At 68.3% G+C, this 88663-nt stretch carries 95 protein-coding genes; 49 read left to right on the forward strand and 46 right to left on the reverse strand.

The features are described from left to right. From tolB to VGC56_RS01175, 5 genes are all read right to left on the reverse strand, one after another. A partial coding sequence (gene tolB, locus VGC56_RS01155) for a Tol-Pal system beta propeller repeat protein TolB (RefSeq protein ID WP_464122714.1) occupies positions 1–1166 on the reverse strand: 1166 nt, incomplete at its 3' end. Beyond that, complete coding sequence (locus VGC56_RS01160) at positions 1163–2008, reverse strand: cell envelope biogenesis protein TolA (protein ID WP_464122715.1); 846 nt, start codon at positions 2006–2008, stop codon at positions 1163–1165. The genes VGC56_RS01160 and tolB, both read right to left, overlap by 4 nt. Next, on the reverse strand, positions 2008–2451 hold the full coding sequence (gene tolR / locus VGC56_RS01165; protein ID WP_464122716.1) for a protein TolR: 444 nt from the start codon (positions 2449–2451) through the stop codon (positions 2008–2010). The genes VGC56_RS01160 and tolR overlap by 1 nt, the downstream gene beginning before the upstream one ends. A 149-nt stretch (positions 2452–2600) precedes the next feature. Further along, a complete protein-coding gene (gene tolQ / locus VGC56_RS01170; RefSeq protein WP_464122717.1) occupies positions 2601–3287 on the reverse strand; it encodes a protein TolQ in 687 nt (228 codons plus the stop codon). Further along, complete coding sequence (locus tag VGC56_RS01175; RefSeq protein ID WP_464122718.1) at positions 3284–3742, reverse strand: YbgC/FadM family acyl-CoA thioesterase; 459 nt, start codon at positions 3740–3742, stop codon at positions 3284–3286. The genes tolQ and VGC56_RS01175 overlap by 4 nt, the downstream gene beginning before the upstream one ends. A 137-nt stretch (positions 3743–3879) precedes the next feature. Here VGC56_RS01175 and VGC56_RS01180 point away from each other — a divergent pair, with 137 nt between their 5' ends. Genes VGC56_RS01180 through VGC56_RS01190 form a run of 3 tightly spaced genes read left to right on the forward strand, consistent with a single transcriptional unit; the run spans position 3880 to position 4958 of the window. Beyond that, positions 3880–4329 (forward strand): hypothetical protein, encoded by a 450-nt coding sequence (locus VGC56_RS01180; protein WP_464122719.1) that lies wholly within the window; start codon positions 3880–3882, stop codon positions 4327–4329. Continuing rightward, the gene (locus VGC56_RS01185; RefSeq protein WP_464122720.1) at positions 4322–4531 is read left to right on the forward strand and encodes a helix-turn-helix transcriptional regulator; all 210 of its coding nucleotides are present in this window, start codon (positions 4322–4324) and stop codon (positions 4529–4531) included. Before VGC56_RS01180 ends, VGC56_RS01185 begins: the two co-directional genes overlap by 8 nt. A 4-nt stretch (positions 4532–4535) precedes the next feature. Next, on the forward strand, positions 4536–4958 hold the full coding sequence (locus VGC56_RS01190) for a hypothetical protein (protein ID WP_464122721.1): 423 nt from the start codon (positions 4536–4538) through the stop codon (positions 4956–4958). On the opposite strand, the gene VGC56_RS01195 is transcribed toward VGC56_RS01190, so the two are convergent. From VGC56_RS01195 to VGC56_RS01220, 6 genes are all read right to left on the reverse strand, one after another. Beyond that, positions 4894–6144, reverse strand: a complete 1251-nt coding sequence (locus VGC56_RS01195; protein WP_464122722.1) for a DUF3089 domain-containing protein — start codon at positions 6142–6144, stop codon at positions 4894–4896. The genes VGC56_RS01190 and VGC56_RS01195 overlap by 65 nt on opposite strands. Before the next feature lie 10 nt (positions 6145–6154). Beyond that, complete coding sequence (gene ruvB, locus VGC56_RS01200; RefSeq protein ID WP_464122723.1) at positions 6155–7174, reverse strand: Holliday junction branch migration DNA helicase RuvB; 1020 nt, start codon at positions 7172–7174, stop codon at positions 6155–6157. Positions 7175–7176: 2 nt separating this feature from the next. Beyond that, complete coding sequence (gene ruvA, locus VGC56_RS01205; protein ID WP_464122807.1) at positions 7177–7776, reverse strand: Holliday junction branch migration protein RuvA; 600 nt, start codon at positions 7774–7776, stop codon at positions 7177–7179. Positions 7777–7862: 86 nt separating this feature from the next. Beyond that, positions 7863–8360 (reverse strand): crossover junction endodeoxyribonuclease RuvC, encoded by a 498-nt coding sequence (gene ruvC / locus VGC56_RS01210; RefSeq protein WP_464122724.1) that lies wholly within the window; start codon positions 8358–8360, stop codon positions 7863–7865. A gap of 144 nt (positions 8361–8504) precedes the next feature. Then, positions 8505–9248: a YebC/PmpR family DNA-binding transcriptional regulator gene (locus VGC56_RS01215; protein ID WP_464122725.1), complete on the reverse strand. Its 744-nt coding sequence runs from the start codon at positions 9246–9248 to the stop codon at positions 8505–8507. 219 nt (positions 9249–9467) lie between these two features. Next, entirely contained in the window at positions 9468–9713 is a 246-nt protein-coding gene (locus VGC56_RS01220) for a DUF2312 domain-containing protein (RefSeq protein WP_464122808.1), read from the reverse strand. A 229-nt stretch (positions 9714–9942) separates the two neighbouring features. Here VGC56_RS01220 and pyk point away from each other — a divergent pair, with 229 nt between their 5' ends. Then, a complete protein-coding gene (gene pyk / locus VGC56_RS01225) occupies positions 9943–11433 on the forward strand; it encodes a pyruvate kinase (RefSeq protein ID WP_464122726.1) in 1491 nt (496 codons plus the stop codon). Between the two features lie 34 nt (positions 11434–11467). On the opposite strand, the gene VGC56_RS01230 is transcribed toward pyk, so the two are convergent. The 6 genes from VGC56_RS01230 to galE form a co-directional block, all read right to left on the reverse strand. After that, a complete protein-coding gene (locus VGC56_RS01230; RefSeq protein ID WP_464122727.1) occupies positions 11468–12346 on the reverse strand; it encodes an NAD(P)H-hydrate dehydratase in 879 nt (292 codons plus the stop codon). Further along, positions 12343–13107 carry a histidine phosphatase family protein gene (locus VGC56_RS01235; protein ID WP_464122728.1) on the reverse strand — a complete coding sequence of 255 codons (765 nt, stop codon included), beginning with the start codon at positions 13105–13107 and terminating at the stop codon, positions 12343–12345. Before VGC56_RS01235 ends, VGC56_RS01230 begins: the two co-directional genes overlap by 4 nt. A gap of 60 nt (positions 13108–13167) precedes the next feature. Beyond that, positions 13168–13785, reverse strand: coding sequence for an HAD family hydrolase (locus VGC56_RS01240; RefSeq protein WP_464122729.1), 618 nt, complete (start codon positions 13783–13785; stop codon positions 13168–13170). Between the two features lie 81 nt (positions 13786–13866). Continuing rightward, a complete protein-coding gene (ykgO, locus tag VGC56_RS01245; protein ID WP_006833921.1) occupies positions 13867–13992 on the reverse strand; it encodes a type B 50S ribosomal protein L36 in 126 nt (41 codons plus the stop codon). A 111-nt stretch (positions 13993–14103) separates the two neighbouring features. Next, complete coding sequence (locus VGC56_RS01250; protein WP_464122730.1) at positions 14104–15267, reverse strand: aspartyl/asparaginyl beta-hydroxylase domain-containing protein; 1164 nt, start codon at positions 15265–15267, stop codon at positions 14104–14106. A gap of 11 nt (positions 15268–15278) precedes the next feature. Next, on the reverse strand, positions 15279–16292 hold the full coding sequence (galE, locus tag VGC56_RS01255; RefSeq protein WP_464122731.1) for a UDP-glucose 4-epimerase GalE: 1014 nt from the start codon (positions 16290–16292) through the stop codon (positions 15279–15281). A gap of 95 nt (positions 16293–16387) precedes the next feature. Between galE and VGC56_RS01260 the strand changes: the two genes are divergently transcribed. The 3 genes from VGC56_RS01260 to gpmA are packed head-to-tail and all read left to right on the forward strand — an operon-like array spanning position 16388 to position 18838. After that, a complete protein-coding gene (locus VGC56_RS01260; RefSeq protein WP_464122732.1) occupies positions 16388–17023 on the forward strand; it encodes a DUF4136 domain-containing protein in 636 nt (211 codons plus the stop codon). Further along, positions 17020–18150, forward strand: a complete 1131-nt coding sequence (locus VGC56_RS01265; protein WP_464122733.1) for a M14 family metallopeptidase — start codon at positions 17020–17022, stop codon at positions 18148–18150. Before VGC56_RS01260 ends, VGC56_RS01265 begins: the two co-directional genes overlap by 4 nt. A 1-nt stretch (position 18151) precedes the next feature. Further along, positions 18152–18838, forward strand: coding sequence for a 2,3-diphosphoglycerate-dependent phosphoglycerate mutase (gene gpmA / locus VGC56_RS01270; RefSeq protein ID WP_464122734.1), 687 nt, complete (start codon positions 18152–18154; stop codon positions 18836–18838). 4 nt (positions 18839–18842) lie between these two features. On the opposite strand, the gene VGC56_RS01275 is transcribed toward gpmA, so the two are convergent. Further along, the gene (locus VGC56_RS01275; RefSeq protein ID WP_464122735.1) at positions 18843–19418 is read right to left on the reverse strand and encodes a GGDEF domain-containing protein; all 576 of its coding nucleotides are present in this window, start codon (positions 19416–19418) and stop codon (positions 18843–18845) included. A 93-nt stretch (positions 19419–19511) separates the two neighbouring features. Here VGC56_RS01275 and purE point away from each other — a divergent pair, with 93 nt between their 5' ends. Together purE and VGC56_RS01285 are read left to right on the forward strand one after the other, a co-directional pair. Next, positions 19512–19988, forward strand: coding sequence for a 5-(carboxyamino)imidazole ribonucleotide mutase (gene purE / locus VGC56_RS01280; RefSeq protein ID WP_464122736.1), 477 nt, complete (start codon positions 19512–19514; stop codon positions 19986–19988). Then, positions 19985–21052 carry a 5-(carboxyamino)imidazole ribonucleotide synthase gene (locus VGC56_RS01285; RefSeq protein WP_464122737.1) on the forward strand — a complete coding sequence of 356 codons (1068 nt, stop codon included), beginning with the start codon at positions 19985–19987 and terminating at the stop codon, positions 21050–21052. Before purE ends, VGC56_RS01285 begins: the two co-directional genes overlap by 4 nt. A 127-nt stretch (positions 21053–21179) precedes the next feature. Here the strand turns inward: VGC56_RS01285 and VGC56_RS01290 are convergent, their stop codons facing one another. After that, positions 21180–24041 (reverse strand): M16 family metallopeptidase, encoded by a 2862-nt coding sequence (locus tag VGC56_RS01290; RefSeq protein WP_464122809.1) that lies wholly within the window; start codon positions 24039–24041, stop codon positions 21180–21182. 207 nt (positions 24042–24248) lie between these two features. Here VGC56_RS01290 and VGC56_RS01295 point away from each other — a divergent pair, with 207 nt between their 5' ends. From VGC56_RS01295 to VGC56_RS01310, 4 genes are all read left to right on the forward strand, one after another. After that, a complete protein-coding gene (locus VGC56_RS01295; protein ID WP_464122738.1) occupies positions 24249–24458 on the forward strand; it encodes a hypothetical protein in 210 nt (69 codons plus the stop codon). A gap of 117 nt (positions 24459–24575) precedes the next feature. Then, complete coding sequence (locus VGC56_RS01300) at positions 24576–25832, forward strand: eCIS core domain-containing protein (RefSeq protein WP_464122739.1); 1257 nt, start codon at positions 24576–24578, stop codon at positions 25830–25832. Between the two features lie 123 nt (positions 25833–25955). Continuing rightward, positions 25956–28556 carry an ATP-dependent chaperone ClpB gene (gene clpB / locus VGC56_RS01305; protein ID WP_464122740.1) on the forward strand — a complete coding sequence of 867 codons (2601 nt, stop codon included), beginning with the start codon at positions 25956–25958 and terminating at the stop codon, positions 28554–28556. Positions 28557–28787: 231 nt separating this feature from the next. Next, entirely contained in the window at positions 28788–29552 is a 765-nt protein-coding gene (locus VGC56_RS01310) for an SDR family oxidoreductase (protein WP_464122741.1), read from the forward strand. A gap of 140 nt (positions 29553–29692) precedes the next feature. On the opposite strand, the gene VGC56_RS01315 is transcribed toward VGC56_RS01310, so the two are convergent. From VGC56_RS01315 to VGC56_RS01340, 6 genes are all read right to left on the reverse strand, one after another. Continuing rightward, entirely contained in the window at positions 29693–30094 is a 402-nt protein-coding gene (locus tag VGC56_RS01315) for a DoxX family protein (RefSeq protein WP_464122743.1), read from the reverse strand. Between the two features lie 67 nt (positions 30095–30161). After that, positions 30162–30641 carry an SRPBCC family protein gene (locus VGC56_RS01320; protein ID WP_464122744.1) on the reverse strand — a complete coding sequence of 160 codons (480 nt, stop codon included), beginning with the start codon at positions 30639–30641 and terminating at the stop codon, positions 30162–30164. A 1-nt stretch (position 30642) separates the two neighbouring features. Beyond that, entirely contained in the window at positions 30643–30957 is a 315-nt protein-coding gene (locus VGC56_RS01325; RefSeq protein WP_464122745.1) for an ArsR/SmtB family transcription factor, read from the reverse strand. A gap of 263 nt (positions 30958–31220) precedes the next feature. After that, positions 31221–33578, reverse strand: coding sequence for a UDP-galactopyranose mutase (gene glf, locus VGC56_RS01330; protein WP_464122746.1), 2358 nt, complete (start codon positions 33576–33578; stop codon positions 31221–31223). Positions 33579–33729: 151 nt separating this feature from the next. Beyond that, positions 33730–35787: an NAD(+) synthase gene (locus VGC56_RS01335; protein WP_464122748.1), complete on the reverse strand. Its 2058-nt coding sequence runs from the start codon at positions 35785–35787 to the stop codon at positions 33730–33732. Beyond that, entirely contained in the window at positions 35784–36284 is a 501-nt protein-coding gene (locus tag VGC56_RS01340) for a CinA family protein (protein ID WP_464122749.1), read from the reverse strand. Before VGC56_RS01340 ends, VGC56_RS01335 begins: the two co-directional genes overlap by 4 nt. A gap of 65 nt (positions 36285–36349) precedes the next feature. On the opposite strand from VGC56_RS01340, the gene VGC56_RS01345 reads away from it, so the two are divergent. The 3 genes from VGC56_RS01345 (at position 36350) to VGC56_RS01355 (ending at position 38119) form a co-directional block, all read left to right on the forward strand. Continuing rightward, entirely contained in the window at positions 36350–36862 is a 513-nt protein-coding gene (locus VGC56_RS01345) for a hemerythrin domain-containing protein (protein ID WP_464122750.1), read from the forward strand. Position 36863: 1 nt separating this feature from the next. Continuing rightward, positions 36864–37154 carry a hypothetical protein gene (locus VGC56_RS01350; RefSeq protein ID WP_464122751.1) on the forward strand — a complete coding sequence of 97 codons (291 nt, stop codon included), beginning with the start codon at positions 36864–36866 and terminating at the stop codon, positions 37152–37154. Between the two features lie 776 nt (positions 37155–37930). Then, the gene (locus VGC56_RS01355) at positions 37931–38119 is read left to right on the forward strand and encodes a hypothetical protein (protein WP_464122752.1); all 189 of its coding nucleotides are present in this window, start codon (positions 37931–37933) and stop codon (positions 38117–38119) included. Here VGC56_RS01355 and VGC56_RS01360 read toward each other — a convergent pair. Beyond that, a complete protein-coding gene (locus tag VGC56_RS01360; RefSeq protein WP_464122753.1) occupies positions 38116–38460 on the reverse strand; it encodes a hypothetical protein in 345 nt (114 codons plus the stop codon). The genes VGC56_RS01355 and VGC56_RS01360 overlap by 4 nt on opposite strands. Positions 38461–38706: 246 nt before the next feature. Between VGC56_RS01360 and VGC56_RS01365 the strand changes: the two genes are divergently transcribed. Next, complete coding sequence (locus VGC56_RS01365; RefSeq protein WP_464122810.1) at positions 38707–38910, forward strand: helix-turn-helix domain-containing protein; 204 nt, start codon at positions 38707–38709, stop codon at positions 38908–38910. Positions 38911–39072: 162 nt separating this feature from the next. Here VGC56_RS01365 and VGC56_RS01370 read toward each other — a convergent pair whose 3' ends face one another. Then, positions 39073–41547, reverse strand: coding sequence for an NACHT domain-containing protein (locus tag VGC56_RS01370; protein ID WP_464122754.1), 2475 nt, complete (start codon positions 41545–41547; stop codon positions 39073–39075). A gap of 381 nt (positions 41548–41928) precedes the next feature. On the opposite strand from VGC56_RS01370, the gene acnA reads away from it, so the two are divergent. From acnA to VGC56_RS01385, 3 genes are all read left to right on the forward strand, one after another. Further along, positions 41929–44649, forward strand: a complete 2721-nt coding sequence (gene acnA / locus VGC56_RS01375; protein WP_464122755.1) for an aconitate hydratase AcnA — start codon at positions 41929–41931, stop codon at positions 44647–44649. A 77-nt stretch (positions 44650–44726) separates the two neighbouring features. Beyond that, a complete protein-coding gene (locus VGC56_RS01380) occupies positions 44727–44915 on the forward strand; it encodes a CBU_0592 family membrane protein (protein WP_464122756.1) in 189 nt (62 codons plus the stop codon). Next, positions 44873–45535, forward strand: a complete 663-nt coding sequence (locus tag VGC56_RS01385; protein ID WP_464122757.1) for a cyclase family protein — start codon at positions 44873–44875, stop codon at positions 45533–45535. Before VGC56_RS01380 ends, VGC56_RS01385 begins: the two co-directional genes overlap by 43 nt. Here VGC56_RS01385 and ygfZ read toward each other — a convergent pair. Next, a complete protein-coding gene (gene ygfZ / locus VGC56_RS01390; protein ID WP_464122758.1) occupies positions 45528–46241 on the reverse strand; it encodes a CAF17-like 4Fe-4S cluster assembly/insertion protein YgfZ in 714 nt (237 codons plus the stop codon). The genes VGC56_RS01385 and ygfZ overlap by 8 nt on opposite strands. A 72-nt stretch (positions 46242–46313) precedes the next feature. On the opposite strand from ygfZ, the gene pyrC reads away from it, so the two are divergent. Next, positions 46314–47354, forward strand: coding sequence for a dihydroorotase (gene pyrC / locus VGC56_RS01395; protein ID WP_464122759.1), 1041 nt, complete (start codon positions 46314–46316; stop codon positions 47352–47354). 1774 nt (positions 47355–49128) lie between these two features. Here pyrC and VGC56_RS01400 read toward each other — a convergent pair. Then, positions 49129–50007 (reverse strand): cold-shock protein, encoded by an 879-nt coding sequence (locus VGC56_RS01400; RefSeq protein ID WP_464122760.1) that lies wholly within the window; start codon positions 50005–50007, stop codon positions 49129–49131. Between the two features lie 229 nt (positions 50008–50236). On the opposite strand from VGC56_RS01400, the gene VGC56_RS01405 reads away from it, so the two are divergent. The 6 genes from VGC56_RS01405 to rpoN all read left to right on the forward strand — a co-directional run bounded on the left by VGC56_RS01405 (position 50237) and on the right by rpoN (position 55299). Continuing rightward, the gene (locus VGC56_RS01405; RefSeq protein WP_464122761.1) at positions 50237–51007 is read left to right on the forward strand and encodes a TerC family protein; all 771 of its coding nucleotides are present in this window, start codon (positions 50237–50239) and stop codon (positions 51005–51007) included. 44 nt (positions 51008–51051) lie between these two features. Beyond that, positions 51052–51669 (forward strand): ribonuclease D, encoded by a 618-nt coding sequence (locus VGC56_RS01410; protein WP_464122762.1) that lies wholly within the window; start codon positions 51052–51054, stop codon positions 51667–51669. 11 nt (positions 51670–51680) lie between these two features. Further along, positions 51681–52364 carry an LPS export ABC transporter periplasmic protein LptC gene (lptC, locus tag VGC56_RS01415; RefSeq protein WP_464122763.1) on the forward strand — a complete coding sequence of 228 codons (684 nt, stop codon included), beginning with the start codon at positions 51681–51683 and terminating at the stop codon, positions 52362–52364. Next, on the forward strand, positions 52361–52933 hold the full coding sequence (locus tag VGC56_RS01420) for an LptA/OstA family protein (RefSeq protein ID WP_464122764.1): 573 nt from the start codon (positions 52361–52363) through the stop codon (positions 52931–52933). The genes lptC and VGC56_RS01420 overlap by 4 nt, the downstream gene beginning before the upstream one ends. A gap of 97 nt (positions 52934–53030) precedes the next feature. Continuing rightward, the gene (gene lptB / locus VGC56_RS01425; protein WP_464122765.1) at positions 53031–53810 is read left to right on the forward strand and encodes an LPS export ABC transporter ATP-binding protein; all 780 of its coding nucleotides are present in this window, start codon (positions 53031–53033) and stop codon (positions 53808–53810) included. Between the two features lie 4 nt (positions 53811–53814). After that, complete coding sequence (rpoN, locus tag VGC56_RS01430) at positions 53815–55299, forward strand: RNA polymerase factor sigma-54 (RefSeq protein ID WP_464122766.1); 1485 nt, start codon at positions 53815–53817, stop codon at positions 55297–55299. 90 nt (positions 55300–55389) lie between these two features. On the opposite strand, the gene VGC56_RS01435 is transcribed toward rpoN, so the two are convergent. Continuing rightward, positions 55390–55668: a hypothetical protein gene (locus VGC56_RS01435; protein WP_464122767.1), complete on the reverse strand. Its 279-nt coding sequence runs from the start codon at positions 55666–55668 to the stop codon at positions 55390–55392. Between VGC56_RS01435 and VGC56_RS01440 the strand changes: the two genes are divergently transcribed. From VGC56_RS01440 to VGC56_RS01475, 8 genes are all read left to right on the forward strand, one after another. Beyond that, positions 55667–56119: a VWA domain-containing protein gene (locus tag VGC56_RS01440; RefSeq protein ID WP_464122768.1), complete on the forward strand. Its 453-nt coding sequence runs from the start codon at positions 55667–55669 to the stop codon at positions 56117–56119. The two genes, VGC56_RS01435 and VGC56_RS01440, sit on opposite strands and share 2 nt — an antisense overlap. After that, positions 56119–56634 carry a vWA domain-containing protein gene (locus VGC56_RS01445; protein WP_464122811.1) on the forward strand — a complete coding sequence of 172 codons (516 nt, stop codon included), beginning with the start codon at positions 56119–56121 and terminating at the stop codon, positions 56632–56634. The genes VGC56_RS01440 and VGC56_RS01445 overlap by 1 nt, the downstream gene beginning before the upstream one ends. After that, positions 56631–57152 carry a YfbK domain-containing protein gene (locus VGC56_RS01450; protein WP_464122769.1) on the forward strand — a complete coding sequence of 174 codons (522 nt, stop codon included), beginning with the start codon at positions 56631–56633 and terminating at the stop codon, positions 57150–57152. Before VGC56_RS01445 ends, VGC56_RS01450 begins: the two co-directional genes overlap by 4 nt. Before the next feature lie 58 nt (positions 57153–57210). Next, positions 57211–57993: a spore coat biosynthesis protein F gene (locus tag VGC56_RS01455; RefSeq protein WP_464122770.1), complete on the forward strand. Its 783-nt coding sequence runs from the start codon at positions 57211–57213 to the stop codon at positions 57991–57993. Positions 57994–58082: 89 nt separating this feature from the next. After that, complete coding sequence (locus VGC56_RS01460) at positions 58083–58220, forward strand: hypothetical protein (RefSeq protein ID WP_464122772.1); 138 nt, start codon at positions 58083–58085, stop codon at positions 58218–58220. Positions 58221–58376: 156 nt separating this feature from the next. Continuing rightward, positions 58377–58934: a hypothetical protein gene (locus VGC56_RS01465; protein ID WP_464122773.1), complete on the forward strand. Its 558-nt coding sequence runs from the start codon at positions 58377–58379 to the stop codon at positions 58932–58934. 121 nt (positions 58935–59055) lie between these two features. Further along, the gene (locus tag VGC56_RS01470; protein WP_464122774.1) at positions 59056–59202 is read left to right on the forward strand and encodes a hypothetical protein; all 147 of its coding nucleotides are present in this window, start codon (positions 59056–59058) and stop codon (positions 59200–59202) included. A 227-nt stretch (positions 59203–59429) separates the two neighbouring features. Beyond that, positions 59430–59693: a hypothetical protein gene (locus tag VGC56_RS01475; RefSeq protein WP_464122775.1), complete on the forward strand. Its 264-nt coding sequence runs from the start codon at positions 59430–59432 to the stop codon at positions 59691–59693. A gap of 70 nt (positions 59694–59763) precedes the next feature. Here the strand turns inward: VGC56_RS01475 and VGC56_RS01480 are convergent, their stop codons facing one another. The 5 genes from VGC56_RS01480 to VGC56_RS01500 all read right to left on the reverse strand — a co-directional run bounded on the left by VGC56_RS01480 (position 59764) and on the right by VGC56_RS01500 (position 63106). Further along, the gene (locus VGC56_RS01480) at positions 59764–60741 is read right to left on the reverse strand and encodes a peptidylprolyl isomerase (RefSeq protein ID WP_464122776.1); all 978 of its coding nucleotides are present in this window, start codon (positions 60739–60741) and stop codon (positions 59764–59766) included. Positions 60742–60872: 131 nt separating this feature from the next. Continuing rightward, positions 60873–61067 carry a hypothetical protein gene (locus tag VGC56_RS01485; protein ID WP_464122777.1) on the reverse strand — a complete coding sequence of 65 codons (195 nt, stop codon included), beginning with the start codon at positions 61065–61067 and terminating at the stop codon, positions 60873–60875. Between the two features lie 48 nt (positions 61068–61115). After that, the gene (locus VGC56_RS01490; protein ID WP_464122778.1) at positions 61116–61298 is read right to left on the reverse strand and encodes a hypothetical protein; all 183 of its coding nucleotides are present in this window, start codon (positions 61296–61298) and stop codon (positions 61116–61118) included. Between the two features lie 124 nt (positions 61299–61422). Beyond that, entirely contained in the window at positions 61423–62169 is a 747-nt protein-coding gene (locus VGC56_RS01495; protein ID WP_464122779.1) for a Crp/Fnr family transcriptional regulator, read from the reverse strand. Between the two features lie 133 nt (positions 62170–62302). Further along, positions 62303–63106, reverse strand: coding sequence for a Crp/Fnr family transcriptional regulator (locus VGC56_RS01500; protein ID WP_464122780.1), 804 nt, complete (start codon positions 63104–63106; stop codon positions 62303–62305). 205 nt (positions 63107–63311) lie between these two features. On the opposite strand from VGC56_RS01500, the gene VGC56_RS01505 reads away from it, so the two are divergent. After that, complete coding sequence (locus VGC56_RS01505) at positions 63312–64073, forward strand: Crp/Fnr family transcriptional regulator (protein WP_464122781.1); 762 nt, start codon at positions 63312–63314, stop codon at positions 64071–64073. A 351-nt stretch (positions 64074–64424) separates the two neighbouring features. Beyond that, the gene (locus VGC56_RS01510; RefSeq protein ID WP_464122783.1) at positions 64425–65525 is read left to right on the forward strand and encodes a sensor histidine kinase; all 1101 of its coding nucleotides are present in this window, start codon (positions 64425–64427) and stop codon (positions 65523–65525) included. A gap of 251 nt (positions 65526–65776) precedes the next feature. On the opposite strand, the gene VGC56_RS01515 is transcribed toward VGC56_RS01510, so the two are convergent. The 3 genes from VGC56_RS01515 to VGC56_RS01525 all read right to left on the reverse strand — a co-directional run bounded on the left by VGC56_RS01515 (position 65777) and on the right by VGC56_RS01525 (position 66709). Then, the gene (locus VGC56_RS01515; protein ID WP_464122784.1) at positions 65777–65947 is read right to left on the reverse strand and encodes a hypothetical protein; all 171 of its coding nucleotides are present in this window, start codon (positions 65945–65947) and stop codon (positions 65777–65779) included. A 147-nt stretch (positions 65948–66094) separates the two neighbouring features. Next, a complete protein-coding gene (locus VGC56_RS01520; protein WP_464122785.1) occupies positions 66095–66340 on the reverse strand; it encodes a DUF6894 family protein in 246 nt (81 codons plus the stop codon). A 207-nt stretch (positions 66341–66547) separates the two neighbouring features. Then, entirely contained in the window at positions 66548–66709 is a 162-nt protein-coding gene (locus tag VGC56_RS01525) for a hypothetical protein (protein ID WP_464122786.1), read from the reverse strand. Between the two features lie 169 nt (positions 66710–66878). On the opposite strand from VGC56_RS01525, the gene VGC56_RS01530 reads away from it, so the two are divergent. Next, entirely contained in the window at positions 66879–67076 is a 198-nt protein-coding gene (locus VGC56_RS01530) for a hypothetical protein (protein ID WP_464122787.1), read from the forward strand. Positions 67077–67085: 9 nt separating this feature from the next. Here the strand turns inward: VGC56_RS01530 and VGC56_RS01535 are convergent, their stop codons facing one another. Further along, positions 67086–67277: a DUF3606 domain-containing protein gene (locus VGC56_RS01535; protein WP_464122788.1), complete on the reverse strand. Its 192-nt coding sequence runs from the start codon at positions 67275–67277 to the stop codon at positions 67086–67088. A gap of 107 nt (positions 67278–67384) precedes the next feature. On the opposite strand from VGC56_RS01535, the gene VGC56_RS01540 reads away from it, so the two are divergent. Beyond that, the gene (locus tag VGC56_RS01540) at positions 67385–67654 is read left to right on the forward strand and encodes a hypothetical protein (RefSeq protein ID WP_464122789.1); all 270 of its coding nucleotides are present in this window, start codon (positions 67385–67387) and stop codon (positions 67652–67654) included. Positions 67655–67786: 132 nt separating this feature from the next. Next, positions 67787–68380: an arylesterase gene (locus tag VGC56_RS01545; protein WP_464122790.1), complete on the forward strand. Its 594-nt coding sequence runs from the start codon at positions 67787–67789 to the stop codon at positions 68378–68380. A 23-nt stretch (positions 68381–68403) separates the two neighbouring features. Here VGC56_RS01545 and VGC56_RS01550 read toward each other — a convergent pair whose 3' ends face one another. Then, positions 68404–68712: a hypothetical protein gene (locus VGC56_RS01550; RefSeq protein WP_464122791.1), complete on the reverse strand. Its 309-nt coding sequence runs from the start codon at positions 68710–68712 to the stop codon at positions 68404–68406. A 182-nt stretch (positions 68713–68894) separates the two neighbouring features. On the opposite strand from VGC56_RS01550, the gene VGC56_RS01555 reads away from it, so the two are divergent. Further along, positions 68895–71063: a family 1 glycosylhydrolase gene (locus VGC56_RS01555; protein WP_464122792.1), complete on the forward strand. Its 2169-nt coding sequence runs from the start codon at positions 68895–68897 to the stop codon at positions 71061–71063. Here the strand turns inward: VGC56_RS01555 and VGC56_RS01560 are convergent, their stop codons facing one another. Beyond that, positions 71064–72599, reverse strand: coding sequence for a 2OG-Fe(II) oxygenase family protein (locus VGC56_RS01560; RefSeq protein ID WP_464122793.1), 1536 nt, complete (start codon positions 72597–72599; stop codon positions 71064–71066). Positions 72600–72609: 10 nt separating this feature from the next. Next, the gene (locus VGC56_RS01565; protein ID WP_464122794.1) at positions 72610–73773 is read right to left on the reverse strand and encodes an aspartyl/asparaginyl beta-hydroxylase domain-containing protein; all 1164 of its coding nucleotides are present in this window, start codon (positions 73771–73773) and stop codon (positions 72610–72612) included. A gap of 85 nt (positions 73774–73858) precedes the next feature. Between VGC56_RS01565 and VGC56_RS01570 the strand changes: the two genes are divergently transcribed. Further along, complete coding sequence (locus VGC56_RS01570) at positions 73859–75301, forward strand: tetratricopeptide repeat-containing sulfotransferase family protein (protein WP_464122795.1); 1443 nt, start codon at positions 73859–73861, stop codon at positions 75299–75301. A gap of 100 nt (positions 75302–75401) precedes the next feature. On the opposite strand, the gene VGC56_RS01575 is transcribed toward VGC56_RS01570, so the two are convergent. Next, entirely contained in the window at positions 75402–78506 is a 3105-nt protein-coding gene (locus VGC56_RS01575; protein ID WP_464122796.1) for a TonB-dependent receptor plug domain-containing protein, read from the reverse strand. 255 nt (positions 78507–78761) lie between these two features. Here VGC56_RS01575 and VGC56_RS01580 point away from each other — a divergent pair, with 255 nt between their 5' ends. From VGC56_RS01580 to VGC56_RS01595, 4 genes are all read left to right on the forward strand, one after another. After that, positions 78762–79808, forward strand: a complete 1047-nt coding sequence (locus VGC56_RS01580) for a hypothetical protein (protein ID WP_464122797.1) — start codon at positions 78762–78764, stop codon at positions 79806–79808. Next, positions 79808–80470: a Fe2+-dependent dioxygenase gene (locus VGC56_RS01585; RefSeq protein WP_464122798.1), complete on the forward strand. Its 663-nt coding sequence runs from the start codon at positions 79808–79810 to the stop codon at positions 80468–80470. The genes VGC56_RS01580 and VGC56_RS01585 overlap by 1 nt, the downstream gene beginning before the upstream one ends. Beyond that, positions 80467–82461 carry a tetratricopeptide repeat-containing sulfotransferase family protein gene (locus VGC56_RS01590; protein ID WP_464122799.1) on the forward strand — a complete coding sequence of 665 codons (1995 nt, stop codon included), beginning with the start codon at positions 80467–80469 and terminating at the stop codon, positions 82459–82461. Before VGC56_RS01585 ends, VGC56_RS01590 begins: the two co-directional genes overlap by 4 nt. Before the next feature lie 71 nt (positions 82462–82532). Continuing rightward, positions 82533–83069, forward strand: a complete 537-nt coding sequence (locus VGC56_RS01595) for a hypothetical protein (protein WP_464122800.1) — start codon at positions 82533–82535, stop codon at positions 83067–83069. Between the two features lie 10 nt (positions 83070–83079). On the opposite strand, the gene VGC56_RS01600 is transcribed toward VGC56_RS01595, so the two are convergent. Both VGC56_RS01600 and xseA read right to left on the reverse strand, forming a co-directional pair. After that, positions 83080–83283: a DUF2093 domain-containing protein gene (locus VGC56_RS01600; protein WP_464122812.1), complete on the reverse strand. Its 204-nt coding sequence runs from the start codon at positions 83281–83283 to the stop codon at positions 83080–83082. 16 nt (positions 83284–83299) lie between these two features. Continuing rightward, positions 83300–84688, reverse strand: a complete 1389-nt coding sequence (gene xseA / locus VGC56_RS01605) for an exodeoxyribonuclease VII large subunit (RefSeq protein ID WP_464122801.1) — start codon at positions 84686–84688, stop codon at positions 83300–83302. Between xseA and purD the strand changes: the two genes are divergently transcribed. The 3 genes from purD to VGC56_RS01620 are packed head-to-tail and all read left to right on the forward strand — an operon-like array spanning position 84687 to position 86966. After that, entirely contained in the window at positions 84687–85985 is a 1299-nt protein-coding gene (purD, locus tag VGC56_RS01610) for a phosphoribosylamine--glycine ligase (protein WP_464122802.1), read from the forward strand. The two genes, xseA and purD, sit on opposite strands and share 2 nt — an antisense overlap. Before the next feature lie 12 nt (positions 85986–85997). Further along, positions 85998–86435: a hypothetical protein gene (locus tag VGC56_RS01615; protein WP_464122803.1), complete on the forward strand. Its 438-nt coding sequence runs from the start codon at positions 85998–86000 to the stop codon at positions 86433–86435. Positions 86436–86450: 15 nt separating this feature from the next. Continuing rightward, positions 86451–86966, forward strand: coding sequence for a hypothetical protein (locus VGC56_RS01620; RefSeq protein WP_464122805.1), 516 nt, complete (start codon positions 86451–86453; stop codon positions 86964–86966). Between the two features lie 174 nt (positions 86967–87140). Here the strand turns inward: VGC56_RS01620 and VGC56_RS01625 are convergent, their stop codons facing one another. Next, complete coding sequence (locus tag VGC56_RS01625) at positions 87141–88469, reverse strand: hemolysin family protein (RefSeq protein ID WP_464122806.1); 1329 nt, start codon at positions 88467–88469, stop codon at positions 87141–87143. Positions 88470–88663: the final 194 nt, after the last annotated feature.

The raw sequence follows: 88663 nt of genomic DNA on the forward strand, positions 1-88663 counted from the left end.
CAGCTCGGTGCTTCGTCCTGCCAACTGTTGGTCAGCAGCCGCTCGCCGCCGCCATCCGGAGTCATCACACCGACCCGAAAGTTACCGGCGATCTTGGTGTAGGCGATCAAGTCTCCGCGCGGGCTCCATTCGGGAGTCGCATAGCGCCCGCCGCCGAAGCTGATCCGGTGCGGGTTGGAGCCGTCGGCGTTCATCACGTAAATCTGCTGCGAGCCCGAGCGGTCGCTTTCGAAGACGATGCGGCCGCCGTCCGGCGAGAAGCTGCCGCCGACGTCGATGCCCGGCGCGTTGGTCAGCCGCTGCGGCGCGCCGCCCGCCGCCGCCACCTTATAGACGTCGGTATTGCCGTTCACCGCCATCGAATAGAGGATCCACCGCCCGTCGGGTGAGAAGCGCGGCGCGAAGGTCTGGTTGGCGCTCTCCGTCACCACCCGCTGGCGGCCGGTGCCGATGTCGTAGATATAGATGCGCGGCCGGTTCTCGACATAGCTCACATAGACGATCTGCTTGTAGTCCGGCGAGAAGCGCGGGCCGAGCACGACCGACTGGCCGTTGGTGAGGAAGCGGTGGTTGGCGCCGTCCGAATCCATGATCGCCAGCCGCTTGACGCGCCGGTCCTTGGGCCCGCTCTCGGCGATGTAGGCGATGCGGCTGTCGAAGAACGGGCTCTCCCCCGTCAGCCGCGAATAGATGGTGTCGGCGCATTTGTGCGCGGCGCGCCGCCAGTCGCGCGGGGCGACGACGAAGCCCTGGCGGGCGAGCTCGCTCTTCAGCGCGACGTCGTAGACGTAGCAGCCGACGGTGATCCGCCCGTCCGCCTCGGCGCGCACGAAGCCCTCCACCAGCGCCTGCGCGTTGGCGCCGCTCCAGGCGGCGAAGTCGGGCGCGGCGACCTCGGGGAAGGGAATTTCGCGGATCCCGCCGGGACCCACCGGGTGGAACAGGCCGCTGTTGCGAAGATCCCCCGCAACGACGTCCGCCACCTGCCGCCCGAGCGCCGCCGTCCCGCCCGCGGGCGTCTCGGCGGCCTGCGGGGTGGGCATGACGGGAATGGCGATGGTCATCTTGTCGGTCCCCTCGGCCGACACGTCAACGTGGAGCTGGGCGGCGGCGGGCGCTGCCCACAGGGCGAGAGCGGCAAGAGCGGGGACTAAGCGGTACATCATTGGGTGAGCCTCTTGTCGACCGTAACGGTCATTTGCTTCCACGCGTCGTAAAATTCGGCGGGCAGCCGGAAGGGCGAGGCGAGCATCACCGCCTTCTTCGCCCGCTCCTGGTGGAGCGCGAGCTGCGGCCGGTTGCTGGCGTTGACCCCGGTGGTGCCGACCAGCTCGACATGGGTGACGCTGCCGTCGCGCCCGAGCGACACTCTGAGCTCGGTGCGCAGCAGCTCGATGTCCGCTCCGCTAGGCACCACCTGCTGCCATTTCGGCTTGAGCTGCCGCCGCACCTCGGCGGCGATCGAGGATTGCACGGCCGGGCTCGCTACCGCCGCGGGCGCCGCTGCCGAGCGGCTCTTCGACGCTTCGCTGGAGAGACCGGCGAGGAGGCCGGAGAGCCGCCCCGTGGGCCGCGACTGGGGCTTTGCGGGCGCTGGTTTGGATGGGGCAGGTTTCGCCGGTGCAGGCTTGGCCGCGGCGGGCGCGGGGGCCGGCTTCGGCGGCGCAGGACGATGCGCGACCGGCACGGGAGCCGGGGCGGCGTGGACCGGCTGCGGCCGGGGCGGCGGCGGGAGCGGCTGGGCCTGCGGCGGCGCCGGCACCGGCGGGGCAGGCGCGGCGCTCGGTTCCGGAGGACCCTCGAGCGGCGCAAGCTTCGCCGCCGGCGGCGTCGGAGAGATTTGGGGCGCACTGCTCACCGGCGCGGCCTCCTCCACGAACGAGACTTCGATCGGCTGCTGGGCCGGCGGCTTGATGCGGGTGGCGGCAAAGGCGAGCGACAGCGCCGCCAGCAAGGCGAGATGGCCCAAGGCGGCAAGGCCGAACCCGGTCGCCTCCGCCCGGTCCATCAGCGCGGGCCCTCGCCCTGGGTGCTGACCAACGCCACCTTCCTCAGGCCGGCGGCATTGATCTCGCCCATCACCGCCATCACCCGCCCGTAATCGAGCCGGTGGTCGGCGCGCAGGAAGATGCGGGGCCCACCGGGCTCCTTCGTACTCGCGGCGAGCGCGGCCAGGCGGGCGGAGAGGCCGGCGGCGGTGACCGGCTGGTCGTCGAGGTGGATCGCGCCCGACGCGTCGAGCGAGATCTGGACCGGCTTCTGCTCCTGGTCGAGCGCCTTGGCCTTGCTCTCGGGCAGGTCGACCGGGACGCCGGCGACCAGCAGCGGCGCCGTCACCATGAAGATGATCAGCAGCACCAGCATCACGTCGACCATCGGCGTGACGTTGATCTCCGCCATCGGCGCGCGGCGGGAACGGCGGTTCGGCCCGAGGATGGGGGAAAGGGCCATGCTCTATGCCTCCCCGCGCGAAGCGGGGGGAGGGGGACCACCGTAGGTGGTGGAGGGGTCTTTGGCAGACGCGGCGGGGGTGAATACCCCTCCACCACCTACGGTGGTCCCCCTCCCCATCTGCGATGGGGAGGCATAAAGAATCCCCCTCATTCCCGCTCCAATTCCCGGCTCAACGTGCCGTGGAAGGCGTCGGCGAAGCGCTGGAGGCCCGCTTCCATGCGGTTGATGCCGAAGCTCATGCGGTTGTAGGCGATGACCGCCGGGATCGCGGCGAACAGGCCGAGCGCCGTCGCGAACAGCGCCTCGGCAATGCCCGGCGCCACCACGGCGAGGCTGGTATTGTTGGCGCCGGCAATGTCGCCGAAGCTGCGCATGATCCCCCAGACGGTGCCGAACAGGCCGACGAACGGCGCCACCGATCCGATCGTGGCGAGAATGTTGAGCCGGGCGGCGATGTCGTCGACCGCCTCGCTCAGCGCCGAGTGCATCACCATGGCGAGACGGGTGCGGGCGCCGTCGCGGTCGATCTTGTCGCCGGCGGTCGAGCGCCGCCATTCGGCGATGCCGGCGCCGACCACCTTGGCGCTCGGCAGCGCGTCCTTGCCGCGCTTCTCGACGAAGCCGTCGATATCGTCCGCCTTCCAGAAGTCGCGCTCGAAGGCGGCGTTGCCTTTGCGGATGCGGCCGATCCTCAATGCATGTGCGACGATGATCGCCCAGGTCCAGACGCTGGCGAGGATGAGACCGGCCATCACCGCTTTGACGACGATGTCGGCCCGCAGGAACAAGGCGATCGGGGAGAGGCTGCCGCCCGCCAGCTCGGGTAAACTCACTGCGCTTTGTCCTCCATCAGCCTCTCGAAACGCTCCAGCCAGTCGCGCGGCTGGCGCTGCGGCCGCCCCTCCAGTGTGATGAAGGCGGCGGTCACCCGCGCGTCCGCCAGCACTTCATCGCCGCGCATGACCCGCTGCTGAATAAGTACCGACGCCGCCCGCACCGCCTCGATCCGCGTCGCGACAATGAGGTCGTCGCCGAGCTTGCCCGGGGCCTTGTAACGGATCGACACTTCGGCGACCGCATAGACGCCGGCGCCGCCCTCCAGCGCCGCGCGCTGGTCGATACCCGCGAGGCGGAGCATGTCGGACCGCGCGCGCTCCATGAACCGCAGGTAATTGGCGTAATAGACGATGCCGGCGACGTCGGTATCCTCGAAATAGACGCGCAGCGGGAAGAGGTGCGTCCCGCCCCGCATCACCCCGTCCGCCGGTCTCACCGCATCCTCGGCCATGCCCCGGCTCTAGGGTGCGGCGATTCCGGCCCGCAAGCACAAAGCGCGAGAGGGTCGGCGGGCCGCGCCGATTCTGCGTTGACAGCTGTGTAACGCAAAGGTTACATGTCACCTCAAGGTTACCAGGGGGATGAGCGATGACCACTACCGACTACGAAACCGCCGAGCGCCTCGGCCGCAAGCGGGCGCGCCTCCTGCCCGTGTTCGCGATCTTCTTCCTGACGCAGCAGGCGAGCTATTTCAGTGGGCCGAACGTCGATTCCGGCCGCCCGGTGGACCACATCCGCATCGCCGCCTGGCTGGTCATGTCGATCGTCCTGCTCCTCGTGCTCGCCACCGGCGGCTCCTGGTTCCGCTCGCGCGAGGTGCGCGCGCTGATGAACGACGAGGTGACGCAGGCGCATCGCACCGACGCCTTCCGCTTCGCCTTCTTTGCCGCGATGATCGCCTGCATCGGCCTCTATGTCCTCGGCCTGTTCGAGCCGCTCGGGGGGCGCGACGTGATCCATCTGGTGATGAGCTGCGGCATCGGCGCGGCGCTCGTCCGCTTCGGGATGCTGGAGCGGCGGGCGTACCGCGATGCCTGAAGGCCTTGCCAATCGCCTGCGCGAGCACCGCGCCGAAAACGACCTCACGCAGGCGGCGCTGGCCGAGATGGTCGGCGTCAGCCGGAAGACGATCAACACGGTGGAGAACGGCGTGTTCGTGCCCTCGACGACGCTCGCCCTCAAGCTGGCGCGTGCGCTCGGCTGCTCCGTCGAAGCCCTCTTTTCCCTCGAACAGGACTGATCTGATGACCGACATCGAAAAGGCCGAACGTTTGGGCCGCGCCCGCGCCCTCATCATGGCGCTCGCCGCCACCGTTTTGATCTTCAACGTGTGGCTGCAATATGGCGATGCACAATATGCCAGCGCCGGCGGGCGCGGCGGCAGCTGGCTGGTGGTGATCGGCCTGTGGACCTTCATCCTGTGGAACGGCGGCGGCCTCCGGCCGGGCGGACGCGTCCGCGCCCTCCTCAACGACGAATTGTCGCTGCAGAATCGCAGCCGCGCCCTCGCGCTCGGCTTCTACGCGGCAATCCTGCTCGCCCTTGCCTGCTATGTCGGCGAGTGGCTCACGCCGATCGCCGCGGGTGACGCGCTCAAGATCGTCAGCGCGGGCGCGATTTCGGCGGCGCTGCTGCGCTATGCCTGGCTGGAGTGGCGCCTCCACTGACCGTCGCTGCTACCTGCGCGGCGAGCACCCGGACGAGATCGCCCTGCGCGATGTTCATGTCCGCAAGGTGCATGCCCCAGCCCTTGTTGATCTGGCCGAGCATGTAGACGTCGCCCGGAATCGCATTCGTCCACTTCGCGCCGGGAACGGTGTTGACGCTCACGGCCAGATAGCCGGCGGTGCCGCTGTGGGTGCAGCGCCCCGTCACCAGCCCCTCGGTGCGGACGAACAGGGTCGGCGGCGGCCCCTCGCTCGACCAGGCGATCGCCGGCGCGTTCGGCCGGGGCAGTGTGAACCAGTTGGACTCCAGCTTCGCCGGCGCATCGCTGCCGAGCGCGGCGGGGTTGGTGCAGCCGGCGGTCATCCCCGCCCCCTTGGCGCGCCCGAGGAAGGAGGGATCGGGCGGCGGCGCCTCGGCGCGGAAGGTCATCCAGGTGAGCACGCAGCCGGTCTCGCCGCCCCTGGTGCAGAGCGGGACATGCTTGAACGTGCCGCCGACCGTCTTCCCCGTCGGCACCTCGACGGGCCAGCCCAGAAGCACCGCGGACACCATCTTCCCGGCGATCGCCTTGCCGTCGATCTCGTCCTGGATGAGGCGCTGGAGGTGGATTGAGCCCTGGCTGTGGCCGACGAGGATGAACGGTCGTCCCTGGTTGCGATGGGCGAGGAACTCGCGCCAGGCGGCCAGGACGTCGTTATAGGCGATGACGAAGTTGGCGCTGGGATCGACGCCGCCGCCCATCACCCTGCCGAGCGCCGTTGCGGTGAGCTGGCGGTAGACTGGGGCGAACGGCCGGCAGACGCTCGCCAGCTTGCCCATCTGCACCCAGGCCGCGCCCTGCTCCTCGGGCCCGGCGGCGAGGTCGCTGTTCATGCCCGGATCGCGCGAGACGGTGGGGTAGACGTAGAAGCAATCGACCTTGGCCTGCGCGTTCGGCACCGCCTGCCCGGTCGCGCCGTAGCCGTTGGGGCCGAGCGCCGTCGTCGGCAGCGGCCGCGAGCAGCTGTCGACCCGGCCCGGCAGGCACAGCCAGGGCGCGTCCTCCTTATAGTCCGGCGCTTCGGCGAGCCGCGGCGTGAGGCCCTCCACGGCGCGGGCCGGCGCGGGCGGCGGCGCGGCCGGAGCCGGGGCCGGGGCCGGGGCGGGCTGGGCGGCGAGGAGCGCGGCGGCGATGGTGGTGAGCATGTATCCCCCTTCAGTCGAACAGGCCGTCCTGCGCCGTCTTCGGAGGCGTCAGGCCGAGATGGGTCCAGGCGCGGCCGTTAAGGCAGCGGCCGCGGGCGGTGCGGGCGACGAGCCCTAATTGGATGAGATAGGGCTCGATCACTTCCTCGATCGTGTCGCGCGGTTCCGAGAGGCCGGCGGCGAGCGTCTCCACGCCGACCGGGCCGCCGCGATAGATGTCGGCGATCATGTTCAGGTAACGGCGGTCCATCGCGTCGAGGCCAAGGGAATCGACCTCCAACCGGTTGAGCGCGGCGTCGGCATCGGCGGCGTCGACCCGCTCATGACCGGCGGCGTGGGCGAAGTCGCGGACCCGGCGCAGCAGGCGGCCGGCGATGCGGGGGGTGCCGCGCGAGCGGCGGGCGATCTCGCCGGCGCCGGCTTCGGTGAGGTCGAGGCCGAGCAGCCCCGCGGCCCGCCGCACCACCTGCTCGAGCTCGTCCACCGTGTAGAAATTGAGCCGCACCGGTATGCCGAACCGGTCCCTCAAGGGCGTCGTGATCAGCCCCTGCCGCGTCGTAGCGCCGACGAGCGTGAACTTCGGCAGGTCGATCCGGACCGACCGGGCCGAAGGGCCCTCGCCGATGACGAGGTCGAGCGCCCGATCCTCCATCGCGGGGTAGAGGATCTCCTCCACCGCCGGCGCCAGGCGGTGGATCTCGTCGATGAACAGGACGTCGCCGTCCTCCAAATTTGTGAGCAGCGCCGCAAGGTCGCCCGACTTGGCGATGACGGGCCCGGACGTCGCCCGAAACCCAACGCCAAGTTCGCGCGCGATAATCTGCGCCAGCGTCGTCTTGCCCAGCCCCGGCGGCCCGAAGAACAGCACATGGTCCAGCGCATCCCCCCGCGCCTTCGCAGCCGCGATGAAAACCCGAAGATTCTCCCGCGCCGCCTTCTGCCCGACAAACTCGTCGAGCGTCTTCGGCCGAAGCGCCGCGTCGATATCCTCGGGGCGGCGGCTCGGGGTGGTGAGGCGGTCGTCGGTCACAATTAACGCGCGGCCTTCTTAAGAGCGGTGCGCACCAGCGCGTCCAGCGTGGCGCTGGGGCCCAGCTCCGCCTCCGCCTTCGCCACCGCCGCAGCGGCATCCGCGGGGCGGAAGCCGAGGTTGGCGAGCGCGGAGGCGGCGTCGGCGCCGAGGCTGCCGGGGGCGGGCGGGGCGCCGGCCGCGCCGGTGCCGAGGGCGACGGCGCCGGCTCTGTCCTTCAGCTCATGGGCGATGCGCTGGGCGAGCTTCGGACCGACGCCGTTGGCGCGGGCGATCATCGCGCTGTCGCCGGACGCGACGGCGCGGTGGAGCTCGTCCAGCGACAGCGCCGAGAGAATGGCAAGCGCTACCTTGGCACCGACGCCCTGGACCGAGCGGAGCAGGGTGAACCAGTCGCGCTCCTCGCCGCTGGCGAAACCGATCAGGCGAATGTCGTCGTCGCTGACCTGCATCACAGTATGCAGCACCACCTCGCCGCCGTTGGCGCCGAGGCTGGAGAGCGTGCGCGTCGAGGCGAAGACGAGGTAGCCGACGCCGTTCACGTCGATCACCGCATGATCGGCGGTGGCGCCGTCGAGCAGGCCGCGCAGCTTGGCGATCATCGGGTGAGGGAGGTCTTCGGCTTCATGGCTCAAGCACTAACCGTTCGGGCTGAGCTTGTCGAAGCCCTCCCTTCCTCGTGCGCCGCTCAGGCCGCGGTCCGCCCCAACGCGCGGGCGCTGGCGAGGTGGTGGGCGTGGGTGATGGCGACGGCGAGGGCGTCCGCCGCGTCGGCGCCGGCGATCTTCACGCCCGGAAGGAGGCGGGAAACCATGGCGTGGACCTGCGCCTTGTCCGCGCCGCCGGTGCCGACGACCGCCTTCTTGACCAGCCGCGGGGCATATTCGCCGACCGCGATGCCGAGGCCCGCTGCAGCGAGCAGCACCACGCCGCGCGCCTGGCCGAGCTTCAGCGTCGATTGCGGGTTGTCGTTGACGAACACCTCCTCGACCGCCGCCGCATCCGGCCGATGCGCCGCCAGCATGTCGCCGAGCGCCGCATGCAGCGCCAGCAGCCGCGCCGGCAGCGCCGCCTTCGGATCGGTGCGGATCTGCCCGTTGGCGATGTGGCTCAGCCGATTTCCCTCGGCGGCGATCACCCCCCAGCCGGTGCAGCCAAGCCCCGGATCGAGGCCGAGGATGATCATGTGAGGTTCGCGCAGAGACGCAGAGACGCAGAGAGTCCGGTGCGGTCAGGCGCGTCAGCGCCTTTTCCATTCGGTTCCCGTAAGATGACGCCTCGCGTCGGCAGGGATGCGGCCACTCTGCGTCTCTGCGTCTCTGCGCGCATCCTAGCCCAGCTTCTCCATCACTTCGTCGGAGACTTCGTAATTGCCCCAGACGGTCTGGACGTCGTCGTCCTCCTCCAGCGAATCGATGAGCTTGAGGAGCTGGCCGGCGGCGTCGCCGTCGACGTCGACCGGGGTTGCGGGACGCCAGGCGAGCTTGACGCTCTCCGCCTCGCCGAGTGCGGCCTCGAGGGCGCGGGCGACGGGGTGGAGATTGTCGATCGAGGTCCAGATCTCATGGCCCTCCTCGTCCGATTCGACGTCGTCGGCGCCGGCGTCGATGGCGGCTTCGAGGATCTGGTCGGGGGTGCCGGCGGAGGCCGGGTAGGCGATGAGGCCGACGCGGCCGAAACCGTGGCTGACCGAACCCGATGCGCCGAGATTGCCGCCATTCTTCGCGAACGCGGTGCGGACGTTGGTGGCGGTGCGGTTGCGGTTGTCGGTCAGCGCCTCGACGATCAGCGACACGCCGCCGGGGCCGAAGCCTTCGTAGCGCACCTCTTCGTAATTATCGCCTTCGCCCACCGCCGATTTGTCGATCGCGCGCTGGATATTGTCCTTGGGCATCGACTGCGCCTTGGCGGCGAGGACCGCGGCCCTGAGGCGCGGGTTCATGTCCGGATCGGGCGTGCCCATCTTCGCCGCGACGGTGATTTCGCGGCTCAATTTGGAGAACATCGCCGAGCGCTTTTTGTCCTGCGCGCCCTTGCGGTGCATGATGTTCTTGAATTTGGAATGGCCGGCCATGTCCGCGGCTTCGTCCTTCTTGCTGTCGGGATCGCGACCTCGTTAGCCGAGAGGCACGGCGGTTCGCAACGGGAGGCTGGCAGAGGCTCGGCAAGCCTCCCCTCCCGTTTTCCCGGAGGGGCGGGGGGCGGGTCCTTTCCGGCGCACGCGCAGGCCGCCGCCTCAGAAAGAGCCCACCCCTCGATCCCCTCCCGGAAAATCCGGTAGGGGAGGTTGGCTTCAGATCATCCCCAAAGCGGCCATGTAGGTTTCCAGGATGGCTTCCTCTTCCTGGAACTCCTCCTTCTTCTTCTTGCGGATGCGCATGATGGTGCGGATCGCCTTGGTGTCGTAGCCGCGCGCCTTGGCCTCGGCCATGACGTCCTTGATGTCGTCGGCGATGGCTTTCTTCTCTTCCTCGAGCCGCTCGGCGCGCTCGATGAGCAGGCGCAATTCGTCCGCCGCCACGGTGCCCTTACCGCCCATCGACGTGCTGCCGCCGGCTGAAATCCCGTCCACCGAAGTCCCCGCGTCCGCCATGTTCTCAATGTCCTTTCAAGCCGAGCCCCCGCGGCGGCGGGCCTTGCAGCCCGCGTCCACCCCGGCTCTTTTGCGAATCCGTGAAGGCCCAGCCGTAGAAGCCCGCGCGGCCTTCCTCAAGCGCCTCGCGAAAGCGAAGGTTGAACTGCCGGCGAGAGTGGCTATTCCGCCACCCATGGCCACCAGCGAGACCGTCCCCAGCCGCTTCGTCCCCCGCACCCGCAAGGTCCGGATCCTCGCCACCCTGGGCCCGGCGAGCAACTCGCCCGAGATGATCCGGCGGCTGGTCGAAGCGGGCGCCGACGCCTTCCGCGTCAACATGAGCCACGGCACCCATGCCGACCATGCCAAGGTGATCGAGATCATCCGCGGCCTGGAGAAGGATCTTGACCGGCCGATGACGATCCTCGCCGATTTGCAGGGGCCGAAGCTCCGCGTCGGCAAGTTCGAGGGCGGCGGCGCGGACTTGAAGAACGGCCAGCACTTCGCCTTCGACCGTAGCGACGCCCTGGGCGACGCGACCCGCGCCGAGCTTCCCCACAAGGAGATTTTCGGCGGCGTCGTGCCCGGCACGCGGCTCCTCGTCGACGACGGCAAGATCGTCCAGCGGGTGCTGTCGGCGACGCCGGATCGGATCGAGACCGTGGTGGAAGTCGGCGGACGCATTTCGAACAACAAGGGCGTCAACGTCCCCGACGTGGTGCTGCCGCTCGCCGCCCTGACCGACAAGGACCGCGCCGACCTCCATTTCGCGCTCGACCACCATGTCGACTGGATCGCGCTCTCCTTCGTCCAGCGGCCCGAGGACGTGGCCGAGGCGCGGCGGCTGATCGCCGGGCGAGCCGCCCTCCTCGCCAAGATCGAGAAGCCGGCGGCGATCGAGCGGCTGGACGCCATCCTCGAGCTGGCCGACGCGGTGATGGTCGCGCGCGGAGACCTGGGCGTCGAGATGCCGCCGCAGGACGTGCCGCCCTTGCAGAAGATGATCGTCGAGAGCGCCCGCCGCTTCGGCCGCCCGGTCGTGGTGGCGACGCAGATGCTCGAATCGATGATCACCGCGCCGACCCCGACCCGCGCCGAAGTCTCGGACGTCGCGACGGCGGTCTATGACGGCGCCGACGCGGTGATGCTGTCAGCGGAAAGCGCCTCGGGACAGTTCCCCTGCGAGGCGGTGACGATGATGAACTCGATCGCCACCTCGGTCGAATCGGACCCCGGCTATGCGGCGCGCGTCCACTTCACCCAGACCGCGCCCGACGCCACCACCGCCGACGCGATCGCCCAGGCCGCGCACGCGATGGTCGACACGGTCGGCGCCAAGGCGATCGTCTGCTTCACCTCCTCGGGCTCGACCGCGCGGCGCATCTCGCGGGAACGCCCCTCGGTGCCGCTCCTCGTCCTCACCCCCAAACTCGCCACCGCGCGGCGTACCGGCCTGCTGTGGGGCGCGCATGCGGTCCGCACCCGGGACGTCGAGAGTTTTGAAGAGATGGTCGCCAAGGCCAAGCGCATGGCGCTGCGCCACGACGTCGCCCGCGGCGGCGACCGCATCGCCATCATCGCCGGCGTGCCGTTCGGGACACCGGGCTCGACGAACGTCATCCACATCGTCCGCCTGATCGGCGACGAACTGGAGCGACACAGGAAGGCCGAAGCGGCACGGTGATCTTCTGCCTCCCCATCTGGAAGATGGGGAGGCATTACTCCGGCAACAATCCCGGGATTTCGTCGAGCAGCTCCCGGGCCAGGAAACCGATTCGCCCCACCCTCGCCGACACCCGCCGCCCCGCTTCGCCGTGGAGGTAGATGCCCCACAGCACCGCAGTGAGCGGGTCGGCGCCGCGGGCGCAGAGGCCGGCGACGATGCCCGCGAGCGTGTCCCCGGAGCCCGAGGTGGCGAGGCCGACGCCACCGCCTTCGAAGCGGAAGGCGCGGCCGTCCGGGTGGACGATGTGGCTGTACTGGCCCTTGACCATCGCCACCGCGCCGAACGTCCCGGCGGCGCGGCGGACGGCGGCGAGCGGGTCCGCCTCCACCTCTTCGGCCTCGCAATCGAGCAGCCGCGCCATCTCGCGCGAATGGGGGAGGAGCGCGACGCCGCCCTTCCAGGCCTTCAGCGTCTCCGCACGCGGCGCCAGCGAGCCGAGCACGGCGGCGTCGAGGACGAGCGGCCGGTCGAGGCTGGCGGCGAGCAGGCCGTCTAGCATCGCGTCGAGCGGCGGCCCGTGCTGGAGGCCGGGGCCGAGCAGGATCGCCTGCGCCCCCTCGCACCAGCCGATCATCCTTTCCACCGCATCGGCGGCGAGGCAGCCCTCCTCCGTCTCCTCGACCCCGATCACCCGCGCTTCCGGGACGGCGATGGCGAGCGGCACGGCAATGCTCGCGGCGGTGGCGATCTGGAGCTTGCCGGCGCCGGCCCGGAGCGCGCCGATGCCGGCGAGCAAGGCGGCGCCGGCCAGTTCGCGGCTTCCCGCCACAACCAGCAGTCTCCCGCGCCCTTCCTTGTCGCTGTCGTCCGGATGGTAAGGGAGCGGGAAGTCGCGGAGCCGCTCGCGGTTGAGCTCAAGAACCTCGCTCACCGGGCCCCCGCGATCGTCTCGGGCTCTGCGGTGACCGGCGCGTCCTCCTGGGTGAGCGGCGCGGCGTGGTTGTAGCGGACCAGGGTCGGCACGCACATCGCCGCGTCGTCGGGCTCGAAATCATATTCGCAGACCCCGCAATTGACGACGCTGCTGGTGCGGTCGATCGCCAGCACCTCGGCCTCGTCCATCCCTTCCAAAATGTAGCGCATGCACATCACCACCACCTGGTGGCAGACGATGAGCACGCGGCGGTCTGCATAATGAAGGCTGATCGTGTCGAGCGCGCTGCGGAGGCGCAGGATGACGTCGGCCCAGCTCTCGCCGCCGGGCGGGCGGTGGTAGAATTTGCCCATCAAGGTGCGCTGCTCGGCCAGCTCGGGATATTTCTCGCGGATGCCGACGGTGGTGAGGCGATCGAAGATGCCGAACTCGCGCTCGCGCAGCCGCTCGTCGACGATGACCTTGGCGAAATCTCCCGCGGTGCCGCCCGCCCGGACGATGGCGTCGGCGGTCTCGCGGGCGCGGACGTAGGGCGAGGCCATCACCACCTCGGGCCGCTCGTCTTCCGGGAGCTTGGCGAACCACTGGCCGAGCGCATCGGCCTGGCGCCGGCCGAGCGGGCTCAGCGGCACGTCGACGTCGCGCACGGCGAGGTCGATCATGCCGACGCCGGCGCGATCGGCCGCGTCGCGCGCGACGTTGCCGGCGCTCTCGCCGTGCCGGACGAGCCACATGCGGGCGGGCCAACGCTGTCTCATGAAGTCGTTACGCGCGAGGTACGGCGAGGGTTGCACCGATCCTCCCGGAACGGGGACGAGCTACAATAGCCCCTCCGCCTCCAGCTGCTTGCGCAAGCCCTCGGCATCCGTGAACAGATGCGCGTGCATCCCCACGGCCTCGGCGCCCTCCACGTTGATCTGGCGGTCGTCGACGAACAGCGCCTCGTGGGGCTGGAGGCCGAAGCGGTCGAGGGCGCGGAAGTAGATCGCCGGGTCCGGCTTCAGCAATTTCTCCTCACCGGAGACGACGATGTCGCGGAAAACGCGGAAGAAGGCGTCCTCGCGCGCCCGGAACGGCGTCCAGAAATCGGCCGAGAAATTGGTGATCGCGAAGAGCGGCACGCCCCGCGCGTCGAGCTCTGCGACGAGCGCATGGACGCCGGGGACGGGATCGGTGATCGTCTCGCCGAAGCGCGCGCCCCAGGCGGCGATATAGGCGGCGTAATCGGGGAATTTCTCGCTGAGCTCCGCCGCCGCCTCGTCATAGGCGCGGCCGCCGTCAAGACTGTCGTGCCAGTCCCACAGCCCGGTCTCCTCGATAAAGGCGAGGCGGCGCGCATCTTCCGGGATCTGGCGGGCGAGGAAGGCTTCCGGGTCCCACCCGTAGAGCACGTTGCCGACATCGAACACGACGGCATTGGGGCGCTCAGCGCTCATGCGGGACGCCCCTCAACTTCGCCCGGGAGGAAGGAAACCTGCACTTCAAACCCGATCAAAGTACCACTTTGATCGGAATCCTCAGCCCTGGCGCGCCTTGAAGCGGCGGTTGGTCTTGTTGATCACGTAGGTGCGGCCCCGGCGGCGGATCACGCGGCAGTCGCGGTGGCGCGACTTGAGGGACTTCAGGGAATTGCGGATCTTCATGGCTCGAAAACGCCTGCCTGTTCGTGTCGAATTGTCTGCTGGAAAAGCGAGGCGCTCACCTAGTCGGCAGGGGGCGTGAAGTCAAGCCGCGGCCTTGGGCGGCGGGCGGGCTCAGCCGCCATAGGAATCGACGGACTCGAACATCGCCGCCACCGCGGCGCGCTCGCCGTCGCTGAGCTCGGGCCGCCAGATGTCGAAGATCAGGATGACCCGGTCCTCGCGGCTGTCGTTCCAGGCTTCGTGCTCGATCGTATCGTCGAAGATGAGGAGCTTGCCCTCCTCCCATTCGCGGACCTCGTTGCCGACGCGGAAGCCGCAGCCGGGCGGGACGATCAGCGGCAAATGGCAGATGAGGCGGGCGTTGAGCATGCCGGTATGCGCCGGGATGCGGGCGCCGGGCGCGAGGCGGGAGAACATGACGACCGGCGCACGGGTGCTGATGTGCGGCATCGGCGCCTGCAGCAGCGCTTCATAGGCCTTGGGGCAGCGCGCGACATTCTCCGCGACCGGCGCGCCATTCTCCCAAAGGTAGAGGCTGCTCCATTCGGGATTGTCGGCGAGGCCGTGGAAGTCGGTGCGCGGCCGGTTCGGCGCCGCGACGAGATAGGGCTGGAAGGCGCCCTTATCGTCCATCAGCGCGATGATCTCGGCGCGGATGTCTGCCGTCGCCGCCTCGACGGCCGCGGCCCACGGGAAGGCGGCGCGGTCGAAGAACTGGATGTGGGGCAGCTCGGGGAAGAAATAATTGGTCGGCTGCTGGTAATAGATCGGCTTCTCGCCGGCGAGGATGGCGAGCGACTGCTGGAAGCGCGGGCTGCGCGCGCCGGGGCCGAAGCCACGGGCGGCGAGCGCCTCCTCGAGATGCGCCTTGTAATGCGCCTCCGCCTCGCCGATCGCCCGCTCCACCCGCTCCATCTCGCGCGCGTAGTCGGGCGGCAGTTCGCCGACCCCCGCCGCCACCTGCCGCGCCTTCTTGTAGAAAGCGGTGGCGGCGCGGCCGTCGCCGGCGGCGGCGCGGGCATCGCCTTTCTGGATGAGGCCCCAGAGGTTCTGCGGCTCCCCGGCGAGCAGCCGGTCGAGCGCGGCTTCCGCCGCCGCCGTGTCGCCGCCCTCGCGGCAGGCATGGGCGAGGAGCAGCCACACCTGCGCGGAGGCGCGGCCGCTCGCCGCCACCTTCTCGAATTCAGCGCGCGCGGCGTCGGGGCGGCCCTGCTGCAAGGCGGCGGCGCCGGCGCGGACGATCCGTTCGGCCTCCTGGTTCGAAAGCGGCTGCATCGGCGGAGGTCTTACCGGCCGGCAGCGCGCTCCGCCAGCACCCGCTCCCAGGCGAGGGCGTGGGCGACGATGGTGTCGAGGTCGTCGAGCTGCGGGCGCCACGGCAGGGTGGCGAGGATCTTGCCGTTGTCGGCGACGAGGGCGTCGGGATCTCCCGCGCGGCGCGCCTCCAGCTTGCGCTCGATCTTCATGTTGGTGACCCGGTCCACGGCGTCGAGCACCTCCAGCACCGAGAAGCCGCGGCCGTAGCCGCAGTTCATCACGTAGCTTTCCTCAGGCTTGTCGATCAGCTTGCCGAGCGCATCGACATGGGCGCGGGCGAGGTCGCTGACGTGGATGTAATCGCGCACGCCGGTGCCGTCCGGCGTGTCGTAATCCGTGCCGTAGACGGAGACGTGGCTCCTCTTCCCCACCGCCGCCTCCACCGCGACCTTGATGAGGTGGGTCGCGCCCGCGGTCGACTGGCCCGAGCGGCCCTGAGGGTCGGCGCCGGCGACGTTGAAATAGCGCAATGCGCAATAATTGAGCGGGTGGGCGAAGGCGGTGTCGGCGAGCATCCGCTCGGTCATCAGCTTCGACCAGCCATAGGGATTGATCGGCTGGGTGCGGATCGTCTCGGTGATCGGCACCTGCTCGGGAATGCCGTAGGTCGCCGCCGTCGAGGAGAAGATGAAGTGGCGCACCCCGCCCTTCACCGCGCTCTCGATCAGCGAGCGGCTCTTCACGGTGTTGTTCTCATAATATTTGAGCGGGTTCTCGACCGATTCGGGAACGACGATCGACCCGGCGAAGTGGATGATCGCGCCGATCCCGTGCTCGGCGATCAGCCGGGCGACCAGCGCCTGGTCGGCGATGTCCCCCTCGGCAAACGTCGCCGCCTCCGGCACCGCCCAGCGGAAGCCGGTGGTGAGGTTGTCGATCACTACCACGCGCCAGCCGGCGTCGAGAAGCGCGAGGACGGCGTGGCTGCCGATATAGCCGGCGCCGCCGGTGACGAGGATTGCTGGCTTTCGAGAATCGTTCATGAAAGGCACGGCTCCGAAACGAGGATGCAGCGAAATCGGGTGCCGGATCGTTCCAGCCCGTATATGAAGCGCCGGCTAGACGATGAGGTGACGGAATGAAATCGGCTTTCTCGCGCAACGTCATCCTCCTCGCCGCGTTCGGCGCGGCGGCCTGTTCGACCGAGACGGGCGGCGGGCCCGGCCCGCGCGGCCCCGGCGAACCGGGCTTTGCGGAAGTCACCCGCTTCCACCTCGGCCAGCCGATCGCCCGCTCGACCATCGCGGTCGAGGCGGCCAATCCGGCGCTGACCAACAGCCCCGAATACCGCACCTATGAAGACATCGTCGCGCGCCAGCTGACCCGGCTCGGCTGGACCGTGGTCGGCACAGTGGGCGCCTCCGAGCAGGTGGCGGTCGTCAATGTCGAGCAGGGCACCCATGAAGGTCCGCGGCGGCGGCCGCCCGTCACCATCGGCGTCGGTGGCGGCACCGGCGGCTGGCGCGGCGGCGTCGGCGGCGGGGCGAGCTTCGGCATCGGCGGCGGCGGCGGGCCTCGCGCGGTGACCGGCACCAGCCTCGAAGTCCGCCTGAAGCGCCGCTCGGACGGCAGCGTCATTTGGGAAGGCCGCGGCCGCAGCGAAGTCTCGGCGCGCAGCCCGCTCGCCCAGCCGGCGGCGGCGGTCGAGCGGCTGGCAGCGGCGATGTTTGGGGACTTCCCCGGGGAATCGGGCCGCACTATCACGCCGCGATGACCCTCAGCATCACGAGCGCCTTTGACGGCGGCAACATTCGTCTGGTCGCCGCCCAAGGCGACTGCATCGACGTGGAAATCCAGAAGGACCACCAGTCCGATTTCTACCAATGGTTCTATTTCCGGGTGACCGGCGCCAAGGGCCGGCCGCTTCAGCTGCGCATCGTCAATTGCGCCGGCTCCGCCTACCCGCACGGCTGGGACGGATACCGCGCCTGCCTGTCCTACGATCGCGACACCTGGGAGCGGGCCGACACCGCCTATGCCGGGGGATTCCTCACCATCTCGGTGACCCCGGAGACGGACAGCCTCTGGGTCGCCTATTTCGCGCCCTACACGATGGAGATGCACCACGATCTCGTCGCCGAGGTCGCCGCCGCGCCGGGCGTCGCATACCGCTCGCTCGGCAAGACGCTCGACGGCCAGGACATGGACTATCTGCGCATCGGCGAGGGGCCGCTGCAGGTCTGGCTCTACGCCCGCCAGCATCCCGGCGAGACGATGGCCGAATGGTGGATGGAAGGCGCGCTCGGCCGGCTGATGGACGAGAGCGACCCCGTCACCCGAATCCTCCGTCGCCGCTGCACCTTCCACATCGTACCGAACATGAATCCGGACGGCTCGCGCCGCGGCCACCTTCGGACCAACGCCGTCGGCACCAACTTGAACCGCGAATGGCACGAGCCCTCCGCCGAGCGCAGCCCCGAAGTGCTGTGCGTCCGCAACGCAATGGACGAAACGGGTGTCGACTTCGCGATGGACGTCCATGGCGACGAGGCGATCGCCGCCAATTTCCTCGCCGGCTTCGAGGGCATCCCGAGCTGGACGGAACGCCAGCAGCAGGCCTTCGACCGCTTTGCCGCCGAGCTCGTTCGCGTCACCCCCGATTTCCAGACCTCCAAGGGCTATGAGATCGCCAAGCCCGGCCAGGCCAACATGTCGATGTCGACCGCGCAGCTCGCCGAGCGGTTCGGCGCCGTGTCGATGACGCTCGAAATGCCGTTCAAGGACAATGAGGACCTGCCCGACGAGGTCTACGGATGGTCGCCCGACCGCTGCCGCCTCCTCGCCCGCGCCTGCCTCGACGCGCTCCACATTATTCTCGACGATCTGCCGGCGAGGCGCTGACATGCCGCGGCTGGTGCTGATCCGCCACGGCCAGTCGGCGTGGAATCTGGAGAACCGCTTCACCGGCTGGTGGGACGTCGACCTGACCGACAAGGGCATCGAGGAAGCGCGGCAGGCCGGCGCGCTGATGGCCGCCAAGGGGCTCGATTTCGACCTCTGCTTCACCAGCGTCCAGACCCGCGCCATCAAGACGCTGAACCTGGCTCTGGAAGCGATGGGCCGGCTGTGGCTGCCGGTCGAGAAGGACTGGCATCTGAACGAGCGCCATTATGGCGGCCTCACCGGCCTCGACAAGGCGGAAACGGCGGCGAAGCATGGCGACGCCCAGGTCCACATCTGGCGCCGCTCGTTCGACGTCCCGCCGCCGCCGATGGAGGCTGGGAGCCCCTACGACCTCTCCCACGACCGCCGCTATGCCGGCATCGACGTGCCCAGGACCGAGAGCCTCAAGGATACGATCGCCCGCGTCCTGCCTTATTGGGAAAGCCGCATCGCCCCCGCCCTCCACGCCGGCCAGCGGGTGGTGATCTCCGCCCACGGCAATTCGCTCAGGGCGCTGGTCAAGCACCTGTCGCACATCCCCGACGACGAGATTACCGGCCTAGAAATCCCGACCGGCCAGCCGATCGTCTACGAGCTGGACGACAGCCTCAACGCCCTCGATCGTTACTATCTGAGCGAGCGCTAGGCTCTCACCCCGCCGCCCGCGCTAGGCTCCTGCGGCAGCGTTCCAGCACGTCCTCCGCCTTGTCGCCGGCAAGGATGCCGGTGGTCACCACAGCGGCGTGGAGCGGCAGCTGGATGTGGCCAAGATCGAGGGGACTGGCCTCGATGCAGCGGCCGAGCCGTTCGCCGGCGTCGATGGCGCTGTCGAGGTCGAGATGGTCGAGGATCAGGCCGAATTCGGCCGGCCCGGTGCGAGCGAGGACGTCGGTGGTGCGGATGAGGCCGCACAGCAATCGGGCGACATGGACGAGCGCGGCGTCGGCGGCGAAATGGCCGTGATCCTCGCCCATCGCGTCGAGGCCCTTCAAAGCAATGCCGACCACCGCCGCCGGCGTTCCATGCCGCTCGGAGAGGCCGACGACCCGCTCCAGCTCGGTACGGAAGCGCCCCGCGCCCGGCAGCGGCGTGACGCCGTCGACTTCGGCCTGGGCCTCGAGGGTGGCGATGCGCTGCTGCGCCTCGGCGAGGGCGGCGCGCAGCAGCGCGTTCTCGTCCTCGGTCTCGACCGGCGTGCCGGCGAATTCGGAGCTGTGCCTGGACATGCCCTCACCTCTAGCCCGCCTCGGTTAACGAAGGCCTAGCCTCACGGCAGACGGCCCGTTAGACGAGCCGCTCCGCCGGGAAGGGACGCTGCGATGGCGAAGGTCGGGATCATCATGGGCAGCCGCTCCGATTGGGAGACGATGCGCCATTCGGCCGGGACGCTCGACGCGCTCGGCATCGCCCACGAGGCGAAGGTGGTGTCCGCCCACCGCACGCCGCAGCGGCTCTACGATTATGCGACGGGCGCCGCGGCGCGCCGCCTCCAGGTGATCATCGCCGGCGCGGGCGGCGCGGCCCACCTCCCGGGCATGGCGGCGTCGATGACGGCGCTGCCGGTGCTCGGCGTGCCGGTCGAGAGCAAGGCGCTGTCGGGCTTGGACAGCCTCCTCTCGATCGTCCAGATGCCGGGCGGCGTCCCGGTCGGAACCCTCGCCATCGGCAAGGCCGGCGCGATCAACGCCGCCCTCCTCGCCGCCGCCATCCTCGCCTTGAACGACGAGGCGCTTGCGGCGCGGCTCGCAGAGTGGCGGCAGCGCCAGACCGACGGCGTCGCCGAAACCCCCGAATGAAGACGATCCCGCCGGGCTCCACGATCGGCATCGTCGGCGGCGGGCAGCTCGGCCGGATGCTGGGCATGGCCGCCGCCCAGCTCGGCTACCGCATCCACGTCTTCGCCCCGGCCAGCGGCCCGGCCAACGACGTCGCCTCCGCCTTCACCGAAGCCTCGTACCACCAGTCCCACCGGCTCGCCGCTTTTGCCGAGGCCTGCGACGTCGTCACCTACGAGTTCGAGAACGTGCCCGTCGGCGCGCTCGCCCTGATCGCCGACAAGGTGCCGGTGCTGCCGGGGCTCAACGCGCTGGAAATCGCCCAGGTGCGTTATGCCGAGAAGGCGTTCGTCCAGGATCTCGGCGGCCGCACCGCGCCCTTCGGCGTGGCCAACGATTTCGAGGAGCTGATCCCGGTGCTGGAGAGGATCGGCGTGCCGGCGATCATCAAGACGATCCGCATGGGCTATGACGGCAAGGGGCAGGCGAGGATCGACGCGCCCGGCGATGCGCGCCAGGCCTGGCACGCGGTCAAACGCCAGCCTTCGATCGTCGAAGGCTTCGTCGATTTCAGCCACGAATTCTCGATCCTGATCGCCCGCGGCCATGACGGCGCCAGCGTCACCTACAAGCCGACCTGGAACGTGCATCGCGGCGGCATCCTGCATCGGGCGGTGGTCCCCGCGCCGGCCGCCATCGCCGGCCAGGCGGCCGAAGCGGCGGCGCTTGCGGAGCGGGTCGCCGACGCGCTCGATTATGTCGGCGTGCTGGCGCTCGAATTCTTCGCGACGGCGGAGGGGCCGGTGTTCAACGAGATGGCGCCGCGCGTCCACAATAGCGGCCACTGGACGATCGAGGGCGCCCAGACTTCGCAGTTCGAGAACCATATCCGCGCCATCTGCGGGCTGCCCCTGGGCTCGAGCGCCCTCACCGCAGCCGGCGTGGAGATGGAGAATCTGATTGGGGACGAGGTGGAGCGCTGGCCCGAGATCCTCGCCGAGCGCGGCGCCCATCTCCACCTCTACGGCAAGGACGAGGCCCGCCCGGGCCGCAAGATGGGGCACGTGACGAGACTCATCGGCTGACCGGGGACAGCGGCTGGCCCGGGACAGTCACTTTCCCGCACGGCCGTGATCGAAACGGCGACGCCGCGGGTGAAAGTGACTGTCCCCTCTTCCGCGCTCCGGTAGGGGCAGTCCCGTCCCCTACGTCTTACCGCGCCGTCATCACCTCCACCGGCATGTGGAGGGCATCGAGCTGGGGACGCACCTTGGCGGCGTCGCCGACGACCACCCAGACCAGCCGCTTCGGATCCACCGCCTTGCGCGCCGCCGCGTCGAGATCGGCGGCGGTCATCGCGCGGTAACGGGCCGGCAGGCGGACGTAATAATCGTCCGGCCGGTGGAGCGAGGCGTTGCGCATGATCCCGCCGAGCACCGCGCCGCTGGTCTCGAATTCCCCGGCGAGGCTCAGCACCTGGTTGTTGATGGTCTGGCCGAGCTCGGTCCCGGTCACGCCCTTAGTGCCGAGGAAGCCCTCGATGTCCGCCACCGCCGCGGCGATCGATTCGCCGGTCTTGTCGGTCTGCACCGGCGCGAAGATCAGGAGCGGCATCTGCTCGCGCACCAGCTGCACCTGCGAGCCGGCATAATAAGCCCAGCCCTTGGCCTCGCGGAGGTCCATGATCAGGCGCGAGGTGGCGCTGCCGCCCAGCACTTCGTTGGCGACCGTCAGCGTCAGCGGATCGTCGATGCCGCGCGCGGCGAGCGGCTCGCCGGCGAGGATCATCGATTGCGGGCTCTGCGGCTTGTCGATGAGGATGATCCGCGGCCCGGCGGCCGGCGCCGCGGCGAGCGGCGGGAAGCGCTTCACGCCCTTCGCCACCGCCGGCGCGCGCCAGCTGCCGAAGCGCGCTTCCAGCAGCGGCACCAGCTCGCCGAGCGTGGTGTCGCCGACGACGAAGATCGCCGCATTGTCGGGCCGCAGCCAGCGCTGATGGAAGGCGACGAGGTCGGCGCGGGTCGCCGCCTGCACCCCCTTCTCGTCGCCCGAGCCGGTGAACGGCACACCGTAGGGATGGGCGGTGCCGTAGAGGAGCGGCGGCAGGACGCGGAGCGCCAGGCCCTGCGGCTGCGTCTTCTCCTCGGCGATCTGGGCGAGCTGCGCCGCCCGCTTGCGCTCGACGTCGTCGGGGCGGAAGGCCGGGTTGCGCACCACGTCGGCGAGGAGGTCGAGCGAGGGGGCGAGGTTGGCCTTCAGCGCCGAGAGCGAGACGGTCGTCCGGTCCATCGAGGCGTTGGCGCCGATGCCGGCCCCGAGCCGCTCCTGCTCCTCGGCGATGGCGGTCGAATCGCGGGTTGCCGTGCCTTCCTTGAGCAAGGACAGGAGCAAGGCCTCGGTGCCGAGCTTGGCGCGATCGTCGGCGGCGTTGCCCGCGTCGAACGTCACCGCCACCTCGACCAAAGGCACCGCGGTGCGCCGTGCGAACACCAGTTCGATGCCGTTCGACAGCCGGGCCCGCTCGACGGCCGGAAAGGCGAGCGCCTTCACCGGCTGCACCGGCGGCTCGACGATCTTGGGCGCGGGCGGAGCCGCCGCCGCGGGCGAGGGCGTCGCCGGGGCCGGCGCGCCGCCCTCGGCGGGGCTGCGGAAATAGGCGGGGTGGCGCACCACGCTGCCCGCGGTGGCGATGTCCTCGGCGCTGCGCTCGCCGGGCGAGACGGTGAGCCGGTAGGCGGGTCGCCCCATCCACTTGCGCGCCGCCGCGGCGACGCTCGCCGGGGTGGCGCGGGCCAGTTCGTCGAGATCGCTTTTGTATTTGGCGGGATCGTTCGAATAGACCGCGCCCTCGGCGAGCGTCACCGCCTTGCCGCCGAAGCCGCCGACCTGCTCCAGGCCCTTGATCGTTCCAGCGACGCTCGAGGTCGCCGCGCGCTGCACCTCGTCGGCGGTGGGGCCGTTCCGCAGGAAATCGGCGACGATCTCGTCGAGCCGCCGCGCCACCAGAGCCGGGTCTGCGCCCGGCCGCACCCGCGCCGTGACGTTGAGCAGCGAGATCTTCTCGAACTGCTGGACGCCGGCCGAGACGCCGACGGCGATCTTTTCCTTGCGCACCAGCGCGTTGTCGAGCCGCGAGCTGCCAAGGCCGCCGAGGATCGAGGCGGCGAGATCGAGCTGATTGGTGTCGGGGTCGTTGACGCCCGGCACCACCCATTCGCGCGAGATCGTGACCGTGGCGACGCGGTCGTGCATCACCTTGTCGACCGGCGCGGCGAGGCTCGGCACCGGCACGTCGGTCCGCGGCGTCTCCGGCCCACGGGGAATCCCGCCGAACCAGCGCTCCGCCTTGGCCCGCGCGGTGGCGAGGTCGATGTCGCCGGCCAGCACCAGCACCGCGTTGTTCGGCCCGTAATGGGCGCGGAACCAGCCCTTCACGTCCTCGAGCTTGGCGCCGTTCAGGTCCGTCATCGAGCCGATCGTCGGGTGGCGATACGGATGCCCTTCCGGGAAGAGCGCGGCGAGCTCGGCATATTCTTTGAGGCCGCCGGGCTCGTTGTCGCCCATCCGCTTCTCGTTCTGGACGACGCCGCGCTGGAGATCGAGCGTCTGCTGCGTCACCGCCCCGAGCAGATGCCCCATCCGGTCGGATTCGAGGAACAATGCCCGGTCGAGCGCCCCGGTCGGCACCGTCTCGAAATAATTGGTACGGTCGAACCAGGTCGTGCCGTTCCAGTCGGTCGCGCCGATATCCTCCAGCCGGCTGAAGAAATTGCCCGGCGCATTCTCCGAGCCGTAGAACATCAAATGCTCGAAGAGGTGCGCAAAGCCGGTCTTGCCGCGGGGCTCGTCCTTCGAGCCGATATGATACCAGACCGAAACCGCGACCACCGGTGCCTTGTGGTCCTCGTGCACGATGACGCGCAGCCCGTTGGGCAGCGTGAACTGCTGGTACGGAATGTTCACCTGGGCGACGAGCGCCGAGAGCGGCGCGGCGGGCGCGGGACGGGGTGCCGGCTGCGCTCCTGCAGCGGAGAGGGGGAGCGGCGCGACGCCGAGCGTGAGGGCAAGCAACATCCGGCGCATTGGCACGTCTCCGAGTCTCATGTCGCGCGCACCATAGCGGCGGCCCCACCCGCTGCAACGGCGGGATGGCATTGCGGCGCGGGCGGGTCGGCCGGCGCGCTGGGAAGAGGCGGGCCTCAGGATTGTGGTACAACTGCTCCGCATCCGTTACGGTCGGCCCGTGCAGGAGGCGAGAAGGCGGCCGAACCGGAACCGCCGATGAGGCAGCAACTCCTCGACGCCCGCGCAACCATCGTCGCGCAGCTCGACGCGATGGACTTCAGGACCGTCGCGACCTCCGCGCAGGGCGGACCGCCGGACTATCGCGGCCTCACAGCCCAGCTTCAGGAGGAGCTGCGCGAGATCGACGCCCTCCTCGGCGAGGACGCGCCCGCCGCGCCGTACATCCCCTGGGGCGGCCGCCGCTGAGGCAATGCCGCCGGAAGTGGTTCAAATAACGCTCGCCAGCCGCCGAGCTGAGGCGCAGTGTCACGCCGCGCCCGTCGGCGCAGCGTGCCCGAGTCCGTCACGAACCGGAGAACGCCCTTGGCCGAGCATGCCGCAGCCGAACGCAAGATCGCGGCCCCAGCCGGGGCGCGGGAGGTTGACGCCGCACGCGGCGCCGGTCCCCGTGCCGAACTGCTGAACCGCCACACCGAGGCGCGTGTCGCCGAACCGACGCGTCTCCTCGACCGTCGCGCCGAAACCCGCGCCGCCGCCGCACCCGCGCCGACGCAGCCCAGCCCACCGGAACCGGCCCCGCGCCGCAACCTCACCGGGCTGCCGGATCGGCTGAAGGCGGGGGTGGAGGCGCTGTCGGGCCTGTCGATGGACGACGTGCGGGTGCACCGGAATTCGGCCCAGCCGGCGAAGCTGGGCGCCCTCGCATATGCGAGGGGCAGCGACATCCACTTGGGCCCGGGGCAGGAGCGGCATCTACCCCACGAGGCATGGCATCTGGTCCAGCAAAAACAGGGGCGCGTGCGGGCGACCGGGGCCTTGCGAACCGGCGTCGCCGTCAACGACGATCGCCGCCTCGAACACGAAGCCGACCTGATGGCGGATCGCATCAAGCTTGGTGGCGCTCCGCTGCAGGCCCTGCGGCCCGCTGGCGCATCCGCCTTGGTGGCACAATGCTATTGGCTGCGGATGGACGGCGAGGTGATGTGGGCCGACAACGAACCCGGCGACGGCATGATGCAAACGAACGACCGGCATGAGGAGGCGGACGGACACGCGGCGGGGCCGATCTATGTCATTGCGGAGGCGGCGGAACATGATGCCGGCGAGGACGGTGGCGATGATGCGGATCAGGCGCCGGCGGAGCTCGATGGGGAGGCCGGGTGGGACTATGACGGGACGTTGATCGGCGTGAAGGATGCCGCCGAAGATATGCCGCCGACCCTTGAAGGGCCGAGAAGGGCTTGGTCCGTGGACGATTTCTTCGGCCTCGGCCTGGAAGATGAGGTGACCGACGCTCTCCTCGAGCGGCCCGTCCACCCGGCGACGCACTTCTCCTTCTGGTGCAAAGTCGGCGCTATCGACGTCAAGATCCATCTCACCGCAGCGCGCTATACCGTCATCTACAATGCCGCGGGCCGGCCTGACCAGCAGGCGGCGGAGGCGACCAAGGATGGGCTGACGGGGAGGCATTTGTACCAGGCGTTCCTGGACATCGCAAACGCCGCCGGCGACTATGAGCCGATGCGCAACAGCTGCGAGACCTTTGCTCAAAATATGTACGATTCCTTCACCGTTGCGGCAGCCGATGCCGCTCAGGCGCCAGCCGAGGACTTCATGTAGGCTCGAGCGCGCCTGCGGATCGACCGCTGAAGTGGCGTTCATCCGAATCGCCCGGTGACGGCGTATGCGGCTTGTGTTGCTGAAGCGCCACACTACATCCCTTCCAGCCATTGAGGGGTAGAGATGAACCTAGAAAAATTCACCGACCGCGCACGCGGATTCCTGCAGTCCGCGCAGACCGTGGCGCTGCGGATGGACCATCAGCGGATCACGCCGACGCATATCCTCAAGGCTTTGCTCGAGGACGAGCAGGGGATGGCGGCGGGGCTGATCGCCAAGGCCGGCGGCTCGCCCGAGGCGGCGCGGCGGGAGGTGGATGAGGCGCTGGCGAAGGTGCCGGCCGTGACCGGCGGCGGGGCGAACCAGACGCCGGGGCTCGACGCTGAGGCATTGCGCGTCCTCGATAGCGCCGAGCAGGTCGCGCAGAAGGCGGGCGACAGCTACGTCACCGTCGAGCGGATGCTGCTCGCGCTGGTGCTCGCGAAGAATACCGAGGCGGGCAAGGCGCTTGCCGATGCGGGGCTGAGGGCCGAGGCGCTCAACGCCGCGATCAACCAGCTGCGCGGCGGGCGCAGCGCCGACACCCAGTCCTCAGAGGACCGCTATGATGCGCTGAAGAAATTCGCCCGCGATCTCACCGAGGCGGCGCGCGAGGGCAAGCTCGACCCGGTCATCGGCCGCGACGAGGAGATCCGCCGTACCGTCCAGATCCTCGCCCGACGGACCAAGAACAATCCGGTGCTGATCGGCGACCCCGGGGTCGGCAAGACCGCCATCGCCGAGGGGCTGGCGCTGCGCATCGCCAACGGAGACGTGCCCGACAGCCTCAAGGACCGCCGCCTGATGGCGCTCGACATGGGCTCGCTCATCGCCGGCGCGAAATATCGGGGAGAGTTCGAGGAGCGGCTGAAGGGCGTGCTCGACGAGGTCAAGCAGGCCGCGGGCGACATCATTCTGTTCATCGACGAGATGCACACCCTGATCGGCGCCGGCAAATCCGAGGGCGCGATGGACGCGTCGAACCTCCTGAAGCCGGCGCTGGCGCGGGGCGAGCTGCACTGCATCGGCGCCACCACGCTCGACGAGTATCGCAAGCACGTGGAGAAGGACCCCGCCCTCCAGCGCCGCTTCCAGCCGGTGTTCATCGGCGAGCCGACGGTCGAGGACACGATCTCGATCCTCAGGGGTCTCAAGGAGAAATACGAGCTGCACCACGGCGTGCGGATCACCGACGGCGCCCTGGTCTCGGCGGCGACGCTCAGCAACCGCTACATCACCGACCGCTTCCTCCCCGACAAGGCGATCGACCTGATGGACGAGGCCGCCTCGCGCCTACGCATGGAGGTGGAGTCGAAGCCCGAGGAGATCGAGACGCTCGACCGGCGCATCATTCAGCTGAAAATCGAGCGCGAGGCGCTGAGGAAGGAGACCGACCGCGCATCCAAGGAGCGGCTCGGCACCCTCGAGACCGAGCTCGCCAATCTCGAGCAGCAATCGGCCGAGCTCACCCAGCGCTGGCAGTCCGAGAAGGAGAAGATCCAGGCCGAGGGTAAGCTCAAGGAGCAACTCGACGCCGCCCGGCTCGAGCTCGAGCAGGCGCAGCGGGCCGGCGATTTGGCCAAGGCCGGCGAGATCCAGTACGGCCGCATCCCCGGCCTCGAGCGCCAGGTCGCCGAGGCGCAGGCGGTGAGCCAGTCGGCGATGCTGCGCGAGGAGGTGACCAGCGAGGACATTGCCGGGATCGTCTCGCGCTGGACCGGCATCCCCGTCGACCGCATGCTCGAGGGCGAGCGCGAAAAGCTCCTCCAGATGGAGGCGCAGATCGGCAAGCGCGTCATCGGCCAGCAGGCGGCGGTCGAGGCCGTCTCCCGCGCCATCCGCCGCGCCCGCGCGGGCCTCCAGGACCCGAACCGGCCGATGGGCTCGTTCCTGTTCCTCGGCCCCACCGGCGTCGGCAAGACCGAGCTCACCAAGGCGCTCGCCGAATTCCTGTTCGACGATTCCGCCGCGATGGTCCGCATCGACATGTCGGAGTTCATGGAGAAGCACAGCGTCGCCCGGCTGATCGGCGCGCCCCCCGGCTATGTCGGCTATGAGGAAGGCGGCGTGCTGACGGAAGCGGTGCGGCGCCGGCCCTACCAGGTCATCCTCTTCGACGAGGTCGAAAAGGCGCATGGCGACGTCTTCAACGTCCTCCTCCAGGTCCTGGACGACGGCCGCCTGACCGACGGCCAGGGCCGCACGGTCGACTTCACCAACACGATCATCATCCTCACCTCGAACCTCGGCAGCCAATATCTCTCAAGCCTCACCGACGACGAGGATGTCGGGAAGGTCGAGCCGCAGGTGATGGAAATGGTGCGCGGCCATTTCCGGCCCGAATTCCTCAATCGGCTGGACGAGATCATCCTCTTCCACCGTCTCGGCGCCGACCATATGGGCCCGATTGTCGACATCCAGATCACCCGGCTCGGCAAGCTGCTCGCCGACCGCAAGATCCGGCTCGACCTGACCGATGCGGCGCGCGCCTGGCTCGGCCGGGTCGGCTACGACCCGGTCTACGGCGCCCGGCCCTTGAAACGGGCGGTCCAGAAATACCTCCAGGACCCGCTCGCCGACGCCATCCTGCGCGGCACGATCCGCGACGGCCAGACGGTGCGGGTGGAGGAAGGCGATGGCGCCCTGGTGCTGACGCCCGAAGGGGAGGAACGCGCGGCCGCTTAGGTGCCTCCCCATGTGCGCAGCGCATGGGGAGGGGGACCAGCGTAGCTGGTGGAGGGGTAGCTTGCCGCGGAGTCAGCGGATCTCGGGCGAATCGCTGAATCCTCGACCTGTCACCCCTCCACCACCTTCGGTGGTCCCCCTCCCCATCGTTCCGATGGGGAGGCAGGCGATACGCATCCTCTCAGTGCTTAGCCCGTTGACCGGCCGATCCGACCACCCAGGAGCAACACGATGAAGCCCAGCGGCAACACCATCCTCATCACCGGCGGCGGCTCCGGCATCGGCGCCGCGCTCGCCCACCGCCTGCACGATGCGGGCAATACGATCATCGTCTCCGGCCGCCGCCGGCAGGCGCTCGAGGAGGCGATCGCCGGCCGCCACAACATGCACGCTGTCCCCCTCGACGTGGAGCAGCCCGGCGCGATCGCGGACTTCGCGCGGCGGGTCGTCGCCGAGCATCCGGCGCTGAACGTGCTCGTCAACAATGCCGGCATCATGCGCTTCGAGGCGCTCGACACGGCGCGCGATCTAACGGACGCTGAGGAGACGGTAGCGACCAACCTGCTCGGCCCGATCCGCATGATCGACGCGCTGGTCGACCACCTCGCCGCCCAGCCCGACGCGGCGATCGTCAACGTCACGTCCGGCCTCGCCTTCGTGCCGCTCGTCGACACGCCGACCTATTGCGCGACCAAGGCGGCGATCCATTCCTACACCGTGTCGCTGCGCGAGGCGCTGAAGGGGCGCATCGAGGTGATCGAGCTGGCGCCGCCGGCGGTGCAGACCAACCTCACGCCCGGCCAGGCCACCCGCCCCGGCTATCAGCCGCTCGACGAATTCGCCGACGAGGTCATGGCCCTGCTGAGCCAGCAGCCGACCCCGCCCGAAATCCTCGTCGAGCGCGTCCGCTTCCTCCGCTTCGCCGAAGCCGAGCAGCGCTTCGAGCCCACCCTCGCCCAACTCAACGAAATGGCCCGCCGCGCACGGGGGGCGTGACTCCAATCCTCCCTGTCGGCGCAGCCGATGGGGAGGGGGGCCGCGTGAAACGCGGTGGAGGGGCCTTACGGAGTCCGAGGTGGCCCCTCCACCACCCCTCGGGTGGTCCCCCTCCCCATGCGCTTCGCGCACAGGGAGGACTAGATCGTCCGCCGCCCCCGCAGCATCGCGTCCACGCTCCATGGCCCCGGACCCGCTGCCGCGATGTAGAGGAAGGTGAAGCAAAACAGGATCGCGGCGTCGCCGCCGTTGATCCCCGGCCAGAAGCTCTTCGAGGCGTGCGCCATGAAATAGCCCACCGCCATCTCGCCCGAGAGCAGAAAGGCAACGGGCCGGGTACCGAGGCCGATCGCCAGCAGAGCGCCGCCGACCACCTCCAGCCATGCCGCCACGAGGAGCATCGTCGGAAGCGGGTCGGGGGCGCCGGCCTGCGGAGCCGGGAAGTGGAACAGCTTCATCAGCCCATGCTCCATGAACAGCAGGGCCGCCACGATGCGCAGGATGCTGAGGAGAATGGGGCTCCAGCGTGCGAGGCGGTCCATGCGTTGCTCTTCCCGTCTGTCCGGTGCCGACGCTAGGCCGCGGCGGTGCCAAGCGCAACGCGGCCGCTTATTCCGCCCCCTCCGCGCGCGCGCCGACGTGGACGACGAGATTGTCCATCGTCCGGCTCGTCCCCGCGGCGACGCCCATGGCGACGAACTGCTGGAGGTGCGCGTCGCTGGCGCAGGCGATCTCGACGGTCATCGCGGTGCCGCCGCCGGCCGGCTCCAGCATCACCCGCCCTTCCGCCCCCATCGCGTCGAACACCAGCCGCGAAGGCGGCACGATCTCGCGATAGACGCCCGCGAAAGCCATGTCCGGATGACTGCGGCTGACGAAGGTAAAGCCGCCGCCGACGCGCAGGTCGATCTCGCAGCGCAGCAGCCGCTCGCCCGCCGCGTCCCACCAGCAGGCGACCTGCTCGGGGTCCGTCCAGGCGGCGAACACAAGCTCCGGCGGCGCGGCGAGGCGGCGGGTGAAGCGCAGCGTGTGGGTCGCCTCGTCCAGCTCGAAGCCGGCGGAGGCGAAGGGGGCGTGAGCAGGGGGCATGTCAGTCTTCCTTGTTGGCGACGTGGCGGTCGAGATTGTCGAGGCGGCTTTCCCACTGCTCGCGGAATGGCTCCAGCCAATCGGCAACCGCCTTCATCCCCGCCGGCTTGAGCCGGCGCGGCCGCCGCTGCGCGTCCTGTCCGCATTCGATCAGCCCCGCCTTCTCCAGCACCTTCAGATGCTTCGAGACGGCCGGCTGGCTGAGCGCAAACGGCCGCGCCAACTCGGTCACCGTCGCCTCGCCCAGCGCGAGCCGGGCGAGGATGGCGCGGCGGGTGGGATCGCCGAGGGCGGAGAAGGCGGTGTCGAGTTGCATTACTAGTAGGTTATATAGCCGAGAAGAAATAGATGCAAGCACCTGCTTGCCTCCCCATCGCCAGATGGGGAGGGGGACCACCGTAGGTGGTGGAGGGGTATTTCGCAGAGCAGCAGCAGGCGTCGGACAGGCACCCCCTGCGCCCTTCACTTACCCCTCCACCAGCTTCGCTGGTCCCCCTCCCCATCCTCCGGATGGGGAGGGCACAAGAAAAAGGGGCGACCCCGGAGAGCCGCCCCTGAGAGTGAAGGGAAGGGAGAGGCCTACTCCGCCGCCTCGGTCCAGACGTCGCGCTTCGCCTGGGCGACGCTCTTGCGCCGCGCGTCGAGCTTGCGGAAGGCGCTCAATGCCTGTCCGACCACCTGGTCCATATTGTAATAGCGGTAGGTGGCCAGTCGCCCGACGAAGGTGACGTTGCGGGTCGCGTCGGCGAGCGCCTCATACTTCTTGAACAAAGCCTGGTTCTCCGGCCGCGGGATCGGATAATAAGGATCGCCCTCCGCCGACGGATATTCGTAGGTGAGGCTGGTCCGCGGGCTCTCCTGGCCGGTGAGGTGCTTATACTCGGTGATCCGGGTGTAGGGCACCTGCGGGTCCGGATAGTTCACCACCGCGACGGGCTGGAAATTCTCCGTCTCCAGCATCTTATGCTCGAACCGCAGGCTGCGGTAGGGCAGCTTGCCGTAGCGGAAGCCGAAATACTCGTCGATCGGCCCGGTGAAGACGATGTGGCCGGCGTCGATCTCGTCGATCACGTCCTTAAAATCGGTCGAGAGCAGCACATCGATGTTCGGATGGTCGAGCATCCGGTTGAACATCGCGGTGTAGCCGTCCTTCGGCATCGCCTGGTGCTTGTCGCCGAAATAGCGATCGTCGGTGTTGGTCCGCGTCGGGATGCGCGCGGTCACCGCCTTGTCGAGCTCCGACGGATCGATGCCCCACTGCTTGCGGGTATAGCCCTGGAAGAACAGCTCGTAGAGCTCGCGCCCGACCGCGTTGATGACGACGTCCTCGGACGTCTTGATCTCCTCGACCGGCTCGGCGCGCGAGGCGAGATAGGCCGCGGCCTCCTCGTCGGTCTTGAGGTCGAGCCCGAACAGTTCGTTCAAGGTCGTGCGGTTGATCGGGATCGGCACGAGCTTGTCCCGGACGTCAGCGAGCACCTTGTGCTCGTAGGGACGCCACGCGGTGAAGCGGGAGAGATAGTCGAAAATCTCGTCCGAATTGGTGTGGAAGATGTGCGGGCCATATTGGTGGATCAGGATCCCGGCCTCGTCCAAATGGTCGTAGGCGTTGCCGGCGACGTGCGGCCGCCGGTCGATGACCAGGACATGCGCGTCATGCTCGCTGGCCAGCCGCTCGGCGATGACCGAGCCGGCGAAGCCCGCGCCGACGACGAGATAATCGTATTTCTTGCGTGCCGCCGCCTTGACGATGTTGGGGCCGGCATTCGGCACCGTCATTGCTTCGCGCACCAGCCCCGCCATGCGGGCATAGGTGATATCCCAGCTGAGGTTCGCGAGCTTCAGGTCGACGTCCTTCAGCCATTCGTCGCCCGACTGGACGAGCGCCAGCGCCTGCTCGCACGCCGTGACGAACGCGTCGGAGCCGTCGGCAATGAACACCGCTTCGAGATCCGAGTAATGGCGGATGACGTCGGTGATCGGCGTCGACACGACCGGGCGGCCGCCCGCCAAATATTCCGGCGTCTTGGTCGGCGAGATGAACTTCGTCGAATCGTTGATCGCAAACGGCATCAACGCGACGTCCCAGCCGCCCAGATAGAGCGGCAGCTCGTCATAGGTCTTGCCGCCGGCATAATGGATGTTGGCGCGGACGGGCAGGTCGGCCGGATCGATCTTCACCACCGGCCCGACCATGACGATCGACCATTCGGGGTGCGCATCCGCCACCGCCGCGATCATCTCCAGATCGATCCGCTCGTCGATGACGCCGTAGAAGCCCAGGCGCGGCTTGCCGATCGGCCCCTGGTCATCGGGCGAGGCATCGACGCCGCGCGCCTGCGCGAAATGGGCGCGGTCGACGCTGGAGGGGAAGGGGTGGATGTTCGGATGGCGGTCCTTCTTCGCCTCGTAAAGCGAATAGCCGCCGGTGAAGACGACGTCCGCGCTGTCGAGCAGTTCCTGCTCCAGCGCCAGCAGCTGGGGCGGCGCGAAGCGGAAGTTGGCAAGCTCGTCCATGCAGTCGTAGACGATCGCCGCCGATGGCAGGTCGCGCGAGAAAGGCAGCATCATCGGCGTGTAATACCAGCGGATGAAGGGCCCCTTCTCCTCGGCGGCGAAGTCGGTCAGCAGCCGCTTCAGCACGGTCTCGCGCTCGGCTTCGGACAGGGTGTCGGGGATGGACGGGGTCACGACGACCACGCCGGTCTCGGCGCAGGTGCGCACGCCAAGGGCGGGCTCGCACTCGGGAAGCGCCGCTTCCGGCTCCTCCCAGAAGATAACGCGCCGGTCCTGCGCGAAGCGGCTCATCAGATGCTGGGGCCGCTGGAAAACGAAGTTCCACCGCAGGTGGGAGAAGCAGATGAGGGTGTGCCCGTCGGTCTGGTGCGAGGCAAAGCGGCTCTGCCCCATATCGGAGGCGGTGGAGAGTTTGATCAACGCGGGTATCCCGTTAATGGAGAATGCAGGAATAACGTACCCGCACGCGCTTCGGTTCCGCGCTGCAACATGGAATAAAGTTAATGCAGATAAGGACTAAGCTGGGTTGTTGCGCAGCCGGACCGTTCCGCGCGCGGCCTGAATTATACGATTAATCGAAGGCCGCCTTCAGCTCGTCGAGCCAGGGGCCCGCCGTCCCGTCCGCAGGTGCGCGCCAGTCGCCCCGCGGGCTCAGCGATCCGCCGGCCGAAACCTTGGGCGAATTGGGGATGGCGGTGCGCTTGAACTGGCTGATCTGGAAGAAGCGATAGAGGAAGACCTCCAGCCACTTGCGGATGGTGGGAAGGTCGTATTCCCGCTTCAGCGCGTCGGGATAGCCGGCCGGCCACGCCCCCGCCGCCGCATCGTGCCACGCCTGCCGCGCCATGAACGCGACCTTGGACGGCTTCTGGCCCGAGCGCAGGATGTGGAACAGGAAGAAATCGTGCAGCGCGTACGGGCCGATCTTGTCCTCGGTCGACTGCATCTCGCCCTGCGCGTCCGCCGGGACCAGCTCAGGGGAGATTTTCGTCTCCAATATGGCGTCCAATACGCGGTTCGTCTCGGCGTCGAGCTGCCCCGTCTTCACCACCCAGCGTATGAGATACTGGATCAGCGTCTTGGGCACGCCGGCATTGACGCCGTAATGGCTCATCTGGTCGCCGACGCCGTACGTCGACCAGCCGAGCGCCACTTCGGAAAGATCGCCCGTTCCGACGACGAAGCCGCGCCGTTGGTTGGCGAGACGGAACAGATAGTCTGTGCGGAGCCCCGCCTGCACGTTCTCGAAGGTGACGTCGTACACGTCCGCCCCCCGCTCGCCCTTGGCATAGGGGTGGCCCATGTCCGTCAGCATCTGCTGCGCGGCCGGGCGGATATCGATCTCCTCGCCGACAATGCCGAGCGCCTTCATCAGCGCCCAGGCGTTCGATTTGGTCGTGTCGCCGGTCGCGAAGCCCGGCATCGTGAAGCCGAGGATGGTGGAGCGGGGCAGCTTCAGGAAATCGCACATCTTGGCGCAGACCAGCAGCGCATGCGTGGAATCCAGCCCACCCGAGACGCCGATCACCAGCTTGTCGCCGCTGGTCGTCTGGAAGCGTTTGGCGAGCCCCTGCACCTGAATGTTGAACGCCTCGTAGCAGTCGGAATCGAGCTGCTCGATGCGGTTCGGCACGTAGGGGAAGCGGCGCAGATTCCGGTGGAAGCCGATGTCGCCCATGTCCGGCCTGTGCTCGAAATGCACCCGCCGCGCGCTCTTCTCGGGATGGCCCGCGGCGACCGCATTGTCGTTGAAGGTCGGCATCCGCATCCGCTCGAGCCGCAGCCGCTGCGCATCGACGTCGGCGATGCACAGCTCCGGCTCGAGGTCGAAGCGGCCGGATTCGCAGAGCAGTTCGCCGAATTCGTAGATCGAGCCCTGGCCGTCCCAGGCGAGGTCGGTGGTGCTCTCCCCCGGTCCCGAGGCGGAGAACACATAGGCCGCGCAGCAGCGGCTCGCCTGCGAGGCGCAGAGCATCTTCCTCTCGTCCGCCTTGCCGATGGTGATGTTGGACGCCGAGAGGTTGCACAGGATCAGCGCCCCGGCGAGCGCGCCCCAGGTCGAGGGCGGCTGCGGCGCCCAATAATCTTCGCAAATCTCGACGAAGAAGGTGAAGTCGGCGAGGTCTTCGGCAGCGAAGACGAGGTCGGTGCCGAACGGCACCTGTTCGCCCGACACGGCGATCTCGATGCCGGAGAGCCCGACGCCGGAGACGAACCAGCGTTTCTCATAATATTCGCGATAATTGGGGAGGAAGCTCTTCGGCACCACGCCGAGGATGCGCCCGCGGCTCACCACCACCCCTGTATTGTACAGCCGCCCGTTGCGCCTCAACGGGGCGCCGATCACGCAGACCGGCGCGAGCTTCGCCGTCGCGTTGCGGAAGCGGGCGATGCCGTCCTCCACCGCGTCGAGGAACGCCTCCTGCAGGAACAGATCGTCGACCGCGTAGGAGGAGATGTTGAGCTCTGGAAAGACGACGAGGTCGACGCCCTTAGCATCCGCCTCCCGCGCCAGCGCGACCGCCTGCTCGACGTTGAAGCGGACATCCCCCGACGACGCCGTCGGGCTCGCCGCCGCGCACCGTACGTAGCCGTGGCGGTGGATTCCTTCAAAGGGCCCTTTACTCACAGCATCTCCGTCATCATCTCGACCGCGACCGTCATGCACGCGATGCGTGTAGCACCGCGGCCGCCCGGGCCGAAATGCTCCTCGCGGTGCATCGTCTTGCGCCCCGCCCGGGCGCAGCCGAAATGGACCAGCCCCGGCTCCCGCCCTGCGTCGGCGAAGCCGGTCACGGCAAGCGCGATGTTCGCCCGGCTGTGCGCAAGCGCCCCTTCCGCCATCGCCACCGCGACCTCCCTGGAGACCGCGTCGTGCGTGTCGATCACCTCCATCGGAATGCCGAGCATCTCGTTCTTCGCCTCGTTCGTATAGGTGACGAAGCCGCGGTCGAAGACGTGCGACACGCCCTGCACGTCGGTCAGCAGCGAGGCGAGCATGCCGCCGGTGCAGCTCTCTGCCGTCGCCAGCATCAGCCCCCTTTCATGCGCCTTTTGGAGGAGCCGGCGGGCGGCCTCCTCGGTCTCGTTGGGGAGCAGGGGCGACAGGGTCTCGGCGTCATTCATGACGCCAAGGAACCGGCCCCCCGCGCCGATGGTTCCTCAACCAAACCCGCAAAGGAACATAGATCATGGTGGCCGACAAGAAACAGGACGCGATCCAGCTGCTCACCCAGGACCACCGCGAGGTCGAGGCCCTTTTCGAGAAGTTCGAGAAAGCGAGCCGCGACGGCACCAAGGAGAAAATTGCCCGCCAGATCTGCACCGAACTCAAGATCCACACCATGATCGAGGAGGAGATCTTCTACCCGGCGCTCCGCGGCAAGATCGACGACGCCGATCTCGACGAAGCCACGGTCGAGCATGACGGCGCCAAGGTGCTGATCAACGACATCGAGGCCGGCGAGCCCTCCGACGATTTCTACGACGCCAAGGTGAAGGTGCTGCAGGAGGAGATCGAGCACCACGTCAAGGAGGAGGAGAAGCAGCGGGACAGCATGTTCCACCAGGCCCGCAAGACCGACGTCGACCTCGATGCCCTCGGCGAACAGATGGCCGCCCGCAAGGCCGAGCTGCAGCGGATCGCCGAGACCGAAGGCCTGCCCAAGGCGACCACCGCGACCCTGACCGAAGACGCGGCCTGACATGGCCGGCAAAGGCCGCATCGCGCTCTTGACCGGCCTCGGCGCCGCCTGCGCCGCCGCGCTCGGCTACGCGGCAACCCGCCTCTGGCGCCGCCCCGACGGCAGCCAGGGGCGCAGCGCGGCGCTGAAGGGCACCGGCGCCGACGGCGCGGTGGGCCACACCAGCGCCGCCCGCTCCGCCGGCCCCGACGCCATGCGCGACCCGCCCAAGGAGTGGAGCCAGGTCGACCAGGCCAGCGACGAAAGCTTTCCGGCGAGCGACCCCCCGGCCATTAATCCTCATGTGGACTGAGGCCAGCGCCGCCCGGTGAGCAGCGACGCCGGCGCCTAGCGCCGCCGGAGCAGCGAACGGAGTCGGCGCCCGCCCGGCCGGCGGGGCGGCGACCCTCGGGCCGCCGAACCCGTCCGACGCGGCGAGGCCGCCCTCGCCGCCCCCTTGGCGCGCATCCTCGGGCGCCCGTCCGCCCTGAACCGAAGCCGCGGAAGTTTCGAACTTTCCTGATATAAAAAAACTTCCCTCCCGCCGTCGGGCGCCCCGTGCGCCCCTTTTTGCGATCCAGCTGCCGTTTGCCCGACCCGCGCCAGTGCGATTCGCACCCGCAGGCCAGATACCGCACAGCTCTCTTGTCGCCTCGAACATAGCATGAACCCGCCTGAGAAGCAACCGGCCGACTGCTGGTGGAAGGGCGGTGCAGGCGGAGCCCTCACCTGCCGCGCGAACGAGGCAAAAGGTGCACGCGCTGCCGGGCGACTGCCGTGTCGCAACCGTGTGCTTGCCGGGCGCGTGCCGGGTCCTAACGGGGCGCGTGCCGGGTCGCAACCGTGCGGGTGCCGTGTCGCTGCCGGGTCCTTGCCGTGCGGGAACCGTGGTGGCTCCCGCGGCCGCGGCGAGCGTGCGGTCCCGCCGGCCGAGGGTGGACAGGATCTGCGCGACGACCAGCCGCAAGGCTTACTGGGACGGCCCCGGCTTCTCGTCCTCCCCATGCGGCGTCGCGCCACAGGGAGGAGCGGGGTCGGAGCCTGCCACCACCTACCCGATACCTGCTGAACGCGTTATCCTGCGGCCCGATGCACAAAGCCCTCTTCGCCCTCGCCGCCCTCGCCGCCACCGCTTTGGTGGTCGCCCTCGCCTGGGGCGTCTTCGTGCTGATGAGCGGCGCCCACGCCTTGCCGAGATGGGCGATGCTCGCGATCCTCGCCGCTGTCCTCGCCGCCGGCCAGATCCTGCGCTGGCGCCAGCGCCGGCGGCGGCTTTAGACCGTCTTCCCCGGGCCGGCGGGCACAGTACCGCTCTGCGCCGCCAGCCTCTCCGCATCGGCCGCAAGCTGGGCCATGGTCGCGTCGGCCTGCGGCAGCTCCCAGGCGAGGTCCTCGACGGCGCGCGCGAGCTTGGTGGCGAGGGCGGCGAGGTCCGGCGCCGGCACGAGCAGCAACCGCTCGAGCGCCGCATTCTGGGAGCAGGCGAGATCGGAGAAGGCCTCGTCCATGTCCCACTGTTGTGAAAAGGACGCGCCGCGCGGCTCAGCCCGCTTGAACGCTGCGATCTCAGCCTCGGCGCGCAGCAAGGCCGCAAGCGCCGCCTCCCACGCCGCCTCCAACTCCTCTCCTTCGAGGGGAGAGAGAGGAGCCGCGGTGCGGCGGAGGGTGAGGGCAGTCGGCGCCCCTACGGCTCCCGCTAGAAGTGCGCGACGCGTGCAGCTATGCTCCCTGGAAGCCATGACCAAGGCTCTCCTGCTCTAGGAGGTGGGGGTTCTTCTTATTGGCATATTACATGCCGGATCGGGAGCGGCGGCGCAAGTGTTTTTTGCATGGAATATGCCGTCTTGACCCCGCGGCAATGCCGGATGGCACGTGCTGCTTTGCTTTGGTCCCGCGACGACTTAGCCGCGGCCTCAGGGGTGAGTTGGCGGACGATCACGAGGTTTGAGGCGGGGGAGTCAGTGCTGCCCCCGCGGGTTCAGGCGATGCGGCGGGCGCTGGAGGCCTCCGGAACCGTCTTTATCGACAGCGGCCGTCTCGTCGGCGGTGTTATCCCGCCACGCGACTAGATCTTCGCGACCTTTGAAGACGCAGGTTGGCAAAGTACCTATCCATGTGAATGGCACGTCTCGCCCGTTTGAACCCCTGCAATTTCTTACCCGCCACGGCCACTGCACAAGACACCGACGGAAAGATCCTAACGAAAGCGGCAAGGCGAGATACGGCTTAAGCTACCATTCCGGCCGCTCCGGCCGTAGATCAAAAAGCACCACCTCGGATAGATTGCGTCTCTTAGATTTGAAGAAAGCAGTCGCGCGTCCTCGCACAAAAGGAGCCACCTCTTCCAAAACGTCATCGACAGAGAGCCAAAGATGCTTATCAACAGCATCGATCTCCTCGTACATCATGTCCTCGATGCCTAAGCCGACTTCTATCATGACGCCATGGCAGTAGTCTCTCAGTCCGTACCAGCTGAACTCGAATACTAGATCGTCGCCACGCAGGCGTGGGCCAATGAGAGCAGATCTGGCTATATCCAGAAGCTCTCCAGACTCTCGTTGATTGAGCATCAATCGCTCGTCATCCTGAGCTGGCTCTATAGCGTCGAAGAGACGCGTGAGGAGTGCCGCCGCAACACGAACAGCATACCGCGCCTCATTGACCGTACAGCCGCCCCGCAAGAACCCCCCTGGCGCAATTGCGGTGACAAGCAAGGCACCTTCCACTGGCCTTGACCGAGAAAGCTCGCCTGGCGCATTCGCGAGAGCCGTAGGCCCAGGGTGAAACGACTCACCAAGAGACCTAAGGAGGGCCTTCCAATGAGAGCCCGGCAGCAGGGAATCTGCTGCTTTGTAAGGCGACCCGACGGCTTCGCACAAGAACCGAAGGTAGTTTACTTTAACCACGCAACAAACTCGGCTAAATGCTTCTATCCGGGGCCGGCCGTCAAACTGCCCTATTTTGTCGGAGAGGAAGTCATATACCCCCGGGCTGAAAATCCTGTTGTTTTGGGCATGGTCCGCCCCCGACGGTTCTTCTTTGAAGATTCCGAACGCAACGAGGAACTCTGCGAACGAGCGATGTGGGAAATAGAATATATCACCGGGCTTGCGGTCTAAGAAAGAGCCCGAGAGTGCCTCCCGGAGCATACCCTCATCCTCGTCCTCACCATAGTCGGGGAGGGCACGCAGGACGCTCTCTGGAAGCTCATCGGGGGTGAAGAAAGACGCCCCGTCCTTCTCGAGCCAAATCCAGCGAGCTATTCGGCGAACGAACTCGAAACGAGTATCGTCAGAAAGCTCCTTCCTTGCCTCCTTCATATTCTCCCGTTCAATCAACAGTGCAAAAAACGCCTCGTACAAATTCCAGCGCGATAGATTTGAGGCTAACGTACTCAAATCACCGCTGCGCGACGATGCGATGTCCGCAAGAAGTTTAACGTGCACTGGACGCGAAAAGAGTTCGGGATCTAATTCCACTATTGCACGAATCTGGCGGAGGCAGACGGCCTTCTCGGCGGCCGATATCTCCGGCACAATAGGCTTAGATGCCGAATGGACAACATAACGGGTCACGAAACTCTCAATTTCGTCGATCGTGAACTCTTGAAGCTCAAATTCCTGAAATGAGGGCCAGCCGGGTACTGAGACTAACAGGTCGCCCGATATGGGCCTCAAGCCCCGCAACGCGTAATTATACTCAGCATCTGAGAGAAAGGCCGACGGACGACCTAGCAGGACGACCTTGGATTTCGGGACAACCAGCTGGTTCAGTTCTTGCAACTGCAGCCTGAAGTCACCCCATTTCATGGCGTGTTTCATTTCGTCAAAACCATCCAGCACCACGACAAAGCGTCCGCGCTGATTGAAGTCTGTGAATCTTGAGAAAGAATATCCGCGCACGCTAAATTCACTGGTGAAGAGTGCGCCAAGCAGCCCGTCAAGAGATGCGAACCTGCCGATGTTACCAAGTTTTATTAGGATAGGCCTCCGAACGTGCGGATCAGCTATAGACTGAGTAGCCAAGTCACTGACAAGCCGCTTCGCGAAGCTCGTCTTGCCAGCGCCATACCCACCTAAAATCGCAACTGGAGCAGTCTCGCAAGGATCTGCAGCCCAGTTGCGCAGAGAGTTTATGAGTAAATCTACGTGATCGGATAACTCCCTTGTGCCGTCTGTCTCATACCATACAGATTTAGCGCGAGCCTCTACATAGTATTGACTCAGCCCGTCCGATGAAAACGAGTCACGGAGTGACGTTATATATGGAAGTAGTCCCAAGACCTCATTCTCTAGCTCCCAAATGGTTAAGTGACGAATTGCAGGCTGTTCGTCAACGAAAGCCGCCGCGTCGGTTGTAAGGCCATTTCTGGAGACAATAAGCAACTTACAAGGGTCTTGGAGACCTACGATTCCGGAATAATCCGACCAAACGCGCGCCACATGATCACGAGTGAGTCTCCTTCTATAATCTTTGCACTCAACAAGGAGCGTCGTGTCGCGGCCTAAGTCTTTCACCGAGAATACTGCGTCTACTTTCTTACCGGCCACTCTCATCTCGCATTTGCCTTGGCCATACACCTGTGAGAGGAAGCTCATCGCTTCGTTTCTAAGTGCCGCGCCGGGCACATGGGCATCCGCTAAAAGACTATCAGGAGCGGCCATTTCGATCTTCCTAAGCTTGAGGGTTTCGATGTTGAGCCGCACGCGCCCTGCGGTCAATGCGCGCGTCCTGTTTCTGTAGACCCATCTTGTCGCAGGCCGTGTGAGCACTTTCGAGCGGGATGCGTACTGAAGCTGACACCGGTCGCGGCGGGCGACCAGCCGGCCGCCTCCCCACAGCTGGCGTTCCGACTTTGGAAAGGGGGGTAAAGGTTGCGGTCCACCTGCGAACCTGGAGCTGCTGCGCCGTGTTTCGCCTCGCATTGTAGGCTGAAACAAGTTCAGCAGGACGGGCGGGCGACTTCCGGACCCTTCCAACCCCTGCCGTGCGTTGCTAGAGCGCACCCAAATTCCGCAGATTGCGGAATGGCGATTTTCTCCTGCGCATGCCGGACAGCCCGCATGCGCCGTACCGAAAGGCCCCCGATGACAGCCGTCGGAAACGACTCTCTCAACACCCGCACCGAACTCGACGTCGCCGGGCGCAGGTACGCCTACTACTCCCTCGACAAGGCCGCCGCGCAGCTTGGCTCCGTCTCGCGCCTCCCCTTTTCGATGAAGGTGCTGCTCGAGAATCTCCTCCGCTTCGAGGACGGGAAGACGGTGACGCGGGCCGACATCCAGGCGCTGGTCGGCTGGCAGGACAATCCGGCCGGGCCGGCGCGCGAGATCCAGTATCGGCCCGCGCGCGTGCTCATGCAGGATTTCACCGGCGTCCCCGCGGTCGTCGATCTCGCCGCGATGCGGGATGCGATGGCGGAACTGAAGGGCGATCCCGAGAAGATCAATCCGCTCGTCCCCGTCCACCTCGTCATCGACCATTCGGTGATGGTCGACGAGTTCGGGACGCCCAAGGCGTTCGAGCATAACGTCGCGCTCGAATATGAGCGCAATTACGAGCGCTACGAATTTTTGAAATGGGGCTCGAAGGCGTTCCGCAATTTCGAGGTGGTGCCGCCGGGCACCGGCATCTGCCATCAGGTCAATCTCGAATATATCGCGCGGGGCGTGTGGTCGTCGAAGGACCAGAGCGGGGCGGAGGTCGCCTATCCGGACACGCTCGTCGGCACCGACTCGCACACCACGATGGTGAACGGCCTCGGCGTGCTGGGCTGGGGCGTCGGCGGGATCGAGGCGGAGGCGGCGATGCTCGGCCAGCCGGTCTCGATGCTGATCCCCGAGGTGGTCGGCTTCCATTTGACGGGCGCGCTCGGCGAGGGGATCACCGCCACCGACCTCGTCCTCACCGTCACCCAGGCGCTGCGGCAGAAGGGCGTGGTCGGCCGCTTCGTCGAATTCTACGGGCCGGGGCTCGACAGCATGACCGTCGCCGATCGGGCGACGATCGCCAACATGGCGCCCGAATATGGCGCGACCTGCGGCTTCTTCCCGGTCGACGCCAAGACGATCGAATATCTGCGTTTGACGGGCCGGCCGGACGAGCAGGTCGCGCTCACCGAGGCCTATGCCAAGGCGCAGGGCCTGTGGCTGGAGCCCGGCCACATCCACGAGCCGGTGTTCACCGACACGCTGGAGCTCGACATGGCCACGGTCGAGCCCTCGCTCGCCGGCCCCAAGCGGCCGCAGGACAAGGTGCCGCTCTCCCGCGTCGACGAGGAGTTCATCGCCAATTTCACCCGCGAATATGGCCATGAGCTCGGCGAGCTCGGCAAGCGCGTGCCGGTGACCAACCCGGGCGCGGGCGCCGACGCGCTCGACGCGCAGGCCGCCGCGACCACCGATCTCGGCCATGGCGACGTCGTCATCGCCGCCATCACGTCGTGCACCAACACGTCCAACCCGGCGGTGCTGATCGCCGCCGGCCTCGTCGCCCGCAAGGCGCGCGCGAAAGGCCTGACCCGCAAGCCGTGGGTCAAGACTTCGCTGGCGCCGGGATCGAAGGTGGTGACCGACTATCTCGTCGCCTCCGGGCTGCAGGCGGATCTCGACGCCATCGGGTTCAACCTCGCCGGATACGGCTGCACGACCTGCATCGGCAATTCGGGGCCGCTGCCCTCGCAGATTTCGGACGCGATCAACAAGAACGACCTGGTCGCGGCCTCGGTCCTCTCGGGGAACCGCAATTTCGAAGGCCGGGTGTCGCCGGACGTGCGCGCCAATTACCTCGCCTCGCCGCCGCTCGTCGTCGCTTATGCGCTGAAGGGCACGGTGACCCACGACATGATCGACGATCCGATCGGCGACGGGTCCGACGGCGCGCCGGTGTATCTGAAGGACATCTGGCCTTCGAACGAGGAGGTGCGGCGCCTCATCGACCAGTATGTCCATGGCGACATGTTCCGCGCCCGCTATGCCGACGTCTATCAGGGCGACGAGAAGTGGCGCGGCATTCCGGTCGCGGGCGGCGAGACCTATGCCTGGTCGGCGGGCTCCACCTACATCGCCAACCCACCCTACTTTACGGGTATGACGATGACGCCAGTGCCCCCGTCGGACGTGATCGGCGCGCGGCCGCTCGCGATATTCGGGGATTCGATCACCACCGACCACATTTCCCCCGCCGGGGCGATCAAGCCGGACAGTCCGGCGGGCCGCTACCTCTCCGAGCACCAGGTGGCGCGGGGCGACTTCAACTCCTACGGCGCCCGGCGCGGCAACCATGACGTGATGATGCGCGGCACGTTCGCCAATATCCGCATCAAGAATCGCATGGTCCCCGGCATCGAGGGCGGGGTGACCAAATATGTGCCGACCGGCGAGGTGATGCCGATCTACGACGCGGCGATGCGCTACAAGGCCGAGGGCACGCCGCTGGTCGTCATCGCCGGCAAGGAATATGGCACCGGCTCGTCGCGGGACTGGGCGGCCAAGGGCACCAATTTGCTTGGCGTCCGCGCCGTTATCGCCGAGACCTACGAGCGCATCCACCGCTCGAACCTCGTCGGCATGGGCGTCCTCCCCCTGCAGTTCCTCGGCGAGCCGCCCCAGTTCGACGGCACCGAGACCTTCACCATCGAGGGGATCGGCAGCCTCAGCCCGCGCCAGGAGATTGCGGTCCAGGTCACCCGCGCCGACGGCGGCGCCTCGTCCTTCCCGGCCCGGGTGCGGATCGACACCTTGAACGAGCTGGAATATTTCCGGGCCGGCGGCATCCTCCACTACGTGCTCCGGAACCTCGCAGCCTGAGCGGGATCGAGCTCCTCGTCGAAATCCTCGGCTGGGCCGGGGCGCTGCTGATCCTGGCGGCGTACCTCCTGCTTTCGATGGGCCGCCTCACCGGCCAGTCGGCGCTCTACCAGGCGATGAACGTCGCCGGCGCGGCCGGGTTCGTCGTCAACGGCTGGTGGCACCGCGCCGTGCCTTCGGCCTCGCTGAACGTAGTATGGGCGCTGATCGGAGGAGTGGCCCTGTGGCGGATCTGGCGGAAAGGCTCGTCGACCTCAGCCATGTGATCGAGGACGGGATGACGACCTACAAAGGTCTTCCCGGCCCGCACATCTGCGACTTCTGGAGCCGCGCGCTCTCGGCCGAATTCTACGACGACGGCGCAACCTTCCAGATCGGCCGGATCGACATGGTCGCCAACACCGGCACCTATCTCGACGCCCCGTTCCACCGTTTCGAGGAGGGCGCCGACCTCGCCGCTTTGGCGCTGGAGCAGCTCGCGCGGCTCCCGGGCGTAGTGGTGCGGTCGGAGGGGCCGGCGATCGGGCCGGAGCTGTTCGACGGACTGGATGTGCGGGGCAAGGCCGTGCTGGTCCACACCGGCTGGGACCGCCACTGGCGGACGGAGGCCTATCAGAGCGGCCATCCCTTCCTCACCGAAGCGGCGGCGCGCCTGCTGGTCGAAGGGGGCGCGAAGCTCGTCGGCATCGACAGCCACAATATCGACGACACGGCCCGGCGGGCGCGGCCGGTCCACACCGCCCTGCTGGGCGCTGGCATCCTCATTTGCGAGCACATGACCAACTTGGGGGCGCTGCCGGACGAGGGATTCCGCTTCTATGCCATGCCGCCGAAGGTCGCCCGAATGGGCACCTTCCCGGTGCGGGCGTTCGCGGCGATCAGCTGAGCGCCGGCGCCAGCCAGCCGGGCATAATGGCAGAGCCGAGGTCCTCGACGCGCCGGTGCTCCACGGCGAGGCCCAGCCCCGGATAAAAGGCGCGCGTCCGTTCTCCGGGCGCCTCTGCCGGGACGACGACGAGGCGTCGGTTCACCTTCGACCGATAGTTCATACGGGCGGTATTTTCCTGGCCGACATAGCAGCCCTTGGTGAAGCTGACGCCGTTCAGCTCGCCGGCGTTGCATTCGAGCCAGAGAATCTTGTCCGAGCCGAACTCGGCCCGTCCTTCGGTCACCCCGAGCGACAGGCGGTGGCGGAGCCAGCCTTCGGCGGCTTCACCGGCCGGCGCGAGCCAGCGGCGGCCGAGGTCCGGCAGGCGGGGATCGGGCAAGCCTTGTGCGCCGTCCGCCGACCAATGCACGGCGAGGCCTTCTTCGCGGGCGATGCCGATCTTGCGGCGCAGGCGGTAGAGGGTCAGGCGCTTCGCCAAGTCGGCCGCCGCCTCCGCTTCGCAGTCGATCAGCACGTCGTCGTCGGCGGCCCAGAGGAGAAAATCGAACAAAGCCTTGCCCTGCGGCGTCAGCAGCCCGGCCCAGAGCGGACGATCCGGGGCGAGGAGGGTCACATCATGGGTGACGAGCCCCTGCAGGAAGGGCCGCACCTCCTCGCCCGAGAGGCGGAGGAGGGCACGGTCTGAAAGGGTGGTCGCGGCCATGCACCCTTGATAGGGAGCCGGAGCGCCGATCCCAAGGGAGCCGATGCCAAAGGAGCCGATGCCAAAGAGCCTATGATCGACCGCCTCACCCTCCGCCGGCCCGACGACTGGCACGTCCACCTCCGCGACGGAGCGATGCTGGAGGCGGTGGCGCCCTACACCGCCCGGCAGTTCGCCCGCGCCATCGTCATGCCGAACCTCGATCCGCCGGTGACGACGGTCGCGGCGGCCGACGCCTATCGCGCGCGCATCCTCGCCGCCACCGAGGGCACGGGTTTCACCCCGCTGATGACCTGCTACCTCACCGACGAGGCGGACCCGGCGGAGCTTGCGCGCGGCTTCGAGAGCGGCGTCTTCACGGCGGCCAAGCTGTATCCGGCCAACGCGACGACCAACTCCGCGCACGGGGTGACGGCCATCGCGAACATCCAAGCCGCGCTCGAGGCGATGCAGCGGCTGGGCATGCCGCTCCTCGTCCACGGCGAGGTCACCGATCCGGACATCGACATATTCGACCGGGAGAGGGTGTTCATCGAGCGCACGCTGGGGGCTTTGGTGCGGGATTTCCCGGCGCTGAAGATCGTGCTGGAGCACATTACGACCGCCGAGGCCGTCGCCTTTGTCGAAGCGGCCGGTCCGAACATCGCCGCCACCATCACCCCGCAGCACCTCCTCATCAACCGCAACGCACTGTTCGCCGGCGGCCTCAGACCGCACGCTTACTGCCTCCCCGTCGCCAAGCGCGAGGAGCACCGCCTCGCCGTCCGCCGCGCCGCCACCTCCGGCTCGCCGAAATTCTTCCTCGGCACCGACAGCGCTCCGCACAGCGTCGAGCGCAAGGAGAGCGCCTGCGGCTGCGCCGGCATCTTCAACGCCCCCTACGCCCTCGAAACCTACGCAGCCGTCTTCGACGAAGACGGCGCCCTCGGTCATTTTGAGGCGTTCGCGTCGGAGAACGGGCCCCGGTTCTACGGGCTGCCGCCGAACGAGGGGACGCTGACGCTGGAGCGGGCGGAGGTTGCGGTTCCGGACCGCGTCGGGGGCGGAGAAGCCGGGCTGGTCCCGTTCCGCGCCGGTGAAACGCTCCCCTGGCGCCGTGCCGGGTCGGCCTGAGCGGGCGACCGCCAGCGCCGCACCGCGTATTGTTTCGGCGCATCGGCGAGCGGCTTTCGGCATGGCGCGGCGTGGCTCCTGCCGTCGCCCGTCACCAAAACAACGGCCTCGCCGGACGCGCACTTCTTTTGGACAGCGGCGTAGGTGTCGGCGGTGAGCGCCACCGGATCGCCGCCCTCGATGCTCTTGAGCACAGGATCGCCCGCCAAATCTCCGCAGCCGGCCGGCGTCTGCAGCCTGATCTGAGCGGGACCCGTGTAGAAGCCGAAGCCCTCGCCCTCCGCAAGCCGGGTGCAGCTCTGGCCCAGCACGTGGAAGAGCAGCGCCATCCTGCGGCCAGCCGGCGTCACCTCCTGCTCGATCTGCGCGCCCAGCCGGTTCAGCGCCCGTGGGAGCTCGTCCCAACGGGCGGGGCCGCTCCGCTCGACGAGCAGGGCGGCGGGGAGGAAGCCCTCCGCGTGTGCGATCCCGGCGGCGGCATAGAAATCGCTCACGCCGTAGGTCTTGGCGCGCGACGGACGGGCCTTCCGGATCGTCGCCCCCCACACATCGAGGATCGTCGCCTTGGGGCGCGCCTGTCGCACCGCAAGATCCACAGCCCATTGCAGGACCATCCCGCAGGGATAGCGGATCCGGTTGGTCAGGAAGCCAATCTGCGAAAGCCCCCTGTCGCCCGCTGCCTCGACCCCGATGCGGCAACGATTGAGGGCGTCGGCGAGTTGGCCTGCGACAGCGCGATCACCGGCCGCACCCGGCGCGGTGGTGGCAAGAAGCGCCACATAATCGGCACCGCCCTCGTGAAGCCATGTCGGCGTGCCATCGGCAGGCGACGCGATGCCGCCGTTCCAGAAGTGGAAGGCTTCGTGGAAGATGAACGTGCGGATCTTCGCTGCCGTCTGCGGATCGCGCGTCTTCCAGGCATCGCCGTGGAATCGGATGGTCACTACCGCCCCCGGTGTCGCATCGCCGACATTATAGCTGCGACCGCCGCCGAAATGCCGCAATACGAGCAGCGGCGTGCGTCGCGGCGCGACCCCCATCGCCTTGCGGTAGACCGCGACGGCGGAGGCAAGGTCGCTGCGGACTTCGGCAACCAGCCATGCCGGGGTCGCCGGATCGGCAGCGACATCGAGGCCTCGGGCGCGGTTGAGCAGCGGCGTCGGGCCGATGAACACCATCCCATCGCTAACCTCTCCCGTCGACGGGGCCCGCACCTGGCCCGGCGACGTCTTGAACCTCATCGTCGTCCGCCAGGCCGAGGCCTTGCCCAGCAGTGCCGGCGCGTAGAGCACGCCGCCGCCGCCGATCGCGACGAAAGCGGGATATTTCGCGTCGTGCTCCTCGGCGGTCGGGCGGATGCGGATCTCAAACCGGCGGAACCGAGCAGGCGCCGTGACGGCGTCTCCGGCGAAGGTCAGTCCCGGCGTCACCATTTCGAAATCGTCGGATCGAAGAACGGTATCGCCTTCGAACGCGAATCGGGAGACGGGCCGATCGAGGAGGAACAGGGCATGCGCTCCGTCCGCTTTCACCTCCACGACAACCTCAGCCTTCCCGCGCGGCGCCTCCGCCGCAGGGACCGGCGTCGTCCATACGAGCCCAGCCCACAGCGCGAGGATCATTCCCGGCGCCCACCCCAACACGATCATCGCCGCTCCTGCCCCTGCATCTCCGTCACGAGGCTAACGCCGCGCCCTCTCCTTGTCGCAACGAAAAAACCCGGCCGCTCCGTTGGGAGCAGCCGGGTTTCTTTCGCCCCACGAAGGGAAGTGGTTCAGCCGAGCGACTGCAGGTTCACGGCCGCCGTCTTGCCGCGGCGATCGACCTCGAGCTCGAACTCGACGCGGTCGCCCTCGTTGAGGCTCGACATGCCGGCACGCTCGACGGCCGAGATGTGGACGAAGGCGTCGGGCTGTCCGTCGTCGCGGCTGATGAAGCCGAAGCCCTTCATGGCGTTGAAGAACTTGACGGTGCCCTGGGCCTTTTCGCCGGTCAGCTGGCGCTGCGGTCCACCGCCGCCGGCGCCGCCGGCGCCGCCGAAGCCGCCTTCACGCGGCTCGCGCGGCGGAGCGCGATCTGTGACCGGCATCGGCTCGCCCTCGATCTTGAGGTCGGTCGCCGAGACGCGGCCGCCACGATCGACGAGGGTGAATTCGAGCGGCTGGCCTTCGGCAAGGCCGGTGAGGCCCGCCTGCTCGACCGCCGAAATGTGGACGAACACGTCCTCACCGCCGTCGTCGCGGACGATGAAGCCGAAGCCCTTTTGCCCGTTGAAGAATTTGACGATGCCCTTGCCCTGGCCGACGACCTGGGGGGGCATGCCGCCGCCACCGCCGCCGCCGCCGCCGCGGAAACCACCGCCGCTGCCGCCGCCGCCGCCGAAGCCGCCGCCACCGCCGCCGCGGTAACCGCCGCCGCCGCCGCCACGATCGCCGTAGCTGCTGCCGCCGCCGCCGAAGCCGCCGCGATCGCCGCCGCCGCCGCCGTAGCCGCCACCGCCGCCACGGTAGCCGCCGCCGCCGCCGCCGCCGCCGAAGCCGCCCCGATCCTCAAATCCGCCGCCGCCGCCGTAAATATCGTCGCCGCCGAAACCGTCGCGCTTGTCCCTGCCGCGCCCACCGCGCTCGCCGCGGCGTCCTCTATCGAAACCCATGATCCTCAGTTACTTTCCAGCGCCCTCGTCTCCCTTAGAACCACCGCGCTGGGCTGATCGCGCAAACGGCCTCATGCGCCACATCCACGGCACACTGCCGACTCACATAGCCGAAGAATATGATTCGGGCGAGGGGATTCAGCTTCGTTCCTTCATCTGGCGTTCAGGCTGGCTCCCGCTCCCGCCTCGTGCCATGGCCGAACCTTCAAAAGCAGGGCGTTGAACAGGCATGGACTCTCTCTTCGGGACCTTCGCCGAGCCGGCCGCCTGGGCCGCCGTTGCGACCCTCATCGTGATGGAAGTGGTGCTCGGCATCGACAATCTGATCTTCGTGTCGATCCTCTCGAACAAGCTGCCCGAGGCGAATCGGCAGAAGGTGCGGCGGATCGGCATCGGCCTCGCCCTCATCATGCGGCTGGTGCTGCTGTCGGCGATCGCCTGGCTGGTCGGCCTGACCGCGCCGGTGCTCGACCTCGGCATCGCCGGCGCCCCCGGCCCGCACGGGGAGCCGAGCTTCGAGACCACTTTCTCCTGGCGCGATCTCATCCTGATTGCCGGCGGGATGTTCCTGCTGTGGAAGGCGACTCGCGAAATCCACCACAATCTCCAGCCGGGCGAGGAGGACGGCATCCTCGATACGTCGAAGGCGGTGCTCGGGGTCGGCGCGGCGATCGTCCAAATCGTGCTGCTCGACATCGTCTTCTCGATCGATTCGATCCTCACCGCGGTCGGCATGACCGACCAGCTCGCGATCATGGTCGTCGCCGTGGTGGTCGCGGTCGCGATCATGCTGTTCGCCGCCGATCCGGTGGCGAACTTCATCGGGCGCAACCCGACGGTGGTGATGCTGGCTCTGGGCTTCCTGCTGATGATCGGGGCGGTGCTGATCGCCGACGGCTTCGGCGTCCATGTGCCCAAGGGCTATATCTACACCGCCATGGCCTTCTCGGCGCTGGTCGAGGGGCTCAACATGGTCGCCCGGCGGCGGCGGGCGCATTAGGCGAGGCCATTGAGGCGGGGGGCGCTTGCGCCTATCTGGCTCCGATGACCGTTCATTTCCATGAAGAGGATCTGCCCGCCGGCGTGTTCGGCGACGGGCCGGTGGCCGTCGACACCGAGGCGATGGGCCTCCACCCGGGGCGCGACCGCCTCTGCCTCGTCCAGATTTCGGACGGCAGCGGCGAGGAGCATCTCGTCCGCTTCGGCCCCGACAGCCGCTTCGATGCGCCGAACCTGAAGGCGGTGCTGACCGACCCCAACCGGCTGAAGCTCTACCATTTCGCCCGCTTCGACCTCGCCATCATGCGCGCCTATCTCGGGGTGATGGCGGAGCCGGTCTATTGCACCAAGACCGCCTCCCGGCTGGTGCGGACCTACACCGACCGTCACGGCCTCAAGGAACTGGTCAAGGAACTGCTCTGCGTCGACGTGTCGAAGCAGCAGCAATCGTCCGACTGGGGCGCGCCCGAGCTTTCCGACGCGCAGAAGGATTATGCCGGGTCCGACGTGCGCTACCTCCACCAGCTCAAGGAGAGGCTCGACGAGCGGCTGACCCGCGAGGGGCGCTGGCCGCTCGCCCAGGCCTGCTTCGATTTCCTGCCGCACCGGGCGATGCTCGATCTCGCCGGCTGGCCGGAGGTCGACATCTTCGCGCATGTCTGATGGCCGCCGCCATGTCTGAAGCCGCCGCCAAGCCGGACGCCGGCGCCACGTCCGACGCGGCGAGGCGCGACCGCGCGGTCAAGCGCGGCTGGGCGCGGCCGGGCAGCGCGCACGACTGGCTGGTCGGGTTTTTGAAGATCCTGCTGCCGCTCGGCGTCGGCGTGGTGCTCGCCTATCTGCTCCTCTCGCCGCTCTCGAAGACTAAGGAGAACAGCTTCCTCCTCGACAAGAAGAAGGTCGAGGTGGCGCACGAGCGGCTGAAGACCCAGTCCGCCGAATATCGCGGCGTCGACGATCAAGGGCGGCCGTTCACCATCCAGGCGCAGCGGGCGGTCCAGCCGACCGCGGCAGCGCCTTTGGTCAACGTCAACGGCATGGCCGCCCAGCTGCAGATGAAGGAGGGGCCGGCGACGGTGAATGCCGACCAGGGCCAGTACAATATCGACAAGCAGCAGATGCAGGTCCAGGGCCCGGTCCACGTCCAGGCCGCGAACGGCTACAGGCTCGAGACGCGCGACGTGAACATCGACCTCAACACCCACAAGGTGACGGGCAGCAACGGCGTCGAGGGCACGACCAACGTCGGCACCTTCCGCGCCGACAACATGACGTCCGACATCCGCAACAAGAGCGTCGTCCTGACGGGCCGCGCCCACTTGCATATTACGCAGGGCGGCCTCAGGGGGAAGAAATGAGCGCGCAACGCCTCCTCATCCTCCTCGCCGCGGCGGCGACGGCGGTGCCCGGCATTCCCTCGGCCGCGGCGGCGCCTGCGAGGAACGGCGTCTGCGCGCAGAGCGGCTTGAAGGGCCACAACAGCAATGCGCCGGTCGATTGGGACGCGCAGCGCATCGAGGTGCAGGACCAGCAGGGCAAGGCCATCCTCACCGGCAACGTCGTCGCCCGCCAGGCCGAGCTGACGCTGACCGCGTCGCGGGTCGTTGCGGCTTACTCGAAGAAGCCCTCGACCCATGTCGACCGGCTCGATGCGAGCGGCGGCGTGGTCATCAAGGGGCCCGGCGAGACGGCGCGGGGCGCGTTCGGCATCTACGATCTGAACCAGAAGATCATCACCATGGTCGGCGGCGTCACCCTCACCCGCTGCGACGCGACGGTCAGCGGGGCGCGGCTGGTCTACGATCTGAACAGCGGCCGCGCGGTGATGGACGGTGGCGGCGCGGCGGGTTCGGCCAATCCAGGCGGCCGCGTCACCGGCTCGTTCACGGTCAACCAGGGCAAATCGAGTCCTTCCGCGAGCCGCTGACCGCCTCCAAGACCATCATTTTTGTTCATGCACGAAGCCTGCCAGTTGAGGCGGCGGGCGGCATGGCTTACATCCCGCTGGAGCGATCGGAGCCCTGATGAACGAGGCCACCCTCCTGAAGACCCCGGACCGGGGGGCCGAGGCGGCAGACTATGCCGAGGGGCTGTCGGTCGTATCGATCGCCAAATCCTACGACCGCAAGGTGGTGCTGAAGGACGTGTCGCTGCACGTCGACCGCGGCGAGGTGGTCGGTCTGCTCGGCCCCAACGGCGCCGGCAAGACCACCTGCTTCTACTCGGTGATGGGGCTAGTGAAGCCCGACCATGGCCGGATCATGCTCGACGGCCAGGACATCACCGGCCTCCCCATGTACCGGCGCGCCATCCTCGGCCTCGGCTATCTGCCACAGGAGACGTCGATTTTTCGCGGCATGACGGTGGCGCAGAACATCCAAGCCGTCCTCGAGCTGTCGGAGCCCGACAAGGCGCGGCGGCGCGAGCGGCTGGAGACCCTGCTCGGCGAATTCCACATCACCCACCTGCGCGACTCGCCGGCCATGGCCTTGTCGGGCGGCGAGCGGCGGCGCTGCGAGATCGCCCGCGCGCTCGCCGCCGATCCGTCGATCATGCTGCTGGACGAGCCGTTCGCCGGCATCGACCCGATTTCGATCTCGGATATCCGCGATCTCGTCTGCGAGCTGAAGAAGCGCGACATCGGCGTGCTCATCACCGACCACAATGTCCGCGAGACGCTGGACATCGTCGACCGCGCCTGCATCATCTACGGCGGCGAAGTGCTCTTCGCCGGCAGCCCCGAGGCGCTGGTCCGCGACCCCAACGTGCGCCGCCTCTATCTCGGCGAGAGTTTCGAGCTCTAGCATCATGGGCCTCGGTCCACGCCTCGACCTTCGGCAGAGCCAGTCGCTGGTGATGACCCCGCAACTCCAGCAGGCGATCCGGCTGCTGGCGCTCTCCAACCTTGAGGTCGAGAGCTTCATCGCCGAGGAGCTGGAGCGCAACCCTTTGCTCGACACCGGCGGCAGCGACGACGCGCCGCCCGTCGCCGAGGCCGCGCCCGACGCGGGCGAGCCGGCGACGTCCGACGAGCTGATGCTCGGAGGCGGCGGCGACGCTGCGCTCGACCTCGACCTCAATGACGAGAATCTCCACCAGGACAGCGCCGCCGACCGCGCGCTGGACGGCGGCCTCGGCCTCGAACGCATAAGCGGCGGCGGTTCGGAAGGGGACGGGCCGGACTTCGACAGCTTCGAAGCCGGCGATATCTCGCTGCACGAGCATCTGATCGCGCAGGCCGGCGAACGGCTTTCCGCCGCCGATTTCCTCATCGCCCGCCAGATCATCGAGCAGGTCGAAGAGACGGGCTGGCTCTCCGGCTCGCTGCTCGACATCGCCCACCGCCTCGGCGTGCCGCTCGCCGAGGTCGAGCGCGTCCTCGCGGTCGTGCAGAGCTTCGACCCGGCCGGCGTGGCCGCCCGCTCTCTCGCCGAATGCCTCGCCTTGCAGGCCAAGGAGGCGGACCGCTACGACCCTGCCATGGCGCGGCTGATCGACAATCTCGATTATCTCGCCAAGGGCAATCTCGGCGCGCTCCGCCGCATCTGCGGCGTCGACGATGAGGATTTGGCCGACATGATCCGCGAGCTGCGCGCCTACGATCCCAAGCCCGGCTGCCGCTTCGCGCAGGGCCAGCGAATCGAGGCGGTGGTGCCCGACGTGTACGTCGCCCGCCGCGCCGGCGGCTGGGCGATCGAACTCAACTCGGCGACCCTGCCCAAGCTGCTCGTCAACCGCTCTTATTATACCGAGCTCGCCACCGGCGCCGACCGCAAATCCAAGGCGTGGCTCTCCGAATGCCTCGCCAGCGCCAATTGGCTGACCAAGGCCCTCGACCAGCGTGCCCGCACCATCGTCAAGGTCAGCGCCGAGATCGTCAAGCAGCAGGACGGCTTCTTCCGCCACGGCGTCGCCCACCTGCGCCCCCTCACGCTCCGCCAGGTCGCCGAAGTAATCGGCATGCACGAATCGACGGTGAGCCGCGTCACCTCGAACAAATATCTCGAATGCGACCGCGGCCTGTTCGAGCTCAAATATTTCTTCACCAGCGGCATCCAGTCCTCCGACGGCGGCGACGCCGTGTCCGCCGAGGCGGTCAAGTCGCACATCCGCGCGCTCATTGCTGCCGAGAGCGGGAACGCAATCCTCTCCGACGACCAGCTCGTCGACCTGCTCCGTGCCAAGGGTTTCGACATCGCCCGCCGCACCGTCGCCAAATATCGCGAAGCTCTCGGGATCGGGTCGTCCGTGCAGCGGCGGCGGCAAAAGGCGATCGGCGCGCGCGCGGCGTGACGGCCGTCCGTGGCGGCCGCGCAACAACCAGACTCCAAAAAACGCGTCTCCCCTCAACGCAATTGTGTGCGCGGGCGGCATGTAATAGTGTCACATGCATGATAGGCTGAGGAGAGGTCGATGCGCCTGCTTGCTTTGCTCCCGATGGCGGCGCTGCTGATCGCCCGCATCCGGTCCGATCGCCGCGCAGCCGCTCCGAACCGAGGCGCCCGCGTCAGATCCCGACCGCTTCTGCCAGCGCTTCATCGAGAACGCCTCGGACTGGCGCCGGACGATGTACAGCGTCTCTTCGCCAACGCCGATTTCGCCCGTGGCCTCCAATGCGCCGCCGCCCCCACCACCGCCACCGCCGGTGGCCTCCGCGGACATGATCAACTCGCTACCGCAGTCGTTCGCTGCGCAACGATCCATCGTCGTCAGCGGCACCAAGAGCGGGCATTACGCCCCTTCGCCCGACAATCGCGACCGCTACGAAAAGAACCCCGTCGCCACCATCCAGGCGGTCGCCGACGCGCCGGTTTCCACCTTCTCGGTCGACGTGGACACCGGCAGCTACGCGAACGTCCGCCGCCTCCTGACCAGCGGCCAGATCCCGCCGCCCGACGCGGTGCGGACCGAGGAGATGCTCAACTATTTCCGCTACGATTACCCGCTGCCGCGCGACCGCAGCCGGCCTTTCTCGGTACCACCGACATGGCCAGGACGCCGTGGAACGGCGAGACCCGGCTGCTGCGCATCGGCCTGCGCGGCTACGACGTCGAGCGCAGCGAGCGCCCGCCGGCCAACCTCGTCTTCCTGGTCGACGTCTCGGGCTCGATGATGGAGCCGGACAAGCTGCCGCTCGTCCAATGCTCGCTCGCGCTCCTCGCCGAACGGCTGACGCCGCGCGACCGTGTGTCGATCGTCGGTTATGCCGGCAATGCCGGGCTGGTGCTCGAACCGACCTACGACAAGGAGAAGGTGGTCGCCGCCCTCGCGCGCCTTGAGGCGGACGGCTCGACGGCCGGCGGCCAGGGGATCGAGCTCGCCTACCGCTTCGCCGAGCGGAACAGGATGGAGGGCGGCATCAACCGCATCTTCCTCGCCACCGACGGCGATTTCAACGTCGGCGTCACCGACATCCGCGCCCTCATCGGCATGGTCGAGCGGGAGCGCGACACGGGCATCACGCTCACCACGCTCGGCTTCGGCTCGGGCAATTACAACGACGCGATGATGGAGCAGATCGCCGACCACGCGAACGGCAATCACGCCTATATCGACAACCCGCGCGAAGCGCAGAAGGTGCTCGAGGAGGAATTGTCCTCGACCCTCTTCACATCGCCAAGGACGTGAAGGTGCAGGTCGAGTTCAACCCCGCCTACGTCCGCGAATACCGGCTGATCGGCTATGAGAATCGCGCGCTGACCGAGCAGGATTTCTCGAACGACAAGATCGATGCCGGCGACATCGGCGCCAGCCACCAGGTCACCGCGCTTTACGAGATCGTCCCGACAAGCGCCAAAGGCTGGCTGCCGGACCGCCACTTCGCCGCCAACCGCCGCGAGGCCGCCGGCGCGGCGAACGGCCAGCTCGCCTGGCTGCGGCTGCGCTACAAGCTGCCCGACGCAACCCAGTCGAAGCTCATCGAGCAGCCGATCCCGGCGCGCCTCATCCAGACGGCAGGCGCCCCGCGCGGCGACACCGCCTTCCGCCGTCGCCGGGTTCGGCCAGAAGCTGCGCCACGATCCGTGGCTAAAGGACTTCGCCTTCGCCGACGCCCGCCACCGCCGGTACGCACGATTATGGCGCAACGAATTCCTCCGCCTGGTCGACCTCGCCGACAGGAATGGAGGGCGCGCCGCCGGCCGTAAGGGTCAAGACTGAACCCTGGGCCTTGCCAGCGGCGCCGGCGCCGCGCTTAGGGGGCGGATGGACCCTGCCATCCTCGTCCTCGCCGGACGCCGCTCGCCCGCCACCGATCCGCTCGCCTTGCGCGCCGGCGTCACCCACAAGGCGATGGTGCCGGTCGGCGGCGAGGCGATGGTCGGCCGGGTGCTGCGGATCGCCGAACAGGCCTTTCCCGGCGCGGCCCTCTTCGTCTCGGTCGATGACGCAGCAGCCATCGCCGGCGACCCGACCGTCGCCCGCCTCACCGCCGCCGGCAGGCTGCGGACGCTGGAGGCGCGGCCCAACATCGTCGACAGCGTCGTGGCGGCGAGCCAAGCCACCGGCTTCCCCCTCCTCATCACCACTGCCGACAACGTGCTGATGACGCCGGACGGCATGCGCGTCATCGCCGCGCTTGGCCGCGAGGGCGGCGCCGACGCCATCGCCATGATGGCCGAGCGCGCCGCCATCCTTGCCGCGCACCCGGACGGGCAGCGCCGCTTCTACGCCTTCCGCGGCGGCGCTTACTCGAACTGCAACCTGTTCTGGCTGGGGAGCGACAAGGCGTTGCGCGCCACCGAAAGCTTCCGCCTCGGCGGCCAGTTCGCCAAGCACAAACGCCGCGCCGTGAAGGCGCTCGGCCTCACCACCTTGTTCCTGTTCGTGAGCCGGCTGCTGACGCTGGAGGGGATGTTCCGCCACTTCTCGCGGCGCTTCGGCGTGCGCATCGTGCCGCTGGTAACGCCCGACGGCCGCCTCGCCATCGACGTCGACAATGAGCGGACCTTCGGCGTCGCCGAGGAAATCCTCGCCCGCGCCGGCTGAGCCGGCATCCGAAAAACGTTGCGCGGGCGTGCCTGTGGCAACCGCCGCGCCGGTGCGGCCGTTCCCCTTCTCCACGAAGGAGACCGACGATGACCGACCACAAGAAAAAGGGCGATTTCGACCAGTGGCAGAACGAGGATAAAGGCGGCGACAAGAAGCAGCACGACAATCGTAACGAGGCGAGCCGGACCGGTGGCCAGAATAGCGGCCACGGCGGGCATAAGTAGGTTCGTCTGCTCGAGGGGGATGCGGAAGGCGGACCATCGTCGCAGCCGCCGGGCCTGCGAAACGCCGAACCGTTCGTCGCCTTCAGCAACCAATGTCCTGCCGGGCGGTTTTCGCCACCAAGGACCAGCAGCGGGTGCGGCTGAAAGGAGCTTAGTATGTTCCGGCGTATGATGGCAGTTTTGCTGATCGCGGCGTCCCCGGCCGCCGCCTTCGGCCAGGACGAGGAGATGGGCGGCTGGGCGCTTGCCCAGATGCCCAACGGCTGCATGGTCCAGGCGACGTCTCCGCAGGGGACGATGATCTCGATCTGGGCGTTTGCGGGCGAGCAGAAGCTCGCCTTCCTGCTCCAGAACCGGACGTGGAACTCCCTGCGCGACGGCAAGAATTACGCGCTGAAGCTCGACACGGACGCCCAGTCCTGGCCGGTCGACGCCATCGCCCGCCAGCATATCGACAGCGACGGCCCCGGCCTCCTCTTCACGGTCGAGCCGGGCAGCCGCACCAACAGCGGGTTCTTGAATGCCTTCGCCTCGTCCAAGGGGATGCGGATCAGCCAGGACGGCCGCAGCTTCGACACCCTGCCGCTCGCCGGCAGCCACGGCGCCATGGCCTCGCTCGCCAAATGCCTGGCCGAACGCTGGTCGAGCGCTTCGGCGACCGACACCGACGAGGAGCCGGCGAAGAAGGCGGATCCGGCGGCCACGACCATCTGACGCCGCTGCGGCACGCCATCGGCCTGCCGCCGCGAGTCCGCGATTCGCCCCGTGCCGCCGGCGGGGGGCGTGACGCGGGCTTGCGTGCGCGCTAAACAGAGTGGCGGGGGAGGAGGCATCATTGAACGAGCTCGAATATCTCGGGCTCGCTGCGGGGGTTACCGTGGCGATCCTGTTTCCCTTCATCGTCGTGTCGGTCCACGCGCGCCGCGAACGGCGTCGCAACCGCAAGGCCGGTTCCCGCCGCACCGACAAGATCCACCTCTAGCGGCCTCCCCTGCGCCCCGCTGAAACGGCCGCCGCAATAATTCTTTTACTGTTGCACAAACGGCTCACCGCCCGTTTCCAACGCCTCGCCGTGGCGGAATTCCGCGATTTTTCGCAGGCTGCGGCAGGGCCCGTACGGGTCCGGAACGGGCCGTTCATCCTAAAGCCATGAAACTCTTCAGACTTACCGGTCGTTGTGCCGTCAAGTTGTGAAAGGAGCCAGGAGTTATGGCGACGAGTATCCTTGAGGCGCGCGGCGGCTGCATCATTCCGCAGGCGGATCAGCGTGGCTATCATATCGTCTACCGCGAGCATGAAACCAATTACTGCCCGGGTTGCGGGCGGACCCACTGGTATATCGGCCGCTCGATGGCCGAGTGCGCGTTCTGCACGACGGCGCTGCCGCTCGAGAACGCACCGATGATCGCCGGCGGCGCCATCGTCCGCACCATCCGGCGCCCGATGTTCCCCGACCAGGCCTACGCGGCCTGACCGCCGTCCCCTGCGACGCGCGAAAGCGCCGGCCCTCCCGCCCGGGACGGCCGGCGTTTTCGTGCATGCTCTACGGAGCTTTCCGCACCGGCACCGGCGCATTGCACAAATCGACCCCGCCGGCGGGGCGATTGAAGAAGCTGCCGCCGCGGTTGGCGCGGCCCTTCACATAAGCGGCGAAGGACGCGCTGTCGGTGCGCATCGCCTGGAAGCGGGGGCGCTCCGCGGCCGGGATGTCGGCGGCGAGGCGCGCGCGCGCGATGCCGACATTCTGCTTCGGATCCTCGTAGAAGCCGAGATTGCCGGTGCCGCGCGGGCGGGCCGACAGGAGCTGCATGCCCTCGATCACGCGGCCGATCAGCGCGATGTTCAAATCGAGGTGGCGCGGCGCGTGGCCGATCACCGCGTACAATTCGCCGCCGCTGCCGGTGTCGGGAGCGAGATCGCGGCCGACGCCGACGTAGCCGTAGCAATGGGTGAGCCAGGCCTTGCCCGCCTTGGGGTCGTAGCCGATCGGCCAGCCGTTCGTATGGCCGGCGCGCGGGGCATAGCTGTCGGGGTAGCCGAGCGGGCGAATGGTCAGGCCCCCGATGCGGCGCGAATATTCCGCCGGCGGCTTGGCCACGACGGCGGCGGGAAAGGGGGTTTTCGCCTCGTTATTCCCCCATTGCGCGACATAATTGTCCTGCACCCGGTACACGCTCGATCCGTTCCACCAGCCGCCGCGGGCGAAGGCGCGGACGTTGGCGACGTGGACGGGGGCGAAATCCGGCGCCAGCTCGATGACGATGCGGCCGCCCTCGCTCAGTTCGATGACGAGGAGATTTTCCGGCGCCACGTCGCGCCATGCAGCGGCGGGCGCGTTCTTAATCGCGTCGGAAGGCTCCGCCACCCGAGCGATGGGCACCGGCCGCCACGCGGCGGCGGGGGCCGTCTTCGTCGTGTGGGAGGGCTCCGCGGCGCCTGCGGCGGGCACCGGCCGCCAGGCGGGCGGCGGCGCCGCTCCAGCCAGAACGATGGCGGCGAGAAAGGCGGCGGCTGTGCGCATGAGAAGCTCCCCGGTTGCGGGGGTCTCCTTAGCATGGCGCCGTGGCCGAAAGGGAAGAGCCGAAAAGGGAAGGGGCGTGCCTTTCGGCACGCCCCGGACGCAGCTGGAGGGATGGGCTGGGAAGCTGCGCCCTAACCTTCGACCCGGCTAAACGAGGAGGCGCCGGCGCGGCTGAGCGCGCGCACCCGCTCCAGATGGAGAGAGGAGAGGCGCAGGTGCGCCTCGGCGGCGCTGCGATCGAGCGACCGCGACGCCATGTCGATCTCCGCCATCGCCCGGTCGCTGTGGAATTTGACCTCGTCCTGCACCGCGTTCATGCCCCTCATCGTCGAAGCCAAGATGGGAAAATTACCGGGTCGGCGCACTCACATGGATCAGCGGTCGAAGCTAAATACCGAATCTGGCACGCTTTTTTCGCGCGCCCTCACCAGCTGCAAGTTCGGCGCGGGTGCGTCGCTCAGCGTCTTCATCTCGCCCAGATGCAATTCGGACAGGCCGAGATGGGCGATCGCCGCTTCCGGCGATACCGCCGCGCGGGCACGGTCGAGCTCTTCCATCGCACGATGCGCGTGGAGGCGGATCCGGTCTTTCCTGCTCATGCTGGACCCCGACTCGGGGTGGAACTCTACAAGGCGATGAGACGAAGCTGACTCGATTCGCAATCATCCACCACAACGTGGGTTAGCCGACGCGAAGCGGCTCCGCATCGTGATGCAGGTACCGTTCGTTGAAGTCCCCGGCGTCGCGCATGCGCTTCCAGTCGACGATGCGGATGGTGCGGCGGTCGCGGTCGATCAGGCCTTCCTCGCCGAGCTGCTTCAGCACCCGGTTGACGTGGACCGAGGTGAGGCCGACCGCATCGGCGAGCTGTTCCTGGGTCATCGGCAGCTCGTAGACATGGTCCTTCGCAAGCCCCGCGGCCTCCAGCCGCAGCGAGAATTCGCACAATATGTGGGCGACGCGGGCGCGGCTGTCGCGGCGGCCGACATTCACCACCCACTCGCGGAAGATCGAGGAATCGATCAATGTGTCGATCCACAGCGCCCGCGCCACCGCCGTGTTCGAGAGGACCAGCGCCTCGATCGCCGCGCGGGGAATGAAGGCGATCTCCGCCTCGGTCAGCGTCTGGACGCTGGTGTCGGCGATGCCGAGGAACATGTGCTGGAGATCGACCCACTCGCCGGCCATGTGCAGCGAGATGATCTGCCGCCCGCCCTCGCCGGTGAGCTTGTAGCGATAGGCGAAGCCGGACAGGAGCAGGGCGCAATATTCGGGGGAATCGCCGTCGCGCACGACGTGGCCGCCGGGCGCCAGCCGGCGCACGTTATGCGGTAGGCCCAGCAGCGCGCGGCGGTCGCGATCGGCCAGCGGGGCGCGCCGTTCCAGGCGGCGGATCATCAGCTCCCAGGTCGGATGCAAGTCCGGCACGGCTTCTCCTCACTCCAAGGGGGAACGCTGCCGTTCGCGAGGGCGAACGGGCGGGTGACCCCCCTTCGGAAGCCATGCATAATCGGTGCAATACGGGGCTGCTCTTATCTAGATTAGACCCAGCGTTTTAACGTTAATTTCCCGGTCTTTGCGGGACGTCGCCGGGCCTCTCAGGCCAAGCGGGGGGGGGGGCGGGGCGGATACCGCCGGGACCGCCTTCCTCGTAATGAAGATAGCGGGTGCTGAAATCGCCGATCGTGCGCAGCCCGTCCCAGTCCGCGATCGCCACCGCGCGCTTGTTGCGGTCGATGACGCCGAGCCGCGAGAGTTCCTTCAGGACCCGGTTGATATGGACCGGCGTCAACCCGGTGGCGTCGGCGAGTTGCTCCTGCGTCATCGGCAGCTCGTAGCGATATTGGCCGGTCAGGCCGCCCTCCTCGAGCCGGAGCGCGAACTCGCAGAGCAGGTGGGCGACGCGGCTCAGCGAATCCCGCCGCCCGACATTGACCATCCATTCGCGAAAGATCGCGGCGTCGATCAGCGTGTCGATCCACATGGCCCGGCCGACGTCGGGATGCTCGGTGACGAGGGCGCGCAGCGCCGGGATCGGGATGGCCGCGACCTCGATCCGGGTCAGCGCCTGCACATTGTGGTCGGCGACGCCGAGGAAGCTGTTCTGGAGGTCGAGGAACTCGCCGGGCATGTGGACGGAGAGGATCTGCCGCGCGCCGTCTCCGGTCACCTTGTGACGGTAGGCGAAGCCGGTGAGGAGGAGCGCGCAATGGCTGGGCGGCTCGCCTTCGCGGACGAGATAGGCCGCGGGCTCGAGGGTGCGGTACGTGAAGGGCAGCGCCAGAACTGCGGCGTGACCCTCGGCGGTGAGCGGGGCCCGCGTCTCGAGCCGGCGTACCGCGCGCTCGATATCTTGGGGGACCATGACAACTCTCCGCATGAGGTAAGCGGGAGCGGAGTGACGTTCCACAGCAGCCTAGGCCGGCAAGCTGCCGACCAGCGATTCTTATAAACGATGTGAGACGACGCGTAACTCACACAGGATTGATGGTCCATGTCTAACCTAGGTTAGACATTCCATGCAGATACGGCTGGACGCGCACGGGCGAGGGGCGTCTAACATAGGTTAAATGTCGCAAACCAATCTTGAAGTCGCGGAGGGCACCCTCGCCGCGGCGAGCCCGCTCGTGGTAAAGCTGGAGAGCTTCGCCACCCTCGCCGCCGCCGACCGCGCCGCGCTGGCCGATCTCGGCCGCTACGCCCGCGACCTCGGCGCCCGCCGCAACGTCATCCGCGAAGGCGACCGGCCCGACCATGTCCACCTGATCCTCGACGGCTGGGCGGCGCGCTACAAGCTGCTCCCGGACGGCACCCGCCAGATCACCGCCTTCCTCATCCCCGGCGATTTCTGCGATCTCCACATCACCATTCTCGGCCACATGGACCATTCGATCGCGACCATCACCCGCGCGACCGTCGCCTACGTCCCCCGCGCGGTCATGGACGCGCTCACCGACCGGCCGTCCGTCGCCAAAGCCTTCTGGTGGGCGACCCTCGTCGACGAGGCGGTGCTGCGCGCCTGGGTGGTCAATGTCGGACGCCGCGACGCGTACGAGTCGATCGGCCACCTGATGTGCGAGCTGTACTTGAGGATGCACAATGTCGGCCTGACCACCGACCACAGCTACGAACTGCCGCTTACCCAGGAGGAATTGGGCGACGCGCTCGGCCTGACGCCTGTCCACGTCAACCGCAGTCTGCAGCGGATGCGGGCCGACGGCCTCATCAGCCTCGACCGCGGCGCCCTCACCATCCACGATTATCGCCGGCTGGAGAAAGCGTCGGGGTTCAACCCGAATTACCTCCATTTCGAGCGGCGCTCGGGCGGCTGAGGGGCGGCAGTACCACCTCCATCACCATGCCACCTCCGCCACCTCCGACTGGATCCGGGGTGATAGCTCCCGGAAGTGCGGTCCGTGACGACACCGGGGGCCCGCCCTCCTGAAACAGGCGGGAAGTCGAATGTCCGCTATGGGTGGAAAGCCGAGATTGAGCTGAGCGTCTCGATCGGCCTCTTCTGGCGGGTAGCGAACGGTCCGCTTTCAAAGGCCGCACGTTTGATTGCGGACGTTGTGAACCGAGCTGTTCGGCGGGCCGGTCGCGGGCTGGTGAGAGGGTACACCAGCACTTGGGTGTGTTAAGAGTCTCGCTCCGCCGAGTCCGGCCTTTTCCGAGAGACATGTATGGGCGCGATATCGCTGGACATCATTCCCGATAACGAAGCTGATCGCATGGCTGCCGTGCGCCGCTATGAAATACTCGACACGCCGCCTGACGGTAGCTTCGATCGCGTGACGGCGCTTGCTGCACGCCGATTCGACGCACCCATTTCGATCATCAGTATCGTGGATCACGACCGCATCTGGTTCAAATCTCATCACGGCCTGGATGTGCAGCAGATTGGGCGCGAACCCGGCCTCTGTGCGTCGGCTATCCTATCGTCCGAGGCGCACGTCCTTTTGGATGCAAGCGCCGATGTAAGGTCCCTTGCCAACCCGCTTGTTGCAGGCGACTTCGGGCTGCGGTTTTACGCTGGCGTTCCTCTCCAAACATCCGACGGTTTCAACCTCGGCACGCTCTGCGTGATCGACAAGGCACCTCGTCCTGTGGACCAGGCGCAGATCGACGATCTGAAGGACCTGGCGTCATTGGTCGTGGATCAGTTGGAACTCCGGTTGGCGGCCCGTCAGGCGGTTGAAAAGGCCGAGATCATGGCTCGGGAGATAGACCACCGGGTGATGAACAGCCTGCAGTTTGTTTCGGGCCTGCTGACGATGCAGAGCCGCTCGACAGGCGCTGTCGACGCCTCGGCTCAATTGCGCGAGGCAGCGACGCGGGTGATCGCGGTCGCGCGTGTCCACCGGAATTTTTATTCCACCGACACCGAGGAGGTTTCCTGCCTTACGTTTTTGAGGCGGCTCTGCGCCGACCTATCGGAGATTTGCGGGGTCGAAGTGGAGGTGACGGGAGATGAGGGCAACGTCCCCACGACCTGGATTCAGCCAATCGGGCTCCTCACAAATGAATTGGTGACCAACGCGGCGAAGCACGGCGCCGGCAAGGTGGCGGTGATCTATAAGGCTGAGGGCGCTGCGCGGGAATTATCGGTGTGCGACCAGGGTGACGGCGTGCCGGAGAACTTCGATCCCGGCGCCTCCGTCGGGCTTGGGATGAAGGTAATCGGCCTATTGGCGAAGCAGCTTAATGGAACGGTGGCTGTGAGTGAGAATTCTTCGGGCGGCGCGTGCTTCCAAGTCGCCTTCGGAGGCGCAGAAGGTCGCTGAATCCGACCCGCCTGGTGCCGATTAGATCACTGACTTTAAGTCTGTTTTTGGGTGCCGCGACCCGCCCCGCTCGCGTCGGTTCTCCCCAGCACGGCTTTCCCCTGCCCGACTGGTCCCTGCATCTTGCGACATCCTACTGAGACGCATGTCCGCCTTCGACCCGCAGGCGCCATTCGCACGCCGTGCGAGGCTGCTCAAAGGAGGGGAGCGCGTGGGAAGCGGGTGGGGCAAAAGCCCGTGGAGAAGCCGGCCTAGGACATCTCCGGCCGGGGCTCTGGCGGCTCGTCGGAAAGCCGCGCAGCCTCCGCCTCGTACTCGTCGGCCATGCTGCGGAGGGTGCGCGACACCTTCTCGTCTATCGTCGAGGAGGCGAGCCTGCGGCACTTTTCCGCCTGCTGGAGCAGGTAGGATCGAGTCGGCATGGGGCGCGGCTTATGTCGGCTATCCGACATAGATCAAGCCATTTCGGCGCAAAAAGGGTCCGTCGCGATCACGTGCGGCGGACCCTCCCTGAAGGCGCGGCCCTCCCACGATCGCGTGGCCTTTTCAGGGAGGGCCTGTGGAGAGGCCTACTCCGGGATGATGTTCACCGCATGCTTGAACGGCAGGCTATAAACGATCTCCCCAGCCTCGGTCTCCGCGTCGATCCTGTAGCGCAGGTCCACCAGGCCGCCGCTCTTCACTTCGTTGCCGATGATGTCGCGAGCCCCCCTGAGCGCAGCGGCCCTGACCGCCTCCAGGTCGGCGAACTCGCGGCCCTCCTGGTCGAGAAGCTCGTCGGTGCCGTCGCGAAGGTGAAAGAAATAGCGGGCCATGTGTCGGCTCCCTTTGCAGGCGGGAGCAAGCACACTCTCAGCCGTCGAAGCCTGTGGGCTGAGTTCGACGATGATGGGACCTTAGCAAAAAGCAGGCGGAGGCGGGGCGCCAACGTCTTGATCCATGTTTGCGCGCGCCGAAAATAAGATGGTGCCGGGTCAAGGCCGGCATGACGCTGTGCGCTGCTGCAGCCCCGCGCAGCCCGCCTAAGCGCGGGTGCGGAGTTCGACGACGTTCACCCGCTTGGCCTCTCGATCGTAATGGCGGGCGAGCTGCTCCAGCCCTCGCTTCGCCTCGCCGTCGGCGAGGTCGCCGGCGGCGCGGCGGCACTCGGCGGCTTGGCTGGTGAGAAAGGCTGCTTCGTCCATGGGAACCGAGCGGCTAACATGGATTAAAGTTCCTCCTTCCGGAACTTTAACCCAGATCAAATCTTCTCACAGTGGCTGCCAAGGCTTCCCATCATGGCTCCCCTGTTTCGGGGCGTCCGCGACCGCGCGGACGCCCCCACTCCCCTTGAGCCAGGAGCCCGTCGCTGACATGCCGGACGATTCTTCCGCGTTGCGCGCTTTGGCGACCAAGTGCCGCCGGCTCGCGCGCGGGGTCGGCACGAGCGACGTCGCTACCAGGCTTGGCCACATGGCCACGGATTACGATCGGCAGGCCGATGCGGCGGCGACGGTCGAGGCGGACGCGGTCGAGGGGGAGGCGCGCCGACTTCACCGCCCAGCCGTTTGAGCTGACCCCTCAGGCGTTCTGCTTCAGCCGTTCGGCCGCTGCATCGAGTTTCTCGCGGCTGTTGCCGTGCTCGCGGATCAGCGCCTGCGCCTGATCCGTAGTGATGCCGTGCTTTTCGGCGAAGTAGCGGACCTCATAGGCTTCGCTGCCGGAGACCCGGCTCCGGTCCTGGCCGCCCCGGTTGGTCTTGTCGTCGGACACGCAGCTTCTCCTTCACTGTTACGCGGATGAGACGAACGCAGCGCGATTCGCGCCGGTTCCCGCTTTTTTGCCGAGGCGTTCCAGCGCTTTGCGGCTATGCTGGCGCCATGGCCCGTTCGCATTCCCCGCTCCGCCTCGGCGCTCTCGCCGCGCTCCTCCTGCTTCCCGGCTGCGTGAAGACGGCCATCGACGTCGTCACCCTGCCGGTGCGGGTGACGGCAAAGGCGGTCGGCTCCGCGCTGCCGAGCCAGAAGAAACGGGACCAGAAGCGCGGCAAGGCGATCCGCAAATATGAGGAATGCCTCGGCCGCGAGGCGCGCAAGGCGCACAAGGACGGCCGCGAGCCCGACCGGACGCGCTGCGAGGAGCCGCGGTGAGGCGCCGCCTCGCCATCCTCCTCTTCGCCTGGGTGCTGGCCGGCGGATCGGCCGAGGTGGGGCGGCCTTAGCGCCGCACCATGCTTTCCGGCGGGCCTCGCAACTCTTTGGCCTCCCGGCGCTTCTTGGGCGATGCCCGCAACCGCCGCCGCTCCCGCACCAGACCGCCCGCTGCGCATCCTTGCCTTCGGCGACAGCCTGATGGCCGGCTACGGCGTGCGGCGTGAGGAAGGGTTCGCGGCGCAGCTCGAGGCGTTGCTGCGCGCCCAGGGGCTCGATGCGAGCGTGCTGAACGGGGGCGTCTCCGGCAACACCGCCGGCCATGCCCGCGACCGCGTCGGCCGCACCCTCAACGCGCTGCGGCCGCCGCCGGACCTCGCCATCGTCTCGTTCGGCGGCAACGACATCCTCCGCGCCGTGTCCCCCGAGGAGACGCGGGCGGACATGGAGGCGGTGCTCGACGCCTTTGCCGAGCGGGGCATAAAGGTGGTCCTGGCGGGCATGCTCGCCCCACCCTTCCTCGGCGCCCACTACACACGCGCCTTCAACGCCATCTTCCCTGAGTTGGCGGCGGCGCGGCGCCTGCCTTTCTACCCCTTCTTCCTTGCGGGTGTGGCAGGGAACGCGAAGCTCAACCTGCCGGACCGGGTCCACCCCAATGCCGCGGGCATCGCGAGGATGGCGAAGGGAATCGCGCCTTACGTCCTGAAGGAAGTCGGGCGGTAGCCCACCGTCGAGCCACTTGCGGCTTAGCCGCCGAGCACGATCTCGTGGCCGAAATTGAGCCCGATGCGGCCCTCGCGCGCCCAGCGGACGAAGGCGTGGATGCGGCTGCATTCCGGGAATTCGATGAGGATGGTCTCGCCGAGACGGGGCACGATGTCGCTTTCGATCATCGTCCCGCGCGAGGAGATGTTGAGGACGGGCACCAGATGCGGCGTGCCGCGGAAGTAGATGATGGCGCTTTCGACGAGGCCCTCGCGGCGCGGCTCCGAGCGCCTGTCCTCCCAGTTGGATGGGTCGGCAGCAGGCTGCGGCGCTGCATGTGGGGCGAACATCGGCGTCTCCCGGAAAATTCCTTGGGAGAAGGTGCACGAAGAAAGTTGCCAAATTCCTAGCGCTGACGGAATCTGGCTAACCTGCCTTAATGCCGAACGAAACGTCAGGAACCGCCGGCTCCGCCTACGTGTTCGTTACTCACCCGCCACAATGAGACGCGAGTGTAATGACGACATCGCCAGTGCAAACGCCCCTGGAACTATGGGGCGGCGTCGAATGTACGATCGTACGCCTTGGGGACGAGTATCGAGACCAGAGCGCCGAGACCGGCCATTCGGCCCGGCCGGAGGATCTCGACCTGATCGCCGGCCTCGGCATCCGCACAATCCGCTACCCGATCCTGTGGGAAGCGATCGCGCCGGAGCGGCCCGATGCATTCGACTGGGCCTGGACCGACGAGCGGCTCGCCATGCTGCGCGAGCGCGGCATCCGCGTCATCGGCGGCCTCCTCCACCACGGCTCCGGCCCCCGTTACACCAGCCTGCTCGATCCGGATTTTCCCAAGAAGCTTGGCGACTTCGCCGGCCGCGTTGCCGACCGCTACCCCTGGATCGAGATGTGGACCCCGGTCAACGAGCCGCTCACCACCGCCCGCTTCTCGGGCCTCTACGGCCATTGGTATCCGCACCGGCGCGACTATCCCGCCTTCCTCCGCGCCCTCGCCAACGAGTGCAAGGGCACGCTGGAGGCGATGCGCGCGATCCGCGCCAGCATCCCGCACGCCAAGCTCGTCCAGACCGAGGATCTCGGCAAGACCTTCTCGACCCAGCCGCTGCGCTACCAGGCCGCGCACGAGAATGAGCGCCGCTGGCTGAGCCTCGATCTGCTGTGCGGCCGCGTCGACAAGAGCCACGCCTTCCACGACATTTTATTCGGCGCCGGCGTCAGCTGGGGCGAGATGGAGATGTTCGAGGGCGGCGAGGCGACGCCCGATATCTTGGGCATCAATCATTATCTGACCAGCGAGCGCTTCCTCGACCACCGGCTCGATCTCTACCCCGGGCATGAAGCGGGCGGGAACCGGCGGGACATCTATGTCGACGCCGAGGCGGTGCGGGTGAAGCGGCTGGAGCCGGACACGGGCATCGGCCCGCGCCTGCGGGAGGCTTGGGACCGCTACAGCATCCCCATCGCCGTGACCGAAGTCCATCACGGCTGCCACCGCGACGAGCAATTGCGCTGGTTTTCCGAAGTCTGGGAGACCGCCGGCGCGTTGCGCGAGGAGGGGGTGGACCTGCGCGCCGTCACCCTCTGGTCGATGTTCGGCAACGTCGACTGGCGCTTCCTGCTCACCCGCCGCGCCGGCTTCTACGATCCCGGTGTCTACGACGCGCGCAACGGCACGCCGCGGCCGACCGCGATCGCCCAGGCTGCCAAGGCCTATGCCGCGGGCGAGGCGTACGACCACCCTGTCCTCGACAGCCCGGGCTGGTGGCGGCGGCCGCCGCGCCTCTATCCGTGGAATGGGCGTCGCAAGCCGCTCGAGGGGGGCGGCCGCAAGCTGCTCGTCACCGGCGCTACCGGCACGCTCGGCAATGCCTTCGCCCAGGTGTGCGAGGAGCGCGCCTTGCCGCTGTGTCTGACGGACCGCGGCGAGCTCGACATTTGCGACGAAGAGTCGATCGCCGCAGCCGTGGCAAAGCACCAGCCATGGGCTGTGGTCAACGCGGCGGGGTTCGTCCGCGTCGCGGACGCCGAGCGCGAGCGCGACGCCTGCATGGCCGCCAATGCGGAAGCGCCGGAGAAGCTCGCCCGCGCCTGCGCCGCGGCCGGCATCCCGTTCGTCACCTTCTCGTCCGACCTGGTCTTCGACGGCACGCTCGGCCGGCCTTATGTGGAATCGGACCCGGTGGCGCCGACGGGGGTGTACGGCGCCAGCAAGGCCGAGGCCGAGCGGCGGGTGCTGGCGGCGATGCCGGATGCGCTCCTCCTTCGCACCAGTGCCTTTTTCGGCCCTTGGGACCGCTACAATTTCGCGTCGGACGTGCTCAGCCGCCTCGCCGACGGCCGGACGGTCCGCGCCTCGGACGGTGCAATCATCTCGCCCACCTACGTCCCCGATCTCTGCCACGCCGCGCTCGACCTACTCATCGACGGCGAAAAGGGCATCTGGCACCTCGCAAACCAAAGCCAGCTGAGCTGGTACGAATTTGCCCGGCGGGTAGCGGAAGGCGCGGGCTTCGATCCGGATCTGATCGAGCGCGCGCCCGACGACGCGCAGCCGTCGCTCACCGCCCTTACGAGCGAGCGCGGCACGATGCTGCGTCCGTTCGAGGATGCCCTTGAGGAGTATCTGGCCCGCATGCGCGACAGCGGAGCGCTGACCCCGCTCGCCATCGCGGCGGAATGATCAATCCCCCGCGGGCGGCGCCACGTCGAAGGCCACGGTGAGGCGCTCGCCCGCGCCGAACGGGCGGGTGCCGTGCCACATGGTCGACGGGAACAGGACCAGCCGGCCCGGCTTCGGCTCGATCATGCGGAACGGCGGCAGGTCGAGACCGAGTTGCGCCTGCGGCTCCCCTAACGTCAGCCACCCCGCCGGCTCCGGCCCGCGCGCGTCGGCGGGCGGCAGCGCCACGTAGAGGGCCGAGCTCAGCCAGCCCATCGGGTGGACATGATTGGCGTGGTGCCCGCCGCCGCCGCCGAGCCGCACCGACCACGAGCCCGCAAAGCGCACCCGTCCCCCCCGCGGCGGCGCGAGCAGCGGATGGGCGGCATCGCGCGGCGGCAGCTTGGCAATATGTTCGGCGACCGTATCCGCGATGGCCTGGCGCAGCTGGCGGATCTCGGGTTCGAGGCGGGCGAAGAGCGCGCCGTCGGTCTGGGTGCCGTCGCGGACCGATTGCTCGAGCGGCTGGTGGGTGGTGCGGTGGAGCGTCCGCAACCGCTCGGCGAGGATGTCGAGCGGCGGCAGCCGGTCGGCGATGTCGTAGACGCCGACGAAGCGCGGATCGCCCTCCAGCCACGCCGAGCGCGGGTCGTCGGTCATCCGCCATGCCGTCGCCAAATAGGGCCAGAAAAGGTCTGCCCCAGGCCGATCGCGCATCGTCTCCGCCAGCGCCGCCGCCTCGCCGGACCGGCCGGTGCGCAGCAGGTGGCGGACATGGCGGACCCGCACGATGGGGTCGTCCACGTGCGCGAGCCGCGCGAACAGCGGGTCGACCGTGGGTCCTTCGCCCAGCTCAGAGCGGCAGACGGCTTCGTTGACGTCGAACAGCAAAGCCGACCCCGCCGCCCGTCGTCCCCGCGCCACCGCGTCGAGCGCGCGGTCGTAGAGGTCGCCGTTGACGTGCACGAGGATCAACGCGGACCACAGATCCATGTTGCGCGGCTGCTCGGCGAGCACCCGATCGAGCGAGCCGGTGAAGGTTTCCCGCTCGCCCCTCTGCCAGCGCAGCCGCGCGGACAGGTCGTGTCCCGGGATCCAGAGCGGATGCTCGGCGATGACGCGCTCGAGCTCGGCGAGCGCCGCCTCCACCCCCTGTTCGGCATCGAGCGCCGCGACCAGGCCGAGGATCAGGTCGCCGTCGAGAGGCGCGAGCCGCCAGGCCGCGCGGAACAGCGCCACCGACGGAAGCCCGGCCTCGAGGTGCACCCTCGCCAGGCTGTGCGCGATGCGGGCGTCGGACGGCGCCAGCGCCGCGGCCCTTCGGAAGGCGGCGATCGCCGGCCCCAGATCCTCGATCTGGCGGTGGAGGAGGCCTGCAACCTGCCACAGCCGCGCATCCTGCGGGTGAATACGCGTGGCCGCCTCGACCAGCGGAAGCGCCTCGTCCTCCAGCTGGCCGGCGAGGGCGTCGATGGCGGCGTTGAAGACGGCGTTGGCATCCTGCGGCCGGGCCGAGCGGAGCGCTTCGCGTGCGCCGAGACGAACCGCTGACTCCATGCTCCCGCCCTCAGAGGCCGTCTGAGGTGGGCGCGTCGCTCCCGGCCATTACCGCCGAGACCACTGTTCGCTCCGCCCTGCTCAGCGCCCACGGCCACACGTCGAAGATCAGCACCACCCGCAACTCGTCGCTGTCGTTCCAGGCCTCATGCTCGATCGTGTCGTCGAAGACGAAGGCCTCGCCGGGTGTCCAGCTGCGGGTCTCGGCGCCGACGCGGAAGCCGCATCCCGCAGGGACGACGAGCGGGAGGTGGCAGACGAGGCGGGTGTTGGCGACGCCGGTGTGGGGAGGGATGCGGGTCTTCGGCGCGAGCAGGGAAAACATAGCGTTCGGGCAGCGGCCCGGCACGTCCGGTTGCGGCGCCTCGGCCAGCAGCGCGAGGGTGCGGGGGCAATGGCGGGCATTGCGCTCGACGCGCGCGCCGTTGCGCAGGAGGTGGATCGCGGTCCATTCGCGCGACCAGTTGAGCTCACGCCACTGCGCCAGCGGCACGTCGTCGGGATATTGGACATAGGGCACCAGCTCCGCCGCCTCCGAGGCGAGCAGCGCTTCGAGCTCGGCTCGGATCTCCGCGGCGCCGGTTTCCAGAGCGGCCAGCCACGGGAAATGCGCGCGATCGTGGAATTCGACGGCCGGGAGCCCCGGATAATGGAAGTGGCTCGGCTCCTGCGCGTACGGCTTGGTGAGCCGCGCGAAATTCGTGCAGAAGCGCTCGACCCGGCGCGCCTCGTCAGGATCGAGGCCCGCATCCGCCGGCACCGCCCCCCGCAGCAGGGCGGCGCTCTGCTCCTGGTGGCGGCGATAGGATGTCTCGGCATGGGCGAGGATCGGGGCCATGGCCGGCGGCGTCTTCTCCTCCGGCGGCCGCTGGGCGAGGGCGTGGCCGTAAGCCTGCCCCGCCTCCCCCGCTCGGCCCATCCGCTCCAGCATGGCCGCCTTCGACAGCAAGGCCGAAAAGTCGAGCGGGTCGATTGCCAGGGCGCGCGCGACGGCGGCGAGACCGGCCTGAAGGTCGCCCGTCGCGCGGCACATCGCCGCGAGCTTGAGCCATGCCTCGGCCCGGTCCGGCGTTTCGGAGACCGCCGCCTCGAGCAGCCGCCGCGCCTCGGCAGCACGGCCCGCGCCGGCGGCGGCGTCGGCCTGGGTCTCGGCGGCGGAGAGGGGGGCGTCCATCGCCGGCGATTGTGCCGCTTTCCCGCCCGATTGCAACGCTGCGCGATCCTCGACAGCCGCAGCGGGCTCCGTTAGCCCTTCGGCCGTGGACGAGGCCGCCGAAACTCCGGAGACGCTGCTGCGCGCCGCCGCTGCATACCGAGAGGGCGGCCGGGTGGAACTCGCCATCCAAGCCTACGAGGCCGCATTACGCCTGCGGCCGGCCATGCCGAACAGCTGGTACAACCTCGCGCAGCTGCAGCGCCGCGCCGGCCGCTTCGACGAGGCGCTCGCCTCGTACGACCAGGCTTTGGCGCACGGCATTGAAGGCCCCGAGGAGGTCCACCTCAACCGCGGCGTCATCTTTTCCGACGATCTCGGCCGCGCCGATCTCGCCGAGGAGGCGCTGCAGGAGGCGCTCCGCATCGCGCCGGACTACGTTCCCGCACTTCTGAACCTCGGTAACCTGCACGAGGATCGGGGCGCTTTGGACGAGGCGCGGGCGGCGTTTGCCCGCGCACTGGCCATCGCACCCGATGCCTCGACGCCGCTCGCCCGGCTGATCGGGGTGACGCGGCTCACCGGGCCTGACGATCCGCTGGCGAAGGCGGCGCGGGCGCGGATCGCCCGGGCGGGGAGCGCAGCTGAAGAGCGGGTGGAGCTCGGCTATGCGCTCGCCGGTGCGCTCGACCGGGCCGGCGAATGGGACCTTGCCTTTGCCGCCGCCGTGGAAGCCAATATTGCGGTTCCCACGCGCTACGACCGAGGAGCGCACGAGCGCTTCATCGACAGGCTCATCGCCGCTTTCCCGGCTGCCGGGGCCAACGCATCCGGCGCCGCCACGGGCGAGGCGCCCGTCTTCATCCTTGGCATGTTCCGTTCCGGCTCGACCCTGGCGGAGCAGATCCTCGCCAAGGGCGACGGTGTCGTCACCGGTGGGGAACTCGGGATCGTACCGGAGCTGGCGGCCGGCCTTCCCGGCTACCCGGAGGCTGCGGCGTCGGCGCCTGAGGCGGCGATCGCGCAGCTTCGGGCGGACTATCTGGCGCGGCTGCGGCGCGCCCGTGGGCCCGCGCGTTTCCATACCGACAAGCGGCCGGACAATTTCCTCCATGTCGGCTTCATCAAGCGGCTCTTCCCCGACGCGAAGATCGTCCACACCGTCCGTGCGCCCGCCGACATGGCCGTGTCGCTCTTCTTCCTGCACCTCGACCCGGCCATGGCCTACGCGACCGACCTCGGCGACATCGCCGATTGGTATCGCCAGTACCGGCGGCTGATGGCGCATTGGGAGGCGCTGTGGCCGGACGACATCCACCGGCTCGACTATGACACGCTGGTGGCGGACCCGCGGCCCGCGATCGAGGCGCTGTTTCGGTTCACGGGCGTTCCGCATGGGCCGGAGGCGCTCAATTATTCCGGCAGCGACCAGGCCGTTCGCACCGCGAGCGCCGGGCAGGTCCACCAACCGCTTTATGCCCGGGCCTCCGGCCGTTGGCGCCGCTACGAGCGTCACCTGGGTCCCTTCTTCGAAGCGCTGAAGGACTGACCATCGAGCGCGCGGCGCGGCGCGACGTGTCGGCTGTCCATCGCACAAAAAAAGGCGGGTCCCCGAAGGGACCCGCCAAAGTCTTTGTCGGTCGCCCGGCTTAGAAGTCGAGCGTGACGCCGGCGAAGATGTACCGGCCGAGCGAGTCGTACACCTGCGGATAGGTGTTGCCGTTGCCGAACGGCGCGGGCGTGACGAGCGTCGGCGGGATCTTGTCGAAGATGTTGTTGGCGCCAAGACGGAACTGGTAGTGATCGCCGATGTGCGCAGTCAGCACCAGGTCGAAGTAGTTCTGCTGGGTGATGCGATCACTGCCGTAGGTGATGCGGTTGATCTGGTTTCCGTTGAGATCGGTGTCGGTGCTCAGATAGTCTGCCTTCACCGACGAGAAGTGGCGCCACTGACCGGAGAGACCGATCCCACCCGGCGCCGTGTAGGTCACACGCACCTTGCTCCGCCATTTCGGGCTCGGCGTTCCGCACTGAGAACCGTAGAACCCTGCGCAGTCGAACTTCAGCGTCGCATTCGGGTTCGACACCAGGCTGTCGAGGTACGTCCCGACTGCGCTGAAGGCGAGGCTGCCCCAAGACCCGAGCGGCTGCGTGTAGGAGGCGTTCACATCGATGCCGCGGGTGGAAAGACCGCCCGCATTGACGTTGACGTCTTCCACATAACCGGCCGGAGTAAGGTACAAAGTGCCGCCAGGGCCACGATGCACCTTCGAGCAGTAGAAGGGATCCGCCGTCGCGATGCACTGGTTGATGATCACGTCAGCACCGAGCGCACCGATCGAGTTCTTCACGCGGATGTTGAAGTAATCCACCGACAGGGCAAAGCGCGGCAGCCAGCGAGGCTGAATGACGACGCCGGCCGTCAGCGAGTCCGACTTTTCCGGAGTGAGGTTCGGGTTGCCGCCGCCCAAGCCGTTATACTGATTGGCGATATTGGCCCGGATGTTGCCGTACTGAGCTGCGGTGACGCCGGTGAGCGCGCACTGAGCTGCCGTCGCACTCGGGGTGCCGCCCGGCAGGTTTGCGCACGGATCGGTGCTGCCGTCGAGCGCCACGGACTGTGCGGCGAACAACTCGACGATGTTCGGGGCACGAACCGCGCGATTGAGGCTGGCGCGGAACTTGATGTCGTGCACCGGCGCCCACTCGCCCTCGATCTTCCAGGTGTTGGTCGAGAAGCTGTTCGCCGCGACCTGGTACTTCGAATAGCGATAGCCCCCGCGCAGCTCGAGCAGGCTGAAGAACGGCCGGTCCTCGACGAGGGGCAGCTGCACCTCGGTGAAGAACTCCTTGACGTGGAACTGACCCTGAACGCCGATCGTGGCGCCGCCCTGGCCGGCGAGATCGCCGGTCGAGAAGGCCTGGTCGGTGTTGAACTCCAGCGATTCCTTACGATACTCGCCGCCGAGGTTGATCGCGAGGCCGTGGCTCGCCCACGGAGTCTGCAGCCCGTACTGGCCGAGCTGCGCCGTGACCGAGGCGTTGGCCACCGTCTCCTGCGTGTTGCCGCGCGAGAAGCCCGGGGTCTGCAGATAGCTGAGGGCCGCCGGCGTCACGCCGCCGGGAGCGAAGATGTCGTAGGGAACGCAGTTCGGATCGGAACCGTCGAGGGTCGAGCGGCAGACCGGCGAACCGTTCGCGCCCGTCACGACGTCGAGCGCGCGGTTGAGACGCGTGACCGAGAAGTCGTTGAAGTAGGTCTGCGCGAAGACGACGCGGCCATACTGATACGACGCATCGTACGAGAAGCCGCCGCCGAGATCGCCGCGCATGCCGGCAACGATACGATAGTCGGTGTGCTGCAGGTCGTCGCGGCGGCCGCCGCCTTCGACGTTGCGACGCAACGGATAAACGACGCCGCGGAAGTACGGGTTGCCGTTCTGGTCGGTAAAGACGGTCGGGGTGCCGGTCGCTTTGCCGTTGGCGCCGACGAGGTTTGCCGGCGAGCAGACGATGGCCCGCTGCTGCGCGGAGAGAAGCGGGTTGTCGCAGTTGATCGACGTCGTGTTGCCGAAGTCGCCCGAGGGAGCGATCTGGGCAACCGAGCGGTCGTCCATGAACATCGCTTCCATGTACGGATGCAGCGCGCTGCTGATCTCGTAATCGGCGAACGCGCCGAACGTGTAGCGCTCGTCGGGACGCTGGAAGTAGTTGTACGGACCGAAGTTGAACGGCGTCGAACCCGGGAGGAAGTTGCGGCCGGAGCCGACCTGGAACGTGCCGACGTTGGTCAGGAAGGTGCCGTTCGCCGACGTGCCGGAGCCGCCGCAGGTGAAGTTGGCGCCGCTCGCGGGCCGCGGGTTGGCAATCCCCTTCTTGTTCTGGACGACGTCCGCAAGCGAGCAGAACGAGTAGTCGCGGTCGCGCTGCAGCACCGGATGCTGACGGCGATAGGTGGCGTAGGCGGTGATGTGGCCATGGCCGTCGTCGAAGCCGGCGCCCATGACGAGGCTGGCATCGACCGTGCCGCCGTCGGCGGTGTGGCCGACCGGCGGGAGGAAGCCGCGGGCCGCGAGCGCACCCTGCACGCCACCGGGGTTGTCGTTATTCATGTGGTCGAAGAAGCTGTACTGGGCGTCCATGCGGATGCCTTCGAACTTCGTGTCCATGACGAAGTTGACGACGCCCGCGACGGCGTCCGCGCCGTAGACCGACGAGGCGCCGCCGGTCAGCACGTCGATGCGATCGACGGCCAGAGCCGGGATGAAGTTGATGTCGGCGACCGGCGAGCGCGGATCGCCCGGCATCAGGCGGCGGCCGTTGACCAGCACGAGGGTGCGCCGCGAGCCGAGGCCGCGAAGGTTGACCGTGGCGGTGCCGGTGGCGCCGTTCGAGATGTTGGAACCCTGCGCCGCGAAGGACTGCGGCAGCGAGTTGATGATGTCTTCGGTGCGGGCCGTGCCCTGCAGCTTCACTTCGGCGGCGTTCACGACCGTGATCGGGCTGGCCGAGGTGAGGTTCGGCTGCGGAATGCGCGTGCCGGTGACGACGATGCCGCCGCTCGTATCCTCACCTTCGCCGTTGGCGGAGGTGGGGTTCGGCGTCGCTTCGACCGGGCCAGCCTGCGGCTGGGTCTGGTCGCCGGTACGGGGCGCGGGCGGGTTGGTCTGCGCAAATGCCGGGGTGGCGAACCCGATCGCGCCGCCGATGAAGGTCGTCGCGAGCAGGGTATTCAAAATACGGGTCTTATTCATGTCCGTCCCCTTTTTGCGGCGTGAGCCGCGGATCTTTATTCATCCCTGAGCACCAGCCGCGAAGCTGGGGAGCCACCGACCATCTACAGGTTGTAACGATTCCGAAGCAATCTCCCGAGGGCGGCCGCACAGAGAAAGGGCGGCGAGTGTGACGATTATGCCACGGTCGAGTCCGCCAGCGGAACGGTGTCCGGCGCGGCAGGGGCGTCGCGAACGCTGGCGGCCGATGCGGACAGTGCTTAGGGAAACACACGCATGAAGACGCACTCGCAGGAGTCCGCGGCTGCCGCACTTGTGGCGGACCCGGCGTGGTTCCCCTTCTCCCTGGATGCCGTGTCCGACGCGCTGCTCTTCGCGCGCCTGGAGGAAGAGGGGCTGCGGGCGGCGAGCTTCCTGGACCAGCGTGCGCTTGGTGCCACGAAGGAGCGGCGGCAGGTGGCGTGGGACGGGGCTGCCGCCGCCGTCGCCGGCGATGCGCGGCGCGACGTCCACTATATCTTCCACATCGGCCATGTCGGATCGACGCTGATGTCGCGCCTGCTCGGCGAGAGCGCCTCGGTGCTGGCGCTGCGCGAGCCGCTGCTGCTGCGGACGTTCGCCGAGGCCATGGCTGCCGGCCGCTGGGGGGAGACGGAAATCCGCGACAGGCTTTCGATCCTGACGGCGCTCCTCTCCCGGACCTTCCGCAGCGACCAGCGCGCACTCGTCAAGGCGACGAGCTTCACCAGCGAAATCGCAGACCGCCTTGTGCCGGCAGGCTCACGCGCGCTGTTCCTCCATGTCGGCGCGCGTACCTATATCGAAACGATCCTCGGCGGCGATGCGTCGCGGCAGGAGCTGGCGGTGCTGACGCCCGGGCGCGTGGCCCGGCTTGCCGGGAGGTGCCCGGGGTTGGTGCTGAACCTCGACCGGCTGACCGAGGCGCAAAAGGCCATGGTCGGCTGGGCGTGTGAGATGACCTCTCTCAGCCGCAGCGCCGATGTGCTTGGTCCGGACCGGGTCTTGTGGGTGGACTTCGACGCTTTCCTCGCCGAGCCGGTCGGAACGCTGATGGAGGCCGCGGCCTTTCTCGGCCTCGGCATGGACGCAGCCGAGGCCGAACGCCTGGTCACCGGCCCGCTGATGCGGCGCTATTCGAAAGCGCTCGAATATGAATATAGTCCGGCGCTGCGGCGCGAGGTGCTCGGCGACGCGCGGCGGCGCTTCGGCGGGGACATCGAGGCGGCGCTTGCCGGGCTGGCGGCGTTGGGGCAGCGCTGGCCGGCGATCGGCGCGGCGATCGGGCGGAGCGGAGTGGGTTGATGTTCAGGGAAATCGAGATCCTCGATGCGGCGGCCGTCGCGGAGCTGCAGCGGATTGCGGCGTCGGCGCCGTTCGTCGACGGGCGGATCAGCAACCCGCACAACAATGCCAAGCAGAACCTCCAGCTCCACGATGCCGCTGCGGGGAAGCGCTCGGCCGACATCGTGCTCAAGGCGCTGACCGCCAGCGAGGATTTCCGCAACTTCACCTTCCCGGCCAGCGTCGCGCCGCCGCTCCTCACCCGCTACACGCCGGGCATGCGCTACGGCGCCCATGCCGACGCGGCCTACCTCCAGCTGGCGAACGGGGTGTTGCGCTCCGACATCAGCTGCACCGTCTTCCTGAGCGACCCGGCGACCTATGAGGGCGGCGCGCTGCGCATCACGCTCGGCACGCGGGACATGCATTTCCGCTGCGCCCCGGGCACGGCCATCGTCTACCCGTCCGACACGCTCCACGAGGTCGAGCCGGTGACGAAGGGCGAACGGCTCGTCGCCATCACCTTCATCCAGAGCAGGATCAAGGACATTTTCCAGCGCCAGCTCCTCTACGAGCTGAACGAGATCGCGGCCCTCGAGGGGCTTGGCATGAGTCAGGAGAATTTCAGCCGGCTGCAATTGGTCCAGCAGAAGCTCTACCGGCATTGGGGGGAGAAGCCGTGAGCCACGCGCCCGCCCCCGGCGGCGGGGCGGCGGCGGCATCGGTGGCGGGACGGCTGCGGCGCGGCGACCTTGCCGGCGCACGCGTGGAGGGCGAGGCCGCCCTTGCCGCGGAACCGGACGCTGCGGTGCTGCTGCAGCTGGTCGGCGTCGCCTGCTGCCGGGCGGGGGACATGGCCGCGGGCGCCGGTTTTCTCGGCCGCGCCTTTGCGCTCCAACCCGATTTGCCGCGCCTCCTGCCCGACCTTGCCAATGCGCGCGCAATGCTGGGGGATGTGGAGGGCGCGCTCGCTTTGTCCGCGCCCGACGGCGATCCGGAACTGCAACGGCTGCGCGGCTTCCTCCTCCAGCAGGCCGGCGACGCGGCCGGGGCCGCAGAAGCCTATGGCAAGGTCGTCGCTGCCAATCCGGGCGACTGGGAGATCTGGAACAATCTCGGCAATGCGCGGCGGGAGATCGGCGATCTGGAGGGGGCTGCCGACGCGCTCGGCCGGGCGGTTCGCCTCCAGCCGCGGATCGCCGCAGCGTGGCTCAACTACGCCACGACACTCTCGACCCTCGGGAAGCCGGAGGCGCTCGCCGCCTGCCGGGAAGCGGCGCGGCTGGCGCCCGCCGATGCCGCGGCGGCGCTGATGCTCGGCCAGCTGCTGCGAGAGGCGGGAGAGGAGCAAGAGGCACTGCGCGAGATCGATCGCGCGGCCCGCCTCGCGCCCGGCGAAGCTGCGGTCCGGGTCGAGCTGGCCCGCCTGAGGTGGAGCCTGCGGGACGAGCCGGGTGCCGAGGCTGCCTATCGCGATGCAATCCGGCTGCGGCCGGACGATGCGCTGGCCTGGCTCGAGCTCGGCATCCTGTTCGAGCGCAGCAACCGCCTCGACGCGCTCCCTGCATTGCTCGAAGACGCGGCTGGGGCCGGGGTCCCGGCAGCCGAGCTCGGTTACCTCCGCGCCCTCGTCTTGCGGCGGGAGGGAAAGCTGGAGGAAGCGTTGGACGCGGCCCGCGCGGCGCCGGCGGAGAGGGAGCCCGAGCGGCGCGCGGTGCTGATCGCAAGGCTCGCCGACAGCCTGGACCGCGCGGATGAGGCCTTCGAAGCCTTCGCGGACATGAACCGCGTTTCCGCCGCCACGCCGTCTGGCAGGGCCGCCGACGCCCGGGGGTATCGCAGCCGAGTGGCCGAGATGATCCGCACGGCCAGCCCCTCATGGTTCGCGCGGTGGAGCGCGGACGCGCCGCCCGCCGAGCGGCCGCCGCCGGTGTTCCTCGTCGGCTTTCCGCGCTCCGGCACCACCTTGCTCGACACCTTCCTGATGGGGCACCCGCACGTCCACGTGCTGGAGGAAGAGCCGGTGCTGCAGCGGGCGCGGGACGCGCTCGGGGATTTCGCGCGGCTGCCGGACCTCGATGCGGCCGAGATCGCGGCGCTGCGCGACGTCTATTTCGAGGCGCTCGACGAGACCGCGCCGGAGGCTGCGGGCAAGACCGTCGTCGACAAGCTGCCGCTCAACATCCTCGGCGCGCCGCTCATCCACCGCCTGTTCCCGGGCGCGCGGATCATCCTGTCGCTGCGCCACCCGTGCGACGCGGTGCTGAGCTGCTTCATGCAGGCGTTCGAGCCCAACGACGCCATGGCCAGCTTCCTCGATTTGGCCGACGCGGCGACGCTCTACGACCAGGTCTTCACCTTCTGGGAGCAGTGCCGAGCGGGCCTCCCACTCAACGTCCACACTCTGCGCTACGAGGACCTCATCGCGCGGCCGGAGGAGGAGATGCGGGCGCTGATCGGCTTCATCGGTTTGGCCTGGGATGCCCGCCTCCTCGACCACCGCCGCACCGCCGCCGCCCGCGGCACGATCATCACCCCGAGCTATGCCCAGGTCACCCAGCCGCTCTACCGCTCCGCCTCGGGCCGCTGGGAGCGGTACCGGGCGCATATGGAGGAAGTGCTGCCGATCCTCTGCCCCTGGGCGGAGCGGTTCGGCTACGGCCCCTGCGGCTGAGGAAGGCGATTGCGCGCGCGGCAGCGCTGCCGCAATAAAGACGCGAGCGATTGAGAGCGGGGACGAAGAGCATGCGCAAGACGATCGGCGCGGTGGCGCTTGGAGCGGTCATTCTGGTCGGGGCGTCGGCCGGCATCGCGAAGAAGCCGCCGGCGCAGGAGCGGCCCGAAGCGTTCGAGGCGCTGATCAAGTGCAAGGCCATCGTGGACGAAAAGGCGCGGCTGCAATGTTTCGACGCCGCGTCGACGGCGATGGAGCAGGCGGCGGCGCGCCACGATCTCGTCGTCGTCGACAAGAAGCAGATGCGCGAGACCCGCCGCACCCTGTTCGGCCTCGAAATCCCGCGCCTCCACATCTTCGGCGGCGGCGACGACGAGGGCGAGGAGGTCAAGTCGATCGAGAGCATCGTCTCGATGGCCTATCCCAACGAGAATGGCCAATGGGTGGTGCGGCTCGAGGACGGCAGCACCTGGGTGCAGACCGACCATAACATGATCGCGGTGAGCCCGAAGAAGGGCACCAAGGTCGTCGTCGTCAAGGCCGCGCTCGGCAGCTACATGATGCGAATCGGCAAGGAACCCGGCGTGAGAGCGCGGCGCCAGCTCTAAAGGCGGCGGGTCACTTCCCGCGCTTGGCGGCCTCCACCGAGGCTTCGGCGGTCGCATAGGCTTCCTGCCGCGCGACGCTCCAATATTTGAGCTCGTCGAGCGGGATCGGCCGGCCGGTCGCGGCGCAGCTCACATAGTCGCCGGGGCTCAGCACGCGGAAGGTCCCCGCCATGTAGTGGACCCGCGCCTCGCGTCCCTTGTTCGCCATCAGCATCGACATGTCGTCCTTCCTAAAGCAGCTTGGGCTGCTCGGCCGCCGGCTTCAGATAGGATGGGCGCTTCGCCCGCTCAACGCCGGAACCGCCGCCCGCATTTGCATCGAGGCCGCCGTCGGCGAAGATGAGCTTGAGCCGCCCCGCCGCCTTGGCCGCCGCTGCGGACATCAAGGTCTTGCCGTTCTTGTCCTCGACCCGAGCATAGCCGCGCTCGAGCGGGCGGTTGGGATGGGCAAGCTGGGCGACGCGCCACAGGCCGTCGAGCCGCTCGCGTGCCCGGCGATAGGCGCCGTCGAGCAGGCCGGGGCGGAGCGCGCCGGCGGTCTGGCCGAGGGCGGCGCGGGCGTGGCTGAGCTCGGTGCGCAGCGCGCGGGGCAGGCGGTCGGCGAGATCGTCGAGGCGCTGCTGCTGCGGCGCGAGCAGGGTCTCGCGCGCCGGCCAGCGGCGCAGCGTCGCCTCCAGCTGCTCACCCGAGCGCTCTGCCGAACGGCGGGCACAGCGCTCAATGCGGAAGCCCAGTTCGCGCAGATTGCCGAGCAGGTCGCCGCGCACGGGGACGGCGATCTCTGCCGCCGCGGTGGGAGTGGGGGCGCGCACGTCGGCGGCGAAATCGCACAGCGAGGTGTCGGTCTCGTGGCCGACGGCGGAGATGATCGGGATCGAGCAGCCGGCGACGGCGCGGACCACCTCCTCCTCGTTGAACGCCCACAGATCCTCGATCGAGCCGCCGCCGCGGGCGACGATGACCAGCTCCGGCCGCGCCACCGGCCCGTCCGCCGGCAGCGCGTCGAAGCCGCGCACCGCCGCGGCGATCTCGGCCGCAGCGCCGTCGCCCTGCACCTTCACCGGCCAGACCACGACATGGCTGGGGCAGCGGTCGGCGAGGCGGTGGAGGATGTCGCGGATGACGGCGCCGGTCGGCGACGTGACGACGCCGATGACGCGAGGGTGGAAGGGCAGCTTCTGCTTGCGGCTCTCGTCGAACAGACCCTCGGCGGCGAGCGCGCGGCGGCGCTTGTCGAGCAGCGCCATCAGCGCCCCTTGGCCGGCGAGCTCCAAGCGGTCGATGACGATCTGGTAGCGCGAGCGGCCGGGATAGGTGGTGAGCTTGCCGGTCGCGACCACTTCGATGCCGTCCTCGGGGCGGAACGGCAGGGCGGCGGCATTGGCCTTCCACAGCACGCCGTCGAGCACCGCCTTGTCGTCCTTGAGGCAGAGGTAGCAATGGCCCGAGGCCGCGCGCTTCCAGCCCGAGATTTCGCCCCGCACCCGCACGAAGCCGAACGCATCCTCGACGGTGCGCTTCAGCCGCCCGGCCAGCTCCGACACGCTGAACGGCGCCGCATTGTCGCCGGGCGCCTCGGTTGCCAGGAGCGGGCTGTCGGTCGTAGGGGCTTCGTCCATGAATGTCCTGCTGCTTGGCTCGGGCGGCCGCGAACATGCCCTCGCCTGGAAGCTCGCGCAATCGCCGCTGCTGACGCGGCTGTTCGCCGCGCCGGGAAATCCCGGGATCGCCGAGCATGCGGAGATAGTCGCCCTCGACGCCTCAGACCACCGGGCGGTGGTCGATTTCTGCCGCCGCCATTCGATCGAGCTGGTGGTCATCGGCCCCGAAGCCCCCCTCGTCGACGGCCTCGCCGACAATCTGCGGACGATGGGCGCAGCGGTGTTCGGGCCTAACCGCGCGCCGGCGCAGCTTGAAGGCTCGAAGGGCTACACCAAGGAGCTTTGCGCCCGTTACGGCATCCCCACCGCCCGCTACGCGCGGGCTTCGGACCGGCTCGCGGCGGAAGCGGCGCTGGGGGATTTTCCGCTGCCGGTGGTGATCAAGGCGGACGGGCTGGCGGCGGGCAAGGGGGTGATCATCGCCGCCACCCCCGAGGAAGCGCAGGCAGCGCTTGGCGAGATGTTCGACGGCAGCTTCGGAAGTGCCGGCGCGGCGGTGGTGATCGAGGAATTCCTGGAGGGCGAGGAAGCGAGCTTCTTCGCGCTGACCGACGGCGAGACCATCCTCCCCTTCGGCACGGCGCAGGACCATAAGCGTGTCGGCGACGGCGACACCGGGCCGAATACGGGCGGGATGGGCGCCTACAGTCCCGCCTCGATCGTGACGCCGGAGATTGCCGGAAGGGTGATGGCGGAGATGGTCGAGCCGACGGTCCGCGCCCAGGCGGAGCGGGGGGCGCCCTTCTCCGGCATCCTCTATGCGGGGCTGATGCTGACGGCCGAGGGGCCGAAGCTCATCGAGTATAATGTCCGCTTCGGTGACCCCGAATGCGAGGTCCTGATGATGCGGCTGGAGAGCGATCTCCTCGCCCTGATGCTCGCCACTGCCCGCGGCCGTCTCGCCGAGGCGGAGCCGCCGCGGTTCAGCGACGACGCAGCCCTAACGGTGGTGATGGCGGCGCGCGGCTATCCCGTGACGCCGGAGAAAGGCGGCGCCATCGGCGGCATTGCCGAGGCGGAAGCGGAGGGGGCAAAGGTCTTCCACGCCGGCACCGCCCTCAGCGGCGACAGGCTGGTTGCGAACGGCGGCCGTGTCCTCGCCGTCACCGCTCGCGGCGCGAGTGTCGCGGAGGCGCGCGACCGCGCCTATGCCGCCGTCGACCGCATCGACTTCCCCACCGGCTTCTGCCGCCGCGATATCGGCTGGCGCGAGATCGCGCGGGGCAAGGCTGGACAGCGCGGCGTTTCGTCATAGAAGCTGAGGCCGATGTCGCGCACCGCCAAAATCCTGATCGGTCTCGCCGCCACCCTTTTGATGGGCTGGATCTGGCACGGCCCGCTCGGCCATGGCGAGATGTTCGTCGATGCCCTGGAGAAGCATGCCCGGATCATCGTCGATTACGGGCAGGTGCCGGGAGTGACGGTGCATCTCGGCCACAACCCGCTGTCCCGCAACGCGACGCTGAGCGGCCCCGCCGACGAATTCCAGCGCCACGGCCTGAAGGACGAGCCGGGCCTCAGCGGCCGGGTCGCGACGGCGCAAGGGATTGGCGGCGTGCGCTGGTCCGACGAGACCGGCCGCGGCGGCTGGGCGCTGCCCCTGCTCGTCGAGACATGGCTGCAGCTCGCGCTCGCCTACGCCATCGGCTTCGGCCTCGGCGCGCTCCTCTTCGGCCGCCGCAAGCGGACGTCCTTCTTAGACTAACCACAGGAATCCCGAATGATCGAACTTCTCCAGAACAACCTCGTGCCGGTGATCGTCGCCGTCCTGGTCGCGATCGCCATCGCCTTCTGGGTGTTCCGCGGCGGCCGTTCCGGCGGCGCCAAGGTCGAGGACCGGCGGGACGCGCCGGCGCCGCGCCAGGTCCGCGACGAGGGCACTGAGGGGAATACCGTCCCCGACGAATTCTCCGCCGCGACCCGCGACGTCGCCGGCGAGTTCCTGGGCGTCGACGCGCATCCGATCGTCCCGGGCGCCGAAGGTCCGCCCGACAATCTGCAGACGATGAAGGGCGTGGGCCCCAAGCTCGCCGCCCAGCTCAACGCCTGCGGCATCACCCGCTTCGAGCAGCTCGCCCGCCTCAGCCCCAACGAGGTCGAGATGGTCGACGCGCGCATGGGCCCGTTCCGCGGCCGCATCGAGCGCGACCGGCTGGTCGAGCAGGCCGACTGCCTGGCGCGCGGCGATACCGACCGGTTCGAGTCGACGTTCGGCAGGCTCGGCGGCGGGGCGTAATCCCCATGCCTCCCCGCGACTGCAGGTCGGGGGGAGGGGGACCAGCGAAGCTGGTGGAGGGGTAAGTGCTGCCGGATCGAGGATCTCGCGCTCGACGGGTGAAGCATCCGACCTTTACCCCTCCACCACCTATGGTGGTCCCCCTCCCCATCCTCTGGATGGGAGGCAGAGGGATCAGCCCCGCCGTCCCCGCACGATCTCGCTGGCGAGGAGCTTGTCGATCTTGAGGCCGTCCATGTCGACCACCTCGAACTGCCAGCCGCCGAAGCGGAAGCGTTCGCCGACTTCGGGGATGTGCTTCAGGACCGAGAGCGCGAAGCCGGCGGCGGTGGCGTAGTCGCGGTCCTCGGGGAGAGGGAGGCCGAGCTGGTCGATCAGCCCGTCCGTCGACAGCGATCCTGATACCCACCAGCTGCCGTCCTCGCGCTCGACCAGCGGCGGCTCGTCGCCGGCCTCGACGTCCGAGGCGAACACGCCGGCGAGCGCCGAGAGCAGGTCGGCGGGCGTGACGATCCCTTCGAAATGGCCATATTCGTCGTGGACGAAGACCATCGGCACCTCGGCGCCGCGGAGCACGGCGAGCGTGTCCATCGCATCGCTCTGGTCCGGGACGATGGCGGCGTGGCGGAGGAGGGCGCGCAGCTCGAGTGGCCGGCCGTCGAGAAAGGCGACGACGATGTCGCGCGCCTGGACGACGCCGATCAGCTGGTCGACCGACCCTTCCGCCACCGGATAGCGGCTGTGAGGGGCGTCGCGCAGGATCTCGCGGATCGTCTCGAGGTCGGCATCGGCATCGAGCCAGTCGACGTCGGTGCGCGGCGTCATCACTTCGCGCGACGGGCGATCGGCCAAGCGGACGACGCCGGAGATGATCGCCCGCTCATAATCTTCGAGGACGCCGGCGCTGTGCGCCTCGGCGACGACGAGGTGGAGCTCCTCGGCGGTGACGTGGGTCGGCCGCTCGCGGTCGAGGCGGAGGAGGCGGAAGATGAGGGCGCTGCTGGTATCGAGCAGCCAGACCAACGGCGCGGTGATGCGCGCGATCCACTGCATCGGCTTGGCGACCACGATTGCGATCGGCTCCGGCCCGCGCAGCGCGAACTGCTTGGGGACCAGCTCGCCCATGACGAGCGAGGCGTAGGTGGTGAGGACGATGACGAGGACGAAGCCGACCGTCTCTGCGGTCTTGGCAGGGAGGCCGAACCAGGCGAGGCGCTCCGCCACCGGGCCGCCGAGCACCGCGCCCGAAAAGGCACCGGCGAGGACGGCGATGCCGGTGATGCCGATCTGGACCGTCGAGAGGAAGCGGCCGGGATCGGCGGCGAGATCGAGCGCGGTCTGGGCGCCGCTCCGTCCCTTCTTCGCCATCGCCTTCAGCCGCGGCTTGCGCGACGAGACGATCGCCAGCTCCGCCATCGCGAACAGGCCGTTGAGCCCGATCAGCAGGAAGAGGACGACGACGTCGTACCAGGGAAAGGCTTTGAGGGGGAGCGGCGGCGGCATAGGCGCGGCTGTCGTTTAGCGCGCAAGCTCCGGTCCCGACAACCTCTTTGGCGGCGCGGCGGGATTAGGGTCTGGACTCATGACCGGCAACGGCCATGACGAGGCGGAGAGGTGGTCAGGGCTAGGCGCGAGGAGGGAGCGATGCTGGATGCATCGTGACCGACGAGCAACGACGCCATGGCCGCCTCTCCGCC

The sequence above is a fragment of the Allosphingosinicella sp. genome (genome assembly GCF_036403745.1).
GTDB lineage: Bacteria > Pseudomonadota > Alphaproteobacteria > Sphingomonadales > Sphingomonadaceae > Allosphingosinicella.

What these genes read in the sequence shown, in the direction of transcription:
- VGC56_RS01400 (WP_464122760.1), bottom strand. Translation starts at nt 50,007, where the DNA reads ATGGGTTTCGATAGAGGACGCCGCGGCGAGCGCGGTGGGCGCGGCAGG.
- VGC56_RS01420 (WP_464122764.1), top strand. Translation starts at nt 52,361, where the DNA reads ATGAGCGCGCAACGCCTCCTCATCCTCCTCGCCGCGGCGGCGACGGCG.
- VGC56_RS01215 (WP_464122725.1), bottom strand. Translation starts at nt 9,248, where the DNA reads ATGGCCGGCCATTCCAAATTCAAGAACATCATGCACCGCAAGGGCGCG.
- VGC56_RS01285 (WP_464122737.1), top strand. Translation starts at nt 19,985, where the DNA reads ATGAAGACGATCCCGCCGGGCTCCACGATCGGCATCGTCGGCGGCGGG.
- VGC56_RS01315 (WP_464122743.1), bottom strand. Translation starts at nt 30,094, where the DNA reads ATGGACCGCCTCGCACGCTGGAGCCCCATTCTCCTCAGCATCCTGCGC.
- VGC56_RS01355 (WP_464122752.1), top strand. Translation starts at nt 37,931, where the DNA reads ATGCACAAAGCCCTCTTCGCCCTCGCCGCCCTCGCCGCCACCGCTTTG.
- VGC56_RS01560 (WP_464122793.1), bottom strand. Translation starts at nt 72,599, where the DNA reads ATGGAGTCAGCGGTTCGTCTCGGCGCACGCGAAGCGCTCCGCTCGGCC.
- VGC56_RS01550 (WP_464122791.1), bottom strand. Translation starts at nt 68,712, where the DNA reads ATGTTCGCCCCACATGCAGCGCCGCAGCCTGCTGCCGACCCATCCAAC.
- acnA (WP_464122755.1), top strand. Translation starts at nt 41,929, where the DNA reads ATGACAGCCGTCGGAAACGACTCTCTCAACACCCGCACCGAACTCGAC.
- VGC56_RS01380 (WP_464122756.1), top strand. Translation starts at nt 44,727, where the DNA reads ATGGGCCGCCTCACCGGCCAGTCGGCGCTCTACCAGGCGATGAACGTC.
- VGC56_RS01220 (WP_464122808.1), bottom strand. Translation starts at nt 9,713, where the DNA reads ATGGGCGGTAAGGGCACCGTGGCGGCGGACGAATTGCGCCTGCTCATC.
- VGC56_RS01240 (WP_464122729.1), bottom strand. Translation starts at nt 13,785, where the DNA reads ATGAGCGCTGAGCGCCCCAATGCCGTCGTGTTCGATGTCGGCAACGTG.
- VGC56_RS01580 (WP_464122797.1), top strand. Translation starts at nt 78,762, where the DNA reads ATGAAGACGCACTCGCAGGAGTCCGCGGCTGCCGCACTTGTGGCGGAC.
- gpmA (WP_464122734.1), top strand. Translation starts at nt 18,152, where the DNA reads ATGCCGCGGCTGGTGCTGATCCGCCACGGCCAGTCGGCGTGGAATCTG.
- VGC56_RS01235 (WP_464122728.1), bottom strand. Translation starts at nt 13,107, where the DNA reads ATGAGACAGCGTTGGCCCGCCCGCATGTGGCTCGTCCGGCACGGCGAG.
- VGC56_RS01615 (WP_464122803.1), top strand. Translation starts at nt 85,998, where the DNA reads ATGTCGCGCACCGCCAAAATCCTGATCGGTCTCGCCGCCACCCTTTTG.
- galE (WP_464122731.1), bottom strand. Translation starts at nt 16,292, where the DNA reads ATGAACGATTCTCGAAAGCCAGCAATCCTCGTCACCGGCGGCGCCGGC.
- VGC56_RS01185 (WP_464122720.1), top strand. Translation starts at nt 4,322, where the DNA reads ATGCCTGAAGGCCTTGCCAATCGCCTGCGCGAGCACCGCGCCGAAAAC.
- VGC56_RS01575 (WP_464122796.1), bottom strand. Translation starts at nt 78,506, where the DNA reads ATGAATAAGACCCGTATTTTGAATACCCTGCTCGCGACGACCTTCATC.
- VGC56_RS01365 (WP_464122810.1), top strand. Translation starts at nt 38,707, where the DNA reads ATGGCACGTGCTGCTTTGCTTTGGTCCCGCGACGACTTAGCCGCGGCC.
- VGC56_RS01295 (WP_464122738.1), top strand. Translation starts at nt 24,249, where the DNA reads ATGAGGCAGCAACTCCTCGACGCCCGCGCAACCATCGTCGCGCAGCTC.
- VGC56_RS01485 (WP_464122777.1), bottom strand. Translation starts at nt 61,067, where the DNA reads ATGAGGGGCATGAACGCGGTGCAGGACGAGGTCAAATTCCACAGCGAC.
- VGC56_RS01440 (WP_464122768.1), top strand. Translation starts at nt 55,667, where the DNA reads ATGATCAACTCGCTACCGCAGTCGTTCGCTGCGCAACGATCCATCGTC.
- VGC56_RS01435 (WP_464122767.1), bottom strand. Translation starts at nt 55,668, where the DNA reads ATGTCCGCGGAGGCCACCGGCGGTGGCGGTGGTGGGGGCGGCGGCGCA.
- VGC56_RS01180 (WP_464122719.1), top strand. Translation starts at nt 3,880, where the DNA reads ATGACCACTACCGACTACGAAACCGCCGAGCGCCTCGGCCGCAAGCGG.
- VGC56_RS01625 (WP_464122806.1), bottom strand. Translation starts at nt 88,469, where the DNA reads ATGCCGCCGCCGCTCCCCCTCAAAGCCTTTCCCTGGTACGACGTCGTC.
- xseA (WP_464122801.1), bottom strand. Translation starts at nt 84,688, where the DNA reads ATGGACGAAGCCCCTACGACCGACAGCCCGCTCCTGGCAACCGAGGCG.
- VGC56_RS01600 (WP_464122812.1), bottom strand. Translation starts at nt 83,283, where the DNA reads ATGCTGATGGCGAACAAGGGACGCGAGGCGCGGGTCCACTACATGGCG.
- VGC56_RS01520 (WP_464122785.1), bottom strand. Translation starts at nt 66,340, where the DNA reads ATGGCCCGCTATTTCTTTCACCTTCGCGACGGCACCGACGAGCTTCTC.
- ruvA (WP_464122807.1), bottom strand. Translation starts at nt 7,776, where the DNA reads ATGATCGCCAAGCTGCGCGGCCTGCTCGACGGCGCCACCGCCGATCAT.
- VGC56_RS01595 (WP_464122800.1), top strand. Translation starts at nt 82,533, where the DNA reads ATGCGCAAGACGATCGGCGCGGTGGCGCTTGGAGCGGTCATTCTGGTC.
- ykgO (WP_006833921.1), bottom strand. Translation starts at nt 13,992, where the DNA reads ATGAAGATCCGCAATTCCCTGAAGTCCCTCAAGTCGCGCCACCGCGAC.
- clpB (WP_464122740.1), top strand. Translation starts at nt 25,956, where the DNA reads ATGAACCTAGAAAAATTCACCGACCGCGCACGCGGATTCCTGCAGTCC.
- pyrC (WP_464122759.1), top strand. Translation starts at nt 46,314, where the DNA reads ATGATCGACCGCCTCACCCTCCGCCGGCCCGACGACTGGCACGTCCAC.
- tolR (WP_464122716.1), bottom strand. Translation starts at nt 2,451, where the DNA reads ATGGCCCTTTCCCCCATCCTCGGGCCGAACCGCCGTTCCCGCCGCGCG.
- VGC56_RS01320 (WP_464122744.1), bottom strand. Translation starts at nt 30,641, where the DNA reads ATGCCCCCTGCTCACGCCCCCTTCGCCTCCGCCGGCTTCGAGCTGGAC.
- VGC56_RS01530 (WP_464122787.1), top strand. Translation starts at nt 66,879, where the DNA reads ATGCCGGACGATTCTTCCGCGTTGCGCGCTTTGGCGACCAAGTGCCGC.
- VGC56_RS01505 (WP_464122781.1), top strand. Translation starts at nt 63,312, where the DNA reads ATGTCGCAAACCAATCTTGAAGTCGCGGAGGGCACCCTCGCCGCGGCG.
- purE (WP_464122736.1), top strand. Translation starts at nt 19,512, where the DNA reads ATGGCGAAGGTCGGGATCATCATGGGCAGCCGCTCCGATTGGGAGACG.
- VGC56_RS01195 (WP_464122722.1), bottom strand. Translation starts at nt 6,144, where the DNA reads ATGCTCACCACCATCGCCGCCGCGCTCCTCGCCGCCCAGCCCGCCCCG.
- VGC56_RS01515 (WP_464122784.1), bottom strand. Translation starts at nt 65,947, where the DNA reads ATGCCGACTCGATCCTACCTGCTCCAGCAGGCGGAAAAGTGCCGCAGG.
- lptB (WP_464122765.1), top strand. Translation starts at nt 53,031, where the DNA reads ATGAACGAGGCCACCCTCCTGAAGACCCCGGACCGGGGGGCCGAGGCG.
- VGC56_RS01340 (WP_464122749.1), bottom strand. Translation starts at nt 36,284, where the DNA reads ATGAATGACGCCGAGACCCTGTCGCCCCTGCTCCCCAACGAGACCGAG.
- VGC56_RS01290 (WP_464122809.1), bottom strand. Translation starts at nt 24,041, where the DNA reads ATGTTGCTTGCCCTCACGCTCGGCGTCGCGCCGCTCCCCCTCTCCGCT.
- VGC56_RS01500 (WP_464122780.1), bottom strand. Translation starts at nt 63,106, where the DNA reads ATGGTCCCCCAAGATATCGAGCGCGCGGTACGCCGGCTCGAGACGCGG.
- VGC56_RS01190 (WP_464122721.1), top strand. Translation starts at nt 4,536, where the DNA reads ATGACCGACATCGAAAAGGCCGAACGTTTGGGCCGCGCCCGCGCCCTC.
- VGC56_RS01620 (WP_464122805.1), top strand. Translation starts at nt 86,451, where the DNA reads ATGATCGAACTTCTCCAGAACAACCTCGTGCCGGTGATCGTCGCCGTC.
- ygfZ (WP_464122758.1), bottom strand. Translation starts at nt 46,241, where the DNA reads ATGGCCGCGACCACCCTTTCAGACCGTGCCCTCCTCCGCCTCTCGGGC.
- pyk (WP_464122726.1), top strand. Translation starts at nt 9,943, where the DNA reads ATGGCCACCAGCGAGACCGTCCCCAGCCGCTTCGTCCCCCGCACCCGC.
- VGC56_RS01585 (WP_464122798.1), top strand. Translation starts at nt 79,808, where the DNA reads ATGTTCAGGGAAATCGAGATCCTCGATGCGGCGGCCGTCGCGGAGCTG.
- VGC56_RS01250 (WP_464122730.1), bottom strand. Translation starts at nt 15,267, where the DNA reads ATGCAGCCGCTTTCGAACCAGGAGGCCGAACGGATCGTCCGCGCCGGC.
- VGC56_RS01480 (WP_464122776.1), bottom strand. Translation starts at nt 60,741, where the DNA reads ATGCGCACAGCCGCCGCCTTTCTCGCCGCCATCGTTCTGGCTGGAGCG.
- VGC56_RS01265 (WP_464122733.1), top strand. Translation starts at nt 17,020, where the DNA reads ATGACCCTCAGCATCACGAGCGCCTTTGACGGCGGCAACATTCGTCTG.
- ruvC (WP_464122724.1), bottom strand. Translation starts at nt 8,360, where the DNA reads ATGATCATCCTCGGCCTCGATCCGGGGCTTGGCTGCACCGGCTGGGGG.
- VGC56_RS01545 (WP_464122790.1), top strand. Translation starts at nt 67,787, where the DNA reads ATGCCCGCAACCGCCGCCGCTCCCGCACCAGACCGCCCGCTGCGCATC.
- rpoN (WP_464122766.1), top strand. Translation starts at nt 53,815, where the DNA reads ATGGGCCTCGGTCCACGCCTCGACCTTCGGCAGAGCCAGTCGCTGGTG.
- VGC56_RS01445 (WP_464122811.1), top strand. Translation starts at nt 56,119, where the DNA reads ATGGAGCCGGACAAGCTGCCGCTCGTCCAATGCTCGCTCGCGCTCCTC.
- VGC56_RS01510 (WP_464122783.1), top strand. Translation starts at nt 64,425, where the DNA reads ATGGGCGCGATATCGCTGGACATCATTCCCGATAACGAAGCTGATCGC.
- VGC56_RS01325 (WP_464122745.1), bottom strand. Translation starts at nt 30,957, where the DNA reads ATGCAACTCGACACCGCCTTCTCCGCCCTCGGCGATCCCACCCGCCGC.
- VGC56_RS01345 (WP_464122750.1), top strand. Translation starts at nt 36,350, where the DNA reads ATGGTGGCCGACAAGAAACAGGACGCGATCCAGCTGCTCACCCAGGAC.
- VGC56_RS01540 (WP_464122789.1), top strand. Translation starts at nt 67,385, where the DNA reads ATGGCCCGTTCGCATTCCCCGCTCCGCCTCGGCGCTCTCGCCGCGCTC.
- VGC56_RS01260 (WP_464122732.1), top strand. Translation starts at nt 16,388, where the DNA reads ATGAAATCGGCTTTCTCGCGCAACGTCATCCTCCTCGCCGCGTTCGGC.
- VGC56_RS01410 (WP_464122762.1), top strand. Translation starts at nt 51,052, where the DNA reads ATGACCGTTCATTTCCATGAAGAGGATCTGCCCGCCGGCGTGTTCGGC.
- VGC56_RS01525 (WP_464122786.1), bottom strand. Translation starts at nt 66,709, where the DNA reads ATGGACGAAGCAGCCTTTCTCACCAGCCAAGCCGCCGAGTGCCGCCGC.
- VGC56_RS01490 (WP_464122778.1), bottom strand. Translation starts at nt 61,298, where the DNA reads ATGGAAGAGCTCGACCGTGCCCGCGCGGCGGTATCGCCGGAAGCGGCG.
- VGC56_RS01455 (WP_464122770.1), top strand. Translation starts at nt 57,211, where the DNA reads ATGGACCCTGCCATCCTCGTCCTCGCCGGACGCCGCTCGCCCGCCACC.
- VGC56_RS01310 (WP_464122741.1), top strand. Translation starts at nt 28,788, where the DNA reads ATGAAGCCCAGCGGCAACACCATCCTCATCACCGGCGGCGGCTCCGGC.
- VGC56_RS01350 (WP_464122751.1), top strand. Translation starts at nt 36,864, where the DNA reads ATGGCCGGCAAAGGCCGCATCGCGCTCTTGACCGGCCTCGGCGCCGCC.
- VGC56_RS01175 (WP_464122718.1), bottom strand. Translation starts at nt 3,742, where the DNA reads ATGGCCGAGGATGCGGTGAGACCGGCGGACGGGGTGATGCGGGGCGGG.
- purD (WP_464122802.1), top strand. Translation starts at nt 84,687, where the DNA reads ATGAATGTCCTGCTGCTTGGCTCGGGCGGCCGCGAACATGCCCTCGCC.
- VGC56_RS01460 (WP_464122772.1), top strand. Translation starts at nt 58,083, where the DNA reads ATGACCGACCACAAGAAAAAGGGCGATTTCGACCAGTGGCAGAACGAG.
- VGC56_RS01475 (WP_464122775.1), top strand. Translation starts at nt 59,430, where the DNA reads ATGGCGACGAGTATCCTTGAGGCGCGCGGCGGCTGCATCATTCCGCAG.
- VGC56_RS01405 (WP_464122761.1), top strand. Translation starts at nt 50,237, where the DNA reads ATGGACTCTCTCTTCGGGACCTTCGCCGAGCCGGCCGCCTGGGCCGCC.
- VGC56_RS01565 (WP_464122794.1), bottom strand. Translation starts at nt 73,773, where the DNA reads ATGGACGCCCCCCTCTCCGCCGCCGAGACCCAGGCCGACGCCGCCGCC.
- VGC56_RS01160 (WP_464122715.1), bottom strand. Translation starts at nt 2,008, where the DNA reads ATGGACCGGGCGGAGGCGACCGGGTTCGGCCTTGCCGCCTTGGGCCAT.
- lptC (WP_464122763.1), top strand. Translation starts at nt 51,681, where the DNA reads ATGTCTGAAGCCGCCGCCAAGCCGGACGCCGGCGCCACGTCCGACGCG.
- VGC56_RS01465 (WP_464122773.1), top strand. Translation starts at nt 58,377, where the DNA reads ATGTTCCGGCGTATGATGGCAGTTTTGCTGATCGCGGCGTCCCCGGCC.
- VGC56_RS01275 (WP_464122735.1), bottom strand. Translation starts at nt 19,418, where the DNA reads ATGTCCAGGCACAGCTCCGAATTCGCCGGCACGCCGGTCGAGACCGAG.